This window comes from Arthrobacter saudimassiliensis, assembly GCF_059090665.1.
In genome coordinates, this window is record NZ_JBNHFX010000001.1 from 1293292 (window position 1) to 1405068 (window position 111777).

Annotated in this window: 110 protein-coding genes, 3 tRNA genes and 1 pseudogene (2 of these 114 cut by a window edge); 70 read left to right on the forward strand and 44 right to left on the reverse strand. The window is 70.6% G+C overall.

Annotated features, from left to right (window positions below):
* The 8 genes from AC5RV6_RS06020 to AC5RV6_RS06055 all read left to right on the forward strand — a co-directional run.
* Positions 1-324, forward strand: the 3' portion of a protein-coding gene (locus tag AC5RV6_RS06020; protein ID WP_494006365.1) for a DciA family protein. The gene continues 246 nt to the left of window position 1, outside the view; only the last 324 of its 570 coding nucleotides appear in the window; the start codon falls outside the window, past its left edge; its stop codon occupies positions 322-324.
* Positions 325-619: 295 nt separating this feature from the next.
* The gene (gyrB, locus tag AC5RV6_RS06025; protein ID WP_494006635.1) at positions 620-2668 is read left to right on the forward strand and encodes a DNA topoisomerase (ATP-hydrolyzing) subunit B; all 2049 of its coding nucleotides are present in this window, start codon (positions 620-622) and stop codon (positions 2666-2668) included.
* Positions 2669-2779: 111 nt separating this feature from the next.
* The gene (gene gyrA / locus AC5RV6_RS06030) at positions 2780-5413 is read left to right on the forward strand and encodes a DNA gyrase subunit A (protein WP_494006366.1); all 2634 of its coding nucleotides are present in this window, start codon (positions 2780-2782) and stop codon (positions 5411-5413) included.
* Entirely contained in the window at positions 5410-5916 is a 507-nt protein-coding gene (locus tag AC5RV6_RS06035) for a DUF3566 domain-containing protein (protein WP_494006367.1), read from the forward strand. Before gyrA ends, AC5RV6_RS06035 begins: the two co-directional genes overlap by 4 nt.
* A 103-nt stretch (positions 5917-6019) precedes the next feature.
* A tRNA-Ile gene (locus AC5RV6_RS06040) sits at positions 6020-6093 on the forward strand.
* Between the two features lie 45 nt (positions 6094-6138).
* On the forward strand, positions 6139-6258 hold the full coding sequence (locus tag AC5RV6_RS06045) for a DLW-39 family protein (protein ID WP_494006368.1): 120 nt from the start codon (positions 6139-6141) through the stop codon (positions 6256-6258).
* Positions 6259-6268: 10 nt separating this feature from the next.
* Positions 6269-6341, forward strand: a tRNA-Ala gene (locus tag AC5RV6_RS06050).
* Between the two features lie 139 nt (positions 6342-6480).
* Positions 6481-7404, forward strand: a complete 924-nt coding sequence (locus tag AC5RV6_RS06055; RefSeq protein ID WP_494006369.1) for a DMT family transporter — start codon at positions 6481-6483, stop codon at positions 7402-7404.
* 84 nt (positions 7405-7488) lie between these two features.
* Here AC5RV6_RS06055 and AC5RV6_RS06060 read toward each other — a convergent pair whose 3' ends face one another.
* Positions 7489-8421 carry a hypothetical protein gene (locus AC5RV6_RS06060; protein WP_494006370.1) on the reverse strand — a complete coding sequence of 311 codons (933 nt, stop codon included), beginning with the start codon at positions 8419-8421 and terminating at the stop codon, positions 7489-7491.
* Positions 8422-8570: 149 nt separating this feature from the next.
* On the opposite strand from AC5RV6_RS06060, the gene AC5RV6_RS06065 reads away from it, so the two are divergent.
* Together AC5RV6_RS06065 and AC5RV6_RS06070 are read left to right on the forward strand one after the other, a co-directional pair.
* Entirely contained in the window at positions 8571-9113 is a 543-nt protein-coding gene (locus AC5RV6_RS06065; protein WP_494006371.1) for a peptidylprolyl isomerase, read from the forward strand.
* 202 nt (positions 9114-9315) lie between these two features.
* Positions 9316-10050, forward strand: coding sequence for a rhomboid family intramembrane serine protease (locus AC5RV6_RS06070; protein WP_494006372.1), 735 nt, complete (start codon positions 9316-9318; stop codon positions 10048-10050).
* 446 nt (positions 10051-10496) lie between these two features.
* Here the strand turns inward: AC5RV6_RS06070 and AC5RV6_RS06075 are convergent, their stop codons facing one another.
* Positions 10497-10748: a cell division protein CrgA gene (locus AC5RV6_RS06075; protein WP_494006373.1), complete on the reverse strand. Its 252-nt coding sequence runs from the start codon at positions 10746-10748 to the stop codon at positions 10497-10499.
* 264 nt (positions 10749-11012) lie between these two features.
* Between AC5RV6_RS06075 and AC5RV6_RS06080 the strand changes: the two genes are divergently transcribed.
* Genes AC5RV6_RS06080 through AC5RV6_RS06090 form a run of 3 tightly spaced genes read left to right on the forward strand, consistent with a single transcriptional unit; the run spans position 11013 to position 12575 of the window.
* Positions 11013-11720: a class E sortase gene (locus tag AC5RV6_RS06080; protein ID WP_494006636.1), complete on the forward strand. Its 708-nt coding sequence runs from the start codon at positions 11013-11015 to the stop codon at positions 11718-11720.
* A gap of 16 nt (positions 11721-11736) precedes the next feature.
* Entirely contained in the window at positions 11737-11907 is a 171-nt protein-coding gene (locus tag AC5RV6_RS06085) for a hypothetical protein (RefSeq protein WP_494006374.1), read from the forward strand.
* Positions 11904-12575 carry an anthranilate synthase component II gene (locus tag AC5RV6_RS06090; RefSeq protein WP_494006637.1) on the forward strand — a complete coding sequence of 224 codons (672 nt, stop codon included), beginning with the start codon at positions 11904-11906 and terminating at the stop codon, positions 12573-12575. The genes AC5RV6_RS06085 and AC5RV6_RS06090 overlap by 4 nt, the downstream gene beginning before the upstream one ends.
* A 47-nt stretch (positions 12576-12622) precedes the next feature.
* Here AC5RV6_RS06090 and pknB read toward each other — a convergent pair whose 3' ends face one another.
* From pknB to AC5RV6_RS06125, 7 genes are read right to left on the reverse strand one after another with little or no spacing between them, the layout of a single operon-like run.
* Complete coding sequence (pknB, locus tag AC5RV6_RS06095; protein ID WP_494006375.1) at positions 12623-14500, reverse strand: Stk1 family PASTA domain-containing Ser/Thr kinase; 1878 nt, start codon at positions 14498-14500, stop codon at positions 12623-12625.
* The gene (locus tag AC5RV6_RS06100; protein WP_494006376.1) at positions 14497-16266 is read right to left on the reverse strand and encodes a protein kinase domain-containing protein; all 1770 of its coding nucleotides are present in this window, start codon (positions 16264-16266) and stop codon (positions 14497-14499) included. Before AC5RV6_RS06100 ends, pknB begins: the two co-directional genes overlap by 4 nt.
* A complete protein-coding gene (locus AC5RV6_RS06105; protein ID WP_494006377.1) occupies positions 16263-17708 on the reverse strand; it encodes a peptidoglycan D,D-transpeptidase FtsI family protein in 1446 nt (481 codons plus the stop codon). Before AC5RV6_RS06105 ends, AC5RV6_RS06100 begins: the two co-directional genes overlap by 4 nt.
* Entirely contained in the window at positions 17705-19123 is a 1419-nt protein-coding gene (locus AC5RV6_RS06110) for an FtsW/RodA/SpoVE family cell cycle protein (RefSeq protein ID WP_494006378.1), read from the reverse strand. Before AC5RV6_RS06110 ends, AC5RV6_RS06105 begins: the two co-directional genes overlap by 4 nt.
* Positions 19123-20751 (reverse strand): PP2C family protein-serine/threonine phosphatase, encoded by a 1629-nt coding sequence (locus AC5RV6_RS06115; RefSeq protein WP_494006379.1) that lies wholly within the window; start codon positions 20749-20751, stop codon positions 19123-19125. Before AC5RV6_RS06115 ends, AC5RV6_RS06110 begins: the two co-directional genes overlap by 1 nt.
* On the reverse strand, positions 20748-21230 hold the full coding sequence (locus AC5RV6_RS06120; protein ID WP_494006380.1) for an FHA domain-containing protein FhaB/FipA: 483 nt from the start codon (positions 21228-21230) through the stop codon (positions 20748-20750). Before AC5RV6_RS06120 ends, AC5RV6_RS06115 begins: the two co-directional genes overlap by 4 nt.
* Positions 21230-21967 (reverse strand): FHA domain-containing protein, encoded by a 738-nt coding sequence (locus AC5RV6_RS06125; RefSeq protein ID WP_494006381.1) that lies wholly within the window; start codon positions 21965-21967, stop codon positions 21230-21232. Before AC5RV6_RS06125 ends, AC5RV6_RS06120 begins: the two co-directional genes overlap by 1 nt.
* Before the next feature lie 398 nt (positions 21968-22365).
* Here AC5RV6_RS06125 and AC5RV6_RS06130 point away from each other — a divergent pair.
* Positions 22366-22451, forward strand: a tRNA-Leu gene (locus AC5RV6_RS06130).
* Between the two features lie 152 nt (positions 22452-22603).
* Here AC5RV6_RS06130 and AC5RV6_RS06135 read toward each other — a convergent pair.
* Positions 22604-23014, reverse strand: coding sequence for a DUF5997 family protein (locus tag AC5RV6_RS06135; RefSeq protein WP_494006382.1), 411 nt, complete (start codon positions 23012-23014; stop codon positions 22604-22606).
* A gap of 99 nt (positions 23015-23113) precedes the next feature.
* Here AC5RV6_RS06135 and AC5RV6_RS06140 point away from each other — a divergent pair, with 99 nt between their 5' ends.
* Both AC5RV6_RS06140 and AC5RV6_RS06145 read left to right on the forward strand, forming a co-directional pair.
* Positions 23114-23875, forward strand: coding sequence for a LysR substrate-binding domain-containing protein (locus tag AC5RV6_RS06140; RefSeq protein WP_494006383.1), 762 nt, complete (start codon positions 23114-23116; stop codon positions 23873-23875).
* 83 nt (positions 23876-23958) lie between these two features.
* Positions 23959-24336 (forward strand): VOC family protein, encoded by a 378-nt coding sequence (locus AC5RV6_RS06145; protein ID WP_494006384.1) that lies wholly within the window; start codon positions 23959-23961, stop codon positions 24334-24336.
* Here the strand turns inward: AC5RV6_RS06145 and AC5RV6_RS06150 are convergent, their stop codons facing one another.
* Together AC5RV6_RS06150 and AC5RV6_RS06155 are read right to left on the reverse strand one after the other, a co-directional pair.
* Positions 24337-25110, reverse strand: coding sequence for a metal-dependent hydrolase (locus tag AC5RV6_RS06150; protein WP_494006385.1), 774 nt, complete (start codon positions 25108-25110; stop codon positions 24337-24339).
* 101 nt (positions 25111-25211) lie between these two features.
* Positions 25212-25733, reverse strand: coding sequence for a gluconokinase (locus tag AC5RV6_RS06155; RefSeq protein ID WP_494006386.1), 522 nt, complete (start codon positions 25731-25733; stop codon positions 25212-25214).
* Between the two features lie 157 nt (positions 25734-25890).
* Between AC5RV6_RS06155 and AC5RV6_RS06160 the strand changes: the two genes are divergently transcribed.
* Positions 25891-26601, forward strand: coding sequence for a FadR/GntR family transcriptional regulator (locus tag AC5RV6_RS06160; protein ID WP_494006387.1), 711 nt, complete (start codon positions 25891-25893; stop codon positions 26599-26601).
* A gap of 76 nt (positions 26602-26677) precedes the next feature.
* Here the strand turns inward: AC5RV6_RS06160 and AC5RV6_RS06165 are convergent, their stop codons facing one another.
* Positions 26678-27175, reverse strand: a complete 498-nt coding sequence (locus AC5RV6_RS06165; protein ID WP_494006388.1) for a Dps family protein — start codon at positions 27173-27175, stop codon at positions 26678-26680.
* A 154-nt stretch (positions 27176-27329) separates the two neighbouring features.
* Between AC5RV6_RS06165 and AC5RV6_RS06170 the strand changes: the two are divergent.
* Positions 27330-27773, forward strand: a pseudogene (locus tag AC5RV6_RS06170) (SRPBCC family protein); the annotation flags it as partial.
* A gap of 239 nt (positions 27774-28012) precedes the next feature.
* On the opposite strand, the gene AC5RV6_RS06175 reads toward AC5RV6_RS06170, so the two are convergent.
* Positions 28013-29494 (reverse strand): FAD-dependent oxidoreductase, encoded by a 1482-nt coding sequence (locus tag AC5RV6_RS06175; protein WP_494006389.1) that lies wholly within the window; start codon positions 29492-29494, stop codon positions 28013-28015.
* Positions 29495-29546: 52 nt separating this feature from the next.
* Positions 29547-30344, reverse strand: coding sequence for an SDR family oxidoreductase (locus tag AC5RV6_RS06180; protein ID WP_494006390.1), 798 nt, complete (start codon positions 30342-30344; stop codon positions 29547-29549).
* A gap of 134 nt (positions 30345-30478) precedes the next feature.
* On the opposite strand from AC5RV6_RS06180, the gene AC5RV6_RS06185 reads away from it, so the two are divergent.
* The 3 genes from AC5RV6_RS06185 to AC5RV6_RS06195 all read left to right on the forward strand — a co-directional run bounded on the left by AC5RV6_RS06185 (position 30479) and on the right by AC5RV6_RS06195 (position 31975).
* On the forward strand, positions 30479-30976 hold the full coding sequence (locus AC5RV6_RS06185; protein ID WP_494006391.1) for a DUF4383 domain-containing protein: 498 nt from the start codon (positions 30479-30481) through the stop codon (positions 30974-30976).
* Between the two features lie 132 nt (positions 30977-31108).
* The gene (locus AC5RV6_RS06190) at positions 31109-31669 is read left to right on the forward strand and encodes a cysteine hydrolase family protein (RefSeq protein WP_494006392.1); all 561 of its coding nucleotides are present in this window, start codon (positions 31109-31111) and stop codon (positions 31667-31669) included.
* Positions 31670-31738: 69 nt separating this feature from the next.
* On the forward strand, positions 31739-31975 hold the full coding sequence (locus AC5RV6_RS06195) for a DUF2630 family protein (protein WP_494006393.1): 237 nt from the start codon (positions 31739-31741) through the stop codon (positions 31973-31975).
* A 36-nt stretch (positions 31976-32011) separates the two neighbouring features.
* Here the strand turns inward: AC5RV6_RS06195 and AC5RV6_RS06200 are convergent, their stop codons facing one another.
* Genes AC5RV6_RS06200 through AC5RV6_RS06210 form a run of 3 tightly spaced genes read right to left on the reverse strand, consistent with a single transcriptional unit; the run spans position 32012 to position 34459 of the window.
* On the reverse strand, positions 32012-32284 hold the full coding sequence (locus tag AC5RV6_RS06200; protein WP_494006394.1) for a hypothetical protein: 273 nt from the start codon (positions 32282-32284) through the stop codon (positions 32012-32014).
* Positions 32285-32286: 2 nt separating this feature from the next.
* Positions 32287-33381 (reverse strand): non-homologous end joining protein Ku, encoded by a 1095-nt coding sequence (ku, locus tag AC5RV6_RS06205; RefSeq protein ID WP_494006395.1) that lies wholly within the window; start codon positions 33379-33381, stop codon positions 32287-32289.
* Positions 33382-33439: 58 nt separating this feature from the next.
* On the reverse strand, positions 33440-34459 hold the full coding sequence (locus AC5RV6_RS06210) for a hypothetical protein (RefSeq protein ID WP_494006396.1): 1020 nt from the start codon (positions 34457-34459) through the stop codon (positions 33440-33442).
* An 18-nt stretch (positions 34460-34477) separates the two neighbouring features.
* Between AC5RV6_RS06210 and soxR the strand changes: the two genes are divergently transcribed.
* The 3 genes from soxR to AC5RV6_RS06225 all read left to right on the forward strand — a co-directional run bounded on the left by soxR (position 34478) and on the right by AC5RV6_RS06225 (position 35852).
* Entirely contained in the window at positions 34478-34906 is a 429-nt protein-coding gene (soxR, locus tag AC5RV6_RS06215; RefSeq protein WP_494006397.1) for a redox-sensitive transcriptional activator SoxR, read from the forward strand.
* 129 nt (positions 34907-35035) lie between these two features.
* Positions 35036-35554, forward strand: coding sequence for a flavin reductase family protein (locus AC5RV6_RS06220; protein ID WP_494006398.1), 519 nt, complete (start codon positions 35036-35038; stop codon positions 35552-35554).
* An 82-nt stretch (positions 35555-35636) separates the two neighbouring features.
* Complete coding sequence (locus AC5RV6_RS06225; protein WP_494006399.1) at positions 35637-35852, forward strand: PLD nuclease N-terminal domain-containing protein; 216 nt, start codon at positions 35637-35639, stop codon at positions 35850-35852.
* 54 nt (positions 35853-35906) lie between these two features.
* Here AC5RV6_RS06225 and AC5RV6_RS06230 read toward each other — a convergent pair whose 3' ends face one another.
* Together AC5RV6_RS06230 and AC5RV6_RS06235 are read right to left on the reverse strand one after the other, a co-directional pair.
* Positions 35907-37139, reverse strand: coding sequence for a L,D-transpeptidase (locus tag AC5RV6_RS06230; RefSeq protein WP_494006400.1), 1233 nt, complete (start codon positions 37137-37139; stop codon positions 35907-35909).
* A 225-nt stretch (positions 37140-37364) separates the two neighbouring features.
* A complete protein-coding gene (locus AC5RV6_RS06235) occupies positions 37365-38840 on the reverse strand; it encodes an SDR family oxidoreductase (protein WP_494006401.1) in 1476 nt (491 codons plus the stop codon).
* 89 nt (positions 38841-38929) lie between these two features.
* Between AC5RV6_RS06235 and AC5RV6_RS06240 the strand changes: the two genes are divergently transcribed.
* The 3 genes from AC5RV6_RS06240 to AC5RV6_RS06250 all read left to right on the forward strand — a co-directional run bounded on the left by AC5RV6_RS06240 (position 38930) and on the right by AC5RV6_RS06250 (position 44618).
* The gene (locus tag AC5RV6_RS06240) at positions 38930-41542 is read left to right on the forward strand and encodes an ATP-dependent DNA ligase (RefSeq protein ID WP_494006402.1); all 2613 of its coding nucleotides are present in this window, start codon (positions 38930-38932) and stop codon (positions 41540-41542) included.
* 55 nt (positions 41543-41597) lie between these two features.
* The gene (locus AC5RV6_RS06245; RefSeq protein WP_494006403.1) at positions 41598-44069 is read left to right on the forward strand and encodes a phosphoketolase family protein; all 2472 of its coding nucleotides are present in this window, start codon (positions 41598-41600) and stop codon (positions 44067-44069) included.
* Between the two features lie 81 nt (positions 44070-44150).
* Entirely contained in the window at positions 44151-44618 is a 468-nt protein-coding gene (locus AC5RV6_RS06250) for an SRPBCC family protein (RefSeq protein ID WP_494006404.1), read from the forward strand.
* Between the two features lie 90 nt (positions 44619-44708).
* Here AC5RV6_RS06250 and AC5RV6_RS06255 read toward each other — a convergent pair whose 3' ends face one another.
* Positions 44709-45119, reverse strand: a complete 411-nt coding sequence (locus tag AC5RV6_RS06255; RefSeq protein ID WP_494006405.1) for a Rid family hydrolase — start codon at positions 45117-45119, stop codon at positions 44709-44711.
* A gap of 75 nt (positions 45120-45194) precedes the next feature.
* Here AC5RV6_RS06255 and AC5RV6_RS06260 point away from each other — a divergent pair, with 75 nt between their 5' ends.
* Positions 45195-45626, forward strand: coding sequence for a winged helix-turn-helix transcriptional regulator (locus tag AC5RV6_RS06260; protein WP_494006406.1), 432 nt, complete (start codon positions 45195-45197; stop codon positions 45624-45626).
* A gap of 90 nt (positions 45627-45716) precedes the next feature.
* Here AC5RV6_RS06260 and AC5RV6_RS06265 read toward each other — a convergent pair whose 3' ends face one another.
* Positions 45717-46733, reverse strand: a complete 1017-nt coding sequence (locus AC5RV6_RS06265) for a zinc-dependent alcohol dehydrogenase (protein WP_494006407.1) — start codon at positions 46731-46733, stop codon at positions 45717-45719.
* Between the two features lie 144 nt (positions 46734-46877).
* Positions 46878-47876: an SDR family NAD(P)-dependent oxidoreductase gene (locus tag AC5RV6_RS06270; protein WP_494006408.1), complete on the reverse strand. Its 999-nt coding sequence runs from the start codon at positions 47874-47876 to the stop codon at positions 46878-46880.
* A 154-nt stretch (positions 47877-48030) separates the two neighbouring features.
* Here AC5RV6_RS06270 and AC5RV6_RS06275 point away from each other — a divergent pair, with 154 nt between their 5' ends.
* Positions 48031-49032, forward strand: a complete 1002-nt coding sequence (locus AC5RV6_RS06275) for a LacI family DNA-binding transcriptional regulator (RefSeq protein ID WP_494006409.1) — start codon at positions 48031-48033, stop codon at positions 49030-49032.
* A gap of 39 nt (positions 49033-49071) precedes the next feature.
* On the opposite strand, the gene AC5RV6_RS06280 is transcribed toward AC5RV6_RS06275, so the two are convergent.
* The gene (locus tag AC5RV6_RS06280; RefSeq protein ID WP_494006410.1) at positions 49072-49737 is read right to left on the reverse strand and encodes an SDR family oxidoreductase; all 666 of its coding nucleotides are present in this window, start codon (positions 49735-49737) and stop codon (positions 49072-49074) included.
* Between the two features lie 166 nt (positions 49738-49903).
* Between AC5RV6_RS06280 and AC5RV6_RS06285 the strand changes: the two genes are divergently transcribed.
* From AC5RV6_RS06285 to AC5RV6_RS06300, 4 genes are all read left to right on the forward strand, one after another.
* Positions 49904-50854: a zinc-binding dehydrogenase gene (locus AC5RV6_RS06285; RefSeq protein WP_494006411.1), complete on the forward strand. Its 951-nt coding sequence runs from the start codon at positions 49904-49906 to the stop codon at positions 50852-50854.
* Positions 50855-50986: 132 nt separating this feature from the next.
* Positions 50987-52714 (forward strand): AlkA N-terminal domain-containing protein, encoded by a 1728-nt coding sequence (locus tag AC5RV6_RS06290; protein WP_494006412.1) that lies wholly within the window; start codon positions 50987-50989, stop codon positions 52712-52714.
* Positions 52711-53400: a methylated-DNA--[protein]-cysteine S-methyltransferase gene (locus AC5RV6_RS06295; RefSeq protein ID WP_494006413.1), complete on the forward strand. Its 690-nt coding sequence runs from the start codon at positions 52711-52713 to the stop codon at positions 53398-53400. The genes AC5RV6_RS06290 and AC5RV6_RS06295 overlap by 4 nt, the downstream gene beginning before the upstream one ends.
* Before the next feature lie 85 nt (positions 53401-53485).
* The gene (locus AC5RV6_RS06300) at positions 53486-54046 is read left to right on the forward strand and encodes a dihydrofolate reductase family protein (protein ID WP_494006414.1); all 561 of its coding nucleotides are present in this window, start codon (positions 53486-53488) and stop codon (positions 54044-54046) included.
* Positions 54047-54055: 9 nt separating this feature from the next.
* Here the strand turns inward: AC5RV6_RS06300 and AC5RV6_RS06305 are convergent, their stop codons facing one another.
* Positions 54056-55123 (reverse strand): winged helix DNA-binding domain-containing protein, encoded by a 1068-nt coding sequence (locus AC5RV6_RS06305; RefSeq protein WP_494006415.1) that lies wholly within the window; start codon positions 55121-55123, stop codon positions 54056-54058.
* Positions 55124-55177: 54 nt separating this feature from the next.
* The gene (locus AC5RV6_RS06310) at positions 55178-56284 is read right to left on the reverse strand and encodes a GTP pyrophosphokinase (protein ID WP_494006416.1); all 1107 of its coding nucleotides are present in this window, start codon (positions 56282-56284) and stop codon (positions 55178-55180) included.
* Positions 56285-56463: 179 nt separating this feature from the next.
* On the opposite strand from AC5RV6_RS06310, the gene AC5RV6_RS06315 reads away from it, so the two are divergent.
* The 3 genes from AC5RV6_RS06315 to AC5RV6_RS06325 all read left to right on the forward strand — a co-directional run bounded on the left by AC5RV6_RS06315 (position 56464) and on the right by AC5RV6_RS06325 (position 58882).
* Positions 56464-57384, forward strand: a complete 921-nt coding sequence (locus AC5RV6_RS06315) for a carbohydrate kinase family protein (RefSeq protein ID WP_494006417.1) — start codon at positions 56464-56466, stop codon at positions 57382-57384.
* Between the two features lie 47 nt (positions 57385-57431).
* Positions 57432-57968, forward strand: a complete 537-nt coding sequence (locus AC5RV6_RS06320) for a YbhB/YbcL family Raf kinase inhibitor-like protein (protein WP_494006418.1) — start codon at positions 57432-57434, stop codon at positions 57966-57968.
* Positions 57969-58072: 104 nt separating this feature from the next.
* On the forward strand, positions 58073-58882 hold the full coding sequence (locus AC5RV6_RS06325) for an HAD family hydrolase (RefSeq protein ID WP_494006419.1): 810 nt from the start codon (positions 58073-58075) through the stop codon (positions 58880-58882).
* Here the strand turns inward: AC5RV6_RS06325 and AC5RV6_RS06330 are convergent.
* Positions 58879-59619 (reverse strand): phosphatase PAP2 family protein, encoded by a 741-nt coding sequence (locus AC5RV6_RS06330; RefSeq protein WP_494006420.1) that lies wholly within the window; start codon positions 59617-59619, stop codon positions 58879-58881. The genes AC5RV6_RS06325 and AC5RV6_RS06330 overlap by 4 nt on opposite strands.
* 9 nt (positions 59620-59628) lie before the next feature.
* Here AC5RV6_RS06330 and AC5RV6_RS06335 point away from each other — a divergent pair, with 9 nt between their 5' ends.
* Together AC5RV6_RS06335 and AC5RV6_RS06340 are read left to right on the forward strand one after the other, a co-directional pair.
* Positions 59629-60477: a glycerophosphodiester phosphodiesterase family protein gene (locus AC5RV6_RS06335; protein WP_494006421.1), complete on the forward strand. Its 849-nt coding sequence runs from the start codon at positions 59629-59631 to the stop codon at positions 60475-60477.
* A 43-nt stretch (positions 60478-60520) separates the two neighbouring features.
* Positions 60521-61633: a glycerate kinase gene (locus tag AC5RV6_RS06340; protein ID WP_494006422.1), complete on the forward strand. Its 1113-nt coding sequence runs from the start codon at positions 60521-60523 to the stop codon at positions 61631-61633.
* 16 nt (positions 61634-61649) lie between these two features.
* Here the strand turns inward: AC5RV6_RS06340 and AC5RV6_RS06345 are convergent, their stop codons facing one another.
* From AC5RV6_RS06345 to AC5RV6_RS06360, 4 genes are all read right to left on the reverse strand, one after another.
* The gene (locus tag AC5RV6_RS06345) at positions 61650-62492 is read right to left on the reverse strand and encodes an aldo/keto reductase (protein ID WP_494006423.1); all 843 of its coding nucleotides are present in this window, start codon (positions 62490-62492) and stop codon (positions 61650-61652) included.
* Positions 62493-62583: 91 nt separating this feature from the next.
* Entirely contained in the window at positions 62584-63855 is a 1272-nt protein-coding gene (locus AC5RV6_RS06350; RefSeq protein WP_494006424.1) for an alpha/beta hydrolase, read from the reverse strand.
* A 26-nt stretch (positions 63856-63881) separates the two neighbouring features.
* Positions 63882-66425 carry a bifunctional lysylphosphatidylglycerol flippase/synthetase MprF gene (locus AC5RV6_RS06355; protein WP_494006425.1) on the reverse strand — a complete coding sequence of 848 codons (2544 nt, stop codon included), beginning with the start codon at positions 66423-66425 and terminating at the stop codon, positions 63882-63884.
* Positions 66426-66503: 78 nt separating this feature from the next.
* Positions 66504-67817 carry a uracil-xanthine permease family protein gene (locus tag AC5RV6_RS06360; RefSeq protein ID WP_494006426.1) on the reverse strand — a complete coding sequence of 438 codons (1314 nt, stop codon included), beginning with the start codon at positions 67815-67817 and terminating at the stop codon, positions 66504-66506.
* A 146-nt stretch (positions 67818-67963) separates the two neighbouring features.
* On the opposite strand from AC5RV6_RS06360, the gene AC5RV6_RS06365 reads away from it, so the two are divergent.
* Together AC5RV6_RS06365 and AC5RV6_RS06370 are read left to right on the forward strand one after the other, a co-directional pair.
* A complete protein-coding gene (locus AC5RV6_RS06365) occupies positions 67964-68836 on the forward strand; it encodes an SDR family NAD(P)-dependent oxidoreductase (protein WP_494006427.1) in 873 nt (290 codons plus the stop codon).
* Complete coding sequence (locus AC5RV6_RS06370; RefSeq protein WP_494006428.1) at positions 68833-70218, forward strand: aldehyde dehydrogenase family protein; 1386 nt, start codon at positions 68833-68835, stop codon at positions 70216-70218. The genes AC5RV6_RS06365 and AC5RV6_RS06370 overlap by 4 nt, the downstream gene beginning before the upstream one ends.
* An 80-nt stretch (positions 70219-70298) precedes the next feature.
* Here the strand turns inward: AC5RV6_RS06370 and pgm are convergent, their stop codons facing one another.
* The 7 genes from pgm to AC5RV6_RS06405 form a co-directional block, all read right to left on the reverse strand.
* Positions 70299-71930, reverse strand: coding sequence for a phosphoglucomutase (alpha-D-glucose-1,6-bisphosphate-dependent) (gene pgm, locus AC5RV6_RS06375; RefSeq protein WP_494006429.1), 1632 nt, complete (start codon positions 71928-71930; stop codon positions 70299-70301).
* Between the two features lie 89 nt (positions 71931-72019).
* Positions 72020-72808: an ABC transporter ATP-binding protein gene (locus AC5RV6_RS06380; RefSeq protein ID WP_494006430.1), complete on the reverse strand. Its 789-nt coding sequence runs from the start codon at positions 72806-72808 to the stop codon at positions 72020-72022.
* 15 nt (positions 72809-72823) lie between these two features.
* Entirely contained in the window at positions 72824-73723 is a 900-nt protein-coding gene (locus tag AC5RV6_RS06385) for an ABC transporter permease (RefSeq protein ID WP_494006431.1), read from the reverse strand.
* Between the two features lie 39 nt (positions 73724-73762).
* Complete coding sequence (locus AC5RV6_RS06390; RefSeq protein ID WP_494006432.1) at positions 73763-74761, reverse strand: ABC transporter substrate-binding protein; 999 nt, start codon at positions 74759-74761, stop codon at positions 73763-73765.
* Between the two features lie 358 nt (positions 74762-75119).
* Positions 75120-75323, reverse strand: a complete 204-nt coding sequence (locus AC5RV6_RS06395; protein WP_494006433.1) for a hypothetical protein — start codon at positions 75321-75323, stop codon at positions 75120-75122.
* Between the two features lie 87 nt (positions 75324-75410).
* Positions 75411-76874: a peptide MFS transporter gene (locus AC5RV6_RS06400; protein ID WP_494006434.1), complete on the reverse strand. Its 1464-nt coding sequence runs from the start codon at positions 76872-76874 to the stop codon at positions 75411-75413.
* Positions 76875-76990: 116 nt separating this feature from the next.
* Positions 76991-78445, reverse strand: coding sequence for an amidase (locus tag AC5RV6_RS06405; RefSeq protein ID WP_494006435.1), 1455 nt, complete (start codon positions 78443-78445; stop codon positions 76991-76993).
* Between the two features lie 150 nt (positions 78446-78595).
* On the opposite strand from AC5RV6_RS06405, the gene AC5RV6_RS06410 reads away from it, so the two are divergent.
* The 4 genes from AC5RV6_RS06410 to AC5RV6_RS06425 all read left to right on the forward strand — a co-directional run bounded on the left by AC5RV6_RS06410 (position 78596) and on the right by AC5RV6_RS06425 (position 81285).
* Positions 78596-78913: a rhodanese-like domain-containing protein gene (locus AC5RV6_RS06410; protein ID WP_494006436.1), complete on the forward strand. Its 318-nt coding sequence runs from the start codon at positions 78596-78598 to the stop codon at positions 78911-78913.
* Positions 78910-79863, forward strand: a complete 954-nt coding sequence (pheA, locus tag AC5RV6_RS06415; RefSeq protein ID WP_494006437.1) for a prephenate dehydratase — start codon at positions 78910-78912, stop codon at positions 79861-79863. The genes AC5RV6_RS06410 and pheA overlap by 4 nt, the downstream gene beginning before the upstream one ends.
* Before the next feature lie 38 nt (positions 79864-79901).
* Complete coding sequence (locus tag AC5RV6_RS06420) at positions 79902-80873, forward strand: DNA topoisomerase IB (protein WP_494006438.1); 972 nt, start codon at positions 79902-79904, stop codon at positions 80871-80873.
* A gap of 100 nt (positions 80874-80973) precedes the next feature.
* The gene (locus AC5RV6_RS06425; protein WP_494006439.1) at positions 80974-81285 is read left to right on the forward strand and encodes a hypothetical protein; all 312 of its coding nucleotides are present in this window, start codon (positions 80974-80976) and stop codon (positions 81283-81285) included.
* Positions 81286-81318: 33 nt separating this feature from the next.
* On the opposite strand, the gene AC5RV6_RS06430 is transcribed toward AC5RV6_RS06425, so the two are convergent.
* Complete coding sequence (locus AC5RV6_RS06430) at positions 81319-82443, reverse strand: diacylglycerol/lipid kinase family protein (RefSeq protein ID WP_494006440.1); 1125 nt, start codon at positions 82441-82443, stop codon at positions 81319-81321.
* Between the two features lie 56 nt (positions 82444-82499).
* Between AC5RV6_RS06430 and serS the strand changes: the two genes are divergently transcribed.
* Entirely contained in the window at positions 82500-83777 is a 1278-nt protein-coding gene (gene serS / locus AC5RV6_RS06435; RefSeq protein ID WP_494006441.1) for a serine--tRNA ligase, read from the forward strand.
* Positions 83778-83883: 106 nt separating this feature from the next.
* Positions 83884-84741, forward strand: coding sequence for an HAD family hydrolase (locus tag AC5RV6_RS06440; protein ID WP_494006442.1), 858 nt, complete (start codon positions 83884-83886; stop codon positions 84739-84741).
* Here AC5RV6_RS06440 and AC5RV6_RS06445 read toward each other — a convergent pair.
* Together AC5RV6_RS06445 and AC5RV6_RS06450 are read right to left on the reverse strand one after the other, a co-directional pair.
* Positions 84738-85367 (reverse strand): hypothetical protein, encoded by a 630-nt coding sequence (locus tag AC5RV6_RS06445; RefSeq protein WP_494006443.1) that lies wholly within the window; start codon positions 85365-85367, stop codon positions 84738-84740. The genes AC5RV6_RS06440 and AC5RV6_RS06445 overlap by 4 nt on opposite strands.
* A gap of 117 nt (positions 85368-85484) precedes the next feature.
* Positions 85485-86030 carry an inorganic diphosphatase gene (locus AC5RV6_RS06450; protein WP_494006444.1) on the reverse strand — a complete coding sequence of 182 codons (546 nt, stop codon included), beginning with the start codon at positions 86028-86030 and terminating at the stop codon, positions 85485-85487.
* 240 nt (positions 86031-86270) lie between these two features.
* Between AC5RV6_RS06450 and dacB the strand changes: the two genes are divergently transcribed.
* The 23 genes from dacB to dhaM all read left to right on the forward strand — a co-directional run bounded on the left by dacB (position 86271) and on the right by dhaM (position 108008).
* The gene (gene dacB / locus AC5RV6_RS06455; protein ID WP_494006445.1) at positions 86271-87713 is read left to right on the forward strand and encodes a D-alanyl-D-alanine carboxypeptidase/D-alanyl-D-alanine endopeptidase; all 1443 of its coding nucleotides are present in this window, start codon (positions 86271-86273) and stop codon (positions 87711-87713) included.
* 73 nt (positions 87714-87786) lie between these two features.
* Positions 87787-88914: a zinc-dependent metalloprotease gene (locus AC5RV6_RS06460; protein WP_494006446.1), complete on the forward strand. Its 1128-nt coding sequence runs from the start codon at positions 87787-87789 to the stop codon at positions 88912-88914.
* A 3-nt stretch (positions 88915-88917) separates the two neighbouring features.
* Positions 88918-90042 carry a tRNA lysidine(34) synthetase TilS gene (gene tilS, locus AC5RV6_RS06465; protein ID WP_494006447.1) on the forward strand — a complete coding sequence of 375 codons (1125 nt, stop codon included), beginning with the start codon at positions 88918-88920 and terminating at the stop codon, positions 90040-90042.
* A gap of 13 nt (positions 90043-90055) precedes the next feature.
* Complete coding sequence (hpt, locus tag AC5RV6_RS06470) at positions 90056-90607, forward strand: hypoxanthine phosphoribosyltransferase (protein ID WP_494006448.1); 552 nt, start codon at positions 90056-90058, stop codon at positions 90605-90607.
* 173 nt (positions 90608-90780) lie between these two features.
* A complete protein-coding gene (ftsH, locus tag AC5RV6_RS06475) occupies positions 90781-92862 on the forward strand; it encodes an ATP-dependent zinc metalloprotease FtsH (protein ID WP_494006449.1) in 2082 nt (693 codons plus the stop codon).
* A gap of 71 nt (positions 92863-92933) precedes the next feature.
* A complete protein-coding gene (gene folE / locus AC5RV6_RS06480; RefSeq protein WP_494006450.1) occupies positions 92934-93548 on the forward strand; it encodes a GTP cyclohydrolase I FolE in 615 nt (204 codons plus the stop codon).
* A gap of 9 nt (positions 93549-93557) precedes the next feature.
* Positions 93558-94472, forward strand: coding sequence for a dihydropteroate synthase (gene folP / locus AC5RV6_RS06485; protein WP_494006451.1), 915 nt, complete (start codon positions 93558-93560; stop codon positions 94470-94472).
* Positions 94469-94864: a dihydroneopterin aldolase gene (gene folB, locus AC5RV6_RS06490; RefSeq protein ID WP_494006452.1), complete on the forward strand. Its 396-nt coding sequence runs from the start codon at positions 94469-94471 to the stop codon at positions 94862-94864. The genes folP and folB overlap by 4 nt, the downstream gene beginning before the upstream one ends.
* The gene (gene folK / locus AC5RV6_RS06495; RefSeq protein ID WP_494006453.1) at positions 94861-95367 is read left to right on the forward strand and encodes a 2-amino-4-hydroxy-6-hydroxymethyldihydropteridine diphosphokinase; all 507 of its coding nucleotides are present in this window, start codon (positions 94861-94863) and stop codon (positions 95365-95367) included. The genes folB and folK overlap by 4 nt, the downstream gene beginning before the upstream one ends.
* Positions 95368-95371: 4 nt before the next feature.
* Positions 95372-95875, forward strand: a complete 504-nt coding sequence (locus AC5RV6_RS06500; protein WP_494006454.1) for a DUF3180 domain-containing protein — start codon at positions 95372-95374, stop codon at positions 95873-95875.
* Complete coding sequence (locus AC5RV6_RS06505; RefSeq protein WP_494006455.1) at positions 95868-96377, forward strand: PH domain-containing protein; 510 nt, start codon at positions 95868-95870, stop codon at positions 96375-96377. The genes AC5RV6_RS06500 and AC5RV6_RS06505 overlap by 8 nt, the downstream gene beginning before the upstream one ends.
* Positions 96374-97897, forward strand: coding sequence for a PH domain-containing protein (locus AC5RV6_RS06510; RefSeq protein ID WP_494006456.1), 1524 nt, complete (start codon positions 96374-96376; stop codon positions 97895-97897). The genes AC5RV6_RS06505 and AC5RV6_RS06510 overlap by 4 nt, the downstream gene beginning before the upstream one ends.
* The gene (locus AC5RV6_RS06515) at positions 97884-98804 is read left to right on the forward strand and encodes a Rossmann-like and DUF2520 domain-containing protein (protein WP_494006457.1); all 921 of its coding nucleotides are present in this window, start codon (positions 97884-97886) and stop codon (positions 98802-98804) included. Before AC5RV6_RS06510 ends, AC5RV6_RS06515 begins: the two co-directional genes overlap by 14 nt.
* Positions 98801-99694, forward strand: coding sequence for a pantoate--beta-alanine ligase (panC, locus tag AC5RV6_RS06520; protein WP_494006458.1), 894 nt, complete (start codon positions 98801-98803; stop codon positions 99692-99694). The genes AC5RV6_RS06515 and panC overlap by 4 nt, the downstream gene beginning before the upstream one ends.
* 162 nt (positions 99695-99856) lie before the next feature.
* Positions 99857-101311 carry a lysine--tRNA ligase gene (gene lysS / locus AC5RV6_RS06525; RefSeq protein WP_494006638.1) on the forward strand — a complete coding sequence of 485 codons (1455 nt, stop codon included), beginning with the start codon at positions 99857-99859 and terminating at the stop codon, positions 101309-101311.
* Positions 101312-101313: 2 nt separating this feature from the next.
* Entirely contained in the window at positions 101314-101493 is a 180-nt protein-coding gene (locus AC5RV6_RS06530; protein WP_494006459.1) for a hypothetical protein, read from the forward strand.
* 85 nt (positions 101494-101578) lie between these two features.
* A complete protein-coding gene (locus AC5RV6_RS06535) occupies positions 101579-101914 on the forward strand; it encodes a histone-like nucleoid-structuring protein Lsr2 (protein ID WP_494006460.1) in 336 nt (111 codons plus the stop codon).
* 112 nt (positions 101915-102026) lie between these two features.
* Positions 102027-104537 carry an ATP-dependent Clp protease ATP-binding subunit gene (locus tag AC5RV6_RS06540; protein WP_494006461.1) on the forward strand — a complete coding sequence of 837 codons (2511 nt, stop codon included), beginning with the start codon at positions 102027-102029 and terminating at the stop codon, positions 104535-104537.
* 117 nt (positions 104538-104654) lie between these two features.
* Complete coding sequence (locus AC5RV6_RS06545; RefSeq protein WP_494006462.1) at positions 104655-105182, forward strand: amino-acid N-acetyltransferase; 528 nt, start codon at positions 104655-104657, stop codon at positions 105180-105182.
* Between the two features lie 92 nt (positions 105183-105274).
* Positions 105275-105451 carry a CsbD family protein gene (locus AC5RV6_RS06550; RefSeq protein ID WP_494006463.1) on the forward strand — a complete coding sequence of 59 codons (177 nt, stop codon included), beginning with the start codon at positions 105275-105277 and terminating at the stop codon, positions 105449-105451.
* A gap of 208 nt (positions 105452-105659) precedes the next feature.
* Positions 105660-106661 (forward strand): dihydroxyacetone kinase subunit DhaK, encoded by a 1002-nt coding sequence (gene dhaK, locus AC5RV6_RS06555; protein ID WP_494006464.1) that lies wholly within the window; start codon positions 105660-105662, stop codon positions 106659-106661.
* 1 nt (position 106662) lies between these two features.
* Positions 106663-107307, forward strand: coding sequence for a dihydroxyacetone kinase subunit DhaL (dhaL, locus tag AC5RV6_RS06560; RefSeq protein ID WP_494006465.1), 645 nt, complete (start codon positions 106663-106665; stop codon positions 107305-107307).
* The gene (gene dhaM, locus AC5RV6_RS06565) at positions 107304-108008 is read left to right on the forward strand and encodes a dihydroxyacetone kinase phosphoryl donor subunit DhaM (protein WP_494006466.1); all 705 of its coding nucleotides are present in this window, start codon (positions 107304-107306) and stop codon (positions 108006-108008) included. Before dhaL ends, dhaM begins: the two co-directional genes overlap by 4 nt.
* Before the next feature lie 46 nt (positions 108009-108054).
* On the opposite strand, the gene AC5RV6_RS06570 is transcribed toward dhaM, so the two are convergent.
* Positions 108055-109002 carry an HhH-GPD family protein gene (locus AC5RV6_RS06570; RefSeq protein WP_494006467.1) on the reverse strand — a complete coding sequence of 316 codons (948 nt, stop codon included), beginning with the start codon at positions 109000-109002 and terminating at the stop codon, positions 108055-108057.
* Positions 109003-109146: 144 nt separating this feature from the next.
* Here AC5RV6_RS06570 and AC5RV6_RS06575 point away from each other — a divergent pair, with 144 nt between their 5' ends.
* Complete coding sequence (locus AC5RV6_RS06575) at positions 109147-109866, forward strand: hypothetical protein (protein ID WP_494006468.1); 720 nt, start codon at positions 109147-109149, stop codon at positions 109864-109866.
* Here the strand turns inward: AC5RV6_RS06575 and disA are convergent, their stop codons facing one another.
* Positions 109867-110943, reverse strand: a complete 1077-nt coding sequence (gene disA, locus AC5RV6_RS06580; protein WP_494006469.1) for a DNA integrity scanning diadenylate cyclase DisA — start codon at positions 110941-110943, stop codon at positions 109867-109869.
* A gap of 148 nt (positions 110944-111091) precedes the next feature.
* Positions 111092-111777 carry the 3' portion of a DNA repair protein RadA gene (gene radA / locus AC5RV6_RS06585; protein ID WP_494006470.1) on the reverse strand. Its footprint extends 682 nt past the window's final position, so only the last 686 of its 1368 coding nucleotides appear in the window; its start codon lies off the right edge, out of view — the gene reads right to left on this strand; it ends in the stop codon at positions 111092-111094.

Sequence of the window (111777 nt, forward strand, 5' to 3'; positions counted from 1 at the left end):
AGCCGATTCGTCAGCGAACGCGGCTGGAACTCCCCCGTGGCGGTCGGTTCGGTGATCGCCCGCTGGGACGAGCTGGTGGGCCGCGAGGTGGCCGCCCACTGCCGTCCCGAATCGTTCTCCGACACCACGCTGCAGGTGCGCTGCGACTCCACCGCCTGGGCCACTCAGCTGCGCCTGCTGCGCCCGGCCCTGATCGCCCGCTTCGACGAGGCGCTGGGTGCCGGCGTCGTCACCCGCATCCAGGTGCTCGGGCCGGCGGCGCCCAACTGGCGCCGGGGCGCCCGCAGCGTGAAGGGCCGCGGTCCGCGCGACACCTACGGGTAGGAGGACCGCGGAGGGGCGGCCGTCGTGGCGGGGCTCCGGCGGGAGGTCCGGCGGATCCCGCAGTGGCCGATTAGCGGCGGGAAAACCCCTTCGGAGGTATCCGTTCCCGTGCCGGGGGTCGGCACCGGCTCAAAACCCGGTTTCCTGCCCTCCTGGAGGGTGTTTTGGACCGGATTGTCCCTGCCGGCACGGTAGAATGGACAAGGATGCCTATCCGCGCCGGGGAGGCGCCGGCATGCGTCGGTCAAGACCAACACAAGAGGAGTCGACAGCACCTGTGGCTAACGACAATGAGATGGACAACACGGAGCTAACTCCAGAGCATCACACCGATCCGGAAAAGGCCACCCCCGCGGAGTACGGGGCGAATGAAATCACCGTCCTGGAAGGCCTGGAAGCCGTCCGCAAGCGCCCGGGCATGTACATCGGTTCCACCGGACCCCGCGGCCTGCACCACCTGGTCTACGAAGTGGTGGACAACTCCGTCGATGAGGCCCTTGCCGGCTACTGCGACCGGATCGAAATCACCCTCCTTGCCGACGGCGGCGTGCGGGTGCGGGACAACGGCCGCGGCATCCCCGTGGACATCCATCCCACCGAGGGCCTGCCCACGGTGCAGGTCGTCATGACCATCCTGCATGCCGGCGGCAAGTTCGGCGGCGGCGGCTACGCCGTCTCAGGCGGCCTGCACGGCGTGGGCATCTCCGTCGTCAACGCCCTGTCCAAGCGGGTGGACACCGAGGTCCGCCGCCAGGGCCACGTCTGGCGGCAGAGCTTCGCCGACGGCGGCCACCCCCAGGGCGGCCTGGTCAAGGGTGAGGAAACCGACGAGACCGGCACCACCCAGACCTTCTACCCGGACCCGGAGATCTTCGAGAGCACCGAGTTCGACTTCGAGACGCTTCGCGCCCGGTTCCAGCAGATGGCCTTCCTCAACAAGGGCCTGAAGATCATCCTCACCGACGAGCGGGCTCCCGCCGAAGACAACGAGGAGATCGCCGAAAACGAGGACGCGGGCGACGCCGGCGAGACGCCGGCGCACCGGACCGTCGAGTACCACTACGAGCAGGGCCTGCTGGACTACGTCCACTTCCTGAACTCCTCGAAGAAGGTCGAGGTCATCCACGACGACATCATCGCCTTCGAAACCGAGGACGGCGACCGCAAGATCGCCGTCGAGATGGCCATGCAGTGGACCACCGCCTACTCGGAGAGCGTCCACACCTACGCCAACACGATCAACACCCATGAGGGCGGCACCCACGAGGAGGGGTTCCGCGCCGCCATGACCTCGCTGATCAACCGGTACGCGCGGGAAAAGAACATCATCAAGGACAAGGATGACAACCTCACCGGCGAGGACATCCGCGAGGGCCTGACCGCCGTCATCTCCGTGAAGCTGGCCGAACCCCAGTTCGAGGGCCAGACCAAGACCAAGCTGGGCAACTCCGAGGCCAAGGGCTTCGTGCAGCGCGTGGTCACCGATCAGCTCGGCGACTGGCTGGAGCGCAACCCGGGCCCGGCCCGCGACGTCATCCGCAAGTCCATCCAGGCCTCCCAGGCGCGGATGGCGGCCCGCAAGGCGCGCGAATCCACCCGCCGCAAGGGGCTGCTGGAATCCGGCGGCATGCCGGGCAAGCTGAAGGACTGCTCCTCGAAGGATCCGTCGAAGTCCGAGATCTACATCGTCGAGGGCGACTCCGCCGGCGGATCCGCGGTGCGCGGACGCAACCCGGAGACCCAGGCCATCCTCCCGCTGCGCGGCAAGATCCTGAACGTCGAGCGGGCCCGGCTGGACCGGGCCCTGAGCAACGCCGAAGTCCAGGCCATGATCACCGCGTTCGGCGCCGGCATCGGCGAGGACTTCGACGTCGAGAAGGCCCGCTATCACAAGATCGTGCTGATGGCCGATGCCGACGTTGACGGCCAGCACATCACCACGCTGCTGCTGACGCTGCTGTTCCGCTACATGCGCCCGCTGATCGAGCATGGCTACGTGTACCTGGCCCAGCCGCCGCTGTACCGCATCAAGTGGTCCAACCATCCGCACGACTATGTCTTCAGCGACCGGGAGCGCGACGAGACCGTCGCCCGCGGACTCGCGAACGGCCAGCGGCTGCCCAAGGAGAACGGCATCCAGCGGTACAAGGGCCTGGGCGAGATGGACTACACCGAACTGTGGGACACCACCATGGACCCCGAGCACCGCACCCTGCTGCAGGTGACCATGGACGACGCCGCCGCTGCGGACCAGGTGTTCTCCGTCCTGATGGGCGAGGACGTCGAATCCCGCCGCCAGTTCATCCAGCAGAACGCCAAGGACGTGCGCTTCCTCGACATCTGAGGCCGGCCCGGACAGGGCGGCGCCGGACCCGGATCCGGCGCCGCCGCCGCGCAGCCTCCGGCGGAGGGCGCGGACAGACTTTCTTCGAAAGAACCAGAACGGAACTGACAAATGAGTGATGAGACTCCCGAGGTACCGGCCGACGGCGAGCCGCTGACCGGGACCGTGATGGACCGCGTCGAGCAGATCGACCTGCAGACCGAGATGCAGCGCTCCTACCTGGACTACGCGATGGCCGTCATCGTGGGCCGCGCGCTGCCGGACGTGCGCGACGGGCTGAAGCCCGTGCACCGCCGGGTGCTGTACGCGATGTTCGACGGCGGCTACCGCCCGGAGCGCTCGTTCAACAAGTGCGCCCGCGTGGTCGGCGAGGTCATGGGCCAGTACCACCCGCACGGCGACTCGGCGATCTACGATGCACTGGTCCGCCTGATCCAGGACTGGGTCATGCGCTACCCGCTCGCCCTGGGCCAGGGTAACTTCGGCTCCCCCGGCAACGACGGCGCCGCCGCCCCCCGGTACACCGAAACCAAGATGGCCCAGCTGGCCATGGAAATGGTCCGGGACATCGACGAGGAGACCGTCGACTTCCAGCCCAACTACGACGGCAAGAACCTCGAGCCGACCATCCTGCCGGCCCGGTTCCCGAACCTGCTGGTCAACGGCTCTTCCGGCATCGCCGTCGGCATGGCCACCAACATCCCGCCGCACAACCTCCGCGAGGTCGCCGACGGCGTGCAGTGGTACCTGCGCAACCCCGAGGCCACCAGCGAGGAGCTGCTCGAGGAGCTGCTCAAGCGGGTCAAGGGCCCCGACTTCCCCACCGGCGCCCAGATCCTGGGCCGCAAGGGCATCGAGGAGGCCTACCGCACCGGCCGCGGCTCGATCACCATGCGCGCGGTGGTCAACGTCGAGGAGATCCAGAACCGCACCTGCCTGGTCGTCACCGAGCTGCCCTACATGGCCAACCCGGACAACCTGGCGGTGAAGATCGCCGAACTGGTCAAGGACGGCAAGGTCACCGGCATCGCCGACCTGCGCGACGAGACCTCCGGCCGCACCGGCCAGCGCCTGGTGATCGTGCTCAAGCGCGACGCCGTGGCCAAGGTGGTGCTGAACAACCTCTACAAGCACACCCAGCTGCAGGAGAACTTCGGCGCCAACATGCTGGCGATCGTCGACGGCGTGCCCCGCACGCTCAGCCTCGACGCGTTCGTCCGGCACTGGGTCAACCACCAGCTGGAAGTCATCGTCCGGCGCACCCGCTACCGGCTGCGGAAGGCCGAGGAGGCCGCCCACATCCTGCGCGGCCTGCTCAAGGCCCTGGACGCCCTCGATGAGGTCATCGCCCTGATCCGGCGGTCCACCACCGTCGAGGACGCCCGCAACGGCCTGATGGGCCTGCTCGAGATCGACGAAATCCAGTCCCAGGCCATCCTGGACATGCAGCTGCGCCGCCTGGCCGCCCTGGAACGGCAGAAGATCCAGGACCAGCACGCCAAGCTGGAGGCGGAGATCGCCGAGTACAACGAAATCCTGGCCTCCGACGAACTCCAGCGCACCATCGTGAGCGAGGAACTGCAGGAAATCGTCGACAAGCACGGCGATGACCGGCGGACCCAGATCGTGGCGGGCTTCGACGGCGACATGAGCATGGAAGACCTGATTCCCGAAGAGGAAATGGTCGTCACCATCACCCGCGGCGGCTACGTCAAGCGCACCCGCAGCGACAACTACCGCGCCCAGCACCGCGGCGGCAAGGGTATCCGCGGCGCCCAGCTGCGCGGCGACGACGTCGTCGAGCACTTCTTCGTCACCACCACGCACCACTGGCTGCTGTTCTTCACCAACCTGGGCCGGGTCTACCGGGCCAAGGCGTACGAGCTGGCCGAGGGCGGGCGCGACGCCAAGGGCCAGCACGTGGCGAACCTGCTGGCCTTCCAGCCGGACGAGCACATCGCCCAGGTGCTGGACCTGCCGAACTACGACGCCGCCCCGTACCTGGTGCTGGCCACCAAGCGGGGCCTGGTGAAGAAGACCCGCCTGGCCGACTACGACACCAACCGGTCCGCCGGCGTGATCGCGATCAACCTGCGCGAGGGCGACGAGCTGGTCTCCGCCCAGCTGGTCTCGGAAACGGACGACCTGATGCTGGTCTCCCGCAAGGGCCAGTCGCTGCGCTTCACCGCCTCCGACGACGCGCTGCGCCCGATGGGCCGGGCCACCTCCGGCGTCACCGGCATGAAGTTCCGCGAGGACGACGAACTGCTGGCGGCCGACGTCGTCACCGAGGACTCGTTTGTCTTCACCGTGACCGAGGGCGGCTACGCGAAGAAGACCAGCGTGGAGGAATACCGGGTGCAGGGCCGCGGCGGCCTGGGCATCAAGGTCGGCAAGTTCGTCGAGGACCGCGGCCACCTGGTCGGGGCCATGGTGGTCCAGGACGGCGACGAGGTCCTGGTGGTCATGCAGGGCGGCAAGGTCGTCCGTTCCGCCGTGAACGGCGTGAACGCGACGGGCCGCGACACCATGGGCGTCATTTTCGCCAAGCCGGACAAGAATGACCGGATCATTGCCGTCGCCCGCAACTCGGAGCGCCAGCTGTCCATCGAGGAGACCGGCGAGGACGACGGACCGGCTCCGGAGCCCGCAACCGAACCTGTGGACTCGATGACCGATGAAGTACGGTTGTCTACAGACCAAACGGCCGGCGGGCCGGAAGAGCAAAATGGAGGTAGTGAGTGAGCTCGACCAACTCAAACCCTAGGGCGACCTCGGGTGCGGGCCCGCGCGTGAAGACGCCGGCACGGCCTGCACAGCGCCCTGGCGGCGGTCAGGGCAACGGCAACCGGCAGCCGCTGGTTCGGCCCGCTCCAAAGGCCAAGGCACGGCGTGCCCGCCTGCTGGTCAGCAAGGTGGACCCCTGGTCCGTGCTGAAGATGGCCTTCCTGCTCTCCGTCGCCCTGGGCGTCGTGACGGTCATTGCGGCCATCGTGCTCTGGACCGTGCTGGACCTGACCGGCATCTTCGACCGGGTCAACGACCTGCTCGGGGAAATCGCCGGCACCGAGTCCGGCGGCTTCGACCTGCGGGACTTCGCGTCGCTCGGCCAGGTGGTCTCCTTCGCGACCATCATCGCCGTCGTGAATGTCCTGCTGCTGACTGCCCTGTCGATGCTGGCCGCGGTGCTTTACAACATCGCCTCCACCCTGGTCGGCGGCATCGGCGTCACCCTCACCGACGACTGACGGATTCCGGGGCCGGTACACCGCACCGGCCCCGGAATGCCCGCCGGTTTTGGCAACCGGTGAGAAGTGCGGTAGAGTCTTATCTCGGCCCGAGAGGTAATCGGGGCGTATAGCTCAGGCGGTTAGAGCGCTTCGCTGATAACGAAGAGGTCCCAGGTTCAAGTCCTGGTACGCCCACGGAAGGCCGGCATTGCCGGTCGACCACCAGAAAAAGGAGGCTCCGTGAAGAAGTTGGTCGCATTCGCTGCGGCGGCGGTCGCGGGAGTCTTCGCCTATCGCAGGTGGCAGGAAAGTGCCGCTGAGAAGGCAGTCTGGAAGGAAGCCACCGACAAGGTCGAGTAGCTTCGCCCACGGGGGCATGGCGCAATTGGTAGCGCACCTGCTTTGCAAGCAGGGGGTTCGGGGTTCGAGTCCCCGTGCCTCCACCGAATGGAAGGGTTCCGGCAATCAGCCGGAACCCTTCCGTGTTTAACCGCCAGCCGGGATGAACTCCCGGTGCAGCCGCCGGGATTTACCGTGGGCCGGCTGCCGCGGTTGGCCGCCGCGGAACAGTAGGCTTTCGAGGTGACCTTCCTCCTCGCCGTCATCGGCGTGCTCGGCGTCTCCGCCTCCGGCCCCATCATGGCCGCCACCGCCGCTCCCGCCCTGGCCATCGCGTTTTGGCGCAACGCCCTGGGCGCCGCAGCCATCGGGCTGCCGTCCGCGGCCCGTGGCCGGATCCGGATCCGCGGCCTGACCGCCGCGGAGTACCGGTGGACCGCGGTGGCGGCGCTTTCCCTGGCGCTGCACTTCGCCTGCTTCATCACCGCACTGCAGATGACCTCCGTGGCTGCCGCCACGGCCCTGGTGTGCCTGCAGGCCGGATGGATCGCCCTGTTCAATCTGCTGAGCGGCACCCCGGTGGGCGCCCGCCTGCTGGCCGGCCTCGGGGCCGCGTTCGTCGGCGTCCTGGTGATCTCCGGCTTCGACTTCGCGCTCTCCCGGGAGGCGCTGCTGGGGGACCTGCTGGCACTGGCCGGCGGGCTGCTGGCGGCCGTCTACACCATTGCCGGGGGCAAGGCCCGGGCCAGCATGAACACGGCCACCTACACCACTCTCTGCTACGGAGCGTGCGCTCTGGTCCTGCTGGGAATGTGCCTGATCTTCCGCCAGCCGCTCGTCTCGTTCCCTCCGGCGGCGTGGGCCGGGATCGTGGGCGTCACCATCGCGGCGCAGCTGCTGGGCCACACGGTGTTCAACCATCTGCTGGCGGTCATCTCACCGCTGGTGGTGTCCATGATCATCCTGCTGGAGATTCCCGGAGCGGCCCTGCTGGCCGCCGTGTTCCTGGGCGAGCAGCTGCCGGCCGGCACCTACGCCGGGCTGGCGCTGATCCTGGCGGGCCTCGCGGTGGTCATCCAGTCCTCCGGGAGGTGGACGCCGAGGCGGGGCCGGCGCAGGGCGCCGCTGCCGCCGTCACCGCCGGCACTGGGGGACATCGAGCCCTGACAGAGAAAGGCGGGGGCCTTCCGACAGGTGTCGGAAGGCCCCCGCCTTCAGTTCAGTTCAGCGTCCCGGAGGACGACCGCGCTCCTACTTGGAGGGCTTGTCGGCGTGGGCTCCGGAGGGCTTGGCCGGCTTGTCCGCGGCCGCAGCGGAGTGCTTGCCCGCCTCGGCCTTGCCCGCCTCGGCCTTGTCCGCGGTGCCGTTGCCGGCCAGTCCCTCGGTGGCCTTGGACGCGGCGGCCGGCTTGGCGGCAGCCGCAGGCTTCGCCGCCGGCTTGGGAGCCGGTGCCTCAGCCTTCGCCGGCGCCTCCTCCTTCACGGCCGGTGCGGCGGGAGCTGCCGGCGCCGGGGCCGCCGGCGACGAGGCCACGGTGGGCCGCTGGGCAGCCGGCGCCGGAGTCTTCCAGGGGTCCTCGACCGGGCGGGAGGCACGCCAGGCGGCGACGGCGGCAGTCACCGCTGCGGCGGCGATCCCGAAGATCAGCCAGCCCTTGCCCTTGCCCTTCTCGGCCTTTGCGGCCTTCTTCGCAGCCTTGGCCGCCTGCTTCATGGCCTTCTTATTGCCGGTCAGCTTGGCGGTGGCCGTCTGCACGGGCACGGCCGCGGTGCCGAGGGTACGGGTCACCGAGTCGGAGGCGTCTCCGAGGCCCTTGGACAGGGCCGGCAGGTAGTCGTCGACCACCCGGTCCTTGGCATGGCTGAGAGCGGGAGTGGCGCGGTCCAGGGTGTGCTGGATCTTCGGCGCCGCCTCGTCGACGGCGGAGCTGATCCGCGGCCCGACCTTCTGGAGGCCGTCCTGCAGCTTCGGCGTGACCGCGGCAACGCCCATGGCGATCTCATCGGCGGCGCGCTTCAGGCCGTCCTGGATCTTGGGGGACGCGGTCTCGATGCCCTTTTCAATGCGGGGAACCGCCCAGCCCACGGCGCTTTCCACCTTGGGGGCCGCCCACTCGCGGGCGGTGCCGACGCCCGCTGTGACATTGGCCTGCAGATCGCGGGCGATGGTGTCCTTCTTCTTCAAAACTAACCTCCCGGATAGTGACGACTCACCGCTAGCCTACGTGCATTGCCCGGGCAGTGCTATCGGGGCCCTGCCCGGGGAGCTTTTCACTCTGCGCGGAACGGGCGGTTTTCGGCCGTTCGCCGGACACCGCGTGGAAGAATGGCCCTATGACTGCTATTCCTACCGCAAAAGCGACCATCCACACGTCGATGGGCGATATCCGCGTCAACCTCTTCGGCAACCACGCGCCGAAGACCGTGCGGAACTTCGTCGGCCTTGCGACGGGCGAAATCGAGTGGACCGATCCCGCCACGGGCGAGAAGACCAGCCGTCCGCTCTACGACGGCACCATCTTCCACCGGATCATCAAGGACTTCATGATTCAGGGCGGCGACCCCCTGGGCCGCGGCACCGGCGGTCCCGGCTACCAGTTCGACGACGAGATCAGCCCCGATCTCGACTTCACCGCCCCTTACAAGCTGGCCATGGCCAATGCGGGCATCCAGATGGGCCGCGGCACCAACGGCTCGCAGTTCTTCATCACCTCGGTGCCCACCACCTGGCTGCAGGGCAAGCACACCATCTTCGGCGAGGTCGCGGACGATGAGTCGAAGGCCGTCGTCGACGCCCTGAACGCCGTCGCCACCGACATGCGCGACAAGCCGGCCGAAGACGTAGTCATCAACAACATCACCGTGGAACAGCTCTAACGCTGCCGCCACAGCCCCGGCCGGTTCCTCCGGCCGGGGCTTTTCGTCCATTCGGGAGAGTACGAACATGTCCTATGGAGTTCCCGCTGAGTCTGAGGCGTCCCAGGCACCCGTGTGCCCGAGGCACCCGGACCGGATCAGCTACATCCGCTGCCAGCGCTGCGGCCGGGCTGCCTGCCCGGAATGCCAGCATGCGGCTCCGGTGGGCATCCAGTGCGTGGACTGCTTCCGCCAGGCCGGCGCCCAGGCACCGAGGTACCGCACGGCCGTAGGCGGAACGGTGCGCGGGGGACGCCCGGTGGTCACCTACACGCTCATGGCCCTCTGTGCCGCCGCCTACATCCTGCAATGGGTGGTTCCCGGCTTCACCGAGCGGTTCTGGTACCGGCCGCTGCTCACCGGATTCGAACCGTGGACGGTGCTCACCTCCGCCTTCCTGCACTCCACCGGTTCGGTGCTGCACATTGCGTTCAACCTGTATGCGCTGTGGTTCCTGGGACGGGCCATGGAACCGATGCTGGGACGCAGCCGGTTCATCGCGCTGTACCTCATCTCGGCCCTGGGCGGTTCGCTCGGAGTCCTGCTGCTGGGCAACCCGCTGGCTCCGGTGCTGGGCGCCTCGGGGGCCATCTTCGGGCTCTTTGGGGCGCTGCTGATCCTGCAGCGGCGCCAGGGTGGTGACATCCGCGGCATTGTGGTCCTGCTCGCGATCAACCTCGCCCTGGGCTTCTTTTACCCCAATATCTCCTGGCAGGCGCACGTCGGCGGGCTGGTCACGGGCCTGGCCTGCGCCCTCGTCCTCGGATACGCGCCCCGCGGCCGGCACCGGACCCTGATCCAGTGCCTGGGACTCGCCGGGATCACCGCCGTCATCCTCGTCGGAGGACTGATCCGCGTGGAGGCCCTGTACGGCGCCCTGGCCGGGGGCCTGGGCTGAGCCGCGCTTCATCCACAGACTTACCCACACCCGTTAGAAAGTCTTATCCACAGGGTTACCAACAGTGTTAATAACTACAGGCGTGTCGTTCGAGCGCCTAGGAAACGGCGCCAGCCGGGGAAAGGACCGCCGTGACGGGCGGGAACGGCCGGAAGGCGGTCCGGGGGACTGTCCACAGCTATACACAGGTATCCACAGGACTTATCCACAATTCTGTGGATAACCTAGTTATCCAGAGGCTGTCCAGACTTACACACATGTAATTCCACAGCTGTGGATAACCCTGCTTCCCAGCAACGGCGCGGTTTTTGGTTCCAGATCCCACAGTTCTATACACACCTGTGGATAACTCTGTGCACACGGTGTGTACAGAAGTTCGCCGCAGGCGGATTAAACGGCGATGCCCGTCTCCGGAAGGAGACGGGCATCGCCGAGGCCGGGACGGGTCAGCGCCAGCGGGTGGTCATCAGGAAGCCGGCGATCGCGATGCCGAACCCGGCCAGGATGTTACCGGAACCAAAGGCCGGCACCGGGTAGCGGCCTTCGGAAATGTAGAACACGAGGATCCACACCAGCCCAATCAGCATGAGCCCGAACATGACCGGCTTGAACCAGACGGGGTTGGGCCCGGGCTCGGCAGCCGGCTTGCGGTCTGCCTTCGCCGGGACCGGCTTCTTGCGGGGCTTCGACTCGGGCACGCATCCTCCTAGCAGAACCGGCACGGTGCCGGCTTCTCGTTGCGGGCGAAACGGCTTTGCCGGAAGTGCCGCGCCGGAAGCTATCCTTGCAGGGGGCGACGCTGAAGCCGTAACGCTTCGTTTATCCTAGCGAATCCGCGCCCGCCCAGGGTCACCATCCCGAGAGCAGCCCGGTGCGCCGGGAAGGAGGGGGTGCGCGTGAGCGCCACCAGCACGGGCCGCCGCACGGCTGCCCGGCCGAAGCCCAGGCGCAGCCTTGCCGGAATGGCCGTCCAGGCCGTGGGGGAGCTGCTGATCACCGCCGGAATCCTCCTGGTGCTGTTTGTCGTCTGGCAGCTGTGGTGGACCAACATCGACTCCAACCGGCAGCAGGCCGACGCCGTGAGCGGGCTTGTCGAGCAGTTCGAGGTGCCGCTTGACCCGGCGCCGGCACCTGCCGGGGACCGGGAGCCGCAGGTTTCCGATCCCGTTGCAGCGGGCACCACCTTCGGCATTGTCTACATTCCGCGGTTCGGGGAGGACTACGCGCGGCCGTTGACCTCCGGCGTGGGCGGCGACGTGCTCGACAACCTGGGCCTGGGCCACTATCCGGACACCGCCATGCCCGGAGCGGTGGGAAACGTCGCCCTCGCCGGCCACCGGCAGACCCACGGCCAGGTACTGGACGCCATCCACACGCTGGTGCCCGGCGACAGCATCTATGTCCAGACCGCCGAGGGCTATTACCGCTACGTGTACCGCAACAGCGAGATCGTCATGCCGGACCGGGTGGACGTGATCGCTCCGGTCCCGACCCGGCCGCAGGCAGAGCCGGTGGAACGGCTGTTGACGCTTACCTCCTGCAACCCCAGATTCGGTTCCCAGGAACGCATCATCGCCTATGCCGCGCTCGACTCCTGGCAGCCGCTGCAGGACGGGCCGCCGCAGGAAATTGCCGATCAGGTGGCGCGGGTCGCCGGCCGGGCCGGCTGAGGAACGGAGAGTTAAGATGTACGGATGGATTTTCCGGCGCCTGCCGGGCCCGCTGTGGGTGCGGATCCTGACGGCCGTCCTGCTGGCGGCCGCGGCCGTGCTGGCCCTGATGACCTATGTCTTTCCCTGGCTGGCCGAGTTCAGCTTCCTCAGTCCGTTTACCGATTCCACCATTGAAGGTTCCTGATCATGACCCGCATCCTCGTCGTCGACAACTACGACAGCTTCGTCTACACCCTGGTGGGCTACCTGCAGGAGCTGGGTGCCGAAACCACCGTGATCCGCAACGATGAGCTGGGCGCAGCCGACGTCCTGCAGCTGGCCGGCCGGCACGACGGCGTCCTGGTCTCTCCCGGTCCCGGCGCTCCCGGCGAGGCCGGGGTCTGCATCGAGCTGATCCGCTGGTGCGGTCAGGTCGGCAAGCCGATGCTGGGGATCTGCCTGGGCCACCAGGCGCTGGCCGAGGCCTACGGCGGCACGGTCACCCATGCCGAGGAGCTGATGCACGGCAAGACCTCGCAGGTCGAACACGCCGGCGCCGACGTCTTCCAGGGCCTGCCGTCGCCGCTGACCGCCACCCGCTACCACTCGCTGGCCGCCGTCGCCGACAGCGTGCCGGCCGACCTCGAAGTGACCGCCCGGACCCCCAGCGGGATCATCATGGGGCTGCGCCACCGCACGGCGCCCCTGTCGGGCGTCCAGTTCCATCCGGAGTCGGTGCTCACGGAGGGCGGCTACCAGATGCTCGGCACCTGGCTGGAGTCCCTGGGCCTGGCTGGAGCAGCGGAGCGGGCCGCGGGCCTGAGCCCCCTGATGTCCACCGAGGCGGAGCGGGCCGGCCTCCGAAACGGTTGAGCGCCCCGCCGGATCACCGGGAGGCGCTCAGCCGCGAACGGATCGGGTCAGTCGTCGTCGCCGCGCTCGGTGGCGCTCGGGCTGGGGCTGGGTGACGGGGTCACCGGCGCCTTGGCCACGGTCAGGGAGATGCTGCTGCCCTGGGGGACATCGGTTCCCGCCGCCACGGACTGGTCGACGACCGTGCCGGCCGGCACCTCGGCGTTCTCCACCTCGCTGATGGTGACGGTGAGCTGGTATGCGGTGTTCGCCAGCACCTCCTCGGCCTGCGCGCGGCTCATGCCGACCAGGTCCGGAAGGGTGACCTGGCCCGTGGAGAGCACCAGATCGACGGTGGAGCCGGTCGCGACGGAGGTGCCGGGCTCCGGGCCGCTGGAAAGGACCCGGCTCTCGGGAACCGAAGCGCTGTTGGCCGTGGTGGTCGTTCCGCCCTGCAGGCCCAGGCTGCGCAGGACATCCCGCGCCTGGGGCTCGGTCATCCCGATCAGGTCCTCCGGGATCGTCACCTCCGCCGGGCCCTGGGAGATCAGCAGCGTGATCCGCCCGTCCAGGGGCGTGTCCGTGCCGCCGCCGGGCTTGGTGCCGATTGCGTAGCCGCTTTCCACCGTGTCGTGGTAGTCCTGCTCAATCATGGGCGCATTGAACCCGGCACCGGTGATGGCGTTCTGTGCGTCCGTCTGGCTCATGCCGGCGACGTCGGGCACGACGGCGGTCGTGGCCTCCGGCTCGGCGGAGGTCAGCAGGTTGTAGATCAGGACGCCCGCCGCCGTCAGCAGCAGGGCCAGCAGCACCAGCAGGGTGGTGACCCAGGCCCGCCGCCGGTCACGGCGCTGCGGATCGCGGTCCCGGGTGGCTGTCACGGCACGCGCGCCGCCGCCCCGGGAGCCGTCGTCGTCGGCGTCGGCGGCCGGGGACTGGCTGGTCAGCGGTCCGCCGGCCATGACCCTGGCCATCGCCCGGGTCTGCGGTTCCTCCGCAGCCTCCGGGACGGGCTGGGCCGGGGCGACGGCGATCGCCTCGGTGGCCGCGGTCATCGGCTCCTCGCCGCGGGCCGCAGCCTCGAGGGCCAGGCTGAACTCGCGGGCGTCCTGGAACCGGTCGTTGCGGTCCTTGGCCAGCGCGCGGAGCAGGATCCGGTCCAGCTGGGCGGAGATGCCCGGCTTCAGGGAGCTGGGCACCGGAGGCTGTTCGCGGACGTGCTGGTAGGCCACCGAGACCGGGCTGTCACCGATGAACGGCGGGCGCCCGGTGAGCATCTCGTACAGCAGGCAGCCGGCGGAGTAGAGGTCGCTGCGCGCGTCCACGGTCTCGCCGCGGGCCTGTTCGGGGGAGAGGTACTGTGCGGTGCCGATGACGGCCTGGGTCTGCGTCATGGTGGCGGCGGAGTCCGCAATGGCGCGGGCGATGCCGAAGTCCATGACCTTGACCTGGCCGTGCGGGCTGACCATGACATTGGCGGGCTTTATGTCGCGGTGGACGATTCCCGCCCGGTGGCTGTACTCCAGCGCGGACAGCACGCCGAGCATGTAGCCGACCGCGTCCCGGGGCGTGATGTCCCCGGCCTTGATCAGGTCCCGCAGGGTCTGCCCGGCCACGTACTCCATGACGATGAACGGCAGCCGGATGTCGTCCGGACCGGCGTTGTCGGCCACCTCGTCACCCGTGTCGTACACGGAGACGATCGCCTGGTGGTTCAGGCCGGCCACGGCCTGCGCCTCGCGCCGGAAGCGGGACTGGAACAGGGGGTCCCGCGCCAGGTCCGGGCGCAGCACCTTGATGGCCACCGTCCGGCCCAGCCGGACGTCCCGGCCCAGGTAGACGTCCGCCATGCCGCCGCGCCCGATCAGCTCACTGACCTCGTAGCGCCCGTTCAGCACCCGGTCGGCCTTCATGGTGGGCTGACGGTATCCGTAGTCTTCGGTCATGGCGTACTGCCGTCATTGGGTTCGGACTGCTGGGCCGGCTGGGTCGGCTGCGTCGGCGACGGCTGGGGCGCGCTGGTCTCCCGCGGGCCGGACGAGACGAAGTAGGTCACGTTGCTGCCGGCTTCGACGCTCTGGTTCGCCGCCGGGGAGGTGCGGATGACGGTTCCGGCCGGCTGGTCGGAAGTCTCGGTGCCGCCGTTGATCGGCACCAGTCCGGCCTCGCCGATGGCAGCCTGGGCCTCGACCTCGCTGAGCCCGACGACGCTGGGCACGGTGGCCAGCTCGGGGCCGGAGGAAACGATGACGGTGACGACGTCGCCGCGGTTCAGGACGCCTTCGGGGCGCACATCCATGACGATGCCCTCAGCCACCGTGGACGAGGGCACGCGCTGGGCATCGACCTGCAGGCCCAGGTTGGTCAGCTCGGCGGCCACCTCGTTGATGTTGCGGCCGGTGTAGCCGGCAGCGCTGACGGTCACCTCGTTGGCGTCCTCGCTGGGCGTGGTCTCCTCGGGCGAGGGGCTCGACGGCGCCGCGCTGGGGCTGGTCGCGGCCGGGCTGCTGGGAGCGGGATCGTTGTCCGTGTCCGCGGTGTTCGAGGCCAGGGCAAGCCAGGTGACGAGCCCGCCCAGCAGCAGCACGAGCACCACGATCAGCGGAATCAGCCAGCGCCGGCTGCGCCCGTCCTGACGGTCATCCTGCTCGGGCGGCAGGGCGCCGTCGTCGTCGATCTCCTCGTCGGTCCACTCGCGGGACGCTTCCAGGCTGCCGGTGTCGGCGGCCACCGACGCCCCGGCCACGGTGGGCAGGGCGGACGTGGACGGCGCGGCGGAGCCGACCACCTGGGTGGCCGAGGTGCCGGTGGTGGGCACGGGAGCGGTCACGGCTCCGCTGTCGGCGGCGCCAAAGGCCAGCATTCCGGGCACGGCGGCCTGCGCAGCGGCGATGTCGCCGCGCCGGATGGCCGCGACAGCCTTGGCGAGGGCGGCGGCGTCGGCCGGGCGGTCGGCCGGGTCCTTGGCCAGCATCGACATGATCAGGGCGCGCACGGGCGCGGGGATGGTGTCGGGAAGCGGCGGCGGGGTGTCGTTGACCTGGGCCAGGGCAATGGCGATCTGCGATTCGCCGCTGAACGGGCGGGTGCCCGCCAGCAGCTCATAACCGATCACGCCAAGGGCATAGATGTCGCTGGACCCGGTGGCCTGCTGGCCCGTGGCCTGCTCCGGGGCCAGGTACTGGGCGGTGCCCATGACCTGACCGGTCGCGGTCAGCGGCACCTGGTCGGCCAGGCGGGCGATGCCGAAGTCGGTGATCTTCACCCTGCCGTCCGGAAGGATCAGCAGGTTGCCCGGCTTCACGTCCCGGTGGACCAGCCCGCGCTCATGGGCGGTCTGCAGGGCGGCAGCGGTCTGCTCGATGATGGAGAGCGTGCGGTCCGGGGACAGCACCCGTTCACGTTCGATGATCGTCGACAGCGGCAGACCCGGCACGAGCTCCATCACCAGATAGGCCGAGCCCTCCTCTTCGCCGTAGTCGTAGACGTTGGCGATGCCTTCGTGGTTGAGCAGGGCGGTGTGCCGCGCCTCCGCGCGGAACCGGTTCAGGAACCCGGGGTCACCCGTGTACTCCTCCTTGAGGATCTTGATGGCGACGATGCGGCCGAGGACCTGGTCGCGGGCCTTCCAGACCTCGCCCATGCCGCCGATCGCGATCCGCTCGGTCAGCTGGAACCTGCCGCCTAAGGTGATACCCGATGTAGGCCTCACTTGTTCAACACCGCCTCTAGGAGTTTTTGAGCGCTTGGAGTAGTCAGTTGTGCACCGGTGGCCAGGTCGACGTCCTCCATGACGACGGCGATGGCCACCTGCGGGTCGTCCGCCGGGGCGAAGCCGGTGAACCAGGCGTTGTCGCCGCGGCCTTCGACCTCGGCGGTGCCGGTCTTGCCGGCGACCGTGAAGCCGGGAACCTGGGCGGAGGTCGCAGTGCCCCGCTCAACCACGTCCACCATCCACTCGGTGAGCTGCCGGGCAGTCTCCGGGCTCACCGAGGTGTTGAGGACCTCGGGGTCCGGCTCTTCGATGACGGAGAGGTCGGAGGCACGCACGGTGCGGATGAGGTTCGGCTTCATCTGCACGCCGTTGTTGGCGATCGCGGAGGAGATCATCGCGACCTCCAGCGGCGTGGCGGTCACGCTGCCCTGGCCGATCGAGGACAGCGCCAGCTGCGCCTGGTCCTGCTCGGCGGGGAAGTGGCTGGCCTCGACGCGGGTCGGAATGTTGATGGAGGTGTCGAAGCCGAACAGCTTGGCCTGCTCGGCGAGGGCGCCCTCGCCCAGCTCCCAGGCCATCTGCGCGAAGACCGTGTTGCAGGACTGCTCCAGGGCGAACTGCAGGTCGGCCTCGGTCCGGCTGGCGCAGGCGCCGTTGACGAAGTTCGGCAGGGCGATGTTGGTACCGGGCAGCGGGAGTTCCTGCGGATTGGGAATCACCGAATCCGCGTCATAGCTGCCCGACTCCAGCCCGGCGGCCGCGACCACCAGCTTGAAGACGGACCCGGGGGCCAGCAGGGACTGCGTGGCGGGGTTGAGATAGGGGGAGAGGCCCGGAACCGCCAGCAGTTCGTCCATGTTCTGCGTCACGACGCCGGTGTCGTGCCCGGCCAGCAGGTTGGTGTCGTAGGAGGGCTTGGAGACCATCGCCAGGATGTCGCCGGTCTTCGGATCAAGCATGACGATGGATCCGCGCTGCCCGTCCGGAATCAGGTCATAGGCCATCTGCTGCAGCTGCGGATCGATGGTCAGCTCCACGGAGGCGCCCTGCGCCTCGCCGCCGGTGAACAGCTGGACCAGCCGCTCGTAGAACTGCTCATTGCTGGTGCCGGCCAGATAGTCGTTCATGGCGCTCTCCAGCTGCGTGTTGCCGTGGGCCAGCGAGAAGTAGCCGGTCAGATGCGAATACAGCTCGGGGGAGTTGTACACCCGCTGGAACTTGAACTCGTCGTCGGAGGGCACCGACTCGGCCACGGGGACGCCTTCAACAAGGATGGAGCCCCGGTCCCGGCCGAAGTCCTGGTACACGCCGCGGCTGTTGTAGGGGGTCATTTCCCCCAGCTCCTCGGCGGCGAAGAACTGCACATAGGTCAGCGACCCGAGGACGAGGACGAACATTGCCAGGGCGACGACCCAGCTGTTGCGGATTGCCTGGTTCATGCCCGGTCTGCCTCCCTTGCTTCCTGAGTGCGCGGCCGGGCCAGTGCCGGCGTGCCGGCGCCGGGCAGCGCCGGGACCATTTCGGAGTCGAGGGGCCCGGACACCGCCGGCCGCCGCGAGGCCTCGGAGATCAGCAGCAGCAGGGCCACGATGATCCAGTTCGCCAGCAGGGACGACCCGCCGGCGGACATGAAGGGCGTGGTGAGGCCGGTCAGCGGGATCAGCCGGGTCACGCCGCCGATGACGACGAAGCACTGCAGGGCGATCGTGAAGGACAGGCCGCAGGCCAGCAGCTTGCCGAATCCGTCGCGGGTTCCCAGGGCGGCGCGGAAGCCGCGGGAGACCAGCAGCACGTACATCAGCACGATGGCGAACAGGCCGATCATGCCAAGCTCCTCGCCCAGCGCGGCGATGATCATGTCAGAGTTTGCGTAGGTGACCAGGTCCGGGCGGCCTTCGCCCAGCCCGGTGCCGGTCAGCCCGCCGCTGGCCAGGCCGAAGAGGCCCTGGACGACCTGCCAGCTGCCGCCCGGCCGCTCGATGACCTCGGGATCGAAGGCGTTGATCCATCCGTCAATGCGCAGAGCGACGTGGCTGAAGAGCTGCATGGCGACCAGGCCGCCGACGGCCACCAGGCTGAGCCCGATGAGCACCCAGCTGACGCGGCTGGTTGCGACGTAGATCATGGCCATGAACAGGCCGAAGAAGAGGATGGAGGACCCGAGGTCGCGCTGGAACACGAGGACGCCGATGCTGACCAGCCAGGCCACCACCATGGGGCCCATGTCCTTGAACCGCGGCAGCTGGAGCGGCCCGACCTTGCGGCCGGCCAGCAGGATCAGGTCCCGGTTGGTGGAGAGATACCCGGCGAAGAAGATGGCCAGGGTGATCTTGGCGATTTCACCGGGCTGGAAGGTACCGAAGCCGAGGCTGATCCAGATCCGGGCGCCGTTGATCTCCACGCCGAGCGGAGTCAGCGGCAGCAGCAGCAGGACGGCGCTGACGATCAGCGAGATGTAGGTGAACCTCCGCAGGATGCGGTGGTCCCGCAGGACAAACAGCACCACGATGGACGCGGCCACTGCGAGGGTGGTCCAGAGCAGCTGGCGGTCCGCCGCGGTGTCCCCGGACACAAGGTCCAGCCGGTGGATCATGGCCAGTCCGATGCCGTTCAGCGCGGTCACCAGCGGAAGTATTACCGGGTCGGCATATTTTGCCCGGAAGCGCAGCACGATGTGGAAGACCACCACGAGGCCGCCGAGCGTACCCGCCTGGAGCCAGAAGTCCCGGCTGAAGCTGCCTTCCTGGTCAACTGTGACCAGGAAGTTGGCGCCCACGCCCACGGCGAGGGCGACGAGCAGCAGGAGGGCCTCGATGTTGCGCCTCGGCTTCGGAGCGGTCAGGAGATCGGACATTACTGCTGCCCCTCACACTGGTCGGCGGCGCCGGCGTCCGGGGAAGGCTGCGCTTCGGCGTCCTCCGGTGCCCGGCTGGGGGAGGCGGACGCCGGGGCGGAGGCCTCGGCACGGTTGTCCTCCGCCCCGCCCTCGGCGGGCGGGCAGGCCAGGGCCGCACGGGCCGTGCCGCGGAGCTCTTCGACGATCTGTTCGGCGTGTTCCAGGTCCCTGGCGGGCAGGGTCCGCTCCACCCGGTCACGGGAGTACTCGGGCAGGCTGTCCACGGTGATGTCGGAGACCTCGGAGACATGGCTCAGCTTGATCGGCCCGACGGTCTGGGACACCCCGTTGAAGATCGCCACGCGGTTGTCCTGCGACCCCACGTAGTAGCGGGTCTGGGTCCAGGCGTAGCCCACCCAAAGCACGCCGGCGAGCAGGACGGCCAGCACGGTGAGGATCGCCGGTATCAGCCAGCGTGGCCGGCGGCGCCGTGGTGCTGCCGGCTCCTGCTCCGTCTCCGACTCCGGCTTGTGCATCAGCATGCGGGCGGCGCGGCGGTCGGCGGACTGGCGCGCAACGATGGGAATCTGGCCGGTTTCGGTGGCCAGCGCGGCCGCTCCCACCAGGACGTGCGGACGGGACTGCAGGTCCTGGCGGATCAGGGCGACCCGTGCCGCCTCGGCGGCGGCGTCATCCTCGGCGCTGTCGCCGCCGTCACCGGCAGCCTCGCCCCGGGCATCGTCGGCGTCGTCCTCGGAGGCCGTCCGGGCCCGGGCGGCGGGCTGCCAGTCAATGTCCCCGGGCGCTGCCTCACGTGCCGCAGCGGGGCCGGCGGCGGGATGTGCTCCGCCCGGAGCCGGCGCGTCGGGGGCATGGCCGGCGTAGGCAGCGGCGACGGCCGCTGCTTCGGCTTCGGACTCCGGCACCGGCTCGATGACGGCGACGGTCACGTTGTCGGGGGAGCCGCCGGCAAGGGTCAGCTCGACCAGGGTGTCGCAGCATTCCTGCAGGTCCGGAGTCGACCGGACCACCGCTTCGATCTCCTCCTCGCGCAGGACGGCGGTCAGCCCGTCGGAGCAGAGCAGCCATTTTTCGCCGGGGACGACGTCGAAGGTTGCCAGATCGAGTTCGGGGCTCGCGTCGACGTCGCCCAGGACACGCATGAGGACGTTCTTGTGCGGGTGGATCTCCGCTTCCTCCGGGCGGAGCCGGCCCTCGTCGATGAGGCGCTGCACGAACGTGTGGTCGATGCTGATCTGTTCGAAAACCCCGTCGCGCAGCCGGTAGGCCCGGGAATCGCCGATGTGGGCGAAGGCGAAGCTGTTGCCGTGCAGCAGCAGGGCCGTGACGGTCGTGCCCATGCCGGAGAGCTGGGGGCTGGTGGTGACGAGCTCGGACAGCAGCGAGTTTGCGGCCTGGATCTCGTCGGCCAGGACGGTCAGGGGCTGACCGTCCTGCTCCGGGCGGTCGAGATGCACCAGGTCCAGGACGGTGGAGGCGGAGGCCACGTTGCCGCCGGCGTGCCCGCCCATGCCGTCGGCCACGACGGCCAGGTAGCGGCCGGCGTAAGCGGAATCGTCGTTCTTGGTACGGACCATGCCCACGTCGGAGCGCGCGGCGTACCTGAGGACCATACCCATGGTCATGGCCTCAATTCGATGACCGTCTTACCGATCCGGATCGGGACGCCGGGTTCCACGGGCTGTGCCCGGGTGAGCTGGTTTTCGCCGAGGAACGTGCCGTTGGTGGAGCCCAGGTCCTCGATGAACCACCGGCTGCCCTGCGGGAAGAGCCGGGCGTGCCGGCCCGAGGCATAGTCGTCCTCCAGGACCAACGTGGCCTCCTGGGCGCGGCCGAGCAGGATGGGGCTCGCCGCCAGGTCAAGCGAGGTGCCGCGCAGCGGGCCTTCGGTCACCACCAGGCGGGTCGGCGCCGTCCTTGGTGCCGGTGCCTGCGCCTGCAGCTCGGGGTTGCGGCGCAGCTGACGGGCACTCGGCGCCGCGGTGCGGTTGCGGGCGCCGACGACAAGGTCACGCCGGATCGCAGCCACCACGGACAGCACCAGGATCCAGAGCAACAGCAGGAAGCCATAGCGGAGCAGCGTGACCGTCAGTTCATCAAGCACTAGTGTCCCCCGGTCGGTACAGGAAGCAGCCGAAACGTGATGCGGGTGCGGCCCATGGTGATGACCGCGCCGTCCTCCAGCCGGACCTCGCCGCGGATTCGCTGGCCGTTCACGTAACTGCCGTTGGTGGATCCGAGGTCCACGGCGCGGATCGTCCCGCCGCCGGCCCTGATTTCCAGATGCCGCCGGGAGGCTCCCGTGTCGTCGACCATAATGTCGGCCTCGGAGGAACGGCCCAGGACCACCGACGATGCATTGATCGAATAGCGCTGCCCGTTGATGTCCAGCACCGGCTGCATCCTGGCCGGACTCTGCCGGGGCGCCGGCGGGGAGGGGCGGTGCGGAGGCGTTGCCGCAGCCCGGGTGGACTTTTCCGAGGAGGAATCGATCTCCATGCTGCCGCCCCGCAGCGAGGAATCACGGGTGAAGGACACCCGGACCGGGCCCTGCAGCGTGTAGGACTGGCTGCGGGCATGCTTGATGATGACGTCGCACAGCTCCTCCGCCAGCGGCGCGCCCCATTCCTGGGCCCGCGAGAAATCGGAGTCGGCGAGGCGGATCGTGAAGACGTTGGGGGCGAGGGCGCGGCCCTGGCTCACCGTGTAGGAGCGCTCATCCAGCTCCCGGCGCAAAGCGGTGGCCAGTTCCAGCGGTTCCACCCGGCCGGATGATCCGGTGGAGAAGGCGCTGCGGACGACCCGTTCAATGCCGCGCTCAACGTTGTCGAGCAAGCCCATGTTCGCCTCCTTCCACAATCCTCACAGCTGATGGATGCCGGCCCGCCGCTCCGCCTCAAGCGGAGGCGGCGCAGGTCCGGCACTGGTACACCTATTCCGATACTACTGGGGTCCGCGCTCACGTGTCTCAACAAGGTACCGCCGAAACCGGCACTGCCCTTGACGCCGCGCCTGCTCTCCTGTCCGCGGAAACGGGCTCCGCCAAGCGCCTCTCCGGCGCCGGGAAGGCTCGTTGAGCCCCTTGTCGGAAGGGGTTTTGGGCTCGTTTAGGCGTTTCGGAAAAAGTTCTGTATGCTTGATTCTGCTGTTCCCGAGGAAACGGAAACGCAGAGGTTCGACCAGTCGGCTGATATCCGGCAGGGAGACCGATTGCACATCGTAGCCGCGGGAGTTCACTTGCGCGAGTGGCGGAACGGCAGACGCGCTGGCTTCAGGTGCCAGTGTCCGAAAGGGCGTGGGGGTTCAAATCCCCCCTCGCGCACCAACAGGGAATCACCCCGGCTTCGGCCGGGGTGATTTTTTTATGTCCGGCCGTCTCACGGTGCCGCGCCAGCTCGGCGGTACCGTGCCGGTCTGCGGACCCCGGCGGCACCGTGCGGGTCCGGGACGGGGCGGTGCGCCGTCCCGGACAGCCGGTCAGCGTCCGGGTGCCTGCTTCTTCCGGTCCGTGGCATCCTGAGCGGCCTTCTCCCGCAGGCGGCGCTCTTCTTCACGCACGGCAGCGAAGGTGGCACGCTCTTCGACCAGCCATGCCGGCGGATCCGCCAGCAGTGCCTTGATCTGCTCCGTGGTCAGGGCCTCGGTGATGCCGCCGCGGGTCAGTCCGCTGATCGACACGTTCAGCTTGCGGGCGACCTCGGGCCGGGGGTGCGGGCCGTTGCGGCGCAGCTCGGTGAGCCACTCGGGCGGGTCGGACTGCAGGGCCAGGAACTGCTCACGGGTGAGCGGGCTGTCCTGGAAGTCTGCGGGTGCGGCGGGCAGGTAGATGCCCAGTTTCTTGGCGGCCGTTGCCGGTTTCATGGCCGGCTGGCTCTTGGAGGAACTCATACGGCAAGGGTATCGGGCGCGGGACCGGCCGTGCTCCGGCGGGTTCCCCCTTTGTCCGGGACGGCGGGAGACAGGGCGCCGGTGTGGGAAAGTTGACGGGTGGCCGCCAAGACTGAATCAGATCCCGCCGCGCTCCGCGTGGCCTACGTTCCGGGAGTGACCCCGGGCAAATGGTTGGGCCGCTGGCGGGAGCGCTCGGACCGTCCCCTTGACGCGTTCCAGGCCGAGGAAACGGCAGCGGAGGCCATGCTGCGCAGCGGCGGGGCGCACCTTGCCTTCCTGCGTTTCCCGGCGGAAGGATATGCCCGGCCCGGGGGACTTAGCGCCGTACCTCTTTATGTGGAGCAGCCGGTGGTGGTTGCCCCCCGTGACCATGAACTCTCCCTGTTCGATGAACTCGACCTCGCCGCGCTGGCCGGGGAAACACTGCTGGACCCGGCGGAGATGGGCGGCGCGGGCCCGGGGATCGAAGTGGTGGCCTCGGGTGCCGGCCTGATGCTGCTGCCCATGTCGGTGGCCCGCCTGCACGCCCGGCGGGACGTGGTGGCACGGCCGGTGCGCGACGCCGCGGCCACCCGTATCGTCCTGGCCTGGCCCGAGGACGCCGACAGCGACGATATCCAGGAATTTGTTGGGGTGGTCCGCGGGCGCACCGCCAACAGTTCCCGCCAGCCCTCGGCGGAGGCTCCACGCAGCGGTAAGAGCACTGATAAGAGCACTGATAAGAGCACTGCCAAGGGCACCGGCGCCAAGAGCAGGGGAAAGGGCACGGGGACAGCCGCAGGCCCCCGGTCGGGCCGCGGTGCCGGGCGGGGCGGGCGGGGCTCGGGAGGAGCGACGCCCCGGCGTCGGGGGCGATGAACCGCAGCCCCTCCGCGTGGTGAAGTCACCGGAACGCCCTGGTGCGGCGCGGATTTGGGGACGGTGTTGGGTAACGTGTGCCCATGCGAATCAAGATGAGCAGCATCCACGTCACGGATCCGGCGGCCGCCTTTGAGTTCTATACCGGAACGCTGGGCTTCGAACCGCTGATGGTCATGCCGGAGTACAACCTCTTCGTGGTTCGTTCCCCCGAGGAGCCCACAGGTCCGGGACTGCTGCTGGAGCCCAGCGACAACCCGGTCGCCGAGGCGTACCGGAGCGGCCTCTACGCCCTGGGCCTGCCGGCGGTCGTGCTGGGGGTGGACGACCTGGCGGCCGAGGTGGACCGGCTGACGGCCCTGGGCGTGAGGTTCACCGGCGAACCCACCTCCGACGCCCTGGGCACCCAGGCGGTCTTCGACGACGGCTGCGGCAACTACATCCAGCTGCACCAGGACTGACTAGGCTGACAGCCAGATCCGCACTCCGCCGAGGAGGGCATGGACGGTGCCGTAGACGGCGTACAGGCTGACGGGAACCATGAGCATCCACTCGCGCCAGGAGCCTGCCCGCCCGATCAGCGGCAGCGACACGCAGCCGCTGCTGCGCCAGATCCTGTTGATGCCGGGAACGCGCTGCAGGGCCCGGGGCCGCTTGAGCCGAAACGGCCAGAGCAGCATGACTCCCTGGTGCGTCAGCAGGTCCCCCACGATGTGGGCCGCCACGCCGAGTCCGACCGCCAGGGGAAGCCAGACATTGTTCTCCGGGGCGTAGACGGCGACGAACAGTGACAGCGACAGGGCCAGGACCCAGCTGCGGACCGGCCCTCCGGCGATCTTCAGCGCCTTGAGCGCAAAGCCCATCAGGAGCACGGACAGGAGCCCGGCTCCCACCGCGACGCTGCCCAGGACCGGGACATCGGCGGTGATGCGGCCGAGCGCCGCCGCCAGCGCGGTGAACGCGAACACACCGAGCACGGAGTGGGTCCCGCGCCGGTGGCCGCCGCTGAAATGCTCGACCAGCCGGGCCAGGACGGTGGTCACCGGGGGCAGGGCGTGCGCAATCGTTCCGCTGCGGTGGTCGATGTCCGGCAGCAGGGCGGCCCCTGCCGTAAGCAGGGCGCCGCTGACGATGCCCAGCGGATCGACCGGGTACCAGCCAAGGGCAAAGGGGGCGGTGGAGGCAACGGCGACCCAAGCCGCTGCCCCGCTCGCGGCGTGGTGGCCACCCATCATGGTGCGGTGATCCTTCTGACGTACATTGATGCTGTGCCGGGATCGGCACCAGATGATCTTCACATGCGGCACTGACAAAACGGCCGGGCAGGCCGGAACGGTCAGCGGTTCTGCGGGAGCTTCAGCCGCTGCAGGATGTCCTGGGCAATCTCCGGAGGCGTCAGCATGATGTCGACGGTGATGCCCGGCTCGGTCGGGTCCAGCGGCTCCAGGGCGGCGAGCTGGGAGGTGAGCAGCGCCGGTGGCATGAAGTGCCCGCTGCGGGTCTTCATCCGTTCCCGGAGGACCTCCGGGGCACCGGAAAGGTGCACAAAATGGACGTCTCCCTCCGCAGTGCGCAGCTCGTTCCGGTAGGACCGCTTCAAGGCGGAGCAGGTGACGATGGTGGAGCGTCCATGCCGGGCCTGGATGCTCATCCAGTCCCGGATCGCGGCCAGCCACGGGCGGCGGTCGTCATCGGTGAGGGGGATTCCCGAGGTCATCTTCGCGATGTTTGCGGCGGAGTGGAACTCGTCGGCCTCCGCCGCAATCCAGCCGAGGTGCTCGGAGAGGCACGAGGCGATGGTTGTTTTTCCGGAGCCGGATACGCCCATGACGACCACGTGCTGCGGGGTAACCTCCATGGTCATCTCCTTGCTCAGCCTGCTGCGGACGACGCGTGTCGGCAGGCACCGCGATCCGTGACAAAGGTATCACCATAGAGTGGCCTGCCGCATTGCCGCGGACTACTGTGAACAGCGGGGTCCGCGGCGGGGACCGATGACGGAAGAGGGGTATCGGGTGGAACTGCGCGGATCCGCGACAGCTGCGCCGGCAGCCGTCCTCAGCGAAGGCGTGATCGAGGCCCTGGGCCGGCGCATCATCGAGGGGACGCTGCGCCCGGGGGACCGGCTGACCCTCGAATCGCTGCAGGAGGAATACCTCGTCTCCCGCACCGTGGTGCGCGAGAGCATCCGGACCCTTGAGACCCTCAACCTGGTGTACTCGAAGCGCCGGATCGGGGTGGTCGTGCAGCCCGCCCAGCGCTGGAATGTGCTCGACGCGCGGATCATGCGCTGGCGTCTGTCCGGGCGGGGCAGGGCAAGCCAGTTCCGCAGCCTGACCGAGCTGCGGGCTGCGGTTGAACCCGCCGCAGCCGCCTGCGCGGCCCGCAGCGCCGGGCTGGAGGAGCGTGCCCTCCTGGTCGAACTGGCCGAACGGATGCGCCGGACCGGCCCCGCCGGGGGCGGGGAGGACTTCCTGGCCGCCGACATAGCGTTCCATACGCTGCTGCTGCGCAGCAGCGGCAACGAGCTCTTCGCCTCGCTCGACTATGTGGTGCGTGAGGTCCTGGAGGGCCGTACCCGCCAGGGCCTGATGCCGGCCGCACCCGCCCAGGCGGTGCACCGGCACGAACTCATTGCGCGTGCAATCTCGGAGGGCCGGCCGGCGGAGGCCCAGGACCATACCGCGCGGCTGCTGGACGAGGTCCGCTCCGCCATCGGCGACTGATCCTTGCCCCCGGGAGAGAGAGCCGGAGGGGCGGGCCCGCGCGTGCGGGGTGCCCGCCCCTGCGGCCGGAGACGGACTACTCGGTGGGCTGGGTGGCCATGCCCTCCGGCGTCACCACGTCCGCCGTCGGTTCGATGTTCTCGGCATCGACCATCCAGGCATACTGCTCAAGCTTGGCAATGAAACCGTGCAGGATATCCGCGGTGGTCGGATCCTCCTCGTCCACTTGGTCGTGCACGTCCCGCATCCGGTTCACCACGGCGTTCAGCATGGCGACGACGAGGGCGACGGTGTCCCGCGTGCTGACCAGGCCCGCGGGGAACGGCGGCAGCGAGGTGCCTTCGGCGACGGCCCGGCTGCGGCCGTCCGGCACGGCCTGGAGGGCGCGCATCCGCTCGGCCAGTTCGTCCGCGAAGGTGCGGGCATCTTCGATGATTTCGTCCAGCTGCAGGTGGAGATCCCGGAAGTTGCGTCCCACGACGTTCCAGTGCGCCTGCTTGCCCTGCAGATGCAGTTCGATCAGGTCAACGAGGACGGCCTGCAGATTGGTGGTCAGTGTTTCGGATGCCTTCATTTTTTCCTCCACTCATGCGAACGGTTCTGCCCGTAAGGGAACCTGCCTAAGCAAGCTTATCAAATGTTGATAAGGCTACTTACTTTGGATAGCGTGTCAGGCGAGGGGCCGGAAAGGCCTCTGCACTGAGATTTCCACTATCGGAGGGAAGTGCATGACCACCGTAGAAGAATCAATCAACGTCGCAGTCCCCGTGACCACCGCCTACAACCAGTGGACGCAGTTCGAGTCGTTCCCCCATTTCATGGGCGGCGTGGAGTCCGTGACCCAGACCGCCGACACCATGACCCACTGGAAGACCAAGGTCGGCGGTGTGGAACGTGAGTTCGACGCCGAAATTACGGAGCAGCACCCGGACGAGCGGGTGGCCTGGAAGAGCGTCGACGGAAAGTCTCATGCCGGCGTCGTGACCTTCCACCGCCTCAGTGACACTGAGACCAGGGTGACCGTCCAGCTCGACTGGGATCCTGAAACCTTCACGGAGAAGCTGGGGCACCTGGTCGGCGCCGACGACCGCCAGGTGAAGTCCGACCTGGCCCGGTTCAAGGAGTTCATTGAGTCAAGGGGGTCCGAAACCGGCGCCTGGCGCGGCAACGTGGACGCCCCCGGCAATGCCGCCACCGGATCCGGCCCGGCTCCCGCCTCAGGTGCGGCTGCAGCGGGCACCGGCACCGCGGCCGCCACCGGCAGCGGACTCCACGCGGCTCCCTCCGCCGACCCGGCGATGGATGACCCGGAGTCCGGCGGGCCGCGGGCCGGCCTGTAGTTACCCCGGTACGAAGCCCGGCCTCCTCAGGGGGCCGGGCTTCGTCGTGTCAGGCGGGCAGCGCAGCGGCCTCAGGCCGGTTCCAGTCCCTTGGTGGCCGGACCTTCCAGCAGGGTGCCGTCGGCGGAGAAGCGGGAACCGTGCAGCGGGCAGTCCCACGACAGCTCGGCGTCGTTCCAGTTCAGCACGCCCTTCAGGTGCGGGCAGATCGCCGAGACCCGGCTGGTGACTCCGTTGACCGTGCAGATGCCCACCGGCTGCCCGTTCTCCCGGGCAACGACGCCTTCGCCTTCGACGGGCGGCTCATCGGTGGTCCGCAGCAGGCCGCCGGCCCACCCGGTGACCATGGACAGGCCCACCTCGGCGTTGTAGCCGGCGCCGGCAGCCGCGTCGCGCGGCGCCAGCTGCGGCTTGTAGAGCCGGGCCGCCCAATCGTTTCGGCCGCCGAGGATCTGCGCCGAAAGCGCCAGGGCGGCCGCGACGGCGTTGGTCATGCCCCACTTGTTGTAGCCGGTGGCGGCATAGACGTCGCCCCCGCCCAGCGGAACCCTGCCGACATACGGCATCTTGGAGGCGGGGGAATAGTCCTGGGCGGACCAGGCGTAGCTGCGCTCGGCCAGCACCGGGAAACGGTCGACGGTCCAGCCGGTGAGGTCGTCCACCAGGTCCCGGGTGTGGCGGTGCCGCCCCACCGTATGGCCGTTGCCGCCTGTCAGCAGATACTCCGTCCCGTCGACGGCGGCGGTCCGCAGGGAGCGGCTCGGGGAGTCGACGGACAGGTACATTCCCTGCGGCACCCGGCCGGTGGTGGGCAGGGCGACGGCGTACGAGCGCTGCGGCTTGAGCGCGGCGAAGTACCCGCCGCGGTCCAGGAACGGTATGCCGGTGGCCAGGATGACATTGCCGGCGGAGACCTCACCGGACCCGGTGGTCAGCCGCGCCTGTCCGCCCTCGTGCCGCAGGGAGGTGACGCGGACGCCCTCGACGAGCTGCCCGCCGCGGGCACGCAGCTCGGCCGCCAGCGCCGCCAGCGCCTGCAGCGGATGGATCTGCGCCTGTCCGGGCAGGCGCAGGGCGCCGCTGACCGCCCACGGCAGCTCGGTTTCGGTGGTCAGCTCCACATCGAGGCCGGCCGCGTGCGCGGCATCCCGTTCAGCTTCCAGGCTCCGGCGCCCCTTGGCCGTCTCCGCGTAGGTCCAGGCGTCCCGGACGTCGTATCCGACGCCGTTCTCATCCAGGAAGCGCAGCAGCCAGCTTTGCCCCTCCCGATTGCCCTCGACGTAGGCGCGCACCGCGTCGTCGTCGTGGTGCTGGCGGATCGAGGAGAGGGTGGTGCCTTGGAGCAGGGAGACCTTGGCGGTGGTGTTGCCGGTGGTGACGGCGCCCACCCGGCGGGCCTCGAGCACGGCCGTGCTCAGTCCGGCGCGGGCCAGCAGGACCGCGGCGGTCAGCCCGGTCAGCCCGGCGCCCACCACGACGGCGTCGTAGCTGGCTCCCGGGGCAAAGGTGTCGGTATCAATGGACGGGGCGGTGTCGAGCCAAAGGGATTTCATCGGGTCCTCTCCGAGTCCGGCGGGTTCCTGGGGGCAGCGGTCGGCGGGGCGGTCAGCCCTCCCGCCAGTCCGCGGCGGTGATGTGGGAACCGCCCTGCGGCCCCATCTGCAGCATTCCGCCGTCCACCGGCCAGGACGCGCCGGTCACGTAGGACGCAGCGGGGGAGGCCAGGAAGGCGACGACCTCGGCGATTTCCCAGGCGTCGCCGGGCCGGCCGAGCGGGATGCCGGGGCGGTCCTTGGCCCGGGGATCCTCATTGTCCTGATCGGTCATCGGGGTGGCGATTTCTCCGGGAGCGACGGCGTTGACCGTGATCCCGTGCTGTCCGAGCTCAAGCGCCATGACCTTCAGGAGGCCCCCGAGTCCGTGTTTGGAGGCGGTGTAGGCGGCCGAGCCGACCCGCGGCTGGTGCTCGTGCACGCTGGTGATGCCGATGATCCGGCCGCCGCGCGCGGCGTCGGCCATCAGCCGGGCGGCGGTCTGCAGGCAGACGAAGGCGCCGTTGAGGTTGGTGTTGACGGTCTGCATCCAGGTGTCGAAGGGCACCTCGAGGAACTTCTCGCCGTCACCCGTTCCGGCATTGTTGACGAAGACGTCCAGCCCGCCGAGCTGCTGTGCGAGCTGTTCGATGACCGGACCGCAGCTGAGCGGATCGGAGGTGTCGATCTGCGCCGTGTACGCCTCCCGCCCCAGGGCCCGGACCTCCTCCGCGGTGCCCAGGGCACCCTCCTCGTCCGTATGCCAGGTGATGCCCACGTCCATTCCCGCCCGGGCCAGGGCCACGGCCGTCGCCCTGCCGATTCCGGAATCCGCTGCGGTGATGATCGCCCTGCTGGGTGCCTCCGGCATTTATTCCTCCTTCGTTTCGAACAATAGTAAGCATGCTTCCCATGAATCGGGCACTGTGCAAGAGTTGAAACACCACCGCGGGTGCGCCAGCTCGGTGGGCGCCCGGCCCGCATTTCCGACGCACGGGAGTCGATATGTCATACGCACAGAGCGGCAGCGGCGGACTTTCCACCCGCCGTACCTCAGCACAGATCGCAGCGATCGTCTTCGGCATCGCCTTCCTGGTCCTGGGGGTGGCCGGGTTCATTCCCGGACTCACCACCGAATACGGTTCCCTGCTGTTCGCGGGGCCCGATTCCACCGCCGTCCTGCTGGGCGTCTTCCAGGTTTCGATCCTGCACAACGTGGTCCACATGCTGCTGGGCTTCGCGGGTCTCTGGATGGCGCGCACCAACTCCTCCGCGAAGACCTACCTGATCGGTGCAGGCGTCCTGTACCTGCTGCTGTTCCTGTACGGACTGCTGGTGCCCCTCGGCTCGCAGGCCAACTTCGTGCCCTTGAACCAGGCGGACAACTGGCTGCACCTGTTCCTGGCGGCGGCCATGATCATCCTGGGCTTTGCCCTGGGCAACTCCACCCGACGTGCCGGAACCGGCGGCTACCCCTCCGGCGAGGGCTACGTGCCCAACTAGGCCTGCAGCCCGGCCGGTCCGGCCGCGTCCATCCTGCACCAGCCGCCCCCGGCAGCAGCCGGGGGCGGCTGCATGCAGTGCGGCGGCAGTGGCAGACTGGGAGGCACCACCGGCCCGACGGGAAGGAATCCCTTGTCCACTGCACTTCTGGTCATCGATATGCAGAATGCCTACTTTGAAAGCCCTGAGCTGCAGAAGCACCAGGCGCGGATGGTCGAAAAGACCAACGAGCTGATCCGCATCGCCCGCTCCGCGGACGTTCCCGTCCTCATGGTCTGCACCGAGCACGAGCAGGACCGGTCCACCTGGACGCTGAGCATGCTCGACGACGGACAGGGCTTCATTTTCAGCGGCAGCGAGCAGGCGGACTTTATTCCCGGATTGGAATATGAACAGCTGCCCCGCCTGGTCAAGACCCGCGACAGCGCTTTCGTGGGTACCGATCTGCTGCTGCGGCTGCGGAACTGGAATGTGGAGCACCTGGTGCTGGCCGGCGTCGCCACCCACAACTGTGTGGGACAGACCGCCGCCGAGGCGTTCGCGCACAACTTCCGGGTGGTTTTCGCCGGCGAGGCCGTGGCCTCCACCGACGAGGAATACGAAAAATCGATGCTCAAGATGCTGACCGACGAATACCGCCAGCAGATCATGGACAACGCCGAGCTCAGGACGTTCCTGACCGGCTCGGACTGACGCGCCGCGCCGCTGCACCCCGCCCCGGCGGGGTGGTTCCCGGCCGCCGGGTGTGGCTAGGGTGTGGTCATGGACACTGACGATATTCAGCAGCGCATCCAGGACCTTGTCGAGCGCGAACAGGAGCTGCGCGACGCCGGGCCGGACGCCGGCCCCGAGCACGCCGCCACGCTCCGCCGCACCGAGGAGCAGCTGGACCAGCTCTGGGACCTGCTCCGGCAGCGGCGGGCGAAGCTCGACGCCGGAGAGAATCCCGACGACGCGGAGGTCCGCCCGGTCGACGAAGTGGAAGGCTACCGGCAGTAGCCGCTCCTGCTCCGGGGGCCGCGGGCCCGGAACAGGTCAGCGGCCGGAGCGGTCGCCCGGCAGCAGGACCCGGGACAGGGTCCAGGCCCCGACCGTGCGGCGGAACCAGCTTTCCCCGCCGAACGCCTCCAGCGCCGCCCACAGCGCCAGGGACCAGCGGGCCAGACGCGCCATCAGCGTCTGGTAGCGGGGAGTCAGCGCCATCAGCGAGGCGGCCCCGAAGCCCGCAGCGGCGAGCAGCGGGGCATTCGGCTTCTCAATGATGGTCTGCCGTCCGAACCGGTCCTTGAAGAAACTGCTCAGCCACATGCTCAGGCCCCTTTCCTGGTCCTCGTGCTCTTGGCGGTGCCCGACTTGCCGGTAGCCGTCTTGGAGGACGACTTCGCGGTGCCGGATTTCGTGCCGCTGCTCCGGGACGAGGAGCTGCGGGCGGACGTGCTGCGGGACGATGTCCCCTTCGACGAGGTGCTCTTCGAGGAAGACGAGGACGAGGAGCCCGACGACGACTTCGAGCCGCCGGAAGAGGACCGGGACCGTGACCGGGACGGAGCCTTCGCGTCGTCGTCCTCCTTGGCATCCGATGCATCGTCGGAGTCCTTGGCGGAGCCGCCGGAGGAACGCCGGCCGCGGCCCTTTTCGACGCTGCGGCGCAGAGCCTCCATCAGGTCCAGGACCTTGCCGCCCTCCTCCTCTTCGTCCTCGCCGAAGGTGTCCTCGGTGCTGACCGTTTCCCCCTTCTCCAGCTTGGCCTCGATCAGCGTCTTCAGCTGCTCCTGGTACTCGTCGGTGAACGCGGCCGGCTCGAAGTCGGAGCTGAAGGAATCCACCAGCGCGGAGGACATCTCCAGTTCCTTGGCCGAGATGCGCACCTTCTCATCCAGCGACGGGAAGGCGGCCTCGCGGACCTCGTCCTCCCAGAGCAGGGTCTGCAGCACCAGGACGTCCCCGCGCACCCGCAGCGCGCCCAGCCGCGTCTTCTGGCGCAGCGAGAACTGCACGATGGCCGTCCGGTCGGTCTCCTCCAGGGTGCGGCGCAGCAGCACGTAGGACTTCGTCGACTTCGAATCCGGCTCGAGGTAATACGTCCGGTCGAACATGATCGGGTCCACTTGGTCGCTGGGCACGAATTCGACGACGTCGATCTCCCGGCTCTTCTCCACCGGCAGGGACGCGAGATCCTCATCGGTCAGGACCACGGTCTGCTCGCCGTCGTCGTAGGCCTTGGCGATGTCCTTGTAGTCCACGACCTTGCCGCAGATCTCGCAGCGCCGCTGGTAACGGATCCGGCCGCCGTCGTGGTCGTGGACCTGGTGCAGGCTCACGTCGTGGTCTTCGGTGGCGGAATAGACCTTGACCGGAACATTGACCAGGCCGAAGGCGATCGCGCCCTTCCAGATGGCTCTCATGGAACCAGTGAACACCAAGCACGCTTGGCACCGCCACAGTCCGTCGGCCGGTGACAGGTCAGCCCGCGTCCGGGAACAGGGCATCGGCGACCGCCCGGAAGCCCTCGGCGCTGCGGACATAGGACCCGTGCGACTGCGGAAACGCCTCACCGGAGATCAGCTCGACGTCACGCACCGGATGGGTGCGCACCGCCGCCGGCCAGACCCGTTCGGCGCAGAAAGCCAGCAGGTCCCGGCGGTCCCAGAGGTTCAGCCACGGCGCCGACGGCGCGGAAGCCGGTGCCGCGGCCGGGTCCGCCCCGGGCACGGCGAGCCCGAGCAGAGCCAGCCAGGGCGCCTGCGATCCGGCGGTCACCAGCAGATCCACGCCGAGGCCGGCGGCATCGGACTCCCGCAGCACATCCACGGCCGCGACCCCGCCCAGGCTGTGCCCGTAGAGGACGACGGGGCGGACGGGAGCCGAGGCCGCCAGGTCGGAGCGGATGAGCTCCCGCACCCGGGCGCCCTGGGCCAGGTAGAAGCCGATGTTGCGGGCAAAGTCGCCGGCGGCGTCGGTTAGCGCGGCCCGGTGCCGGACCGCGACGCCGGTCAGCAGGCCAAGCAGGGCGTCCCCGGTCAGCTGCCCGGCGGCCGCACCCAGTTCCGCCGCCGCATCCGCTGCCGCATCCGCTGCCACGTCCGCTGCGGCCCGCGCCCTCGCAGGTCCCGCCGCCTGCCCCGCCGCGGCGGGCTCCTCCTCCGGCAGCGCCGGTGCGGCGGGAAGGTCAGGCGGAGCGATCCGGGTCCAGTCCAGGACCTGCAGCCCGAAACGGGCCAGGCGCGGTTCCCCGGCGAGGCCCGCACGCAGCTGATCGGCCACCGAGCCGTCGGTCAGCCCGGTGCCCTGCAGGAAGACCAGGGTGCCCTGGCCGGCGTCGGCGGCGATGTCCGGCTCCTTTCCAAAGAGGCCCGATTCCAGGTGCTGGGATACTGGAGGATGGCGCGATGCTACCGGAGCAGGCCCCCGGCCGGGAGCCAGGGCGGGATGCCGGAGCGTCGGCGGCCGGACAGGACAGCGGAGCAGCGGACAGCTGCGCACAAGGAAGGCAGGCGGGCCATGCCCTCCACGGAACTGACGGTCGGCCAGCTGGCCGAGCGCAGCGGCGTGGCGGTGTCCGCGCTGCACTTCTACGAACGGCAGGGGCTGATTTCCAGCCGCCGCACGGCGGGCAACCAGCGCCGGTTCGACCGGTCCATGCTGCGCCGGGTGGCGGTGATCCGCGCCGCCCAGCGTGCCGGCATTCCGCTGGCGGTGATCGCTCAGGCATTCTCCGAGCTGCCGGCCGACGGCGTTCCGGACCAGGCGGACTGGCAGCGGCTTTCCGCAGCCTGGCGGCGCGAGCTGGATGACCGGATCCATCGGCTGGAGGCGCTGCGGGACCGGCTGGGCGGGTGCATCGGATGCGGCTGCCTGTCGCTGGCGGAGTGCCGGTTCGTCAACCCTGACGACGCGGCGCGGGGCACCGGCTCGGGGGTCCTGGAGTAGCCGGACGGACGGCCCGCACCGCGCCGGGGTCCGGCAGGCGGGACGGATTTGACCTCAACCAATGTTGAGGTCTTAGCGTGGAGGGATGTTCAGCGCAGGCGCCGCAACCGGCCAAGGGAGCACCACCCCATGACCTCCACCCGCATGTCCAGCCCGGTCCTGGTGGACCGCTTCAAGGACGCGTTCCGCAACCACCCCGCAGGCGTTGCCGTGATCACCGCCCGCAGCGGCGAGGCGCCGGTCGGGCTGACCGCGTCCTCGGTGGCCTCGGTCTCCGCCGAGCCGCCCATCCTGGCCTTCTCGCTGGCCTCGCAGGCCGGCTCGGCCGGCGCGGTCAGCGCCGCGGAGACGATCGTCGTCCACCTGCTGTCCGATGCGAATGTGGAGCTTGCCCGCAGCTTTGCCCGGCCGGGCGGAGAACGCTTCACCGATCCCCGCCAGTGGTCCTGGCTGCCCGGCGGTGAACCGCTGCTGCACGGCACCGCCTTTGCGCTGCGCTGCCGGATCCTCTCCCGCACCCCGGTCGGGGCGTCGGTCCTGATCGCAGCGCAGGTCGAAGAGGTCCTCGAGACGAACGACGACGCCGCGCCGTTGGTCTACCACAACAGATCCTTCCACCGGCTTTCCGCAGGCTCGCTGCTGCCCTGAGCCGCCGCAGGGTAGATTGGGGACCCCGACGCGGCGCACCCGCCGCACCTCGGCCCCGTGCAGGATTCAGGAAGGAACCCTCATGCCCAAGCGCAGACTCTCCGACCTCACCCCCGGCCAGAAGAAGTCACTGGGTGCCGCCGGCGTCGTCCAGGTCGGCCTGGCCGTCGCAGCGCTGGTCGACATCTGGCGCCGTCCCGCAGCCCGGGTGCGCGGGAACCGGATTGCGTGGTCCATGGCCTGCGGCATCAACTTCCTCGGCCCGGCGGCCTGGTTCCTGTTCGGACGCCGCCGCTGAGCTGAGGGAGGGCTCTCCTGCGGCAGGTGCCCTGCCTGAGGCAGGGCGTGGGCGTCAGCCGGCCGCGTACTGCTCCCACGGGGTGTTCCAGTCCCCGTAGCCGTCGCCGATCGGCACGGGCGGGAAACCGGTGTTGAGCACCTGGACCACGTCGCCCGGGTCGAAGGTGTCCATGAAGTACTGCGCGCCCTCAGGGGACATGCCGACGCAGCCGTGCGAGACGTTGAGGACGCCCAGCGCCCCCATGGCTCCCGGCAGGGCCTGGTGCACGAACACGCCGCCGTGGGTCAGCCGGCTGGCGTTGGTCGCGTCGAACGGCTCGTAGTAGGCCGGGTCGCCCGGCTTCAGGCCGATGCTCTCGGCCCGGAACGGCACGGAGCGGTGCTGTTCCATGACCACCAGGTAGCCCTCGGGGGAGGGCCACTCGGCGTCGCCCAGGGTGACCGGGAAGGTGCGGGTGAGCTGGCCGTCGACAAAGACCTGCATGGTCTTAGTGTTGTTGTCCACCACGGCCAGCCTGGTGTTGTGCGTGCTGAAGGTGCGCTCTTCGTTGAAGTTGCCGATCATGCCGTTGCCGAAGTCCACGCCGAACAGCTGCATGTCCACCTTCACGGTGGTGTACGGTGCCCAGAACTCGGCGGCCCGGTAGCGGGCCTTGGTGTCGGTGACCCAGTGCCAGGCGCCTTCCTGCCCGGAGCTGACGTCCACGGTGATCGCCGCTTCGACGGCGTCCTTGTTCAGGACCGGTTCGCTGAAGTTGATTTCGATGGGCTGCCCGACGCCGACGACCGCGCCGTCGAGCGGGTACATGAAGGCGTTGGCCTCGTTGGGCGGGGTGACCGTGGCGAAGCTGCTGGTCTCGGTGACCCGCGAGCCGTCGTCGCCCGCGAGGACGACCTTCATCTCGTACTGCGTGTTGAAGGCCAGCGGACCGTCGGCCCGCCACAGCGCGCCGTCCTCGTCCAGGGTCCCCTGCACTGCCTCGCCGCCGCCGGCGGGACGGAGGGTAACGCTGTCGATCTCGGCGTTCACGGCAGCCACTTCGGCAACCGTGATCGGGTTGACCTCCAGTGCCCCGTCGGCGGGCACGGTGGTGACGCTCACCGGCCCCGCGGCGGTCGGGGCGGCGCTCGGCGAGGCGGACGGCTGCTGCCCGGCCGCCGGCCGGCTGCTGCGGTCAAAGGCTCCCAGCGCCCAGGCGGCACCCAGGGCCACGGCAACGACCACCACGATGACGGTGGTCCAGACTGCCGCTTTCCTGCGACCGGTGCTGCTTGATTCCTGCACTGTGAGAGATCCCCCTGGGAAGTGTGTGCTGCGCCGGTCAGCCGGCGTCGTCGTCCGGTGCCGATCGGCCCGGGCATTCCAGTCCATTCTGCCGCCGATGGCCGGAGGCGAACACTGTTGTGCGCCCTGATGATACGCGAAAGTTATGAGCGCCCGCTGGACCGGACGCCTCGATGACGGCACGTCCTCCCTGCCCCGAAGGCTCGTCCGGCAGGGCCGGGGGCCTCAGGCCGGCAGTCGGGAAGCCTGGCGGAGGATGTTGCGGGCCATGGCGGGGAAGATCAGGCCGTGGAACGGGGAGATCAGCCACCAGTAGAGCCGGCCGGTCAGCCCGCGGGGAAAGTAGATGGCCCGCTGGCGGTACACGCTGCCGCCGTTTCCGTCCGGATCCACGGCCAGTTCCAGCCAGGCCCGGCCGGGGACGCGCATTTCCGCCCGCAGCCGCAGCAGGCTGCCGCGCTCGAGCAGCTCCACCCGCCACCAGTCGACGACGTCGCCGGTGTACAGGCGCTTGGGGTGGCGCCGGCCGCGGCTGAGCCCGGCGCCGCCGACCGTCTTGTCCAGGATTCCGCGCAGCGCCCATGCCATCGGCAGCGAGTACCAGCCGTTGCGCCCGCCGATGCCTTCGATTACTTCCCACACCCGGGCCGGGGCGACCTCGCCCCGGCGCTGGCGGGAATCGATGTACACCTTCCGGCCGGCCCACTCCGGGTCGCTGGGCAGCGGCTGGGATGCCGCATCGGCGGCGGGGGTGGCGCCGGCCCAGGTGGTCTCCACCTCGCCGCGCTGCTCCTTGCCCAGTGCCCGGCGCACCGCCTCCCGGTAGCCGGTGTGCCCGCCGGCGGGAGCCGGCACGTACCGGTCGATGTCATGTTCCTTCGCGACGGCGTCGTGCTGCAGCGACTCGACCAGCGGCCGGGACATGGCCAGCGGAATCGGGGTCACCAGCGCCACCCAGAGCCCGGCCAGGCGGGGCGCGGGCAGCGGCAGGGCGAAGATCCGCCGCTGCGGCAGGCCGGCTTCGGCGGCGTAGCCGTTCATGATCTCCGCGTAGGTGAGCACCTCCCGGGAGCCCAGGTCGAAGGTGCGGTTGGTGTCCGCCGGCAGGTCCACGGCCCGCGCCAGGTAGTGCAGCACGTCGCGGACCGCGATCGGTTCGATCCTGCGGCGGACCCAGGACGGCGCGGGCATCACCGGCAGGGTTTCGGTCAGGTGCCGGATCATCTCGAAGGACGCGGAGCCGGAGCCGATGACGACCCCGGCCTGCAGGACCACCGCCGGGACCGCGGAGTCCAGGAAGACCTGCCCGACGGCGGTGCGGGAGCGCATGTGCGGGGACAGTTCCCCCTCGTCCGGGTGCAGTCCGCCGAGGTAGATGATCCTGCGGACCCCGGCGTCCTCGGCGGCGCGGGCCGTGTTTCGCGCGATGGCCTCCTCCTGTCCCGCGAACCCGGCACCGGAGGCCATGGAATGGACCAGGAAGTAGACGGTGTCGATGTCCCGAAAGGCTTCACGCACGGAGTCGGGGTCGGACAGGTCGCCCTGCCGGATGTCGACGTCGGCCGCCCAGGGCACGTCGCGAAGCTTGTCCGGACTGCGGGCCAGGACCGTGACGCGGTGCCCGTCCTCGAGCAGCAGCGGCACCAGCCGCCCGCCGATGTAGCCGGTCGCGCCGGTGACCAGGATGCGTTCTTGGGCCATGGGGCCAAGATAGCCCCTCCTCCAAGCGAATACTAAGCACGCTGACGAAATGCTGGCCTTTTGCCTTCAATCCCGCAAGACTAGGGGATATGGCGGGAACCACGGGGACAAAGTCGCAGCAGGAAACGGTCAGCGTTGACGGACACCGGCTGCGCCTGACCAACCTCGACAAGGTCCTGTATCCGGAAACCGGAACCACGAAGGCCGACATCCTCGCCTACTACGCCGCCGTCGCGGACTTCATGATTCCGCATGCCAGGATGCGCCCCGCCACCCGCAAGCGGTGGGTGCACGGCGTCGGCACGCCGGAGAAGCCCGGGCAGGTGTTCTTCCAGAAGAACATCGAGGACTCCGCCCCCAAATGGGTCAAGAGCTTCCCGATCGAGCACAAGAGCGGCACCAACATCTACCCGGTGGTCAATGACCTGGCCACGCTGACCTGGCTGGCCCAGTCCGCCGCGCTGGAGATCCACGTGCCGCAGTGGCAGTTCGGACCGCGCGGAGCGATCCGCAATCCGGACCGGCTGGTGCTGGACCTGGATCCCGGCGAGGGCGCGGGGCTGGCCGAGTGCGCCCAGGTGGCCCGCTGGGCCAAATCGATCTTCGACGACATGGGCCTCGATGCCCGGCCGGTGACCAGCGGCTCCAAGGGCATCCACCTCTACGTGGCGCTGGACGGAACCCAGACCGCGGACGAGGTGAACGCCGTCGCCCATGAACTGGCCCGGGCCCTGGAGGCCGACCATTCGGACCTGGTGGTCTCCGACATGAAAAAGTCCCTGCGCACCGGCAAGGTGCTGGTGGACTGGAGCCAGAACAACGCCAACAAGACCACCATCTGCCCCTACTCGCTCCGCGGCCGGTTCCGGCCCATGGTCGCCGCGCCGCGGACCTGGGAGGAGCTCGAGGATCCCGACCTGGACCATCTGGACTACGAACAGGTGCTGGACCGGCTGGACACGCTGGGCGATCCGCTGGCGGGCCTGGAGCAGGGCGGGGACGACGCCGGCGAGCTGAGCGAAGGTGCGCTTGCCGAAGCCGTGGACCGGCCCGAAACCGGCGGTGACGGAGCCGGCGAAGAGGGAACGAACGGCGGCGGATCCAGCCGCCCGGATCGACTGAGCAAGTACCGGAGCATGCGCGATCCGGAGAAGACGCCCGAGCCCGTTCCCGCCGAGCCGGCCCCCGCGCGGGAGGGCAACAGCTTCGTCATCCAGGAGCACCACGCCCGGCGGCTGCACTGGGACTTCCGGCTGGAGCACGACGGCGTGCTGGTCTCCTGGGCGCTGCCCAAAGGCCCGCCCACCTCGCCGGGGAAGAACCACCTGGCCGTGCAGACCGAGGACCATCCGCTGGACTACGGCACGTTCGAAGGACATATTCCAAAAGGAGAATATGGCGGCGGGGACGTCACCATCTGGGACCACGGGACCTACGAGCGGGAAAAGTGGCGGGACGGCAAGGAGGTCATCGCGGTGCTGCACGGCCAGCCCGACGGCGGCCTGGCGGGCCAGGGCAGCAGCGTCCGCCGGTTCGCGCTGATCCACACCGGAGGCGGCCGGGAACAGGGCAAGGACAACTGGCTGATCCACCTGATGAAGGAGCAGCCCGCCCCCCAGGACGGCGACGGCGGCGACCAGGCCGAGGACGTTCCACCGCCGCCCACCACCCGCCGTCCGCTGCCCGAGGTTCCCGACGCCAAAGCCGTCGCCGCGGACAGGGCCGACGCCGGGATGCCGGCGCTGGAACCCATGCTCGCCACCCTCGGCACCCGGGCGGACATCGGCGACGAGGACGGCTGGGGTTACGAAATGAAGTGGGACGGCGTCCGGGCCATCGCCGACGTCACCCCCGAGGGCGTCCGGCTGATCAGCCGCAACGGCAACGACATGACCGCCGCCTACCCCGAACTTCAGCAGCTGGCCGAACGGCTCAACGGGGAACGTGCGGTGCTCGACGGCGAGATCGTGGCCCTCAACGCCGCCGGCCGGCCGGACTTCGGCCTGCTCCAGCCGCGGATGCACCTGACGAAGAAAAGGGAGATCGACGCCGCCGCGGCCCGTACCCCGGTGCACTTCATGCTCTTCGACCTGCTCTGGCTGGACGGCAACTCCCTGCAGGATCTGACCTATCTGCAGCGGCGGGAGATCCTGGAATCCGCCGTCGAACCCGAACCGGAGGGCACCATCCAGGTGCCCCCGGTGCTGCAGCTGGACCTGGACGAGGCCATGGACTCCAGCCGCGAACTCGGGCTGGAAGGCGTGATGGCCAAGCGGCTGGACAGCTCCTACGCTCCCGGCCGGCGCTCCAAGGCCTGGATCAAGCTCAAGCACCAGCTGACCCAGGAAGTGGTCATCGTCGGCTGGCGGCCCGGGAAGGGCAACCGGGCGAACAAGGTCGGTTCCCTGCTGGTGGCGGTGCCCGACGGCACCGAGCTGCAGTACATCGGCCGGGTCGGCTCCGGGCTGGGCGAGAAGGACCTCGCCGTGCTCGGATCGAAGCTGAAGAAGATGGGCCGCAAGACCGCTCCGCTGCCCGATGTGCCCCGCACCGACGCCGCCGATGCGCACTGGGTCCGCCCCGCCCTGGTCGGCGAAGTGACCTACGCCGAGATGACCGGAACCGGCAAGCTGCGCCACCCCGTCTGGCGCGGCCTGCGGCCGGACAAGAAGCCCTCCGACGTCGTCCTGGAGGTTCCGTAGCGGAACCCGAACCGAGAGTCTGCCAGCACCCCCGACCCCAACGAAGGAGCTGACCATGAGCGAGCCCGGCACCGGTGCCCCTCCCGGAACCGTCACCGACCCGCTGCCCGGCACCGAGCCCGTGCCTGCGGCCGAGCTGGCCGGCGTGGACGCCTGGTGGCGCGCCGCGAACTATCTCTCCGCCGGGCAGATCTACCTGCGGGAGAACCCGCTGCTGCGCCGGCCGCTGGAGGCGGCGGACGTCAAGGCCCGGCTGCTGGGCCACTGGGGCACCACCCCGGGCCTGAACTTCATCTACGCGCACCTGAACCGGCTGATCCGTGCCACCGGCCAGCCGTTCCTGTTCATTACCGGTCCCGGGCACGGCGGCCCGGCGAACGTGGCCAACGCCTGGCTGGAAGGCACCTACTCCGAGATCTACAGCCATGTCGGGCTGGACGAGGAAGGCCTGGCCACCCTGTTCCGCCAGTTCTCCTATCCCGGCGGCATTCCCAGCCACGCCGCTCCCGAGACCCCGGGCTCCATCCATGAAGGCGGCGAACTCGGGTATTCGCTCGCGCACGCCTACGGAGCGGTGTTCGACAACCCGGACCTGATCGCCGCCACGGTCATCGGCGACGGCGAGGCGGAGACCGGCCCGCTGGCCGCCAGCTGGCACTCCAACAGCTTCCTCGATCCCGCCGCCGACGGCGCGGTGCTGCCGATCCTGCACCTGAACGGGTACAAGATCGCCAACCCCACCATCCTGTCCCGGATGCCCGAAGAGCAGCTGGCCAAGCTGCTCGAGGGCTACGGCTACCGGCCCTACTTCGTCACCGTGGAGGACCCCGACGCCGTGGAGCAGGCGCACGAGGACTTCGCCGCCGCCCTGGCCGCCTGCGTGGCGGAGATCCACGCCATCCAGGCCCCCTACCGCTCCGGCGGGACACCGCCCGACGCCGCAGAAGCAGGCGCCCCGGTCTGGCCGATGATCGTGCTCCGCTCGCCCAAGGGCTGGACCGGACCGCGCAAGGTGGACGGGCTGCAGGTCGAGGGGACCTGGCGCGCCCACCAGGTACCGCTGTCCGGCATCCATGAGAATCCGGAACACCTCGCCCAGCTGGAGGAGTGGATGCGCTCCTACCGGCCCCAGGAACTGTTCGACGACGCCGGCCGGCTGCGGCAGGAGATCGCCGCCCTCGCGCCGGAGGGGGAGCTGCGGATGAGCGCCACCCCGTACGCCAACGGCGGCCGGCTGCTGCAGGACCTGCGCCTGCCCGCCTACGCGGACCACGCCGTCGCCGTCGAGCGTCCCGGCGCCGAACAGGTGAGCCCGATGATCAACCTGGGCGGCTACCTGCGGGAGATCATCCGGCTCAACCCCTCCACCTTCCGGATCTTCGGCCCGGACGAGACGGCCTCGAACCGGCTGCAGGCCGTCTACGACGTCACCGACAAGGTCTGGCAGCAGCGCATCGACGCGGTGGACGAACACCTGGCCCGCAGCGGCCGGGTGGCGGAGGTGCTCTCGGAACACCTGTGCGAGGGCTGGCTGGAGGGCTACCTGCTGACCGGCCGGCACGGCGTCTTCAACTGCTACGAGGCGTTCGTGCACATTGTCGATTCGATGTTCAACCAGCACGCCAAGTGGCTGAAGGTCTCCCGGGAACTGGCGTGGCGGCAGCCCATCGCCTCACTGAACTACCTGCTCTCCAGCCACGTCTGGCAGCAGGACCACAACGGCTTCTCGCACCAGGATCCCGGGTTCATCGACCACGTGGTGAACAAGAAGGCCGACGTGATCCGGGTGTACCTGCCCCCGGACGCCAACACCCTGCTCGCCGTCACCGAGCACATCCTGGGCACCCGGGACCGGGTGAACGTGGTGGTCTCCGGCAAGCAGCCGGCCCCGGCCTGGCTGGATCCGGAGCAGGCGAAGCTGCACGTGCAGCGCGGCATCGGCATCTGGGACTTCGCCGGCAGCGAGCCGGCCGATCCGGCGCAGGCATCGGAGCCCGACGTCGTGATGGCGTGCGCCGGCGACGTCCCCACCCTGGAGACCGTGGCCGCGGCGGCGCTGCTGAAGCAGAACCTGCCGGACCTGCGGATCCGGGTGGTCAACGTGGTGGACCTGATGCGGCTGCAGGATCCGGCGGAGCATCCGCACGGGCTGCCGGACCGGGACTTCGACACGCTCTTCACCAAGGAGAAGCCGATCATCTTCGCCTACCACGGCTACCCGTGGCTGATCCACCGGCTGACCTACCGCCGCACCAACCACGCCAACCTGCACGTGCGCGGCTACAAGGAGGAGGGCACCACCACCACGCCGTTCGACATGGCGATGCTGAACCAGATCGACCGGTTCCAGCTGGCCATCGACGTGCTGGACCGGGTCCCCGGACTGGGCGAACGGCAGGCGCCGCTGCGCCAGCGGCTGCAGGACGAGCGGCTGCGCGCCCGGCAGTACACCCGCGACGAAGGCCAGGATCCGCCGTACATTTCCGGCTGGAACCTGCAGGAGGCCGAAGCCGACACCCCGGGCTGAGACCACCGTCCGGCCCGGCACAATCTTCGGCGGCCCCGCGCCGCCGGATGCAGGAAAAACCGACGAAAAGGAGATCAACATATGTCAGGTGAGCAGACGAACGTGGTAGTCACCCGGGTGATCGACGCATCGGCGGAAGACATTTTCCGGCTGCTGTCCAACCCGGAGAGGCACCACGAACTGGACGGCTCCGGCATGGTGGTTTCGGACGAGAAGACCAACCGCATCGCCGGCGTGGGCGATGTGTTCACGATGAACATGCACAACGAAAAGATGGGGGACTACAAGACCGACAACCACGTCACCGGATTCGACCCCAAGAAGCTGATCGCCTGGCAGACCGCGCCGGCCGGCACCGAGCCCAAGGGCTGGCAGTGGGTCTGGGAGCTGCAGGCCCAGGGCCAGGATTCCACCGAGGTGACCCTCACCTATGACTGGTCCAACGTCACCGACAAGGAGACGTTGAAGAAGGTCTCGTTCCCGATGGTGTCCAAGGATGACCTGGAGGAGTCGCTGAACAAGCTGGCTGCGGCGGTGTCCGGGGCATAGCAGCTCCGGCTCCACCCGGGCTGTAACGCGCGACGGCGGCCGGTTCCCTTCCCAACGGAAGGGAACCGGCCGCCGTCGCCTGCCCGGGCCTCAGTCGAGGACCGCGTAGGCCTCCACCTCGATGAGCACGTCCGGCTCGAACAGGTAGTCGACACCAATGAACGACAGCGGCGGCAGCGGCTGCGGAAGGTTCAGTTCCTCCACCACGCTCTCGATGCCCGCGATGAAGTCGTCCATCTTGTCCGGGTGCCACTGCACGGCGAAGAACCGCAGCCGCACCACATCGGAGAAGTCCGCACCGGCACCGGCAAGGCCGCGGGCGGTGTTGCGCAGGGCAATGGCGGTCTGTTCCTTCAAATCCCCGGGGGCGAGCCGGTTTCCCTCGCCGTCCCGGGCGATCTGCCCGGCGACGTGCACGTGCCGGGTGCCTGACGCCACGGAGACGTGATGGTAGGGGACGGGCTGGAACATGCCCTCCGGGCTGTGCATCGTGACGGTCATGACGGTCCTTTCTGACGGAAGCTGGACCTTGTTTCTACTTGGCCCCTCAAAGGAGCTTCAACGAGACTAGGTGTCATGCCGGATACCTTCCCTGCCAGTGCCGTTCCCGCTGCTGCCGACCCGGTTCAGCACTCCCAGGTCAGCGCCGAACAGCGGGAACTGCTGGATCAGCTGCTCGACAAGTGGTCCCTGCTGGTGCTGGACAAGCTGTGTGAGCAGCCGCTGCGCTTCAACGGACTGCGGCGGGCCATTCCGACCGTCACCCAGAAACCCCTGACCGCCACCCTGCGACGGCTGGAGCGCAACGGCATGGTGGAGCGGGCGGTGGTGCAGACCCGGCCGGTGGCAGTGGAATACCGCCTCACCGCACTCGGCAAGACGCTGCAGGAGCTCATCGACGCCCTGCTGGGATGGACATCGGTCAATATGGCCGCGGTGCGCGAGGCCAGGGGCCGGTTCGACGACGAGGAGGAGCGCCGGAGCGGATTCGTTCCCGGGACGCCCTGACGACTGGACGCCCTGACGCCGACGGCGGCCGGTTCCCTTTCGTGAGAAGGGAACCGGCCGCCGTCGTGCTTCAGGCCGTTGCCGGATGGATCAGTCGAAGCGGACGACGACCTTGTCCGCGGCTCCGGGGGTCTGCGCCAGTTCCAGCGCCTCGAGGGAGCGCTCGAAGGGCAGGACGTCGCTGATGATCAGCGCGTATTTCCGCCAGTTCTCGATGATGTCGTCGGTGACCTCGAAGATCTCCGTGGGGTAGCCCATGGCGAAAACGATGGTCAGCTCCGTGGTCAGGATGGAGCCGAAGTCCAGCTCGACGGGCTTCTTGTGGACCGCGACGATCCCGAGCACCGCTCCGGACTTCGCCACGCCGGCCACGGTCTGCGGCACCACCGGGGCGCCGGCGGCGTCGAGGAAGATGTCGGTGCCGGACCGGGTGCCGCGCACCATCATGGTGGCGCCGTCCCCGTGGAGTTCGACCAGGCGGGCGGCGACGTCCTCCTCGGCGGAGTTGATCACCGCATCCGCGCCGACTTCGAGGGCCTTCTTCAGCCGCGAGGGGACGATGTCGACCACCACGATGTGCGAGGCGCCCCGGCGGCGGTAGCCCAGGACGGCGCCGAGCCCGATCGGGCCGGCACCGAAGATCACCACCTTGTCGCCGGGCTGGGGGTCGGTGCGGTTCACTGCGTGGTAGGCCACGGCCATCGGCTCGTTGAGCGCCGCCACCTCCCACGGAATCTCCGCGGGAATGACCCGCAGCTGCCGGCCGGGCACCGCCTCGCGGACCACGACGTACTCGGACAGCCCGCCCTGCGCGCCGCCGCTGCCCAGCAGCCCGTCGGTGAAGGCCATGGTGTCGATGACCACGTGGTCCCCGACGGCGAAGCCCTCCACCTCGGCGCCGACTTCGGCGACCTCCGCGGCCGGTTCATGGCCGAGCGGGGTCGCACCCTGGCGCGGCGGAATGCCGCCCATGTGGCTGTACATGGCGTCGGATCCGCAGATGCCGCAGGCCTTCATCTTCAGCAGCACATCGCGCGGACCGGCGACGGGACGGTCCACCTCCACCCATTCGTTGGTGCCCGGGCCGGTGACGTGGACGGATTTCACAGTGTCTCCCTCAGGGGTTCGTGTACGTGCCGCCGCCGGTGGGTGCCGACGGCGGGTGGAGCAAGGCGGCCGGTTCCCCTCCTGCAGGAGGGGGCCGGCCGCCGTCGTGCTTCCTGCCGAAACGGCGCGGAGCAGGTGCGGAAGCTAGACCGCGGACCAGCCGCCGTCGGAGGGCAGGATGGCGCCGTTGATGTTCACGGCGTCGTCGGAGAGCAGGAAGGTGATGGACGCGGCCAGGTCCTCGGCGGAGGCAATGCCGGGGATGTTCACGCGGGCCGGGGCCAGGTGGGCCTCGCCGTACTCGCTGGTCTTTCCGCCCATGGGGATGCCGGTGGCGACGCCGCCCGGGGCGACGGCGTTCACACGGATGCCTTCGCGGGCATACATGAACGCGGTGCTGCGGGTGATGCCGACCACCGCGTGCTTGGAGGCGGTGTAGGCGACACCCGAAGCGGAGCCGCGCAGGCCGGCCTCGGAGGTGACGTTCACGATCGAGCCCTTGCCGGCCTCGAGCATGCCCGGCAGCACGGCGCGGGTCAGGCGGACCAGTCCGTCCACGTTCACGGCGAAGATCTTCTGCCACATGGCGTCGGTGACCTCGTGCAGCGGGGAGAAGTCGTCGTTGATGCCGGCAACGTTGGCGAGGGCGTCCACCGTGCCGCCGGCGGCGGCGACAATGCGGTCCACCGCGGCCAGGTCGGTGAGGTCCGCCACGACCGGAACGACGGCCTCGCCGGCTTCCTTGGCAAGCTCGTTGATCTTCGCCTCGGCGATGTCGACGGCGATGACCCGGCCGCCCTCGCGGACGATGCGGGCGGCGGTGGCCTGGCCGATGCCGCCGCCGGCGCCGGTGACGATCACGGTCTTGCCCTCGAAGCGGCCCGGCACGGTCGGCAGCTCCGCTGCGGCGGTCTCCGGCACCACGCCGCCGTTGGCGGCCTTCACCAGTTCGTCGACGGCGGCCTGCGGGAACTTGCCCTGGCTGAGGTCCACCAGCTGCTGCAGCTTCAGGGTCAGCGCCGGGCCCAGGGTGGATTCGTCGCTGCCGGCCTGCGCCAGCAGGCCGCGGATGGCGGGTCCGCCCGCCGGGTGGTCGAGCCACTGCTGGACGGTGTTCTGGGCGGTGATGGGCTGGTTGGCCACGTGCCGGTCCTTTCGGTCGGAGAGACGGCCGTGGTTGCGCGGCCGTTGCGCAGGCAACCCCGGGTTACACGTGTAAGTTGCCTGTATCGTCAGATTACCGGACAAACCGGAACGGCATAATCCCCGATTTTGGCGGGTTGGGAAAGGCGGGCACGTGGAGCGCAGGGTCACCTCGGCCGACGTCGCACAGGCCGCCGGCGTCTCCCGCGCCACCGTCAGCTACGTGCTCAACGGCCGCTCCGGGCAGAGCATCTCGGCGGCCACCCGGGACCGGGTGCTCGCCGCTGCCCGGACGCTGGGCTACACGCCGTCGACGGCGGCCCGCACCCTGCGCCGCGGCCGCAGCGATGTGGTGCTGATGCTGCTGCCGCCCGAACCGCTGGGCCAGGCGCTGGCCATGGTGCTGGATGCCGCCAGTGAGCAGGTGGAGCGGCGCGGACAGCGGCTGCTGGCGCACCGGCTGCCGCCGCAGGGCGGGGCCGCCGCCCTGGTGCGGTCCCTGGCGCCGGCGGCGCTGATTGTCACCACGCCTCTGGATCCCGCCGAACTGGCCGAACTGCGCGCCTTCGGCACCCCGGTGGCGAGCCTGCAGGACGAGCTGGAGGACCCGCTGTCCCCGGACCTGGGCATCGGCGCGCGGCAGGTGGAGTATCTGGCCGGCGCCGGGCATACCCGGCTGGGCCTGGCGCTGCCGGCCGCTGCGGGCTACGAATGGCGGGCCCGGGTGCGTCAGTCCGCCGTGGAGGACGCCTGCACCCGGCTCGGCCTGCCGGCTCCCGCGGTCATCCGGCTGGAGCTGGACAGTGTCCAGGCCGAGACCGCCGTCGGGCAGTGGCGCCAGGCCCCGGAGCCGGTCACCGCGGTCTGCGCGTTCGACGACGAGTACGCCTTCGCACTGCTCTCCGGGCTCGCGGCCCGCGGCCTCGCCGCTCCCGCAGACCTGGCGGTCATCGGCGCCGAGGACATCCCGCTCGCGGCGCTGGCGGTGCCGCCGCTGACGACCGTGCGGGTGGACGCCCGGCGGCTGGGCCAGCGGTTTGCGCAGCTGGCGGCTCCCGCCGACGGCGGCGCCGAAGCAGCCGGCGTCCCGGACGGTGCGGGGCGCGGCGAGGCCCGGCTGCCGCCGGTCACCCTGGTGCGCCGCGCCTCGGCCTAGCCGGCGACGCCGCGGCGCGGGCCGCCGACGGCATCAGGCTCAGGCGTGCCCGTCCGCCAGGGCGTCCAGGGCCTCCGCCACCGGGGTGGCGCCGTTGTTGAACTCGATCATCCTGCCGATGGTGGCCGGGCGGTCCAGCACTTCGGCGGCCACGAGGGCGACATCCTCGCGGGAGACCTGGCTGCCTTCGACGCCGGGACCGGTTTCGATCTTTCCGGTGCCCGGGTCCAGGGTCAGCCCGCTGGGGCCGAGGATGGTCCAGTCCAGGCCGCTGCCGCGCAGGTGCTCGTCAGCTGCGGCCTTGGCCTCGGCGTAGGCGAAGAACCCGTTGTCCTCGGGCACGCCGTGATCGGGGCCGGCGCCGAAGTAGGACACCATCACATACCGCCGCGCCCCCGCAGCCCGGGCGGCGTCCATGGAGCGGATCGCGGCGTCGCGGTCCACCGCATAGGTCCGCTCCGGGGAGCCGCCGCCGGCGCCGGCGGACCAGACCACCGCGTCCTGGCCGGCCAGCTGGTCGGCGATCTCCTCCGTGGAGAGGTGCTCGACGTCGGCCACGACGGCGGTGGCGCCGGTGGCCTCGACGTCTGCGGCGTGGTCGGGGTTGCGGAAAAGGGACGTGACCTGGTGGCCCCTGGCGGTGAGGTCCTTCGCGAGGTGCAGCGCGACCTTGCCGTGGCCGCCGATGATGGCTACGCGTGACATATGAGTCCTTTCCATCGGGAAAACCGGACGTGGGGAGCAGTGCCCCCACACGCAACAGTAAGCACACTTATGGTGCAGATGCACGTTCGCCGGGACCGCCCGATCCGGCCAGGGAGCGGGCGTAATCTGGAAAGGCAAGCACATGCACCACTGAAGGAGATGCCCCATGAAGGCATGGCAGTTCACCGGAACCAACAAGCCGCTGGAACTCAACGAAGTACCCGAGCCGCACGCCGGGCCGGGCCAGGTGGTCGTGGAGGTCAAGGCCGCAGGCGTCTGCCACTCCGACGTCACCGCCCTGGACGACCCGGGGTGGATGCCGCTGTTCTCCCAGCTTCCGCGGACCATGGGCCACGAAAACGCCGGCGTGATCACCGAGGTCGGCGAGGGCATGGAGCACTGGAAGGTCGGCGACCGGGTGGGCCTGGCGCCGGTGATGAGCGACGGCGACGCGCTCGGCTACGGCAAGTGGGACGGCGGTTTCGGACCCAAGCTGCTCGCCACCGACGACAACCTCGTCAAGCTCCCCGATGAAGTTCCCTTCGACCTCGCGGCCATGGCCACCGACGCCGGCCTCACCGCCTACCACGCGATCATCGCCGTCGGCGGCGCAAAGAAGGGCATGAAGGTCGGCGTCATCGGCCTCGGCGGCCTCGGCTACATCGGCGCCCGGGTCGCGGTGCTCTCCGGCGCGGAGGTCTACGGCGCCGAAATCAACCCCGCCACCCGCGGGCTGGCCGACGAGATCGGCCTGGCCGGCGTCGCCGAATCCATCACCGAGTTCAAGGACAAGGGCCTGGACCTGATCGTGGACTACGCCGGCTTCGGCACCACCACATCGGCGGCCATCGAGACCCTGGCCGAATTCGGCACCCTGGTGCAGGTGGGCATGGGCCGGCTGGAAGCGACGATCAACACCTACCCGATCATCATCAACCAGCTCTCCATCAAGGGCTCCAAGTCCGGCACCAAGGAGGACCTGGAGGCACTGTACGAGCTGATGAAGTCCGGCCAGCTGAACCCGCCGATGAACATCATCACCCAGGCGGAGATCCCGGACGCGATCGACAAGCTCCGTGCAGGCGGCGTGGTCGGCCGCTTCATCGCGAAGTACTAAGCCCCGGCGCAGCCTCCGCTGCCTCATGGCGGCAGGCCCCTCCGGAACGGGGCCTGCCGCCATTGTGCATCCTTGGACTGCCGTGTCCGAAAACCGCCGGAAGCCGGTGCCGAAACGCGCTTTACTGGAGGCATGACCATCACCGAGGACGCGGCACCCGATGCCGCGGACGCCCTGGGCCGGCCCCGGGCGCGCCGCTCCACCGGTACGGCCGGGGATCGCCTCTTCACCGAGCGGTACCGGGCCATCGACGCCCGCGATGCCCGCTTCGACGGTCAGTTCTTCACGGCCGTAACCTCCACCGGCATCTACTGCCGGCCCTCCTGCCCGGCCCGGACCCCGAAGCCGGAGAACGTCACGTTCTTCCTGACCTCCGCCGCCGCGCACGAGGCCGGCTACCGTGCCTGCAAACGCTGCCTGCCCGAGGCCGCGCCCGGCACCCCGGAGTGGAACCTGCGCGGCGACCTCGCCGGCCGCGCGATGCGGCTGATCAGCGACGGCGTCGTGGACCGGGAAGGCGTCGACGGCCTCGCGGCGCGGCTGGGCTACACCGCCCGGCACATCCACCGGCTGCTGCTCGCCGAGCTGGGCGCCGGGCCGCTGGCCCTCGCCCGCGCCCGCCGGGCCCAGTCCGCCCGCGCCCTGCTGGCCGGCAGCGACCTGCCGCTGGCCCAGGTCGCCTTCGCCGCCGGCTTTGGTTCGGTCCGCCAGTTCAACGACACGGTCCGCGAGGTCTTCGACAGCAGGCCCGGCGAGCTGCGCGCCCGGGCCCGCCGCCGGCCCCGGACTACAGGGGCCGACCACGCTGATTCCGCCGCAGCGCCAGCTGCCCGGCCGGCCCCGGACACGGCGTCCGCCCGACCCGCCCCGCATGCCGCCCGGCTGGACATCGACCTGCCGGTCCGGGCGCCCTACGACGCCCCGGGCATGTTCCGTTTCCTCGCCGCCCGCGCCGTCGCCGGCATTGAACTGGCCGACCTCAGCGACCCCGGCCGGCTGCGCTACGCCCGCACCCTGGCCCTACCGCACGGCCCGGCCGCCGTCGACATCACCGCCGCACGGCACCCGAAGCGCGGCTGGCAGCTGACCGCCCGGCTCGAGCTGGCCTCCCTGGCCGACGCAGCGCCCGCCGTCGCCCGCATCCGCCGGCTGCTGGACCTGGACGCCGATCCCGCCGCCGTCGACGCCGCCCTCGCCGCCGATCCGGTCCTCGCCCCGCTCATTGCCCGCACGCCCGGCATCCGGGTTCCCGGCGCCGTGGATCCGCACGAGCTGGTGATCCGGGCCCTTCTCGGCCGGCAGATCTCCGTCGCCGCCGCCACCACCCACCTCACCCGGCTGGCCCTCCGTGCCGGCAGCCCGTACGCCGCCTCGATCCCCGGCCTGGACCGGCTCTTCCCGGCCCCGGCACAGATCCTCGCCGCGGTGCCTGCACCGCAGAGCGGGGGTGCCCCGGACCCCGACCGCCCGCTGCGGCTGCCCGCCCGCGCCGTTGCCTCCGTCCTGGCCGCCGCCCGGGCGCTGGACACCGGCGACCTGGCCGTGCACATCGGCGCCGACGCCGCGCAGCTGCGCGCGGATCTGCTGGCCCGGCCCGGCATCGGGCCCTGGACGGCCGGCTACATCGGGATGCGGGTGCTCGGCGACCCGGACGCCTGGCTGCCCGGCGACGTCGCGCTTCTGGCCGGGGCCCGGACCGCCGGCCTGCCCGACGTGGACCTGCCCGGGCCCGCAGCCCACCGGGCGCTGGCCGCACGCGCCGCGGCCTGGGCGCCCTGGCGCTCCTACGCTGCCATGCACCTGTGGCGGGCCGCCGCCGGGCCCGCCGCCCCGCCCCGTTCCGGAAAGGATGACCAATGAACACCACGATCAGCCCGGAAACCCCGGCAGCCCCGGAGCCGGCAACCGGATCCGGGCCCGCCGCGACGGCAGCGGAGGTGACAGGGCCGGCCACCGCCCAGCGGCCTGCCGCGGCGGTCTTCACCACCCTGGACACCCCGGACGGACCCTTCTCCCTGCTCGCCACCGCCGACGGGGTCCTTGCCTCCGGGTGGACGGCGGATCAGGCGGCATTGTCCGCCCTGGTGCATCCCAGCCTGCGCCCGGCGGCCGATGAGGTGGCGATCCTGCCCGATCTGCGGCTGCGGACGGATGAACGCCCCGATCCGCGCTCCGGCGCGGCGCCGGCCGTCGCCGCCGACGCCGTCGCGGCGGTGGGCGCCTACTATGCGGGCGACCTGGCTGCTCCGGGCAGGATTCCGGTCCGCCAGCACTCCGGCGGGTTCCGGATCCAGGCCTGGGACACCCTGCGCGGCGTCGGGCCCGGCGAACGCCTCACCTACGCCGCCTACGCCGCCCGGGCCGGACGGCCGACGGCGGTACGCGCCGCCGCGGCGGCCTGCGCCCTGAACGCCGCCGCCCTCTTCGTTCCCTGCCACCGGATCCTGCGCACCGACGGAACGCTCGGCGGATTCCGGTACGGACTGGAACTCAAGCAGCGGCTGCTGGACCGGGAAGCGGGCCGGCCGGGGAACCTGCTGTTCTGAGCCGGCCGCGCCGGGTCCGGGGATCACGGCGGCCGGGAAGCGGGATCCTCTTGCCTCCGGCGCACCCGGTGGCTTGAGTGGGCCCATGGGCAAACTCATCTACTCCGTCGCGTCCTCCCTGGACGGCTACAACACCGACGCCGAAGGCCGGTTCGACTGGGCCTTCCCCGAAGACAGCGTGGTCGCCGCCCTGAGCGAGGACCTCGCCACGGTGACGACCTTCCTGTACGGCCGCAGGATGTACGAGACGATGGCGATCTGGGAAACCGACCCGTCCGCGGCGGAGGATTCCCCGGAGTCTGCCACCTTCGCCCGGCTCTGGCAGGACACCGAGAAGGTGGTCTTCTCCACCACCCTGAAGGATGTCTGGACGACCCGGACCCGGCTGGAGCCGGCCTTTACCCTCGAGGCGCTGGAGCGGGCCCGCTCAGCGACGGCCGGAGACCTGACCATTGAAGGCCCCACCCTGGCCGGAACCGCCCTGGCCCTGGGCGTGGTCGACGTCGTGGAGCTGCTGATCTGCCCGGCCGTGGTCGGCGGCGGGACGCGCGTGTTTCCGGACGGGCTGCGGCTGGACCTGGACCTGGCCCGGGAACGCCGCTTCGACAACGGCATGGTGCAGGTTACCTACACCGTCCGCCGGTAGGCGGCCCGGTCAGCCGTGCGGCCAGGCCGCCACCGCGGCCTCGACAGCCTCCCGGGTCCGCGCCGGGACCGGCTCCACCAGCTCGATCACCGGCTGCGGGGCGCCGCGGCCGGTGCGCGGCAGCCGCCAGGTGCCGACGGCGAGCCCGTCCACCAGCAAGGCCGGCCGGAAGACGCCGTTGCCGCCGGGCACCAGCGCCTGGAGCATGCCCGGCCCCGCCACCAGGGAACGGTCCGCGTAACCGAGGATCCACTCGTCGAAGCCGGGCACCAGGGTCACCGCGCCGGCATCGGGCGCCGTCGTGGCGTCGGGCGGCTCCGGGTCCCCGATCATCCACGCCGGGATGCCCTCCACCTGCACCTCCACCAGGTCCTCGACACGCGCGGCCGCCCGGCGCAGCAGCGTCTTGGGCAGCTTGGTCCACCAAGCCAGGTCATCGGCCGTCACCGGGCCGCGGGCCAGCACAAAGCCGCGCACCACCTCGGCCAGGGCGGCGTCGGGATCCACGGGCGGCGCGGCGGGGGAGAGGGTGAGGTACTGCTCGGTACCCGTTTCGTCGAAGGGGCCCCAGTGCGCCAGGCCGGCCACCGACAGGTTCATCAGCAGGTGGTAGCCGCGCCCGTCCGCCGTCGCGATGCCGGCGGCCTCCCACAGGTCCAGCACCTCGGCCCGGCGCAGCGGCTGCACGGCCAGCGCCTCCGCCAGCACGTCGCGGGCCTGCGCGACGACGGCGTCGGGGAGTCCCAGCTGTTCGCGGCGCTTGGCTGTGGCCCGGTGGATGCGCTCGCCGGTGAAGGACAGCAGGGCCCGCAGATGCTCAGGGGTGGTGGCGAAGAGGGTGCCACGCATCGGCCAGGACCGCACCAGGGCCCCGGCGTCGAACGCGGCCCGGACCTCGGCCACGGTGGTACCCGGCCGGGAGCGCACCGCGATGGCCCGCTGGACCGCGGGCAGGTCCTGGCCCTGGAGGGCGACGGCGCGGCGCACGACGTCGGCGGGCGCCAGATCGGAGCCGTCCAGCCGGTGGGACCGCAGGCGGAGCCGCCGGGCCTGCCCGGCGGTGAGGTTGACGCTCATCCGGTCACGGTAAGGCGGCGCAGTGCCCCGGGCAAGGGGCGCGGCGCCGCACGGCTAGGCCTTCTGCCGGGCCCGGTACAGCTGGATCTGCCGGTAGCGGCGGCCCAGCGAGTCCCGCCGCGGGTGCGAGGCGGCGTCGGCCGGTTCCGCGGTGAGCTCGATGTGCTCCTTGCCGAACCGCCACAGCAGCAGGTCATCGAGCAGCCGGTCCGGGCCGGGGGAGTAGCGGTGGTCCAGGGCCTGCCGGACGGCGGTGATCGCGTCCGCCTGCAGCAGCCCGGCCAGGTCCATGGTGGTTTTCAGCCCGTGCGCGGCGAGCAGCTCGGCGGCCCAGCCCCAGTCGTCGTCGACCTTGCGGTTCACGTGCGGCAGCAGGGTCAGCCACACGTGCCGGATCCGGTTCGGGGTCAGCGGAGCGCTGCCCTCGCCGTCCTCGTCCCAGAACCCGGTGACCGTCTCGTACCGCTCGTGCAGCTCGGCGAATTCCTTCTCCACCATCTCCAGCATGGCGGCGGTGGCGGTGAACTGCCGGTCGAAGTAGGGGCTCCAGGCCCGCGGATCGCCGGCCTTGAACCGGATGTCGTGCTCGATCTCGGACCAGGCGTGCGCCAGCACGGTGCGGATCTGCACCTCGAACAGGTAGCTGCCGTTGGGCCGGTGCTCCGGCTCCAGCACCTTGTGGAACGCCCGTACCGTCTCATTCTGGATGGTGCGCAGGATCAGGTGGCGGCTGGAATAGCCGTAGGTGCCGGACTCGATGGACCCGATGTCCTTTTCCCGGTCCCCGCGGCAGTCGAACTCGGCGCGCTGGCGCTTGATCAGCTGCGCGGCGGCGTCGACCTCATGCGGCAGGGTCATGATCACCCGCACCCCCACCAGGTCGGTCAGGTTCCGCAGCGGATCGGGGAAGACCAGGGCGGGCACTTCCTCCGGGTCGTCGGACACCAGCATGCGGGAGGCCTTGTCCCGGAACGACTCCACCGATTTGGTGCGCGCGGTGATGAACAGGGGCCGCACCTCGGAGCCCGCCAGGACCGTCCGCAGGGCGCCTTCCACCTCCCGGGTGACCTCCTCCAGCGCCGGCCGCACCCGTGCGTACTCCTCGGTGCTCGCCGCCACGGCGGGCCGCAGCCTCTCATCCAGGCTCTCCCAGGCGCCCATGTCCTCCCCGTCTTTCCGCCGGCGGCCCTTCGCCGGCCCGCTCCTCTCCAGCGTATGCCAGCAGGAGGCAAACCGGGCTGCCCCGACGCTGCCGGCGCCCTGGCCCCGCCCGTGCGCCGCGTCGGTCCTCCCGGGGGCCCGGCCGTTAAGGACACCGCCGGAGCGCCGATGCTAGGTTGATGAGCGTGCTCACAGTTATCGGCGAAGCCCTCGTGGACGAAGTAGTCAGTGACACCGCTCCGCGGCGCTCCCACCCCGGCGGCAGCCCGCTGAACGTGGCGGTGGGCGTGGCCCGGCTTGGGAAGCCGGTGCAGTTCATCGGCCGCTGGGGCTCCGACGCCAACGGGGCGCTGATCGCCGAGCACCTGCGCAGCAACTCGGTCCTCACCGCCGGCCCGGCCGACGACCTGCCGACCTCCGTGGCCACAGCCACCCTGGATCCGGTCGGCGGCGCCCGCTACACCTTCGACCTGCAGTGGCAGCTGCCCGGCCTGGTGGCGGACCTGCCGCGGCTGCTGGAGGGCACCACCATGCTGCACACCGGCTCGATCGCGGCGATGCTGATGCCCGGCGCCCGGGACGTGGAACGGGCCGTCGAACGCGCCCACCCGCTGGCCACCATCACCTATGACCCGAACTGCCGGCCCTCGATCATCACCGACGTCTCCTACGCGCGGGACCAGGCGGAGAAGTTCGTCGCCCTCGCCGACGTCGTCAAGGCCTCCGACGAGGACCTGCGCTGGCTCTACCCGGACGTGCCGGTGGAGGAAAGCGCCCGGCGCTGGCTGGCCGCCGGTCCCGCGCTCGTCGTCGTCACCCGCGGCTCGCAGGGGCCCTGGGCGGTGGCCGCCGCCGGGGAAGCCGAGGTGCCCGCGCCCACGGTCAGCGTGACGGACACGGTGGGCGCCGGGGATTCGTTCATGTCCGCGCTGCTGGTCGGGCTGATGGACCAGGAGCTCGACGGCGGGGCCCGCCGCTCCGAGCTGGCGCGGATCTCGCTTGCGGACCTGCGCCGGCTGCTGGAGTTCGCCGCCCGCGCCGCCGCCGTCACCGTCACCCGGGAAGGCGCCGACCCGCCCACCCGGGCTGACCTGGCCTGACACCCGGCCCCCGGAACCACCCGCAACCCACGCAGAAGGAGAACCGCATGCAGAGCCACGACCCGTATGCCGCGCTGCCGAACGCCGCGCAGTTCCAGGTGACCAGCGAGGACTTCCAGGACATGGACCAGCTGCCGCCGGCACTGTACAGCGGACAGATGGGCGTCCCGCACGGCGAGGACCGCTCCCCGCAGCTGAGCTGGTCCGGCGCGCCGGAAGGCACCCGCAGCTTCGCGGTGACCATGTTCGATCCCGATGCCCCCACCGGCAGCGGCTTCTGGCACTGGGCGGCGTTCAACCTGCCCGCCGACTGCACGTCGCTGCCCTCCGGCGCCGCCAACGACGGCGGCCTGCCCCCCGGCGCCGTCCAGCTCGCCAACGACGCCGGCTTCACCGGGTTCACCGGCGCCGCCCCGCCCGCCGGTCACGGCCCGCACCGCTACATGGTCGTGGTGCACGCGGTGGATGTCGCGGAACTGGACGTGCCCGCCGACGCGACGCCCGCATACCTCGGGTTCAACCTGTTCAGCCACACCCTCGGCCGGGCCCGGATCACCGGCATCGGCGAGATCCCCGAGGACTGATTTCCCCCGTTGTCCCGTCCCGGCCACGCCGGGGCGGGACGACGGAACCGCTGCGGCTAGGCTGGAAGCGGGGCGCCGGCACCGGCGCAAGGAAAGGGAACACGATGCGGCTGGTGGCCAGCGACCTTGACGGCACAATCATCGGGCCGGACAACCGGATCAGCGACCGCACGGTCGCAGCCTTCCGCCGCGCGGCCGCCGCGGGAGTGCACATCGTCTTCGTCACCGGCCGGCCGCCGCGCTGGCTGGGCCCGCTGCGCCGGCAGATCGGCCACGAAGGAACCGTCATCTGCTCCAACGGAGCGGTGACCTACGACCTGCGCAACGACACCGTCCTGGATGCCCGGGCGGTGCCGCTGCCGGACGTGTTCGCCGCAGCGGACATCATCCGCGGCCTGTATCCGGCGGCCCGGTTCGCCGCGGAGAGCCTGCAGGGCTTTCACCTGGAACCGGGCTTCCTGGAGCACGCCACCGCCGAACGGCTGGGCGACATCCGCCCGGCGCCGCTGGCCGAAACCCTCGGCCGGGACACGCCCGTGGTCAAGTTCCTCACCAAGGTGGACGGGGTGTCCCCCGATGAGCTGCTGGCGCAGGTCCGCCCCGCCGTCGCCGGCCTGGTCTCCGCCACCCACTCCGCCCCGGGCATGCCGCTGCTGGAAATGGCCGCGCCCGGCCTGGACAAAGCCGTGACCCTCGCCGAATACGCCAAGGCGCTGGAGATCGACCGCGCCGACGTCGTCGCGTTCGGGGACATGCCCAACGACGTTGAAATGCTCAGCTGGGCCGGCCGCGGGTACGCCATGGCCTCCGGGCACCCCGACGCCCTTGCGGCCGCCGACCGCAGCGCACCCGCCTTCGCCGAGGACGGCGTCGCGCAGGTCCTCGAACGGCTGCTGGACCGGGCGCAGGCCTAAGGGACGCCCGGCTCCGGCACGGCCGGGCGCCGGCGGCGCAGGAACAGCTGGTGCGCGGTGATGATCACCGCCACCCAGGCGGCGCCCAGCGTCCACGCCACCAGCACATCGGTCAGCCAGTGGTGGCCCAGGTAGACCCGGGACAGTCCCATGCCCAGCACGAACAGCGCCGCCCCGGCCACCGCCAGGATCCGCGCGGCCCGGGAGCGTGAATAGAGAAGCACCAGGTAGGCGAAGATCCCCGCCAGCACCATCGAATTCAGCGAATGGCCGCTGGGAAACGACGCCGAGACCTCGTACGGCGGCACGGCAAGCATCCGGTCCGGCCGGGGCCGGCCCACCAGCGCCTTGCCGGTGACGGTCATCAGCAGCGACCCCGCCGCGGCCACCGCCAGCAGCAGCAGCGGCGTCCAGCTGCGGAACCGCCACACCATCACCAGGGCCGCGGCGCCGGCCAGCAGCGGCATGCCCACGGTGCCGCCGAGGTTCGTGAAGCCGGTGACGGCAGCGTCCAGCCCGGGGGAGCGCAGGCCCAGCGCGGCGTCGAGCACCGGGCGGTCCAGGGCCGCCACCCCGTCCTCCTCGGTGACCGCGTCGTACAGCTCCGCCGACGCCGCGGTCAGGAGCAGCGCCGGAACCAGGCCAAGGGCGAGGATGAGCAGCAGCCCGGCATGGGCGCGCAGCCAGGCCGCCAGGGAGGCCGGGAGGGAACGCAGGGACGCGGGAAGCGGAGCCATCCCACCAGTATGCCCGTCCGGTTTGGCTACAGTACGAGAGTGATCCCGGTACCCCCATACCTTCGCAACCCCGTCCGCGGCTCCGGCTCCGACCCGCAGCGGCAGGCCCCCATCGGCCTGTCCCACCGCGGCTTCTCGCGCAGCGGCGCCGAGAACACGCTGCCCGCGTTCCAGGCCGCCGTCGACCTGGGCTTCGGCTGGCTGGAAACCGATGTGCGCACCACCGCCGACGGCGTGCTGCTGGCCTTCCACGACGCCGACCTGGACCGGGTCAGCGGCAGCTCCGGCCCGGTGGGAACCCGCACGATGCGCGAGCTGGCGGACGTGAGGGTGGGCGGGCAGCCCGTACCCACCCTGGAGCAGCTGTTGACGGCGTGGCCGGGCGTCCGGCTGAACGTGGACGTGAAGGACGCCGCCGGCGTCGCGCCGTTGGCCGACCTGATCCGCCGGCACGGCGCCCGGGACCGGGTGCTGGTCGCTTCCTTCTCGGACCGCCGTCGGCTTGCCGTGCTCCGCCGGCTGCGCCGCAGCGGCTCCGGCCCGGTCGCCAGCTCCGCCGGTTCCGTGTTCACGGCCCTCGCCGTGCTGCTTGCGCCCCTCGGCGGGGTGGGGCTGCTGGCCCGGCTGGGCCGCTTCCAGTGCCTGCAGGTGCCGCGCCGCTACGGCGCCCTGCCCGTGGTGACCCCGGCCCTGATCCGGGGCTGCCACCGCGCCGGGGTCCAGGTGCACGTGTGGACGGTCAACGAGCGCGCGCAGATGGAGGAACTGCTGGACGCGGGAGTGGACGGCATCGTCTCCGACCGGGCCGACCTGCTCGCCGAGGTGCTGGCGGCCCGCGGGTGCTGGCCGCAGGGCTGAGGCCGCCGCCCCGGTGTCCGGCCCGGCTGGCACAATGGGGCCCATGCGCGTTCTGATTGCACCGGACAAGTTCAAGGGCACCCTCTCCGCAGAGGAAGCCGCCGCAGCCATGGCGGAGGGCGTGCTGGCGGTCTACCCGGAGGCGCAGGTGACCGCCGTGCCCGTGGCCGACGGCGGCGAAGGCACCCTGGAGGCGGCCCTTGCCGCCGGCGCGGTACCGCACACGGCTCGGGTCCGCGGCCCGCTGGACGGCCAGGTCAGCGCCGTCTGGGCGCTGCGCGGCGACGGAACCGCCGTGATCGAAACGGCCCGGGCCAGCGGGCTGATGCTGGTCGAACCGACCGTGCAGACCGCGCTCGCCGCCACCAGCTACGGCTCCGGTGAACTGATCCGCGCCGCGCTTGACGCCGGTGCCCGCGAGATCGTGCTCGGCATCGGCGGCAGCGCCATGACCGACGGCGGCTCCGGCGCGCTGCGGGCCCTGGGGCTGCGCATCCTCGACGCCGACGGCGCGCCCGTGCCCGACGGCGGGGCCGGTCTCGCGCTGGCCGCCGCCGTCGACCCCGCGGGCCTGGATCCGCGGCTGTCGCAGGTCCGGTTGCGCATCGCGGCCGACGTCACGAACCCGCTGCTCGGGGCCAACGGAACCGCGCATGTCTTTGCCGCCCAGAAGGGTGCCGACGCCGCTGCCCGGGACCTGCTCGACGACGCGCTGGGCAACTGGGCGCGGCTGCTGCTCGAGGCGGCCGGGCACGACGTGGACGTGCCGGGAGCCGGCGCGGCCGGCGGCTTCCCGTCCGGTTTCCTCGCCTTCACCGACGCCACCCTGGAACCGGGCTTTGAACTGATCTCCGGGCTGACCGGACTGGCCGACGCGCTGGAGTCCGCCGACCTGGTGCTCACGGGCGAAGGCTCCCTGGACGAGCAGTCCACGTACGGCAAGGCCCCGCTTGAGGTGGCGCGGCGGGCGGCGGCGCGGGGACTGCCCGTGGTGGCCGTGGCCGGGCGGATCACACTGACCCCGCAGCAGCTGCAGGAATACGGCATCGTCGCGGCCGTGAGCCTGCTGGACCTGGTCCGGGAACCGGCCGAGGCCATGACGCAGGCCGCTCGCTGGCTCACCTGGGGAACCCGGCAGGCGCTCGAAGGAGCGTAGCGGGAGGGCGCCGGGCCTATTCCATGGTCACGCCGCTGAGCTGGGCGACGACGGCCGGATCCCGGTGGTCGAGGAACAGCGAGTGCCCCTGGTCAAGGTCGGCGATGGCGGCCATCTCCTGCGGGCTGAGCTCGAAGTCGAAGACCTGGAAGTTCTGTTCCATGCGGTCCCGGCGCACCGATTTGGGGATCACCACGATCTCCCGCTGAATCAGCCAGCGCAGCACGACCTGGGGGATGCTCCTGCCGTGCGCCTCGGCCACCGCGCCCAGCGTCGGGTCCGAGAACAGATTGTTCTTCCCCTCCGCGAACGGGGCCCAGGACTCCTGCCGCACGCCCTGGCTGACCATCAGCTGGTTCTCCACCGCCCGCTGGTAGAACGGGTGGGTTTCGACCTGGTTCACCGCCGGCACGACGCTGTTGTGGAAGATCAGGTCCATCAGCCGGTCCGGGCCGAAGTTGGACACGCCGATGGCCCGGGCGGCTCCCTCGGCGTTGATCTGCTCCATGGCCCGCCACTCCCCGTAGACGTCGCCGAAGGGCTGATGGATCAGGTACAGGTCCACGTAGTCCATGTCCAGGTTCTGCAGGGAGGTCTCGAACGCCTGCCTCGTGGTGGCCCCGTTGTCCTGGATCCAGAGCTTCGTGGTGATGAACAGCTCACCGCGCGGGATGCCGCTGGCCCGCACCGCCCGGCCAACGGCGTCCTCATTGCGGTAGGCCGCGGCCGTGTCCAGGGAGCGGTAGCCGACCTCGAGGGCGTTGCTCACCGCCTCTTCCGTGGCTTCCGGCGGAACCTGGTACACGCCAAAGCCCAGGATCGGCATTTCGACGCCGTTGTTCAGGGTGACGGTCTGCATCGGATGTCCTTTCGACGGTCCCCGTCGACGGTACTCCCGAGGCCCGGCGCGCGGCAGGGGCGGCGGTTCATTCCGGTCCGGAATCTCCGGATCAGGGTGCCGTCAGGCCCAGCCGCCCGCCCAGCCAGTCCAGGTTGTCGACGACCCCGGCCCGCCACACCTGCCATGAATGTCCGCCCGGCAGTTCCTGCAGCTGCATGTGCGCTCCCGCGGCCCGGGCGGCGTCGTACACCCGGCGCCCCGCGGGGGCGTAGAAGCCGTCCGTGGAGCCGATGACGACGATTCCGGCGCTGCCGGCCAGGTCCCTGCTCCGGAGCAGCTCCAGGGGCTCCTGCCGGGCCAGGGCCGTCGCGTCGCCGTCGAAGTAGTCCTCGATCAGCTCCTGCCGCCGCCCGGACGGCACCGCGGGCCCGGCGGCTCCGGCCACGTCGATGAAGGTGGGATAGGCCTGGGGAAACTTCACTGCCAGCTGCAGCGCACAGGTGCCGCCGTAGGAATAGCCGGCCACCGCCCACCGCCGGCCTCCGGCCAGCCCGGAGGCCAGGTTCTCCCGCACCCAGCGCGGGAGATCGACGGCGAGGTAGGTGGCCGCGCCGCCGACGTCGGAGTCCAGGCAGAGCGGCCACCGGCCGGTCCCTGCGCCCGAGAGGTCAGGCACCACGACCACAGGAGCCAGCCCCCGGTGCCGGGCCGCGAACTCGTCCAGGGCCTCGGCGATCCGGCCGCTGACGAACCAGTCCGACGGTCCGCCCGGCTGGCCGTGCAGCAGGACCAGGACCGGCAGGTCGACCGCCGGCGGGCTGGCCAGATAGGCCGGCGGCAGCCAGACCCAGGCGGGACCGGACCGGTAACCGGAACCTGACTCTCCGATGGCCGCTTCGAAGACCCTTCCCCGGGCCGGCATGTCCACGGGCGGCTGCCACGTGGCCTCGGTGGTCGGCGGTTCGGGCGCGGCCGGCGGGGCCCGGCGCGGCAGCTCCTGCGTCTCCGGGCGGGGCGGATCCAACAGCGAACCCACGGTGGGGTACTGCCCGTAGGCGGAGTTGGCGCCGGACATGACGGCGAGCAGCACCACGGCGGCCGCGGGAGCCGCCGCTGCCCGCCCGGCCCGGCCCGAAGCCGTCCGGAGCAGGGGGCCCACCAGCAGCACCGCCCATATTCCCGCGAAGGCATATACGTACAGCCGGCGTGGAAAGGAGGCGTTCCACCAGAAGAGCAGGTGTTCGGCGAGCAGGAGGAGCAGCCCGGTCAGGGCGAGGGCGGCGAGGGCTGTGAACGCCGCCGCACGAGGGCTCCGGCGGGCCACGGTGTACGCCAGCCAGGCCAGTGCCAGGGCGCCGAGGAGGACCACGGCAACGGGCACGGGCCCGGAGGCCAACGGCAGGCCGGTCACCGGGAGCTGCCGATGATCCTGCGGGCCATGGTGAGGCCCTGTCCCACGGAGACATGCGGCAGGTAGGCCCTGGCCAGGGCGTTGGCGATGGCGGGCAGAGCGGCGGGATCCGGATAGCTCATGTACAGGGGCTCGTAGCGGGGCTGGAACTTCGCCTTGAACGCCAGCAGGGACCGGAAACCGTAGACCGGCTCGAGGGTGGAGCCCAGCCGGTCCAGCACGCGGTCCAGCACCGCCGGGGAACCGGACTGCTGGCCGGCCGGGGCTTCGGCCCGGGCGAGCGGGGCACCGGAGAGGCTGAGGAACCCGACGCCCTCCGCTTTCAGGGACAGGGCCGCCGAAGCGATCAGGAAGTCCATGGCCCCGGGAAATCCGCTGTCCCGGCGGCGCATGAAATCGAGGGTCCATCCGCGGACCTCCCCATCGCGGTAGACGGGCAGCCACGACGTCACGCCGTGCACCGTGCGGTCCTCATCAACCGCGAGCAGCACCCGGACCTCGGGGTCGGCCACCTCGTCGAGGCCGCCGAGGGTAAAACCCATCTCCGGCATGCCCTTGTCCGCCACCCACTCCTCCGAAATGGCCCGCAGCTGGTCCAGCACGGCCGGCGGAGCCTGCCCATACGTCGTCCATTCGGCGTGGATGCCCAGTTTCCGGGCCTTGTTGAGGGCGGTGCGGACATCCTGGAACTTTTTGCCCCGGAACTCCAGGTGCTCCAGGTCCAGGATCGTTTCCTCGGCAACCTCCAGGCTGAACCAGCCGTCCGCGGCGGCGATGGCCCGCACCTTCGTGCCCACGGAGTAGAAGCAGGGCTGCACGCCGTTCTCCATGCACCAGGCGGCGAACTGCCGCACCGTTCCCGCCAGTTCCTCCGCCGGCCCGACCGGTTCCCCCACGGTCAAGGCCACTCCGAAGTCCAGCCGATAGGCGATATAGGACCGGCCGCCGCCGGAAAACCAGTATCGGTTTCCCGGCCACAGGGTCATCCAGGCCAGGGTGCTTCCGCCATGGGTTTTCAGCAGGGTGCGGGCGCGGCGCCGGTCCTGCTCCTTTTCCCCGCCGGGCGGGCGGAGAAAGGTGAGCAGGAGCAGGACACAGACGATCAGCCAGAAGAGCAGCCCGACCCCCTCGTAGAGGATGGCGGCGGGAAGCGTCAGCGGCAGCAGGACGTTGGCGCTGCTCAGTTCCACCAGCGGAATGAAGCAGGCGGGCAGGTCCGCCAGCAGCCTGGCGGGGGTGGCCTCGGGCGTGAATCCCGTGCGGAAGAGCAGCCCGCCGCCCAGGTACAGGACCGCCAGGATGACGGCGGAGGCGGCCACGGCCAGGCTGAACCGGCGGTAGGTGCCCGGCGGCGCGGCCACCGTGAACAGGCGCCCGGTCAGCGCCAGCAGCACCAGGACAGCCAGCGGCACCAGCATCGGGAGCACCGCGGCGAGCGGGTTGGCGGAGCCGATGCCGAACGGGTCCCGGCCGGGGGCGGGCGCCGCCAGGTAGCCGGCGAGCCGGACGGCTGCTGCGGCCGTCATCGCCGCCTGCAGCACCAGCGTCGCCGCCCAGGCGAACCGGCGGCCCCGGCGGAGCCCGTCGCAGAGCACCAGCAGCAGGATCTGCGGCAGCACCACCAGGAAGAAACCCGCCGGTCCGGCCCGCAGCTCGAACCGTGCGGCACTGCATTCGGTCTGCCGGCCGGGATCTGCGCACAGCTGCTCCAGCGCCTGCGGGTTGAGCGCCTGGATGTCGGTGTAGAGGTAGCGCAGCACCGCGAGCGGTCCTGCGGCCTCCGCGCTGAGCGCGGCCAGGACCGGCCCTGCCGCCGAGGCCGCCACGGCGATGGCCACGAGCACCCGGGCCTCCCTGCGGGAGGAGATCAGCCGGGCGGCCGGGCGGGGACGGCGGCCGAACAGCAGGGGCCCGACGGCGGCTCCGCTGAGCGCGGCGGCCAGGACAACGATGGTCTGGAAGGAACCGGTGTAGAGGACCAGCAGCACCAGCAGCGTGAACAGGAAGAGCCGCAGCCGCCGCCGCCACAGGGTGCCGAGGCCGGCCGAACCGGCGGCGGCGACGCCGCAGAGCAGTGCCGCCGGCCCCACGAAGGACTCGAGCGCCAGCTCCCGGCCCCAGCCGCGGAAGACCGCTCCCGCCAACAGGGCGAAACCGATGCCGGCCAGCACGCCGGCCAGGTGGGTGAGGGCCGCGGCGCCCAGCAGCCGCCGGGATCCGAGCAGCCGCTCGGCCGGGAGGCCGATGCCCAGGGCCAGCAGGGTGCCGGCCAGATAGCCGGCCGCGCTGTTCGCCCAGAGCCCGGAGAGCAGCACGGCGGGCCAATGCTGCGGCAGGGACTGCGGCGTGACGCTAACCCACTGCAGCAGCGGCGGTTCGGGACCGGCGGCCAGCGAGGAGGTCGCCAGCGCCAGCGTCCAGAGCAGCACCACGAACGTGAGCGTGACGGGGGCGGTGCGCAGCAGGTCCGCGGCCCGCTTTCCCAGACGCTTCCGGCGGTGCCCGGCGGCTCCCGCCGCCGGGGCCGAGACCGTTGCCATGCGGCCACCTCCAGTGACGTGGCGGCGCGGAGCTCCGGGCTCCGCACGGTGCCAGCCAGTCTAGGCGCGGCGGAGGGCTCAGCCCAGCTTGCTCGGCCTGGCGCCGGTGTCCTCCTGCGGATCTTCCGGGTCGGTGCCGCGCCAGCGGGCGATGGCCGCCATGCCGTGGTAGATGATCAGCGTTGCGGCGGTGCCCAGGGCAATGCCCTCGAACTGCAGCCCGCCCACGGTCCACGTGAAGTTGGCGATGCCGATGATCAGGGCCACGCCCGCCACGGACAGGTTGATCGGATTGGAGAAGTTCACCCGGTTGTCCACCCAGATGCGCACGCCGAGGATGCCGATCATGCCGTAGAGCACGACGGCGGCCCCGCCCAGCACGCCGCCGGGCACGGTGGCGATCAGGGCACCGAACTTGGGAAACAGGCTGAGCAGGATGGCGATGATGCCGGCCACCCAGTACGCGGCGGTGGAGTACACGCGCGAGGCGGCCATGACGCCGATGTTTTCCGCATAGGTGGTGGTGGCCGAGCCGCCGCCGGCTCCGGCAAGCACGGTGGCCACGCCGTCGGCCATCAGCGCCCGCCCGGCGTAGGGATCCAGGTCCCGGTTGGTCATGGTGGCCACGGACTTTACGTGGCCGATGTTCTCGGCGACCAGGACGAACACCACGGGCACGAACAGGCCGATGACCGACCAGTGGAAGGTGGGCGTCTGGAACTCCGGCAGCCCGAACCAGGCGGCCTCGGAGATGGCGGAGAAGTCCACTTCGCCCTGCGCCACGGCGGCGGCATAGCCGGCCAGCACCCCGACCAGGATGGACAGCCGGCCCAGGATGCCGCGGAACAGGACCGTGCACAGCAGCACGACGACCACGGTGATCAGGCCGGTCAGCGGACCCTTTTCAAAGTTGTCCCTCGCCGAGGGCGCGAGGTTGAGCCCGATCAGCGCCACGATGGTGCCGGTCACCACCGGGGGCATCAGCACCTGGATCCAGCGGGCACCGGCCTTCTGGACCGCCAGGCCGACCAGGAACAGGGCGGCACCGGCCATGATGATGCCGCCGAGGGCCCCGGCCATGCCGTAGCTGCCCTGGGCGGCGGCGATCGGGGCGATGAACGCGAAGCTGGAGCCCAGGTAGCTGGGCACCTTCCCGGCGGTGATGATCAGGAACAGCAGCGTGCCGATGCCGGAGAACAGCAGCGTCGTCGACGGCGGGAACCCGGTGAGCAGGGGCACCAGGAAGGTGGCGCCGAACATGGCGACCACGTGCTGCGCGCCGATGCTGAAGGTCAGCGGCCAGCTGAGGCGCTCCTCGGGGGCCACGATCTCGCCCGGCTTCACCGTCCGGCCGTCGCCGTGAACCTGCCAAGCCGTGCCGAATCTGCTCAAGGGAGTGCCTTCCGGGAAGGGTGGGGAATGATCAACGCCGACCGGACGGCCGCGCCCGGGATGCTACGTTGCATACCGTCAGCAGTTTAAGCCTTTTGTCGGGCCCGGCCGCCTGTTTTACGGCCCGCCCGGAGAGCAGGAGCAGGATGAGCATCTCCGCCGCAGGACGCACCGTCCTCATCACCGGCGCCGCCATGGGCATGGGGCGCCTGTACGCCGAACGGGCCGTGCGGGAGGGGGCGGCCGCCGTCGTCCTCTGGGACCGCGACGAAAAGACGCTCCTTCAGGCCGCGGAACAGCTGCGCGCCCTGGGAAGCACCGCCGTCCATCCCTACGCGGTGGACGTGGCCGACCGGGAGGAAGCGGCGGCCGCCGCCGCGCAGGTCCTTGCGGAGGCCGGTGCGCCGGACATCCTGATCAACAACGCCGGGATCGTGCGCGGAAAGTACTTCTGGGAGCACGCCCCCGAGGCGGACATCGAGGCGACCATGAAGGTCAACATCCTGGCCCCCATGCACATCACCCGGGCCTTCCTGCCGCACATGATCGACCGGCGCACCCCGGCGCGCATCCTCAACGTCGCCAGCGCCTCCGGCACCCTGTCCGTGCCCAAGATGAGCGTCTACACCGCCTCCAAATGGGCCATGATCGGCTGGAGCGACTCCCTGCGGCTGGAACTGGCCGAAGCCGGGCACGGCCACGTCCAGGTCACCACCCTCATTCCCAGCTACATCAAGACCGGCATGTTCGAGGGCGCCCGCGGGCCGCTGCTCACTCCGCTGATGGAACCGCAGTACGTCGTGGACAAGGCCTGGGCCGCCATGCTGGCCGGGAAGGCCCGTGTCCAGCTGCCCTGGACGGTCTTCCTCTCCGGTGCCCTGCGCGGACTGCTGCCGCAGCCGGCCTGGGACATCGTGGCCGGAAAGGTCTTCAAGGTCTACCAGTCGATGGACCACTTCACCGGCCGGCCCTCCTCCGCCGACGCCGGCACCGCAGACTCCCGCGGGGCGCTCAGGTGAGCCCCGCCGTCCAGGTCTCCGTGCCGGAGGCCGTCGCCGCCGTGCGGGCCGCGTACGACGACGGCCGCACCCGCCCGCTGGACTGGCGCCGCCGCCAGCTGCAGGGCCTGGTCAGGATGGTCACCGAACGGGAGGAGGACTTCAACGCCGCGCTGAAGCAGGACCTCGGCAAGAACCCCCTGGAGGGCTACCTCACCGAGCTGTCCATCACCCGGGCCGAGGCGGAGCACGCCCTGAAGAACCTCTCCGCCTGGTCCCGGCCCCGACGGGTGCCCGTGCCGCTGGGGCTGCAGCCGGCCGCCGCGAAAACCGAGCCGCAGCCGCTGGGCGTGGCCCTGATCATCGGGCCGTGGAACTATCCGGTGCAGCTGATCCTCGCGCCGCTGGTCGGGGCGCTCGCCGCCGGCAACGCGGCGGTGCTCAAGCCGAGCGAAATGGCCCCGGCCTCGTCCGCCGCGCTGGCCCGGCTGGTGCCGCAGTACCTCGACCCGGACGCCGTCGCCGTCGTCGAAGGGGGCGCGGACACCAGCAGCGCCCTGCTGAAGGAGCGCTTCGACACGATTTTCTTCACCGGCGGCGAGCGGGTGGGCCGGATCGTGCTGCAGGCCGCGGCCGAGCACCTGACCCCGGTGACCCTGGAGCTGGGCGGCAAGTCACCCGCCGTCGTGCTGGACGGGCAGATGCCGGCGGTCGCCCGGCGGCTGATGTACGGAAAGCTGTTGAACGCCGGGCAGACCTGCGTTGCCCCGGACTACGTGCTCGTCACCGGGGACGCCGCTCCCGAGCTGGAAAAGCAGCTGGCAAAGGCGGCGCGCAGCCTTTTCGGTGCGGACCCCTCGCGCAGCCCGGATTACGGACGGATCGTCAACGAGGACCACTTTGACCGGCTGGTGGCCCTGATGGAGGGCGGCACGGTGCTCACCGGCGGCCGGCACGACCGGGCCGAGCGGTACATCGAGCCGACCGTGCTCACCGGCGTCGATCCCTCCGCGCCGGTCATGCAGGAGGAGATCTTCGGACCGATCCTGCCCGTGCTGCGGGTGGCGGACCTCGACGAGGCGATGGCGTTCATCAACGCCCGGCCCACCCCGCTGTCCGCGTACCTGTACAGCAACTCGACCGCCGCCCGCGCCCGGTTCGAGCAGGGGGTGCGCGCCGGCAGCATCAGCCACAACGCCAGCACCGTGCACCTGGCCGTCCCGGAGCTGCCCTTCGGCGGCGCCGGAGCCAGCGGCACCGGCGCCTACCACGGCCGCCGTTCCTTCGAAACCTTCAGCCAGCTGCGTCCCGTGTTCACCAAGAACACCCTGCTGGACACCCTGCGCGTGGCGTACCCGCCCTACAACGGGCTCAAGAAGCGGCTGCTGCGCCGCCTGCTCTGAGCCGGCGGGACAGCGCCGGCCCGGACAGAGGCGGCCCGGCCCCCGAAGGGAGCCGGGCCGCCGTCCGGTCGGGACCGGGGTCAGGAAATGACCGAGTCGACGATCGCCTTTGCCTCGGACTGCACGGCCTTGAGGTGCTCGATGCCCTTGAAGGACTCGGCGTAGATCTTGTACACGTCTTCGGTGCCCGAGGGCCGGGCCGCGAACCAGGCGTTCTCGGTGGTCACCTTCAGCCCGCCGATCGGGGCGCCGTTGCCGGGGGCCTCGGTCAGCCGGGCGGTGATCTCCTCGCCGGCCAGGGTGGTGGCGGTGACGTCGGACGGCGAGAGCTTGGCCAGGGCGGCCTTCTGCTCCCGGGTGGCCGCCGCGTCGACCCGCTCGTACACCGGATCGCCGAAGCGGTCGGTCAGTTCGCGGTAGTGCTGCGAGGGGGTCCGGCCCGTCACCGCGGTGATCTCCGAGGCGAGCAGGGCCAGCAGGATGCCGTCCTTGTCGGTGCTCCACGGGCGGGCGTCCTTGCGCAGGAAGGAGGCGCCGGCGGATTCCTCGCCGCCGAAGCCCACCTCGCCGGAGAGCAGCCCGGGCACGAACCACTTGAACCCCACCGGCACCTCGAGCAGGGTCCGGCCAAGGTCGGCGGTGACCCGGTCGATGATCGAGGAGGACACCATCGTCTTGCCCACCATGGCGTCCGCGGACCAGCCCGGCCGGTTGGCGTAGAGGTAGCGGATGGCGGCGGCCAGGTAGTGGTTGGGGTTCATCAGCCCGGCGTCGGGGGTGACGATGCCGTGCCGGTCGGCGTCGGCGTCGTTGCCGGTGGCGATGTCGTAGCTGCCCGCGCGGGAGATCAGCGACGCCATCGCGTTCGCCGAGGAGGGGTCCATGCGGATCTTGCCGTCCCAGTCCAGGGTCATGAAGCCCCATTGCGGATCCACCTCGGGGTTGACCACGTCCAGGTTCAGCCCGTACTTCTCGCCGATCGCGGCCCAGTAGTCCACCGACGCGCCGCCCAGCGGATCGGCGCCGATGTGCAGGCCGGAGGCGGCGACGGCGTCGAGGTCCAGGGCCGACCCGAGGTCATCCACGTAGGCGCCCAGGAAGTCGTAGGTGCCCACCGAATCGGCCAGCCGCGCCTCGCCCAGCGGAACCCGCTTCACGCCGCGCAGGCCGTCCTCGAGCAGCTCGTTGGCGCGCCCGGCGATCCAGTTGGTGATGTCGGAGCCGGCCGGGCCGCCCGACGGCGGGTTGTACTTGAACCCGCCGTCGGAGGGCGGGTTGTGCGAGGGCGTGATGATGATGCCGTCGGCCTGGTCGGTGCGGTCGGCGTTGTGCACCAGGATCGCGTGGCTCAGGGCCGGCGTCGGCACGAACCGGTTGCGCGCGTCGATCTGCACCTCGACGCCGTTGCCGGCCAGGACCTCGAGGGCGGTGTTCTGCGCCGGCTCGGACAGGGCGTGGGTGTCCCGCCCCATGAACAGCGGGCCGGTGATGCCCTGGCCCGCCCGGTATTCCACGATCGCCTGGGTGATGGCGGCAATGTGCCGCTCGTTGAAGGAACCGTTCAGGGAGGTGCCCCGGTGCCCCGACGTGCCGAACGCCACCCGCTGCGCCGGATCGGCGAGGTCGGGCGCGACGTCGTAATAGGCGTCCAGCAGGGCGCTGACATCGATGAGGTCTGAGGACTGGGCCGGGGTTCCTGCGCGATTAGACATGGTCCCAAGCATGCCAAAGAAAAGCGGCGGACGGCAGGTGGGCCGTTTCCGGCCCGCCTGCCGTCCGCCGGCGGCAACGATGCGTGCGGCTACTGCAGCAGCGTGCGGTCGTCCAGCCCGCCCTTGATCTTCTCGAACTCGTGCAGCAGGTCCGGCACGGTCATGCCGGCCTTCTGCGACGCGTCCAGGTCCAGGATGATCCGCCCCTCGTGCATCATGATCAGGCGGTTGCCCAGGTCCAGCGCCTGCTGCATGTTGTGCGTCACCATCAGGGTGGTGAGCCGGTGCCGGGCCACGATCTCGCCGGTCAGCCGGGACACCAGCGCCGCGCGCTGCGGATCCAGGGCCGCGGTGTGCTCGTCCAGCAGCAGGATCTTCGGCTCGCTGAACGTGGCCATCAGCAGGGACAAAGCCTGCCGCTGCCCGCCCGAGAGCAGGCCCACCTTGGCCTTGAGCCGCTTTTCCAGGCCCAGCTCCAGGGAGGTGAGCTCCTCGCAGAAGATCTCCCGCTTCCTGGCCGACACCCCGAAGCCCAGCCCGCGGCGCTTGCCGCGCTCCCAGGCAATCGACATGTTCTGCTCAATGGTCATCTGCGGCGACGTGCCCGCCATCGGATCCTGGAAGACCCGGCCGATGAAGCGGGCCCGCTGGAAGTCCTGCAGCCGGGTGACGTCCTGGCCGTCGATCCGCACGCTGCCGGCGTCCGGACGGAGCTTGCCGGACACCATGTTCAGCAGCGTGGACTTGCCGGCGCCGTTGCTGCCGATCACGGTGATGAAGTCGCCGGCCGCCAGGTCCAGGGAAATCCCGTCCAGCGCCACCCGCTCGTTCACCGTGCCGGCGAAGAAGGTCTTCTTGATGTTCTCGATCTTCAGCATGTGCTAAGCCCCTTCCTAGCTCGCCACGGTCACGTTGGATTTGCGCACCGAGCGCAGCGCCGGAAGCTTCCGGAACAGTTTCCACTGCGGCAGCACCAGGGCCAGGACCACGAGGATCGCGGAGATCAGCTTCATGTCGGAGGGGTTGAAGCCCACCTGCAGGGCCAGCGCGATGACGATGCGGTAGATGATCGAGCCCAGGATCACCGCCAGGGTGGAGATGATGATGACCCGGCTGCCGAAGATCGCCTGCCCGATGATCACCGAGGCCAGGCCGACCAGGATCAGGCCGATGCCCATGCCGATGTCCGCGAAGCCCTGGTACTGGGCGATGAAGGCGCCGCAGAGGGCGACGAACCCGTTGGACAGGGCCAGGCCGAGGATCTTCATCGAATCGGTGCTGACCCCGAAGCTGCGGATCATTTCCTCGTTGTCGCCGGTGGCCTGCATGGCCAGGCCGAGGTCGGTGTGCAGGAACCAGTCCAGGAAGAGCTTCACCAGCAGGGCGATCAGCGCGAAGATCGCGATCGACACCGCCCCGCCCAGCCAGCCGTTTTCCCGCAGCGGGGTGATCAGGGTCTCCTCGCGCAGCAGGGGCAGGTTGGCCTTGCCCATGATGCGCAGGTTGATCGAATACAGCGCGATCATGGTCAGGATGCCGGCCAGGAGGCCGTTGATCTTGCCCTTGGTGTGAAGCAGGCCGGTAACGCAGCCGGCCACGAGGCCGGCGCCGAAGGCCGCGGCCGTGGCTGCCAGGGGCGGAGCCCCGTTGATGATCATGATGGCCGCCACGGCCGCACCCGTCGTGAAGCTGCCGTCCACGGTCAGGTCCGGGAAATCCAGGATGCGGAAGGTGAGATAGACGCCCAGGGCCATCACCGCATAGATGAGCCCCAGTTCAACTGCTGTGATCATGGAAGATCCGTTTCCTTTGGTGCGTTCGGCAGGTAGCTGTTACTCGATGACCTTGTCGGCCTTGTCGAGCATCTCCTGCGACAGTTCGACGCCCAGGCGCTCGGCGGCGGACTTGTTGATGATCAGCTGGATCTCCTCCAGGGTCTCCACCGGCATCTCGGCCGGGTCGGCGCCGTCCTCGAGGACCTTCAGCGCCATGAGGCCGGTCTGGTAGCCCAGGGACTCGTAGTCGAGGCCGTAGGTGGCCACGCCGCCGTTCTCCACGGAGTCACCTTCGCCCACGACGACGGGAAGCTGCTTCGCCTCGGCGATCTGGATCACGGTCTGCAGGGCGGAGACGACGTTGTTGTCGGTGGGGATGTAGAGCGCGTCGACATCCAGGGACTCGGTGGCCTGCTGCACTTCGGCGGAGTTGCTGACCGTGGCCAGCTTGAGCTCGAGGCCGAGTTCCTTGGCGGCCTCCTCGGCCAGCTCGACCTGGACCTCGGAGTTCACCTCGCCGGAGCTGTACACGATGCCGACGCTCTTGGCGTCCGGATCCAGTTCCTTGATCAGGCCCAGCTGCTCCGCAACCGGGTTCAGGTCGGAGGTGCCGGTGACGTTCGCCCCGGGTGCGTCCCAGGAGGTCACCAGGCCGGCGACCTCGGGCTCGGTGACCGCGGTGAACAGGACCGGGATGTCGGGGATCGCCTGAGCGGCAGCCTGGGCGGCCGGCGTCGCGATGGCCAGGACCAGGTCCTTGCCGTCGGCGGCGAAGGCGGAGGCGATGGTGGTGGCGGTCGCCTGGTCGGCCTGGGCGTTCTGCACGTCCAGTTCGAGGTTCTCGCCCTCGGTGTAGCCGTTTTCCTCCAGGGCGCGCACAAAGCCCTCGCGGGCGGCGTCGAGGGAGGGGTGCTCCACCAGCTGGGAGATGCCGATGCTGATGCTCTCCGGGCCGCCTTCGCTGCTGCCCTCGGCCGCGGTGTCGCCGCCGCAGGCGGTCGCCGTCAGCGCAACGCCCAGAAGCAGCGCCCCCAGTGCTCCAGTCCTCTTGTTCATGTGTGCCCTTTCAGCGCAGCCGTGCGCGCGGTGCTGCGGCGCACGGAAGACCCGTTGTGGTGGCCGGTGCATCCTGGCCGTGCGGAGCCGGCGGGACCACTTTGTCCTCGCCGCATCCGGGAGCCTTCGGACCGGTCTACCGATAGTAGCTGTGAGCGCAGTCACATTGTCTAACAGGTCGGCTCATGAATGGACAATTCACCAGCCATCGCCGGGCGCAGGGAACGATTCGTCGCACTGGAGCCATGGGGGAGGACGTGCTGTCCAATCCCGCCAACAGGTTCGGGACGTAATAAACCGGGGGAAACGCGAAGGGTGCGGCACCCCTCTCGGGGTGCCGCACCCTGTGGCCGGTCAGTCAGGCGGAGCGTTCCGGTGAGCCGGCCGCTCCGGCGCCGTCCTCCTCGGCGTTGGAGCCTTCGCTGATGCTTGCGTGCACATCGGTCCGCTCGTCGGCGTGGCCCTGATCCCCCGTGGGGGTGGGGCCGACGTCCGCGCCGCCCCGGATGAGGTTCTCCGCCGCGTTGCCGATCGGGTTGTCGGTGCTGTCGTTGCCGCCCATGGGCCGCCTCCTCGCATCTGGTGGCCGGGCCGGGAAGCGCCCGGCCCGGAGTGCGAAGAGTTTATCAGCAGGCTTATGGCCCGGGGACTACTGGATGCCCTTCATCAGGCGCCGGATGAAGGGGGAGGCGGCTGCCAGCGCCACGCCCAGCACGATTGCGGTGATGCCGCTGAAGGCGAAGTAGCTGACCTCGGTCTCCACGCTGTAGAAGCCGGCCAGCCAGCCGGCCAGGGTGGTGCCCAGCGAAACGCTGAGGAAGAACAGGGCCACCATCTGCGTGCGGAACGCCTCGGGGGCCAGCTTGGTCGCCACCGACAGGCCGATCGGGGACAGGAACAGCTCCGCGAGCGTGAACAGCAGCAGGATGAACGCCAGGCCCAGCAGCGGGGTGCTGGCGGGGCCGCCGCCGGAGAAGGGGATGAAGGCCAGGAAGGCCACGCCCATCAGGGCCAGGCCCACGGCGAACTTCAGCGGGGAGGAGGGCTGGCGGGAACCGAGCTTCTTCCACAGGGCGGCCAGGACACCGGCGAAGATGATGATGAACACCGGGTTGATGGACTGCACCCAGCTCGGGGGCATCTCCCAGCCGAAGATGGTGCGGTTCAGCTGCGTATCGGCGTACAGGGCCACCACGGTGAACTGCTGCTGGAACAGGGCCCAGAAGGCGGCGCTGGCGATGAACAGCGGCATGAAGGAGTAGACCCGGCTCCGCTCCTCGGCGCTCACCTTGCGGCTGCGCAGGATCACCACGAAGTAGGCCACGGACGCGACGACGGCGGCCCCGGCCATCACGGGGGCAAGGTTTTCGGCAGTGACCAGGCCGGTCAGGAACGCCAGGGCAATGACCACGACGGCGGCGGCGGCAATGCCGGCCACCTTCGGGAACTCACGCCGCGGCAGCGGGTTGATGACCGCGTGTGCCGTTTCCGGCAGCCGGCGGCGGGTCAGCGCGTACTGGGTCAGGCCGATGGCCATGCCCGCGGCAGCAAGCCCGAAGCCGAAGTGGAAGCCCCAGTTCTTCTGCGCGAGGCCGGTCAGCAGGGGGCCGGCAAGGCCGCCGATGTTGATGCCCATGTAGAAGATGGAGAAGCCGGCGTCGCGGCGGGTGTCCTGGCGGGTGTACAGGGTTCCCACCAGGGCGGTGGCGTTGGCCTTGAGCCCGCCGGAGCCGAAGGCCACCAGGACCAGGCCGACGGCCAGGCCGACGACGCCGGGCAGCACGGCCAGGGAAACGTGGCCGGCCATGATGAGGACGGCGGAGTAGAACAGCACTTTCTCGCTGCCAAGCATCCGGTCCGCCAGCCAGCCGCCCAGGATGGTGGAGAGGTAGACCGCGCCGCCGTAGGCGCCCACCAGGCTCAAGGCGGTGCCCTGGTCGATGCCCAGGCCGCCGTCGGCGGTGGAGTAGTACATGTAGTAGGCCAGGATGCCCTGCATGCCGTAGAACGAGAATCGCTCCCACAGCTCCACGCTGAAGAGGTTTGCCAGCATCCGGGGGTGGCCCAGGAAGGTCTTGTTATCCGCCGTGGGGCGCGTTGGCGTTGCGGTCATCCGTCCATGGTCGCACCGGGATTATGTCCGCTTTCGGGCCCGCGTGCCGGTGTGGCCCGGCGTGGCGGGCCCACCGGCGCGCCGCAGGTGAGGAATCTCATACCGAAACCGGGCGGCTAGGCCGAAAACGGCTCCGGCGGGCCCTCGATGTAGTTTCCGGCGGCCTCCAGCTGTGCGGCCACCGCCAGCAGCGACGCCTCCGCCCCGGGGCGGCCGATCAGCTGCACGCCCATCGGCAGCCCGGCGGCCGTGCGGTGCACCGGCAGGCTCACGGCCGGCAGGCCGCACACGTTCACCAACGAGGTGAAGGGGGAGTATAGGCACTGGCGCGCATAATCCTCATCGGCGTCGGTGCCGTACCAGCCGATCGGCCGCGGTTCCATGGCCAGGGTCGGCGTCAGGATCATGTCCCAGCCGCTGAAGGCCCGGATCGTGTCCTCCTCGAAGCGGCGGAGGACGTCGACGGCGTCGGCCAGGTCCGCCGCCGAGCGCTGCAGGGCACGCCGGCGCATGACGGCGGTCAGCGGGAACAGGTCCTCCTCCCGGCCCGGGGCCAGCGGCAGGTTCGCCAGCGCCGCGGTCCAGACCAGCCCGAAGGCGTCGGGATACCGCTCGTCATAGGCGACTGCCGCTTCATCCACCATGTGTCCCGCGGCGCTGAGCGCCGCCTCGCCCGCCCGCAGCGCATCCAGGGCCTCGTCCGCCAGCCGGATGTCCAGCCGGGAGGCGAACGGCGACGCCGTGCTCACTCCGATCCGGTACCGGCCCTCGGCGCGCAGGGCCGCAGAGAGATAGGGCCCGTGGTTCCGGCCCGTGGCCCGGCCGCCCAGCTGGGGGTCCGGCGGCGCCGCGGTCGCCCGGTGCAGCGGTTCGTCGACCAGCGCATCGAGCATCAGCGCGGCGTCCGCGGCCGTGCGGGCCAGCGGCCCGGCAACGACGAACTGGCCCAGGTCGGCCAGGCCGGATCCGGACGAAACCCTGCCGCGCGAGGGCTTGAGGCCGATGATGCCGGTGGCCGCGGCCGGAATGCGGATCGAGCCGCCGCCGTCGGTTCCCGGCGCGAACGGCAGCAGGCCGGCCGCCACGGCTGCGGCGCTGCCCCCGGAGGAACCGCCCGGGCTGCGGTCCGTGGCGTAGGGGTTGCGGGCCGGCGGGCCCACCAGGTTTTCGCTGTAGCTGCTCAGCCCGAACTCGGGGACCTGGGTCTTGCCGAGGCTGATGGCTCCGGCCCGCCGCAGCACGGCCGGCAGCGGGGCGTCGGCCGCGGGCACCCACGCGTCCACCGCGGCGCTGCCCATGGTGGTCGGCACGCCGGCGACGTCGGTGAGGTCCTTGTGGGCCAGCGGCAGGCCGTGCAGGGGCGGCAGCTCCCCGCCGGCGGCACGCCGGGCGTCGGCCGCACGCGCCGCGGTGAGTGCAGCCTCCGGCGTCACCCGCAGGAAGGCTCCGAGCGCGGGATTCAGTTCGGCGATGCGGGCCAGGAAATGCTCGGCCGTTTCGACGGCGCCCACCCGGCCGGCGGCGAGCTCGTCACGGAGCTGGAGGGCGGTCAGGCGGTGGAGTTCAGCCATGGCGGCCTTTCTGTGCCTGCGGCGGTGAGGGCCGGAGCGGGCGGGGCACGTCACCGTTGTTCCTGGCCGCCCCCGGCCGCTATAGGCTGGATGCCGGGAACAGACCGCGGGCCGGCAGGCCTGCGCCGCACCGACCTGAGGACAGGTGACATGGAAAACGTATCAGTCGAATCCCTGACCGGCGACGCCGTCGTTCTGGACGTCCGCGAGGACTATGAATGGGCCGCGGGACACGCCGAAGGCGCCCTGCACATTCCCCTCGACGAGCTGCCCGACCGGCTGGGCGAGCTGGACCCGGACACCGACGTCGCGGTGATCTGCCGGACCGGCGGCCGCAGCGCCCGGGCCACGCAGTGGCTGGAGGCCAACGGCTACTCGGCCGTGAATGTCACCGGAGGCATGGGTGCGTGGCTGGAAGCCGGCAAGCCGATGGTGTCGGAGAACGGCCAGGAGCCCACCGTCGTATGAGCGCGGTTCCGGCGCCGGCCCCCGTCTATACGTTCCTGGGTCCCGAGGGGACGTTTACCGAGGCTGCGATGCTGCAGGTTCCGGGGGCGGGGCAGGCGCGCCGGATTCCGTCCACCAGCGTCACGGCCGCCCTGGAGCTGGTGCGCAGCGGCGGGGCCGACGCCGCGGTCGTGCCGATTGAAAACTCCGTGGAAGGCGGCGTGAGCGCCACCCTCGACGCGATTTCCGCCGGCAGCAGCCTGCGGATCCTGCGCGAGATCCTGGTGCCGATCACCTTTGTGCTCTCCGTGCGGCCGGGAGTGGAACTGGCCGACATCCGCTCCGTGTCCACGCATTCGCACGCCTGGGCGCAGTGCCGCAGCTGGGCCGCAGCGCATATTCCTGAAGCGGAATACGTTCCGGCGTCCTCCACCGCGGCCGCGGCCGTCGGCCTCGCGGGGGAGCGGCCGGGCTACGATGCGGCGATCTCCGCACCCTTCGTCGCCGAAAAGCTGGGGCTGGACGTCCTGGCCAAGGACATCGGCGACGTCGCCGACGCCGTGACCCGATTCGTCCTGATCAGCCGCCCGGGAGAACTGCCCGAGCCCACCGGGGCGGACAAGACCACCCTGGTGGTGCCGCTGCCGGATGACCATCCCGGGGCGCTGATGGAAATGCTCGGCCATTTCTCCACCCGCGGGGTGAACCTCAGCCGGATCGAATCACGGCCCACCGGCCAGTACCTGGGGGACTACTTCTTCAGCATCGACGCCGACGGGCACATCCTGGACGCCAGGATGGCGGCGGCGCTGAAGGGCCTGCACCGGATCAGTCCCGGCCTGCGGTTCCTGGGGTCCTACCCCCGGGCCGACGGCCGGGAGCACACCGTGGCGCGGCATAACCGCAACGAGGCCTTCGAAGCCGCCGACACCTGGTTTGAATCGCTCGTCCGCGGGGAAGAACAGGGGTAGGACACGGCGGGCCCCGGCCCGCGCGAGGAGAGGCACCCATGCGACTGCGCCGAAGCAACTGTGAGCGGCCCGGCCTGACGCGCCGTCGGTACGGGCGGGGATTCTCCTACACCGACGCCCGCGGAGCGAAGGTCACGGACCGGCAGACCCTGGACCGCATCCGCTCCCTGGCCATTCCGCCGGCCTGGCAGGACGTGTGGATCAGCCCCTATGCCAACGGCCATATCCAGGCCACCGGCACCGACGCCGCCGGACGGCGCCAGTACCTGTACCACCCGCATTGGCGGGAATTGAAGGACCGGGAGAAGTTCGACCGGGCACTGGCCTTCGCGCAGGCCCTGCCCGCAGCGCGCCGGCTGATCACCAAGCACCTGCGCGACGAGGGCGTCGGCCCGGCGCGCGCCTACGCGGCGGCGCTGCGGATCATCGACGCCGGAGCGCTGCGCGTGGGCGGCACGCGCTATGCCGAGGCGAACGGCTCCTACGGCACCACCACCCTGCGGGTGGAGCACGTGAGCGTGGACGGCGACGAGGTGCGGTTCGACTTCCCGGGCAAGAGCGGCCAGGAATGGCATACCTCGATCACCGACCCCGACCTCGTGGCCGCGCTGGCGCCCATGCTGGAGCGCCCCGGGGCTGATACCGCCCTGGCCTACATCGGGGCCGATGGCGCCTGGCACAGCACCGACGGCGCCTCGCTGAACGCCTTCCTCAAGGAAATCGTGGGGCAGGACTTCACCGCGAAGGACTTCCGCACCTGGCAGGCGACGGTGGTCGCGGCCATGCACCTGGCCCGGGCCTTCGCCGAGGCAACCACCAAGCGGGCCCGGCAGCAGGCCGTGGCGGCCACGGCGCGCAGCGTCGCCGAGCACCTCGGCAACACTCCCGCCGTCGCCCGGAAGTCCTACATCGACCCCAGGGTGGTGGACCGGTTCCTCGACGGCGAAGTCATCCCGGTGACCGGCTATTCCGGTTCGGAAACCGCCGTCCGGCTGATGCTCACCGACTAGCCCCACGGCCCGGGACCGCCGGGCGCCAAACCGGACGGGCTTTCCCCGGAGGCAGATCATAAGTATGCTGATGACAGTCGATCGAAAGGAAGTTCCGACCATGAGCGAATATCCCGAGAACCAGGAACAGCTGCGCAACCCCAGCCCCAGCGGCCAGGCGCAGAACGACGACAACCTGCGCGGAGACGTCGGCGACCAGGGCAACGACATCCGCTTCGCCGAAGAGGAGGCGCTCATCCGCGAGCAGGCCTCCAAGCCGTCCATGAACACCAACGTGCCCGCCACCGACCAGGGCACCTACGCGGCAGCCGAGGGCGAGTACACCGACGCCGACGGCGCCAAGGGCGCCCCTTCCCGGGACTCCGGGGAGGAAAAGGGCGGCTACACCGACTCCGAGGGCACCGGCAACTAGCGCCCTGCCTCCGTGTGCACGGGCCGGAATCCGCTACGGGTTCCGGCCCGTTTTCCGTGCCGGCTCCACCGCCGGCAGCGTCTCCACCCGCACGGCCAGGGCCAGCGGCTCCACCCATGCGCTGACGGAGGTGGCCTCACCCGTCACGTCCCCGTCCAGCTGGGTGGCCGTGGGCTGCTCCACGCTCACCGTGACCCGCCGCGAGCCGAGGTACTCGATCACCGGAATGTCCCGCCGGTAGCCCGTCACCGCCTTGCCGGCCACCCAGGCCCAGCCGATCATGCTGCGCGGGCTGACCACCACCACGTCCAGCCGCCCGTCGTCCAGCCGGGCGTCCGGAATGAACTCAATGCCGGCCGGCATCCGGCCCGTGTTGGCGAACAGGACCGTGCGGGCCTTGCGGGCCTGCCCCGCACCGCCGTCGAGCGACACGGACATCCGGGTGCGCCGCTGCGGACGCATCAGCAGCCGCAGCCCGGCCTCGCTGTACGCCAGCCAGCCCACCCACCGCTTCAGGTCGTCCCGGGTGGCGGCAATGACCTCCGCATCCACGCCGATCCCGCCCATCACCAGGAACACGTCCCGGTGCCGCGCCCCCGTCACGGCGTTCTCCAGCTCCACCCGGCCCACGTCGATCCGCCGGGTGGCGCCGTGCAGGGCCACCGCCACCGCCGCCTCGGGGCGGCCGACGGGCAGGTCGAGGGCCCGCGCCAGCAGGTTCCCGGTGCCCAGCGGCACCAGCCCCAGCGGCGTGCCGGTGCCGGCCAGCGCGCGGGCGACCTCGCGGACAGTGCCGTCCCCGCCCGCGGCCAGCACGACGTCGGCACCCGCGGCCAGGGCCCGCCGGGCCTGGCCGTAGCCGGGGTCCTCGACGGCGGTCTCCAGCACCAGGGGAGCAGGCCAGCCTGCCTCCCGGCAGGCCCGTTCGAGAAGCCCGACGACGTCGTCGGCGCCCAGCTTCACGGGATTGCGGACCAGGGCCACCTGCACTGCCTGCCCTCCCGCGGTCGGAGCGGGCCCCTGCGGCACGGTGTGGACGCGGCGGCGCAGCAGGAAAACGGCCAGGAACGCCCCGAGCAGGAGGGCGACGGACAGCAGCACCGTCAGCACGGGCAGGGCGGAGGAGTCAAAGGGCATGGTGATGTCCAGAATAGCCACCCCGGCCCGGCGGAAACCGGCACCGGCACCCGGCCGCAGTTCGGTAGTCTTGACACGTGATCGATGTAAACGAGCTCCGCGACAACCCCGAAAAGTTCCGCGCCTCCCAGCGCGCCCGGCTGGCGGACGAGAGCCTCGTTGACGCCATCATCGCCGCCGACACCGCGCGCCGTGAGGCCCGCACCCGGTACGAGAACCTGCGCGCCGAGCAGAACGCCTTCGGCAAGCGCGTGGCCGCCGCCAAGGGCGAGGAAAAGCAGGCCCTGCTCGCCGAGGTGAAGGAACTGGCCGCGTCGGTCAAGGCCGCGGGAGCCGCCGCGGACGCGCTGCAGGCCGAGCAGGAGCAGCTGGTGCGCCGGATGGCGAACGTCGTCGAGGACGGCGTGCCGACCGGCGGCGAAGACGACTACGTGGTCCTCAAGACCGTCGGCACTCCCCGCGACTTCGAGGCCGAGGGCTTCACTCCCCGCGACCACCTCGAAATCGGCGAGCTGCTCGGCGCCATCGACATGGAACGCGGCGCCAAGGTCTCCGGCGCCCGGTTCTACTTCCTCAAGGGCGTGGGCGCCCGGCTGGAGCTGGCGCTGCTGCAGATGGCCATGGACCAGGCCGTCGCCAACGGCTTCACCCCGATGATCACCCCCACCCTGGTCCGCCCGGAAACCATGCAGGGCACCGGTTTCGACGTCGCGCACGACGCCGAGATCTACCGGCTGGCCGAAGACGACCTGTACCTGGTCGGCACCTCCGAGGTGCCGCTGGCCGGTTACCACGCTGACGAGATCATCGACCTCTCCGACGGGCCGGTGCGCTACGCCGGCTGGTCCTCCTGCTACCGGCGCGAAGCCGGCTCGCACGGCAAGGACACCCGCGGCATCATTCGGGTGCACCAGTTCAATAAGGTCGAGATGTTCAGCTACGCCCGGATCGAAGACGCCGAGGCCGAGCACCGCCGGCTGCTGGACTGGGAAGAGCAGATGCTCGCCAAGGTGGAGCTGCCCTACCGGGTCATCGACACCGCCGCCGGAGACCTGGGCACCTCCGCCGCCCGCAAGTTCGACTGCGAGGCCTGGGTTCCCACCCAGGGCCGCTACCGGGAACTGACCTCCACCTCCAACTGCACCACCTACCAGGCCCGCCGGTTGAACATCCGCGAACGCCAGGGCGGAGAGGCCAAGGGCACCCGCGCCGTCGCCACCCTCAACGGCACCCTGGCCACCACCCGCTGGATCGTGGCGATTCTGGAGCAGCACCAGAACGCCGACGGGTCCGTCACCGTGCCCGCCGCGCTGCGCCCCTACCTGGGCGGCATGGAAGTGCTGCCGGTCCGCTGACCCCTTGGCTCCGGGTGAACGGCCGGGGAACGGAGAACACCGGACGTTCACCCGGGGTGTGGCCTTTGTCCTACCGGCGTTTTCCCAAGTCTGCTTATATGAGTCGATGACATCTCTCACTGCTGCTGGCATCGAAGACCAGCTGAACCAAGACACCCGCAAACTGATCGCCCTCGACGTCGACGGCACCCTCGTGGACCACGACGGCCGGATGTCCGACGCCGTCCGTGAGACGGCCGAGCTGGCCCGCCGGTCCGGGCACGAGCTCGTCATCTCCACGGGCCGCTCCTACGGCGCGGCGCTGCCGATCGTGGAGCGCCTCGGCATCGAAAAGGGCTACTGCGTCTGCTCCAACGGCGGCGTCACCCTGCGCATCGACACGTCCACGCCGGAACGCTGGTCCGTGGTGGACCGCGTGGTCTTTGACCCGCAGCCGGCCCTCGACGCGCTGCGCCGCGAGCTGCCGACGGCGAAGTTCGCCCTGGAGGACGCCGACGGCCGCTTCCTGTCCAGCGAACGGTTCCAGGACGCGAGCTTCGGCGCCGAGGCCGAGGCCGTGGACTTCGAGCACATGCGCCGCGCCAAGGCGGTCCGTGTGGTGGTGTTCAGCACCGACAGCACCGCCGAGGAGTTCGGCGAGGCGGTGGGCGCGATCGGCCTGCACGGCGTCACCTACTCGGTGGGCTGGACCGCATGGCTGGACATCGCCGCGGCCGGCGTGTCCAAGGCCAGCGCCCTGGAGCAGGTCCGCCGGCGGCTGGACATTGACCCCGCCCACACCGTCGCGCTGGGCGATGGACGCAACGACATCGAAATGCTCGGCTGGGCAGCACGGGGCGTCGCCATGGGCGGTTCGCCGCCCGAGGTTCTCGAAGCCGCCGACGAGGTCACCGGGACGGTGCACGAAGACGGGGCAGCAGCCGTGCTGCGCAGCCTCGTGCCCGCCGGACTGGGCCGGGGCTAACCCAGCCCCGCCGCGGCCGGGACTGCGGCCGGCAGGCACAGCTGCAGCAGCCGTGCGGCGGCCGGCCGCGCGGCCTGCTCCTCCTGCCACTGGGACCGGATCACCGCCCGGCTCACCGCCTGGGCGGAAATGCCCAGCTCCTGGGCCGCGTACTTCTGCTGCCCGCGGGCGCCCGGCACCAGCAGGTCGAGCACGCGCCACTCCGCGGCGCTGCGCGAGGCGACGATGCCGGCCAGCAGGCACAGCACCGCCTCGGCATGCGCCGCGGCCTCCGGATCCGGGGCGACGACGGCCACCGGCTGCCGGTCCCCGGCCTTGCGGGCGGCCCGCTCCACGGCCAGCCGGGAAAAGCCCAGGCCCGGGCCCGACGCCGCGGCCAGCCCGGCGGGCAGCGGCGGCTCCAATGCGCCGACGCCGATGCCGATGTTCCAGCGGCGCTGGCGGACGGCCGCCAGCACGGCCTCGACGGCGGCGGCCGGATCAGCCGGCACGCCCTGGGCCTCGTCGCCCACGGACCGCTGGAAGGGCACGGCGGCCGGTATCGGCCGCAGCGCGTGCAGCAGTTCGGGAACCAGGTCACCGGAGCGCCGGCTGTCCCGCTGATTCATCGTCAGCACCAGATGCATGCGATCAGCATGCCAGAGCGGCCGCGGCGCGCCGGGTGACACTCCGGCGCAACGCAAAACGGTGCGGCCGCCCCCGCAGGGACGGCCGCACCGTGTGGTCCGCAGGTGCGGAAAACGTCAGTTGTTCTCGGTGTCGGCGTCGACGTCGCGGCCCTGGGGCTCGTCTTCCTCGCTCGCCTCGCCAAGGGCCTCGAAGCGCTTCAGCGACGCCTCGACCTCGGCCTCGGCGGCTTCGCGGCCGGCCCAGTCGGCGGCCTCGACCCACTTGCCCGGCTCCAGGTCCTTGTACTTGGTGAAGAAGTGCTTGATTTCGTCCAGCAGGAAGTCCGACACGTCGGAGATGTCCTGGATGTGGTCGAAGCGCGGGTCCACCGGCACGCACAGCACCTTCGCATCTCCGCCGCCGTCGTCAACCATGTTGAAGACGCCGATCGGACGGGATTCGACCAGCACCCCGGGCATCAGGTCCCAGTCCTGCAGCATGACCAGCGCGTCCAGCGGATCGCCGTCCTCGCCCAGGGTGTTCTCGAAGTACCCGTAGTGGGTGGGGTAGGCCATGGAGGTGAACAGCACGCGGTCCAGGCGCAGGCGGTGGGTCTCGTGGTCGATTTCGTACTTGACGCGGGATCCCTTGGGGATCTCGATGGTTACGTCGAGCTTCATTGCGTCTCCTAGGAAGTGCCGGGCCCCGCCGGGCCGCGGAAAAGGGTGCGGACAGTGCTGCCAACGCGCGTCGGCGGCCATGAACGGGACGGCCGCCGCGCCGGTTTAGTCTTAAAGATATATGTCCCGGGGCCCTCCCTGCGGACGGGGCACCGGAAACCGTGCCGAAACCCGGCACCACCGCCTCGGCGCGGGCGGAGCATGACGGGCGGCAACCACGGAAGGCAGCGGCAAGGACACATGGGGCGGCGGTTGGGTTCGGTGCTGCTGTTCTGCGCCTTCGCCGCGCTCCTGGTTCCGCTGGCCTTCCACGCCGGTCCGCCGCTGGCCAAAGCCCTGGCCGGAGCCCCCGACCGTGCCGCCGCGGTCCCCGCCCACCAGCGCCCCGCCGCCGGCGTGGGACCGGCCGAGGGCGTCACCCCGGCCGCCGGGCCGGCACCCGACCCGGCGGCGCTGGCTGCCCTGCTGGACCCGCTGCTGAGCCTGCAGGGCCCCGGCACGCTCTCGGCCAGCGTCATCGACGCCGCCACCGGCACCGAACTGTACGGCCGCGGCGCCGACACCCCGGCCACCCCGGCGTCGAACCTGAAACTGCTCACCGCGGCCGCCGCGGTCAGCACCCTGGGCGCCGACACCCGGCTCCGGACCACCGCCTGGCTCGACCCGGCCTCCGCGACCGTCGTCCTGCGCGGCGGCGGCGACGTGATGCTCGGGGCGGGACGCTCGGCCGGGGACCAGGCGGACCCACCGGCCGACGGCGGGCAGGACGGCGCGGGGGAGGACACCGCCGTCGGCCGCGCCGGCCTGGCCACCCTCGCCGCCGAGGCGGCCGCCGTGCTGGCCGGGGAACTGCCCGGCGGCACCGTGACCGTCACAGTGGACGACACCCTCTTCACCGGCCCCGCCCTGAGCCCGGCCTGGGCGGAGGGCGACGTGGAGGCGGGCGAAATCGCCCCGGTCCACGCCCTGGCCCTCACCTCCGGCTGGGCGGCTCCCGGCGTGCGGTCCGCCGACCCCGCGCTCGACGCCGGGGCAGCGTTCCGCGACGCGCTGGCCGCCGCGGCCGACGGCTTCAGCGTGGATCCGGAGCTCTCCCGCGGCACGGCCGGCCCCGAAGCCCGGGAAGTGGCCGCCGTCGAGTCTGCGACCATCGCCGAACAGGTGCGGCAGATGCTGCTCGACTCGGACAACTACGCCGCCGAGGCGCTGGGCCGGCTCACCGCCGAGGCCGCCGGGCGTCCGGCGTCCAACGACGGGGCGCGGACCTCGGTGCTCGAGGCCGTGGACCGGCTGGGCCTGGACACCACCGGCATGGCGCTCGGCGACGTCAGCGGGCTCGGCGAGGGCACGCGGGTCAGCGCCGGGCAGCTGTCCCGGCTGGTGGCCCTGCTGCTGACCGCGCCCGATGACGGGCTGCGCGGCGTCGCCCGCAGCCTGCCCGTGGCCGGGCTTACCGGCACGCTCGAAAACCGGTACGGCGACGGCAGTGCCGGCGCGGGCGTGGTCCGCGCCAAGACCGGCACCCTGTTCGCGGTGACCTCGCTGGGCGGCTACGTCACCAACGCCGACGGGCGGCTGCTGGCCTTCGCCTTCGTGGCGGACGGCCTGGACGGAAACCTGGGCGAGGCCCGGGCCGTGGTCGACGCCGCGGCCGCCGCGCTCGCCGCCTGCGGCTGCAGCTGAGGTGCCTGCGGGACGGTACGGCTGTTTGTCCGTTCCGGGTGCTCCCCGGCTCCGCCTGTGGTCGAATGGAGCAATGGAGCAGAACCTGCCGTCCGCACCGTCCACCCCCGAACTGGTCAACTGGGACCTGGCTGCCGGCACCGCAGCGGTCATGGCCCCGGCAGGCCCCCGGCTGTCCGCACGCGAGGTCCGCGAAGCCGTCGCCGACCTGCGCCGCCGGGCCGATGAATCCGTGCCCCACGTCCACCGCATCACCGGCTTGGAGGCTGCCCGCGACCTGCGCGACTCGCAGGTGCTCGTGGTGGACCGGGCCTCCTGGGCCAAGGCCAACTCCCGCAGCTTCGCCACCCTGCTCACCCCCGCCCTCGACCGGCTCGCGGCCACCCGGCCCGAGCAGCTGCGCCGCGCGAACACGGAGCTGGCCGCCACGCTCACCGGCGCGGAGCTCGGCGCCGTCCTCGCCTTCCTCGCCAGCAAGGTCCTCGGCCAGTACGACCCCTTCACCGCCGGAGCCGGCGGCTCCGGCGGGCGGCTGCTGCTGGTGGCCCCGAACATTGTCGAGGTGGAGCGGGAACTGAACGTCGAACCGGCCGACTTCCGGCTCTGGGTCTGCCTGCACGAGCAGACCCACCGGGTGCAGTTCGCGGCCGCCCCCTGGCTGCGCGGCCACATGATCGAACAGATCGGCGCCCTCACCGGCGGGCTCATGGACCACGCCGAAACGCTGTCCGACCGGCTCGGGCAGGCGGTCCGCTCCCTGGGCCGCGGCGTCGCGGCCGGGGCCGACGACGTCGCGAAGGCCGACGGCACAGACCGCCCCCGCGACGTGCTCTCGCTGCTGCAGGACCCCGGGGACAAGGAACGGCTCTCGCACCTGACCGCGGTCATGAGCCTGCTGGAGGGCCACGCGAACGTGGTGATGGACGCCGTCGATGCCTCCATCGTGCCCAGCGTGAAGACCATCCGGCGCCGTTTCAACGCCCGCGGCGCCTCGCACGGACGGATCGAAAAGCTGCTGCGCCAGGTCCTCGGCCTGGACGCCAAGATGCGCCAGTACCGCGACGGCGCCCGGTTCGTGCGCGCCGTCGTCGACGAAGTGGGCATGGACGGCTTCAACCGGGTCTGGGAGCGGGCCGAAAACCTGCCCACGGAAGCCGAGCTGCACGAGCCGGGCCTCTGGATCGCCCGCGTGGGTTCCTGACGGATGCCCGCTCCGAACTCCGGCGGCCGGCCCCGGCGGCTGCCGCCCCTGATGGGCCGTGCCCGGAACCTGGTGCGCGCCGCGCTGGCCGACGCCGGCGTCGGCCCGGGGCCGGGCGGTGCCGACGGCGGCCCCGCCCCGCTGGTGCTGGTCGCCTGCAGCGGCGGCCCCGACTCGCTGGCGCTGGCCGCCGCGGCGGGCTTCTTCCAGCGCCGCGGCGACTACCGGGTGGGCGCCGTCGTCGTGGACCACGGCCTGCAGCCGGGCAGCGGCGGGGTTGCGGCCCGGGCGGCGGCCCAGCTGCGCGGCCTGGGCCTGGATCCGGTGCTGGTGAGCGAGGTGCAGGTCGCCGGCAGCGGCGAGGGGCCCGAAGCCGCGGCGCGCACGGCCCGCTACGGTGCGCTCGACGCCGCCGCCGAGGACCTGGGCGCCGCAGCCGTCCTGCTGGGCCACACCCTCGACGACCAGGCCGAGCAGGTGCTGCTCGGCCTCGCCCGCGGCTCGGGCACCCGGTCGCTGGCCGGCATGCCGGAGCGCCGCGGCCGCTACCTGCGCCCCTTCCTGCCGCTGCGCCGCGCCGAGACCCTCGAGCTGTGTTCGATCGCCGGCCTGCAGCCCTGGCACGACCCGACGAACCGGGACCCGGCCTACGCCCGCTCGCGGGTACGCACCGTCGTGCTGCCGTTCCTGGAGGAGCAGCTGGGCCCGGGCATCGCCGAGGCGCTCTACCGTTCCGCGCGGATCCTGGGCCAGGACGCCGCGCACCTGGACGCGGAGGCGGCCGAGGCCTTCGCCCGGCTGCGCTCGGACCTGCCCGCCGACGCCGGCGCGCCGGCCGCGGTGCTGCTGCCCGAAGACGCCCTGCGCGCGCTCGATCCGGCGCTGCGCCAGCGCGTGCTGGCCCTCGCGGCGGTGGCAGCAGGAGGCGCCGGCCCCAGCTTCGAGCGCCTGCTCGCCGCGGAGTCGCTGCTGCGCAGGACCGGGTCCGCGGGGCCGGTGCAGCTGGGCGGCAAGGTCGAGGTGTACCGGCAGGTGCGCGGACGGCCGGTTGCCCACGGGAAGCCAAGCTGTGGCAATCTTGTGTTTAGGAAAAGCCGCAGCACCCCACCGCCAGCTGCCAACTCGTAACCGGGAGATCTTCGTGGATTCACACGACGTCCAGTCAGACCTTAAGCACGTTCTCTACACCAAAGAGCAGATCCAGTCGCGGATCGAGGAGCTGGCGGCCGACATCGACCGGGACTACGCCGGCCGCGACGTCCTGCTCGTGGGCGTGCTCAAGGGCGCCGTCATGGTCATGGCGGACCTGTCCCGCGCCCTGCACAGCCACATCACGATGGACTGGATGGCCGTGTCCTCCTACGGCTCCGGCACCCAGTCCTCCGGCGTCGTGCGCATCATCAAGGACCTCGAGACGGACCTGATGGGCAAGCACGTGCTGATCGTCGAAGACATCATCGACTCCGGCCTGACCCTGTCCTGGCTGCGCACCAACCTTGAGTCCCGCGGCCCGGCCAGCGTGGAGATCTGCACCCTGCTGCGCAAGCCCGACGCCGCCAAGGTCGAAATCGACGTGAAGTACGTCGGTTACGAGATTCCCAACGAGTTCGTGGTCGGCTACGGCCTCGACTTCGCCGAGAAGTACCGCAACCTGGACTTCATCGGCACCCTCGCTCCGCACGTCTACGAGTAGCCCGCCCGCCGCGTCCCTGCGGTCGGCATCACAGGCGGAGTACGGTCATCCGGGGGAACTAAAAGCCCCGGCAATCCGTGTTCCTTGGGGATGATGCACCACCGAACAAGATACTTTTGCGCATTCGCATGCGTTGCTGATCAGGAGGGACGGGGCCTCGGCCCTGACGACGAATGAAATCTAAGAGCTTCTTCAAGGGACCGGTCATCTGGATCGCGCTGGCGCTGGCCGCTCTCTTGATCATTCTCCCCGCCCTGTCCTCCGGCAGCGGGGCCAGCCAGGTCGACACCAAGGTCGGCCTTGAGCTGCTTGAGGACAACAAGGTCGAGCAGGCGAAGATCTACGACGGCGACCAGCGCGTCGACCTGCTGCTGAAGGAGCCCTACGAGGACAAGGGCGAGAACGTCCAGTTCTACTTCAGCACGGCCCGCGCCGACGACGTGGTCAAGGCCATCGACGACGCCGCGGTGGAGGGCTTCACCGACCAGCCGGTCCAGAGCAACTGGTTCACCAGCTTCCTGGGCCTGTTCCTGCCGCTGATCATCATCGGCCTGATCTTCTGGTTCCTGCTCTCCCGGATGCAGGGCGGCGGTTCCAAGGTCATGCAGTTCGGCAAGTCCAAGGCCAAGCTGACCAACAAGGACATGCCGCAGGTCACCTTCGCCGACGTCGCCGGCGCCGACGAGGCAGTGGAGGAGCTCCACGAAATCAAGGAGTTCCTGCAGGAGCCTGGCAAGTTCCAGTCCGTGGGCGCGAAGATCCCCAAGGGCGTTCTGCTCTACGGGCCTCCCGGCACCGGCAAGACCCTGCTGGCGCGCGCCGTTGCCGGCGAGGCCGGCGTGCCGTTCTACTCCATCTCCGGCTCCGACTTCGTGGAAATGTTCGTCGGCGTGGGCGCCTCCCGCGTCCGCGACCTGTTCGAGCAGGCCAAGAACAACTCCCCGGCCATCATCTTCGTCGACGAGATCGACGCCGTCGGCCGCCACCGCGGCGCCGGCGTCGGCGGCGGCAACGACGAGCGCGAGCAGACCCTGAACCAGCTGCTGGTCGAGATGGACGGCTTCGACAACACCACCAACGTCATCCTCATCGCCGCCACCAACCGGCCCGACGTGCTGGACCCGGCGCTGCTGCGCCCGGGCCGGTTCGACCGGCAGATCGGCGTGGAGGCACCGGACATGCAGGGCCGGCTGCGGATCCTGCAGGTGCACGCCAAGGGCAAGCCGATGGCGCCCGGCGTCGACCTGGAGACCGTGGCCAAGAAGACCCCCGGCTTCACCGGCGCCGACCTGGCCAACGTGCTCAACGAAGCCGCCCTGCTCACCGCCCGCTCCAACGCGCAGCTGATCGACGACCGGGCCCTGGACGAGGCGATCGACCGGGTCATCGCCGGCCCGCAGAAGCGCAGCCGCGTCATGAAGGAACTCGAGCGCAAGATCACCGCCTACCACGAGGGCGGACACGCCCTGGTGGCCGCGGCGCTGCGCAACACCGACCCGGTCACCAAGGTCACCATCCTGCCCCGCGGCCGCGCCCTCGGGTACACCATGGTGATGCCGGCGGACGACAAGTACTCGGTGACCCGCAACGAGCTGCTGGACCAGCTGGCCTACGCCATGGGCGGCCGGGTGGCCGAGGAGATCGTGTTCCACGACCCCTCCACCGGCGCGTCCAACGACATCGAGAAGGCCACCTCCACGGCCCGCAAGATGGTCACCCAGTACGGCATGAGCGAGCGGATCGGTTCCGTGAAGCTCGGCTCCGGCGGCGGCGAGCCGTTCCTGGGCCGGGACATGGGCCAGGAACGCAACTACTCCGACCAGGTCGCCTACGTGGTGGACGAGGAGGTGCGCCGGCTGATGGACAACGCCCACGACGAGGCGTACCAGATCCTCACCGAGAACCGCGACGTCCTGGACCGGCTGGCGCTGGAGCTGCTCGAACGCGAGACGCTGAACCAGGCCGAGATCGCCGAGATCTTCCGCGACGTGCGCAAGCGCGACGTCCGCGAGATCTGGCTGTCCAAGCCGACCCGCCCGGTCCATGAGCTGCCCCCGGTCGTCTCCCCGCGCGAACGCGAACAGGCCCGGAAGGCCGGCGAGCCGGACCCGGCGACCGTCGCCCCGCAGGACCAGATCGCCGACGCCGACATCCCCCGGGACTTCGACGTCAACGCAGACGGGCTGCCGGAGCCGGAGGGCTCACGCGGCTCGCGGGCGGGTTTCGACACCCCCGACGACACCAGGAAGCCGTAGCGCACAGGCGGGCCGGGACCGACAGGTCCCGGCCCGCCTGCCGTCTGCGGCATGCGCGGTAGGATCAAGCAGTGACGGATTTCGACGACGAACTGGCGGCCATGGACCTGGCGGCCTCCGATGCGATTGACCAGCCCCGGATTGAGCGGGCGGTGCGGGAGATCCTCCTGGCCATCGGCGAGGACCCCGACCGCGACGGCCTGCAGGACACGCCCAAGCGGGTGGCGAGGGCCTACGCAGAGGTGTTCGCCGGGCTCCACGAAAGCCCCGAGGACCTGCTCGCCACCACCTTCGACCTCGACCACGAGGAGATGGTGCTGGTCAAGGACATCCCCTTCTACTCCACCTGCGAGCACCACCTGGTGCCCTTCCACGGCACCGCGCACATCGGCTACATCCCGTCCCACGAGGGCAAGGTGACCGGGCTGAGCAAGCTCGCCCGGCTGGTGGAGCTCTATGCCCGGCGCCCGCAGGTCCAGGAGCGGCTCACCACCCAGATCGTCGACGCGCTGGTGGAGAACCTGCAGCCGCGCGGGGCGATCGTCGTCATCGAATGCGAACACCTGTGCATGTCCATGCGCGGGGTCCGCAAGCCCGGAGCACGTACAGTGACCTCGGCCGTGCGCGGCCAGCTGCGGGAAACCGCCACCCGCGCCGAAGCCATGTCCCTGATCCTCGGACGATAGGACTGACGCATGGATTCCCTTGCCGCCGCCCCCGGAACCGGCCCGGCCACCTCGCCGCTGCCCGTGCTGCGCCGCAGCGGAGCCGCCGAGCGGTTTGACCGGCTGCCCGTCGGACGCACCCTGGTGATGGGGATCCTCAACGTCACCCCGGATTCCTTCAGCGACGGCGGCCGCTTCGCCACGGTGGACGAGGCCGTCGCCGCCGGCCTCGAACTGGTCCGCGCCGGCGCCGACATTGTCGACGTGGGCGGTGAATCCACCCGTCCCGACGCCGAGCGCATCAGCCCCGCCCAGGAGCAGCGGCGCGTGCTTCCGGTCATCACCGCCCTCGCCGCCGCCGGCGTGACGGTCAGCATCGACACCATGAACGTCCAGACCGCGGAGAAGGCCCTGGCCGCCGGCGCGGTGCTGATCAACGACGTCTCCGGCGCGGCCATGGCCGAGGGCATGCCCGAACTGGTGGCCCGGACCGGCGCGTACTACGTCCTGATGCACAGCCGCGGGCCCGTGCGCCGGCAGGATCCCCGGGCCGTCTACGACGACGCCCCGGCCGAGGTCCTCGACGAGCTGCGCGCGCTGCGCGGCCGCCTCGTCGACGCCGGGGTGGCCGCGGAGAAGATCATCCTCGACCCGGGCCTGGGCTTCTCCAAGACCGCCGCACACGACTGGGCCCTGCTGCACGCCCTGGACCGGTTCACCGCCGATGGGCACCGGGTCCTGGTCGGCGCCTCGCGGAAGCGCTTCCTCGGCACCCTGCCCGGCACGGACGGCGCCGTCGTCCCTGCGCAGGAGCGCGACGCCGCCACCACGGCGGTCTCCGCGTTGTCCGCCGCCGCGGGCGCCTGGTGCGTGCGGGTCCACGACGTCGCCTCCAGCGCCGCCGCCGTCCGGGTCGCCGCCGCCTGGCGGGAGGGCGGACAGTGACGCCGGCAGCGGCTCCGGCCGGACCGCCGCGGGACACCATCCGCCTCGGCGGCATCACCGCCACGGGTTACCACGGCGTCTTTGCCGAGGAACGCCGCGACGGGCAGACCTTCATCGCCGATCTGGTGCTCTTCACGGACCTGCGCGCCGCCGCGGCCACCGACGACCTGACGCTGACCGCCCACTACGGCGAGATCGCCGAAGCGGTCAGCGCCGAACTCACCGGCGAACCGGTCAACTTGGTCGAGACCCTGGCCGAGCGCATCGCAGCCGCCGTGCTGGGGGGCTTCCCCACCATCGACGCCGTCCAGGTCACCGTGCACAAACCCCAGGCACCGATCACGGTGCCCTTCGGGGACGTCGCCGTCACCATCCACCGGGAGCGCGCATGAATTCCTCGAACGACGCCGTCCGGGCCGTCCTGGCGCTGGGCAGCAACCTCGGCGAATCCCGGGACACCCTGTCCGCCGCCGTCGCGGACCTGGCCGACCACCCGGGCATGAGCCTGGCCGCGGTATCCCCAGTGGTGCGCACCCGTCCCGTGGGCGGACCGGAGGGCCAGCCCGACTACCTGAACCTGGTCATCGCCGTGGACACCACCCTGGCACCGCACGAGCTGCTGGCGCACTGCCAGCAGGTTGAGCAGCGCCACCACCGCGAACGCATCGTGCGCTGGGGGCCGCGGACCCTCGACGTCGACATCATCACCTACGGGGACCTGCGGCTTGAGGACCCCGACCTGACCATTCCGCATCCGCGGGCCTCGTCCCGCGCCTTCGTCCTGCAGCCCTGGGCGTGGATGGAACCGGAGGCCATGCTGGAGGGTGAGCCGGTCGCCGAGCTCGCCGCCCGGGCCGAGGACCTCCCGGGCCTGGAGATCTACGAGGGAGACTGATCCGGTGAGGACCCTTCGGTACCGCCGGCTGGCACTGATCTGTGTCGTGGCCGGCCTCGCGGGCTGGGCCGGCTCCGTGCTCGCCGAGCGCTGGTCGCTGCCCGTGCCGGCGTTGAGCCTCACCGCGCTGCTGACCGTCCTTGCCGTCGTCGTGCTGGTGCTGGTGCTGGGCCTGCGGGTGCGCCGCTGGCGCGCCAGCGGCGGAAAGACCAGGCTGGACCCGATCGCCGCCGCGCGCACGCTGGTGCTGGCTCAGGCCTCCGCCTACGCCGGAGTCCTGCTGCTGGGCTGGCACGTGGGCGTCTTCCTGGACCAGCTGCCGCTGTGGCAGCTGCGGCCGGGGCACGCCCCCACGTGGTCCGCCCTGGCGATGACCGCCGGCGGCGCGGTGCTGACCGCCGCCGGGCTGCTGGTGGAGAACTTCTGCAGGATTCCGCCCGACGACGGGCCCGAGGGCAGCAACGGCAATGATCCCGAAACACCGGACGGCGAGGGCGAGTATGCGTGACGCGGCAATTGATCCACCCGGGCTCGCCTGGCAGCGGGTCAGCCCGCGCTACCTACGGCTGCGGGTCATCGGCTGGGCCATGGAGAGCGTGTTCCTGCTGGCCGCCGCCGCCGTTCCGCTGGTGCTCACCCTCACCGGCGTCTGGAACCTCGCCCCCTGGCTGGCCTGGGGCATCCCGGGCCTGATGCTGGTGCTGTGCCTGTGGCGCGCCGTGCTGCTGCCCCGGCAGGTCCGCGCCATCGGCTTCGCCGAACGGGACGAGGACCTGCTGATCCGCCGCGGCATTTTCTTCCAGCGCGTGCTCGTGGTGCCCTACGGGCGGATGCAGTACGTGGACGTGTCCGTCGGTCCGCTGGAGCGGGCCTTCGGACTGTGCACGCTGAAGCTGCACACCGCTTCCCCCGGCACGGACGCGCAGATCCCGGGGCTGCCGGCCGACGAGGGCGCACGGCTGCGCGAGCACCTCTCCGCGCGCGGCGAAGCGCAGCTGGCGGGACTGTGACCGCCGACGACGCCGGGACCGGCCCCGGGCCGGGCCCGGACGGGCAGCTGCCCGGCCCCGGAACCGACGCCGGGGAGACCTGGCACCGGGTCCATCCGGTGTCCCCGCTGGTCCGGGGCTGGATTGCCCTGGTGGCGATCCTCTACTTCGCCGGCCGGGAACGCGCCGAGGCCTTCTTCGAACGCGGCGACCTCGGCCTGGACGACTTCCCGCTCCTGCAGGTCCTGCTGGCCCTCGCCGGGGTGCTGCTCATCATTGCCGTGGCGTTCTACCTCTCCTGGCGCTTCACCCGCTACCAGCTGACCAGGGAGCACGTGCGCGTGCACTCCGGTGTGGTGTTCCGCCAGCAGCGGCAGGCCCGCCTGGACCGGGTCCAGGCCATCGACGTCATCCAGCCGCTGCTGGCGCGCGTGTTCGGGCTCGCCGAGCTGCGCTTCGAGGTGGCCGACTCCGGCGAATCCGCCGTCCGGCTCGCCTACCTGAGGCTTGACGACGCGCAGAAGCTTCGCGCCGCCATCCTCGCCCGCGCCTCCGGCGCCGCCTCGGGAACCGACGCCGACACCGAAGAGGCGCCGGAACTGCCCGTGCTGGCGCTGCGGCCGGGCCGGGTGATCGCCTCGACGCTGCTCTCCGGCACCACGGTCTTCCTGGTGATCTTCGGGCTCGGCGGCACCGCGATCCTGGGCTTCACCACCCGCGACCCGCTCAGCCTTGCGGTGCTGGTGCCGATCCTGGCCGGAACCGTCGGATCCTACTGGTCCCAGTTCAGCAGCGGGTTCAACTTCCGCGCCGCCACCTCCCCGGACGGGCTGCGCATCCGCTCCGGCCTACTGGACACCCGGGCGCAGACGGTACCGCCCGGCCGGATCCAGGCCATCTCCATCGTCCAGCCCATGCTGTGGCGGTTCCCCGGCTGGTACCGCATCACGGTGAACGTGGCAGGCTACAGCGGCGGCGACGCCGACGGCCGCACCCGCCTGCTGCCCGCCGGCACCCGCGACGAGGTCTTCCGGGTCCTGGCGCTGGCCCTGCCCGACCCCGGCACCGCGGACCCGATCGAGGTGTTTTCCGCGGGCATGGACGGCAGCGGCGAGGCGTGCGGCTACACCACCACTCCGCGCCGCGGGCGCTGGCTCGCCCCGCTGGCCTGGCGCCGCAACGGATACGCGGCAACCGGCACGGCCCTGCTGGCACGCAGCGGCCGGCTGCGCCGCCAGCTGGACATCGTCCCGCATGCCCGCACCCAGTCCATGGCCCTGCACCAGGGGCCGCTGAACCGCCGCTTCGCCCTGGCCGACCTGCGGCTGCATTCCACCGCCGGGCCGGTCAGCCCCCGGGTCCTCCAGATGGACGCCGGCACCGCGCGGGCCCTGTTCGTTGAGCAGGCCCGCCGGGCCCGGGACGCCCGACGGCGGGACCGCACCGAACGCTGGCGCGAGTCCGAGGCCCGCGCCTCCGGGCCCGCACCCGCGGACCGGCACCACCCCGCACCCGAGGAGCTGCCCGATGAGCACCGCTGACCTTTCCACGTCCCGGGGACGACGGGCCGGGCGGCTCGGCGTCGGGGTGATCGGCGCAGGCAAGGTCGGCGCCGTCCTCGGCGCGGCGCTGCGCGCCGCCGAGCACGCCGTCGTCGGCGTCTCCGCCGTCTCCGAAGCCAGCCGGGAGCGGGCCGAGAACCTGCTCCCCGGAGTTCCCGTGCTGGAGATCCCGGACATCGTGGAGCGCTCCGAGCTGGTCCTGCTGGCGGTGCCCGACGACGCCCTGCCGGACCTGGTTGCCGGGCTCGCCGCCACCGGGTCCTGGCAGCCCGGGCAGCTGGTGGCCCACACCTCCGGCCGGTTCGGCACCGCGGTCCTGGATCCGGCGCGGCGGCGCGGAGCCATTCCGCTGGCCCTGCACCCGGCCATGACCTTCACCGGCCTCAGCCTGGACCTCACCCGGCTGGCGGACAGCAGCTTCGGCGTGACCGCCCCCGCCGCGGTGCTGCCGATCGCCCAGGCCCTCGTGGTGGAGATGGGCGCCGAACCGGTGGTCATCGACGAGGCCGACCGGGCCGCCTACCACGCTGCCCTCGCCCACGCCTCCAACCATCTGGTGACGATCACCGCCCAGTCCACCCAGCTGCTGCGCAGCCTCGGAGTGGAGAAGCCGGACCAGCTGCTCGGCCCGCTGATGCGCGCCTCGCTCGAAAACGCGCTGGCCTCCGGCGAAACCGCACTCACCGGGCCCGTGGCCCGCGGCGACGCCGGCACCGTCCGTGCCCACGCGGACGTCCTGGCCGGGCAGCCCGAAGACCTGCGGGAGGCCTATGAGGCGCTCTCCCGCGCCACCGCCCGCCGCGCCGTCGAGCGCGGCCTGCTGAGCCCCGCCCAGGGCGAGGCGATCCTGAAAGCACTGCCGCACGACCAAGAAGGTACGAGTTGAACACTCCCGGCGTGGCCCGCACGGCCGCCGAACTGCAGGACACCATCGCACGGCTGCTTGCCGGCACCGGAAAGGAGCACCCCGAGCTGGGGCTGGTTCCCACCATGGGAGCGCTGCACCACGGGCACGCCGCCCTGGCCCGCGCCGCCCGCGCCGAAAACGACGTGGTGGTGGCATCGATTTTCGTCAACCCGCTCCAGTTCGACGACCCGGCCGATCTCGCCCGCTATCCCCGCACCCTCGAAGCGGACCTGGCGCTGCTCGCCGCGGCCGGCGTCGACGTCGTCTTCGCGCCGGATGTGGAGGAGATGTACCCCGGCGGGGAGCCGCTGATCCGGGTCAGCTCCGGCGAGCTCGGCACCCGCTACGAAGGTGCGTCACGTCCCGGCCACTTCGACGGCGTGCTGACCGTGGTGGCCAAGCTGCTGCACATCGCCCAGCCGCCGGTTCCCGCCGAATACCGCGCCTACTTCGGACAGAAGGACGCCCAGCAGCTGGTGCTGATCCGGCGGATGGTGCAGGACCTGAACTGGCCGGTCCAGGTGCGGGGAGTGCCGATCGTCCGGGGCGCCGACGGGCTCGCCGAATCCAGCCGCAACGCCTTCCTCGCCCCGCAGGAGCGCGAAGCCGCCCTGGCGCTGGCCGGGACGCTGGCGGACCTGCGCGACCGCGCCGCCGCCGGCAGGCCCCTTGACCTCCCGGCGGCCCGCGCCCGCCTCGCCGCAGCGGAGGGGGTGCAGCTGGACTATCTCGACGTCGTCGACCCGGCCACGCTGGCCGCCCTGCCCGCCGGCCCCGGGGAACCGCTGGCCGCCAACGCCCTGGCGCTGGTCGCGGCCCGCGTGGGCGCGGTGCGCCTGATCGACAACATGGAGCTGATTCCGGCCTGACCCGCCGGCCCCTGCGCCCCTGCTTTCCGCCCCGCAGGGGCCGCACGGGAGGGGCCGCGGACCCGGGACGCGTCAATTAGGACAGACTGGGTAGACTTAATTCCCGTGACCACTGAAGATTCCCCCGTGTCCCCGCAGCCCGACGCCGACTACTCCGAGCAGATGCGCATCCGCGCGGAAAAGCGCGCCCGGCTGCTGGCATCGGGCCGGGAAGCCTATCCGGTGACCGTGCCGCGCACGCACTCGCTCGCCGAGGTGCGGGAGAAGTACGGCCACCTGCAGGCCGATGAAGCCAGCGGCGAGACGGTCGGCGTCACCGGCCGGGTGGTCTTCATCCGCAACACCGGCAAGCTCTGCTTCGCCACCCTGCAGGAGGGCAGCGGCACCCGTCTGCAGGTCATGCTGAGCCTGGCCGAGGTGGGTGGGGAGTCCCTGGCCGAGTGGAAGTCCCTCGTGGATCTCGGCGACCACGTCTTCGTGCACGGCGAGGTGATCTCCTCGCGCCGCGGCGAGCTGTCCGTGATGGCCGATGAATGGTCCATGGCGGCCAAGGCGCTGCGTCCGCTGCCCGTGCTGCACGCCGACCTCAACGAGGAAACCCGCGTCCGCCAGCGATATGTGGATCTGATGGTGCGCGAAGAAGCGCGCGAAATGGTCTACAAGCGCGCCGCCGTTATCCGCGCGGTTCGGGACACCCTGCACGGGCACGGATATGTCGAAGTCGAAACGCCCATGCTGCAGCTGGTTCACGGCGGCGCCGCGGCCCGGCCCTTCGAAACCCACCTGAATGCCTTTGACCAGAAGATGACCCTGCGCATCGCCACCGAGCTTTTCCTGAAGCGGGCGGTCGTGGGCGGCATCGAGCGGGTTTACGAACTGGGCCGGATCTTCCGCAATGAGGGCGTGGACTCCACCCACAGCCCGGAATTCACGACCCTTGAATCCTATGAGGCCTACGCCGACCAGTTCGTGATGGCCGACCGCATTCGCGAAATCATCCTCAATGCCGCCGACGCCGTCGGCAGCAGGGTGATCGAAACACCCGCCGGAACCATCGACCTGAACGGTGAATGGCGCTGGCTGGCGGTCTACCCCGGCCTTTCCGAGGCGGTGGGCCGGGAAATCACCCCGGATACGGATGCCGCCACGCTGCGCGCCGTCGCGGAGGAGCACGGCGTAAAGGTGGATCCGGCCTGGGACGCCGAAAAGCTCGTTATCGAGCTGTTCGGAGAAATCGTGGAGCCCACGCTGATCCAGCCGACCTTTGTCTACGACTACCCGCCCTCCGCCCAGCCGCTGGCCCGCCAGCACCGGGACGACCCGCGGCTGATCGAGGCCTGGGACCTCATCATCGGCGGGATGGAGCGCGGCACCGCCTTCTCCGAGCTGATCGACCCGGTCATCCAGCGCCAGCGCCTGACCGAGCAGTCCCTCCGGGCGGCCGGCGGAGACCCCGAGGCGATGGCCCTGGATGAAGACTTCCTGCGGGCGCTCGAGTATGGCGCTCCGCCCATGGGCGGCATCGGGCTGGGAATCGATCGGCTCGTGATGCTTTTCACAAATGCGGGAATCAGGGAGACGATTTTGTTCCCCCTGCTTAAGCCGGAAATGGGATAACCGTGGAATATGTCGAAGTTCTGCTGCCGTCGGTGGCCGTGGGCGTGCTCTTCTTTTTCGCCATGAAGGCGCTGCTCAATGCGGACCGATCCGAACGAAAGGCTCAGGCCGAGGCTGATGCCGAAGCCCGGCCGGATGGTCCTGAAGACGGGGAAAGCAAATCCGATAAATCGGCCGGGTAGCTTTGACGCCCTAAGGCTAATGCGCCATAATCGTAAGTGGTCTCAAATATTTTTCCCCCGCTGTTTGACTGCTTAGGAGCCTGACGTGGCGCAAAAGGTAAAAATCATTCTGGTCGACGACCTCGACGCCGGAAGTGCGGACGAGACCGTGCGTTTCGGCCTCGACGGCACACAGTACGAGATTGACCTTTCAAAAGACAATGCGAAGAACCTGCGGGATGCGCTGAAGCCGTATGTTGACGCGGGTCGCAAGGTCGGGACGCGCAGCGGCGGGGGGCGCCAGCGCAGCACCGGGTCCGGCAGCCGCAGCAATGAAGCCGCGCAGATCCGGGAATGGGCCCGCAACAACGGGTACACCGTTTCCGAGCGCGGCCGGGTGAACAGCGAGATCATCGAGGCTTACCGCGCCGCCCAGGGATAGCGGCGGAACGTTCGCCGCGGGCGGGAGGGCTCTCACGCCCGTGGCGAACACGCTCCAAAAGCCGACGCGGCACACGTAGCATCGAATTACGCGTTAGCTAGGAGTGTGCCTCATGTTTGAAAGATTTACCGACCGTGCCCGTCGCGTTGTCGTGCTTGCCCAAGAAGAGGCACGCATGCTCAACCACAACTACATCGGCACCGAGCACATCCTGCTTGGGCTCATTCATGAGGGCGAAGGGGTTGCCGCCAAGGCCCTCGAGTCGCTGAGCATCTCCCTCGGTGCCGTCCGTGAGCAGGTGCAGGAGATCATCGGCCAGGGCCAGCAGGCCCCCTCCGGCCACATCCCCTTCACCCCCCGCGCCAAGAAGGTGCTGGAGCTCTCGCTGCGGGAAGCACTGCAGCTGGGCCACAACTACATCGGCACCGAGCACATCCTGCTCGGCCTGATCCGCGAGGGCGAAGGCGTGGCGGCCCAGGTCCTGGTGAAGCTGGGCGCCGACCTGAACCGCGTGCGGCAGCAGGTCATCCAGCTGCTCTCCGGCTACCAGGGCAAGGAGCCGGTCTCCACCGGCGGCCAGCAGCAGGAAGGCCAGCCCGCCGGCTCGGTGGTGCTGGACCAGTTCGGCCGCAACCTCACCCAGGCCGCGCGTGAAGGCAAGCTTGATCCGGTGATCGGCCGTGAACACGAGATGGAACGCGTCATGCAGGTCCTCTCGCGCCGCACCAAGAACAACCCCGTGCTGATCGGTGAGCCCGGCGTCGGCAAGACCGCCGTCGTCGAGGGACTGGCCCAGGCCATCATCCGCGGCGACGTCCCCGAAACCCTTCGCGACAAGCAGCTGTACACCCTGGACCTCGGGTCCCTGGTGGCCGGCTCCCGCTACCGCGGCGACTTCGAGGAACGCCTGAAGAAGGTCCTCAAGGAGATCCGCACCCGCGGCGACATCATCCTGTTCATCGACGAGATCCACACCCTCGTGGGTGCCGGTGCCGCCGAGGGCGCCATTGACGCGGCTTCGATCCTGAAGCCGATGCTGGCCCGCGGCGAGCTGCAGACCATCGGCGCCACCACGCTGGATGAGTACCGCAAGCACATCGAGAAGGACGCCGCGCTGGAGCGCCGCTTCCAGCCGATCCAGGTCAAGGAGCCGTCGGTGGCGCACGCCATCGAGATCCTCAAGGGCCTGCGCGACCGCTACGAGGCACACCACCGGGTCTCGATCACCGACGCGGCGCTGTCCTCGGCCGCCACCCTGGCCGAGCGCTACATCAGCGACCGCTTCCTGCCGGACAAGGCCATCGACCTGATCGACGAGGCCGGCGCCCGGCTGCGCATCCGCCGCATGACCGCTCCGCCGGAGCTGAAGGAGATCGACGACCGCATCTCCGAGCTGAAGATGGAGAAGGAATCGGCCATCGACGCGCAGGACTTCGAGGTGGCCGCGGCGCTGCGGGACAAGGAGCAGAAGCTTCAGGACCAGCGCGCCGAAAAGGAACGCCAGTGGAAGTCCGGCGGCCTGGACGACATCGCCGAGGTGGATGAGGAACTCATCGCCGAGGTGCTCGCCAACTCCACCGGCATCCCCGTGGTGAAGCTGAACGAAGAGGAGTCCACGCGGCTGCTCAAGATGGAGGATGAGCTGCACAAGCGGGTCATCGGCCAGGACGAGGCGATCAAGTCCATCTCGCAGGCCATGCGGCGCACCCGTGCCGGCCTGAAGGATCCCAAGCGCCCCGGCGGCTCGTTCATCTTCGCCGGCCCCACCGGCGTCGGCAAGACCGAGCTGGCCAAGGCCCTCGCCGAGTTCCTGTTCGGCGACGAGGATGCCCTGATCACCCTCGACATGTCCGAGTACTCCGAGAAGCACACGGTGTCCCGCCTGTTCGGTGCCCCTCCCGGATACGTCGGCTACGAAGAGGGCGGCCAGCTGACCGAGAAGGTCCGGCGTCGTCCGTTCTCCGTGGTCCTGTTCGACGAGGTGGAAAAGGCCCACGCGGACCTGTTCAACTCGCTGCTGCAGATCCTCGAGGATGGCCGCCTGACGGACAGCCAGGGCCGGGTGGTGGACTTCAAGAACACCATCATCATCATGACGACCAACCTCGGCACCAAGGACATCTCCAAGGGCGTCATGACCGGCTTCCAGTCCGGCACCGACACCAAGACCGGTTACGACCGGATGCGGGCCCGGGTCACCGAGGAGCTGCGCCAGCACTTCCGCCCCGAGTTCCTTAACCGCGTCGATGACACCGTGGTGTTCCCGCAGCTGACCCAGGAGGAGATCGTCCAGATCGTCGACCTGTTCCTGGAGCGCCTCGGCAAGCGCCTGGCGGAGAAGGGCATGAGCATCGAGCTCACCCCGGCCGCCAAGGTCCTGCTCGCCACCCGCGGCTACGACCCCGCCATGGGTGCCCGGCCGCTGCGCCGCACCATCCAGCGCGAGATCGAGGACCAGCTGTCCGAGAAGATCCTGTTCGGCGAGCTCAAGCCCGGCGAACTGGTCTCCGTCGACGTCGAGGGCGAGGGTGACGAGGCGAAGTTCACCTTCATCGGCCACGGCACCCCGAAGGCCCTGGAGGAAGCTCCGCCGGCCATCGAGGCCGGAGTTCCGGGCGACTGACTCCATCGCTGACAGGCACACGCGGTAAAGGACCCGGCGGGCAGCAGCCCGCCGGGTCCTTCCGTGTTCCGAAACAGGATTTGCAGCCCGCGGTACGGGCGGTCCTAGACTGAACCGGTGACTTCCGCGCCGTCTCTGACCATCCGCCGGGCCCGAACCTCCGACGTTCCCGGCATCCGGGCGCTGGTCGCCCCGCTGGCGGAGGAGCGCATCCTGGTCGCCAAGGAGGCCGTGGCCTACTACGAGGCGCTCCAGGAGTTCCGGGTCGCCGAGGACGCCTCGGGGCGCATTGTCGGCTGCGGCGCCCTGCACGTGATGTGGGAGGACCTCGGCGAGGTCCGTACCCTGGCCACCGATCCCGCGGTCCGGGGGCTCGGCGTCGGGCACCGGCTGCTGGAGCAGCTGCTGGACGACGCCGCCGAGCTCGGCGTCAGCCGGGTTTTCTGCCTCACCTTCGAGGTCGGCTTCTTCCGCCGCCACGGCTTTGAGGTGATGGCCGACCAGCGCGCCGTCGACCCCGAGGTCTACTCCGAACTGCTGCGTTCCCATGACGAGGGCGTGGCCGAATTCCTGGACCTGGCCCGGGTCAAGCCCAACACCCTGGGCAACACCAGGATGATCCGGCAGCTGACCGACCGGATCTGAGCCCGGCCCGCCGGTCGGACCCCCGGTGGCGGAGTGCCCCGTTCCACGATAAGGTAAGGGTACTTAGCATCATTCGACGGAAGGAGTCCACCATGGGCGCAGACGACAAGATGCAGAACAAGGCCGAGAACCTCGGCGGCAAGGTCAAGGAAGGCCTGGGCAAGGCCACCGGCAACGAGCAGATGGAAGCCGAAGGCCACGGCGACCAGGCCAAGTCCAGCCTCAAGGACGCCGGCGAGAACATCAAGGACGCCTTCAAGGGCAAGTAGCCCCGGCCGGCGGACGCGCTCCACGAAGCGTCCGCACCGGAGCGGCAGACGCTTTATCAGCGGCGGCGGGAAGGGAAGCTCCTTCCCGCCGCCGCTGTCGTCCGTGCACCGCATGAACCCTGTTGCCCCACCCTCCGGGCGGAGTAGGGTGGGGCGCAAATGTGCGGGCGGTGTTCCCCGGCCCGTGCCCGGCAGGAGGAGCCCGCCCGTGAAGAAGCTCATCAATGATCCCCGGGAGGTCGTCGCAGACTCCCTGCGGGGTTTCGGCCTCGCCCACCACGACCTGGTCAAGGTGCATACCGACCCGGACTACGTGGTCCGCCGCGATGCTCCGGTCCGGGGGAAGGTTGCCCTGGTCTCCGGCGGGGGCAGCGGCCATGAACCGCTGCACTCCGGCTACGTGGGCCGCGGCATGCTCGACGCCGCCGTCCCCGGGGCCGTGTTCACCTCGCCCACCCCGGACCAGATCCTCCCGGCCATCCAGCACACCGATGCCGGAGCCGGGGTGCTGCTGATCGTGAAGAACTACACCGGCGACATCCTCAACTTCGAAACCGCGGCCGAACTCGCCGTCGCCGAGGGGCTGGAGATCCGCACCGTGGTGGTGAACGACGACGTCGCCGTCGAGGACTCCACCTACACGGCCGGTCGGCGCGGAGTCGCCGGAACCGTGCTCGTGGAACGGATTGCCGGCGCCGCCGCCGAACGCGGCGATGACCTTGACGCCGTCACCGCCGTCGCGGAGCGGGTCAACGCCGGAGTGCGGTCCATGGGAGTGGCCCTGACCGCCTGCACCGTCCCGCACGCGGGAGAGCCCAGCTTCACCCTGGCCGAGGACGAAATCGAACTCGGCGTGGGCATCCACGGGGAGCCCGGCCGGCGGCGGATGCCGATGGAGACGGCCGACGCCATCGCCGACCAGCTCATCACGCCCGTGCTGGGCGACCTCGACGCCGCGGACGGCTCGCGGGTGCTGCTGTTCGTCAACGGCATGGGCGGCACCCCGCTCAGCGAGCTCTACATCCTCTACGCCCACGCCGCGCAGGTGCTCCAGGACCACGGCCTGCACATTGAACGCTCGCTGGTGGGCAACTACATCACCGCGCTGGAGATGCAGGGCGCCTCGATCACCGTGCTGGTGCTCGACGACGAAATGATCGATCTGTGGGACTCGCCGGTGCACACCGCGGCCCTGCGGTGGGGCGCCTGAGATGGCTGCCGACGCCGCCTGGGCGGTGCAGTGGATGCGCGACAGCGCCGACGTGCTGGCCGCGAACCGGCAGCGGCTGATCGACCTGGACCGGGAGATCGGCGACGCCGACCACGGCGAGAACATGGACCGCGGGTTCACCGCCGTCGTCGGGAAGCTCGATGCCGCCCCGGAGCCGCCGGCCGCGCCCTCCGACGTGCTGAAGACGGCGGCCATGACCCTCATGTCCAAGGTGGGCGGTGCGGCCGGTCCGCTGTACGGGACCGCCTTCCTGCGTGCGGCCACCTCCACCGCCGGCAAGGCCGAGCTGAGCGGAACCGACGTCGCCGACATGGTGGAGGCCGCGCTGGGCGGGCTGACGTCGCGCGGCAAGGCCGAACCGGGCGACAAGACCATGGTCGATGCGTGGACGCCGGCGGCCGGGGCCGCGCGCCGTACGGCTGAGCAGGGCGGTGACGCGGCCCAGACCCTGGCCGCTGCCGCCGACGCCGCCGAGGAAGGCCTGGCGGCCACGGAGCCGCTGACCGCGCGCAAGGGCCGCGCCAGCTACCTGGGTGAGCGCAGCGCCGGGCACCTGGATCCCGGCGCGGCGTCCACCGCCCTGATCCTCCGGGCGGCCGCCCGTGCGGCGGGGGCGCCGGAATGACGGTGGGCCTGGTGATCGTCTCGCACAGCGCCCGGCTGGCCCAGGGCGTCAGGGAACTGGCGGCCCAGATGGCCGCCGACGTGCCCATAGCAGCCGCCGGCGGCACGGACGACGACGGCATCGGCACCAGCCTGGAAAAGATCCTCGCCGGAATCGCCGAGGTGGATACCGGCGACGGGGCGGTCCTGCTGACCGACCTGGGCTCAGCCGTGATGACCGCGGAGTCGGCCGTGGAGTTCCTGGACCCGGAGCAGCAGGAGCGGGTGAAGATGGCGGACGCGCCGCTCGTGGAGGGCGCCGTGGCGGCCGCCGTCGCGGCCCAGGGCGGGCGCGGAGTGGCGGAAGTGGTGGCCGATGCGGAGGCCGCCGGGGGAGCCGGCGGCCGGGCCGCTGCTCCGGCCGCGGACGGGCGCGCGCGCGACGACACCGACCCCGACGACGGCGCCGTGCACCGCGGCGCGTGGACCCTGGTGAACCCGATGGGGCTGCACGCCCGGCCGGCCGCCGCGGTGGCGCAGGCCATGGCGGACCTGGATGCCGACATCACGATCAACGGCGTGGACGGCAAGAGCGTGATGATGCTGATGACGCTGGGCCTGCGCCAGGGACAGACGCTGGAAGTCGAAGCCACCGGCCCCGACGCCGAACGGGCGGTGGAAATCCTCGGCGTCGAGGTCCGCAACGGCTTCGGCGAAATCTAGCCGCAGGATCCGGCCGCAGGATCCGGCCGCGGGAGCCCGCCGCAGCTCAGCCCGGCAGGCCGATTCCGGCCGGCTGCTCCTCGGCCAGCCGGTCCGCGAGCAGCCCGGCCAGCGCCCGCTCCATCTGTTCGGCCGGGGCCTGGAGCCCGTGCAGGCGGGCGAGCGGCGTCAGTTCGGTGTCCGCGTCCGGTTCGACCAGGTCGATCGGGCCGTCCAGGAGCAGCCCGCGCGGAACCGGCCCGGACGCGGCCCGCAGCACAGCCATCATCGCACCGCGCACCTGCCGGTCGGTGCCGGCCCAGGCCTGGCCGCGCGGCACGTAGTCCGGTTCCGGCCGGCCGGCCGCCACCCAGGCGCACTCGGCGCGCACCGGGCACTCGTCGCAGCGCGGCGAGCGGGCCGTGCAGATCAGGGCCCCCAGCTCCATGACGGCGGCGTTCCACTTCACGGAGTCCGCCCGTCCGGCGGGCAGCAGCTCCTCGGCCAGGCGCATCTCGGCTGCGGTCAGCGACCGTGCCGGCAGTGCCCGGCCGGAGACGGCCCGGGCGTGCACCCGGCGGATGTTGGTGTCCACCACGGTTTCCCGGCGGCCCCACGCGAACGCCGCAACCGCGGCGGCGGTGTACTCTCCGACGCCGGGGAGCCCCAGCAGCTGCTCCCGACTGTCCGGCACCATGCCGCCGTGGTCCGCGGCGATGGCGCGGGCCGCTGCATGCAGCCGAAGGGCGCGCCGCGGGTACCCGAGCCGTCCCCAGGCCCGGACCGCCTCCCCGGCCGGCTCCGCGGCCAGGTCCGCCGGCGCGGGCCAGCGGCGAAGCCATTCCTCCCAGACCGGCAGCACCCGCACCACCGGCGTCTGCTGCAGCATCACCTCGCTGACCAGCACGCCCCAGGCGGTGCACTCCTGCTTCCGCCAGGGCAGGTCCCGGGCGGCGCGCCCGAACCATTCCGGAATCAGCCGATGCAGCTGCTGAACCGTCGAACCGGTCTCCACCGTGGTGCCTCCTCTTTGCCGACCCCCTACTTTACTGCCGTGCCCTGCGGCGCTCCGCGCCGCGCCGTCGTGACCTGCAGTGATTCCGGCCGCCACCGGCGTGCCCCGCAGCCCTATGCGTCCCGGGGTCCCTAGCCTTAAGCCATGGCAGGAAACCCGGATCCCAGGCGCAGCGGCACAGTCGGGCGATCCTCCCCCGGCGGCCGGAAGCGGCAGAGCCCGGCGGTCTACCGGCGTCGCCGGCTGGCCGCCCTGCTGGCCCTGCTGCTGCTGATCGGCATCATCTTCGGGGGCATCGCCGTGGTGCGGGCGCTCACCTCCGGCGGAGACGCCGCAACGGCCGGGCCCGCGTCCTCCGCCGCGCCGGCCCCGTCGCCTGCGCCCACCCCGGGAACGACGGAGGAGGCCGCGCAGGAGGAGGCGGAGCCGCAGCAGACGGGCGCGGCCGACAACGCCGACAACGGGGAGCCGGGACGCAACGAGTGCCCGGCCGGGGTGATTCGGGTGGAGGCAGGCACCGATTCGCCGGTCTACGCGGCCGGGACCAGTCCGCTGCTGACGCTCAGCGTGACCAACACCGGCTCCGAACCCTGCGACATCAACGTGGGGACCAGCCGGATGGAATTCCTGGTCACCAGCGGCTCGGACCGCATCTTCTCCTCGGTGGACTGCCAGGAGCCCGGCGAGGACCTGTGGAAGGCCTTCGAACCCGGGGCGACGGAATCGGCGGTCCTGCCCTGGGACCGGGTGCGGTCGGCCCCCGGCTGCGCGCCTGTGCCCGGCAACCCGGCACCGGGGACCTACGTTTTCACTGCGGCCCTGGGGGCGCTGACCAGCGAAAAGGCAGTGTTCCAGCTCGAATAGCTACATGAAGCGGTCCAGCAGGCTGGTCTCGGCGATCCGGGACAGGCCCTCCCGCACGGTGCGGGCCCGCTGTTCACCGATGCCTTCGACCTGCATGAGGTCTTCGATGTTGGCGGCCATCAGGTTCTGCAGCCCGCCGAAATGCTCCACCAGCCGGTTGGACACGGCGGGGGGAACGGACTTGATGTTGCCCAGCAGCCGGTAGCCGCGCGGCTGGACCACTGCCTCCAGCGAGTCCTGTCCGGGCTGGAAACCCACCACGGCGGCGATCTTGCCCAGGTCCACCATGTCGGAGGGGCTCAGCCGCTGCAGCGTGGCCACCTGCTCATCGACGGCCAGCTCGCCGTCGGCCAGATGCATGTAGTCCCGGATGATCATGTCGCTGCCCGGGCCCAGGCCCGCCGTGAGCTCCTCGAGCTGGAGGGACAGCAGGCGGCCGTCCACACCGAGCTCCAGCACGTACTGGGCGATCTCCTCGGAGATCCTTCGCACCATTTCCTGCCGCTGCAGCGTGACCGCGACGTCGCGCACGGTCACCATCGCCTCGATCTCCAGGGCGGACAGCGAGTTGGTCACCTGGTCCAGCCGGGACCGGTAGCGTTCCAGCGTGGCCAGCGCCTGGTTGGCCCGTGCCGCCACCGGCTCGGAGCCCTCCAGCACGTGGCGCAGCCCGCCGACGTAGAGCTGGATGATCTGCATGGACTGGCTGACCGAGATGACCGGAAAACCGGTCTGGATGGCCACGCGCTCAGCGGTGCGGTGGCGAGTGCCGGATTCGTGGGTCTCGATGGTGTGGTCGGGGACCAGCTGCACCGCGGCCCGCAGGATGCTCCGGGCCTCCTTGTCGCAGACGATGGCGCCGTCCATCTTGGCCAGTTCCCGCAGCCGGGTGGGGGAGAAGTCGATGCCGATGTCGAAGCCGCCGGAGCAGATCGAGTCGACGGTCCGGTCGAAGCCGAGCACGATGAGCGCGCCGGTGCGGCCGCGCAGGATGCGCTCCAGCCCGTCGCGCAGGTCGGTGCCGGGCGCGACCCGCGCCAGGGTGGCCCGGAGTGCGTCCTCGGGCGTGCGTGCCATGTTAGATCCTTCCGGCCCTGGGCCCGGGGGCGGTTTCGGGCACAGTTATGCTCAGACTTTCCCATCCTAGTGGGCGCACGGAGCGTCCCGAGGCCGGAAAAGGTCACATGACGGCCGCGGTTTCGGCCGCCGCCCGGGTAGTTCCCGCCTAGAACAGCAGTTCGAGGGCCTCGCCGAGGGTGCCGACCTCACGCACCTTGAACCCGGCGGGCACCTGGCCCGGACCGTTCGGGGAGGCCGGGACCACGGCGTGGGTGAAACCGAGCCGCTCGGCCTCGTTGATCCGCCGGCTGATCCCGGGCACCGGCCGGACCTCGCCGGCCAGGCCCACTTCGCCGAAGGCGATCAGCCGGGCCGGCAGCGGCTTGTCCATCTTCGCCGAGGCCATCGCCAGGGCCACCGCCAGGTCGGTCGCCGGCTCGGTCAGCCGGACCCCGCCCACCGTCGCCACGTAGCTGTCATCCTTGGCGAGGTTCATGGACGCCCGCTGCTGCAGGACCGCCAGCAGCATGGCCACCCGCGCGGAGTCCAGGCCGCTGGTGGCGCGGCGGGCCTGCGCGTTGCCGGTCTCGGCGAGCAGGGCCTGCACCTCGGCCACGAGCGGACGCCGGCCCTCCAGGGTCACCGTGATGCAGGTGCCCGAGACGGGGTCCTTGGTCCGGGAGACGAACAGCCCGCTGGGATCCGCGAGGCCTTCGATGCCGTCTTCGGTGAGGTCGAAGCAGCCCACCTCATCGGTGGGCCCGTACCGGTTCTTCACCGCACGGACCAGCCGCAGCCGGGAGTGCCGGTCGCCGTCGAACTGGCAGACCACATCCACCAGGTGCTCGAGCA

Excerpts from the sequence above, each read along its gene's own strand:
- AC5RV6_RS06295 (WP_494006413.1), top strand. The coding sequence starts at position 52,711 with ATGAACACCACGATCAGCCCGGAAACCCCGGCAGCCCCGGAGCCGGCA.
- AC5RV6_RS06085 (WP_494006374.1), top strand. The coding sequence starts at position 11,737 with ATGTACGGATGGATTTTCCGGCGCCTGCCGGGCCCGCTGTGGGTGCGG.
- AC5RV6_RS06385 (WP_494006431.1), bottom strand. The coding sequence starts at position 73,723 with ATGATCACAGCAGTTGAACTGGGGCTCATCTATGCGGTGATGGCCCTG.
- AC5RV6_RS06335 (WP_494006421.1), top strand. The coding sequence starts at position 59,629 with ATGCCCGTCCGGTTTGGCTACAGTACGAGAGTGATCCCGGTACCCCCA.
- AC5RV6_RS06150 (WP_494006385.1), bottom strand. The coding sequence starts at position 25,110 with ATGATGGGTGGCCACCACGCCGCGAGCGGGGCAGCGGCTTGGGTCGCC.
- folP (WP_494006451.1), top strand. The coding sequence starts at position 93,558 with ATGGATTCCCTTGCCGCCGCCCCCGGAACCGGCCCGGCCACCTCGCCG.
- dhaM (WP_494006466.1), top strand. The coding sequence starts at position 107,304 with ATGACGGTGGGCCTGGTGATCGTCTCGCACAGCGCCCGGCTGGCCCAG.
- AC5RV6_RS06260 (WP_494006406.1), top strand. The coding sequence starts at position 45,195 with ATGCCGGATACCTTCCCTGCCAGTGCCGTTCCCGCTGCTGCCGACCCG.
- AC5RV6_RS06390 (WP_494006432.1), bottom strand. The coding sequence starts at position 74,761 with ATGAACAAGAGGACTGGAGCACTGGGGGCGCTGCTTCTGGGCGTTGCG.
- AC5RV6_RS06155 (WP_494006386.1), bottom strand. The coding sequence starts at position 25,733 with ATGGAGGTTACCCCGCAGCACGTGGTCGTCATGGGCGTATCCGGCTCC.
- AC5RV6_RS06380 (WP_494006430.1), bottom strand. The coding sequence starts at position 72,808 with ATGCTGAAGATCGAGAACATCAAGAAGACCTTCTTCGCCGGCACGGTG.
- AC5RV6_RS06185 (WP_494006391.1), top strand. The coding sequence starts at position 30,479 with ATGTCATACGCACAGAGCGGCAGCGGCGGACTTTCCACCCGCCGTACC.
- soxR (WP_494006397.1), top strand. The coding sequence starts at position 34,478 with ATGCCCTCCACGGAACTGACGGTCGGCCAGCTGGCCGAGCGCAGCGGC.
- tilS (WP_494006447.1), top strand. The coding sequence starts at position 88,918 with ATGCCCGCTCCGAACTCCGGCGGCCGGCCCCGGCGGCTGCCGCCCCTG.
- AC5RV6_RS06225 (WP_494006399.1), top strand. The coding sequence starts at position 35,637 with ATGCCCAAGCGCAGACTCTCCGACCTCACCCCCGGCCAGAAGAAGTCA.
- AC5RV6_RS06125 (WP_494006381.1), bottom strand. The coding sequence starts at position 21,967 with ATGGGCTTGCTCGACAACGTTGAGCGCGGCATTGAACGGGTCGTCCGC.
- AC5RV6_RS06300 (WP_494006414.1), top strand. The coding sequence starts at position 53,486 with ATGGGCAAACTCATCTACTCCGTCGCGTCCTCCCTGGACGGCTACAAC.
- AC5RV6_RS06250 (WP_494006404.1), top strand. The coding sequence starts at position 44,151 with ATGTCAGGTGAGCAGACGAACGTGGTAGTCACCCGGGTGATCGACGCA.
- AC5RV6_RS06445 (WP_494006443.1), bottom strand. The coding sequence starts at position 85,367 with ATGCATCTGGTGCTGACGATGAATCAGCGGGACAGCCGGCGCTCCGGT.
- lysS (WP_494006638.1), top strand. The coding sequence starts at position 99,857 with ATGCGCATCCGCGCGGAAAAGCGCGCCCGGCTGCTGGCATCGGGCCGG.
- ku (WP_494006395.1), bottom strand. The coding sequence starts at position 33,381 with ATGAGAGCCATCTGGAAGGGCGCGATCGCCTTCGGCCTGGTCAATGTT.
- AC5RV6_RS06330 (WP_494006420.1), bottom strand. The coding sequence starts at position 59,619 with ATGGCTCCGCTTCCCGCGTCCCTGCGTTCCCTCCCGGCCTCCCTGGCG.
- AC5RV6_RS06550 (WP_494006463.1), top strand. The coding sequence starts at position 105,275 with ATGGGCGCAGACGACAAGATGCAGAACAAGGCCGAGAACCTCGGCGGC.
- AC5RV6_RS06115 (WP_494006379.1), bottom strand. The coding sequence starts at position 20,751 with ATGACCATGGGTATGGTCCTCAGGTACGCCGCGCGCTCCGACGTGGGC.
- AC5RV6_RS06395 (WP_494006433.1), bottom strand. The coding sequence starts at position 75,323 with ATGGGCGGCAACGACAGCACCGACAACCCGATCGGCAACGCGGCGGAG.
- AC5RV6_RS06200 (WP_494006394.1), bottom strand. The coding sequence starts at position 32,284 with ATGTGGCTGAGCAGTTTCTTCAAGGACCGGTTCGGACGGCAGACCATC.
- AC5RV6_RS06175 (WP_494006389.1), bottom strand. The coding sequence starts at position 29,494 with ATGAAATCCCTTTGGCTCGACACCGCCCCGTCCATTGATACCGACACC.
- gyrB (WP_494006635.1), top strand. The coding sequence starts at position 620 with ATGGACAACACGGAGCTAACTCCAGAGCATCACACCGATCCGGAAAAG.
- AC5RV6_RS06195 (WP_494006393.1), top strand. The coding sequence starts at position 31,739 with ATGGACACTGACGATATTCAGCAGCGCATCCAGGACCTTGTCGAGCGC.
- AC5RV6_RS06405 (WP_494006435.1), bottom strand. The coding sequence starts at position 78,445 with ATGGCTGAACTCCACCGCCTGACCGCCCTCCAGCTCCGTGACGAGCTC.
- AC5RV6_RS06285 (WP_494006411.1), top strand. The coding sequence starts at position 49,904 with ATGAAGGCATGGCAGTTCACCGGAACCAACAAGCCGCTGGAACTCAAC.
- AC5RV6_RS06280 (WP_494006410.1), bottom strand. The coding sequence starts at position 49,737 with ATGTCACGCGTAGCCATCATCGGCGGCCACGGCAAGGTCGCGCTGCAC.
- AC5RV6_RS06105 (WP_494006377.1), bottom strand. The coding sequence starts at position 17,708 with ATGAACCAGGCAATCCGCAACAGCTGGGTCGTCGCCCTGGCAATGTTC.
- AC5RV6_RS06425 (WP_494006439.1), top strand. The coding sequence starts at position 80,974 with ATGAGCGAATATCCCGAGAACCAGGAACAGCTGCGCAACCCCAGCCCC.
- AC5RV6_RS06290 (WP_494006412.1), top strand. The coding sequence starts at position 50,987 with ATGACCATCACCGAGGACGCGGCACCCGATGCCGCGGACGCCCTGGGC.
- AC5RV6_RS06310 (WP_494006416.1), bottom strand. The coding sequence starts at position 56,284 with ATGGGCGCCTGGGAGAGCCTGGATGAGAGGCTGCGGCCCGCCGTGGCG.
- AC5RV6_RS06325 (WP_494006419.1), top strand. The coding sequence starts at position 58,073 with ATGCGGCTGGTGGCCAGCGACCTTGACGGCACAATCATCGGGCCGGAC.
- pheA (WP_494006437.1), top strand. The coding sequence starts at position 78,910 with ATGAGCGCGGTTCCGGCGCCGGCCCCCGTCTATACGTTCCTGGGTCCC.
- AC5RV6_RS06515 (WP_494006457.1), top strand. The coding sequence starts at position 97,884 with ATGAGCACCGCTGACCTTTCCACGTCCCGGGGACGACGGGCCGGGCGG.
- AC5RV6_RS06460 (WP_494006446.1), top strand. The coding sequence starts at position 87,787 with ATGGAGCAGAACCTGCCGTCCGCACCGTCCACCCCCGAACTGGTCAAC.
- dhaL (WP_494006465.1), top strand. The coding sequence starts at position 106,663 with ATGGCTGCCGACGCCGCCTGGGCGGTGCAGTGGATGCGCGACAGCGCC.
- AC5RV6_RS06135 (WP_494006382.1), bottom strand. The coding sequence starts at position 23,014 with ATGAGTTCCTCCAAGAGCCAGCCGGCCATGAAACCGGCAACGGCCGCC.
- AC5RV6_RS06110 (WP_494006378.1), bottom strand. The coding sequence starts at position 19,123 with ATGTCCGATCTCCTGACCGCTCCGAAGCCGAGGCGCAACATCGAGGCC.
- AC5RV6_RS06245 (WP_494006403.1), top strand. The coding sequence starts at position 41,598 with ATGAGCGAGCCCGGCACCGGTGCCCCTCCCGGAACCGTCACCGACCCG.
- AC5RV6_RS06305 (WP_494006415.1), bottom strand. The coding sequence starts at position 55,123 with ATGAGCGTCAACCTCACCGCCGGGCAGGCCCGGCGGCTCCGCCTGCGG.
- AC5RV6_RS06355 (WP_494006425.1), bottom strand. The coding sequence starts at position 66,425 with ATGGCAACGGTCTCGGCCCCGGCGGCGGGAGCCGCCGGGCACCGCCGG.
- AC5RV6_RS06505 (WP_494006455.1), top strand. The coding sequence starts at position 95,868 with ATGCGTGACGCGGCAATTGATCCACCCGGGCTCGCCTGGCAGCGGGTC.
- dacB (WP_494006445.1), top strand. The coding sequence starts at position 86,271 with ATGGGGCGGCGGTTGGGTTCGGTGCTGCTGTTCTGCGCCTTCGCCGCG.
- AC5RV6_RS06400 (WP_494006434.1), bottom strand. The coding sequence starts at position 76,874 with ATGACCGCAACGCCAACGCGCCCCACGGCGGATAACAAGACCTTCCTG.
- ftsH (WP_494006449.1), top strand. The coding sequence starts at position 90,781 with ATGAAATCTAAGAGCTTCTTCAAGGGACCGGTCATCTGGATCGCGCTG.
- AC5RV6_RS06450 (WP_494006444.1), bottom strand. The coding sequence starts at position 86,030 with ATGAAGCTCGACGTAACCATCGAGATCCCCAAGGGATCCCGCGTCAAG.
- AC5RV6_RS06165 (WP_494006388.1), bottom strand. The coding sequence starts at position 27,175 with ATGAAGGCATCCGAAACACTGACCACCAATCTGCAGGCCGTCCTCGTT.
- AC5RV6_RS06320 (WP_494006418.1), top strand. The coding sequence starts at position 57,432 with ATGCAGAGCCACGACCCGTATGCCGCGCTGCCGAACGCCGCGCAGTTC.
- AC5RV6_RS06340 (WP_494006422.1), top strand. The coding sequence starts at position 60,521 with ATGCGCGTTCTGATTGCACCGGACAAGTTCAAGGGCACCCTCTCCGCA.
- disA (WP_494006469.1), bottom strand. The coding sequence starts at position 110,943 with ATGGCACGCACGCCCGAGGACGCACTCCGGGCCACCCTGGCGCGGGTC.
- AC5RV6_RS06080 (WP_494006636.1), top strand. The coding sequence starts at position 11,013 with ATGGCCGTCCAGGCCGTGGGGGAGCTGCTGATCACCGCCGGAATCCTC.
- AC5RV6_RS06540 (WP_494006461.1), top strand. The coding sequence starts at position 102,027 with ATGTTTGAAAGATTTACCGACCGTGCCCGTCGCGTTGTCGTGCTTGCC.
- AC5RV6_RS06180 (WP_494006390.1), bottom strand. The coding sequence starts at position 30,344 with ATGCCGGAGGCACCCAGCAGGGCGATCATCACCGCAGCGGATTCCGGA.
- AC5RV6_RS06220 (WP_494006398.1), top strand. The coding sequence starts at position 35,036 with ATGACCTCCACCCGCATGTCCAGCCCGGTCCTGGTGGACCGCTTCAAG.
- AC5RV6_RS06440 (WP_494006442.1), top strand. The coding sequence starts at position 83,884 with ATGACATCTCTCACTGCTGCTGGCATCGAAGACCAGCTGAACCAAGAC.
- AC5RV6_RS06255 (WP_494006405.1), bottom strand. The coding sequence starts at position 45,119 with ATGACCGTCACGATGCACAGCCCGGAGGGCATGTTCCAGCCCGTCCCC.
- folK (WP_494006453.1), top strand. The coding sequence starts at position 94,861 with ATGAATTCCTCGAACGACGCCGTCCGGGCCGTCCTGGCGCTGGGCAGC.
- AC5RV6_RS06575 (WP_494006468.1), top strand. The coding sequence starts at position 109,147 with ATGGCAGGAAACCCGGATCCCAGGCGCAGCGGCACAGTCGGGCGATCC.
- AC5RV6_RS06365 (WP_494006427.1), top strand. The coding sequence starts at position 67,964 with ATGAGCATCTCCGCCGCAGGACGCACCGTCCTCATCACCGGCGCCGCC.
- AC5RV6_RS06145 (WP_494006384.1), top strand. The coding sequence starts at position 23,959 with ATGCGAATCAAGATGAGCAGCATCCACGTCACGGATCCGGCGGCCGCC.
- AC5RV6_RS06235 (WP_494006401.1), bottom strand. The coding sequence starts at position 38,840 with ATGGCCCAAGAACGCATCCTGGTCACCGGCGCGACCGGCTACATCGGC.
- AC5RV6_RS06240 (WP_494006402.1), top strand. The coding sequence starts at position 38,930 with ATGGCGGGAACCACGGGGACAAAGTCGCAGCAGGAAACGGTCAGCGTT.
- pgm (WP_494006429.1), bottom strand. The coding sequence starts at position 71,930 with ATGTCTAATCGCGCAGGAACCCCGGCCCAGTCCTCAGACCTCATCGAT.
- AC5RV6_RS06065 (WP_494006371.1), top strand. The coding sequence starts at position 8,571 with ATGACTGCTATTCCTACCGCAAAAGCGACCATCCACACGTCGATGGGC.
- AC5RV6_RS06315 (WP_494006417.1), top strand. The coding sequence starts at position 56,464 with ATGAGCGTGCTCACAGTTATCGGCGAAGCCCTCGTGGACGAAGTAGTC.
- AC5RV6_RS06345 (WP_494006423.1), bottom strand. The coding sequence starts at position 62,492 with ATGCAGACCGTCACCCTGAACAACGGCGTCGAAATGCCGATCCTGGGC.
- pknB (WP_494006375.1), bottom strand. The coding sequence starts at position 14,500 with ATGACCGAAGACTACGGATACCGTCAGCCCACCATGAAGGCCGACCGG.
- gyrA (WP_494006366.1), top strand. The coding sequence starts at position 2,780 with ATGAGTGATGAGACTCCCGAGGTACCGGCCGACGGCGAGCCGCTGACC.
- AC5RV6_RS06410 (WP_494006436.1), top strand. The coding sequence starts at position 78,596 with ATGGAAAACGTATCAGTCGAATCCCTGACCGGCGACGCCGTCGTTCTG.
- AC5RV6_RS06420 (WP_494006438.1), top strand. The coding sequence starts at position 79,902 with ATGCGACTGCGCCGAAGCAACTGTGAGCGGCCCGGCCTGACGCGCCGT.